General features: G+C 64.3%; 101 protein-coding genes and 2 CRISPR repeat arrays (2 of these 103 cut by a window edge). Of the genes, 51 read left to right on the top strand and 50 right to left on the bottom strand.

Annotation, left to right across the window (positions count from 1 at the left end):
- Positions 1–913 carry the 5' portion of a 5'-nucleotidase gene (locus tag Q376_RS22975; protein WP_052365378.1) on the bottom strand. Its footprint begins 68 nt before the window's first position, so the window shows 913 of its 981 coding nt (coding positions 1–913); it begins with the start codon at positions 911–913; its stop codon lies off the left edge, out of view.
- A gap of 274 nt (positions 914–1,187) precedes the next feature.
- On the opposite strand from Q376_RS22975, the gene Q376_RS0115495 reads away from it, so the two are divergent.
- Together Q376_RS0115495 and Q376_RS0115490 are read left to right on the top strand one after the other, a co-directional pair.
- Positions 1,188–1,676, top strand: coding sequence for an Hsp20 family protein (locus tag Q376_RS0115495; protein ID WP_027351078.1), 489 nt, complete (start codon positions 1,188–1,190; stop codon positions 1,674–1,676).
- Positions 1,677–2,116: 440 nt separating this feature from the next.
- On the top strand, positions 2,117–4,258 hold the full coding sequence (locus Q376_RS0115490; protein ID WP_027351077.1) for a TonB-dependent siderophore receptor: 2,142 nt from the start codon (positions 2,117–2,119) through the stop codon (positions 4,256–4,258).
- A 65-nt stretch (positions 4,259–4,323) separates the two neighbouring features.
- Positions 4,324–7,716: a CRISPR direct-repeat array (repeat unit 28 nt; unit sequence TTTCTGAGCTGCCTATGCGGCAGCGAAC).
- A 131-nt stretch (positions 7,717–7,847) separates the two neighbouring features.
- Here the strand turns inward: Q376_RS0115490 and cas6f are convergent.
- Genes cas6f through cas1f form a run of 6 tightly spaced genes read right to left on the bottom strand, consistent with a single transcriptional unit; the run spans position 7,848 to position 16,289 of the window.
- The gene (gene cas6f / locus Q376_RS0115485; RefSeq protein ID WP_027351076.1) at positions 7,848–8,411 is read right to left on the bottom strand and encodes a type I-F CRISPR-associated endoribonuclease Cas6/Csy4; all 564 of its coding nucleotides are present in this window, start codon (positions 8,409–8,411) and stop codon (positions 7,848–7,850) included.
- 4 nt (positions 8,412–8,415) lie between these two features.
- Positions 8,416–9,447 (bottom strand): type I-F CRISPR-associated protein Csy3, encoded by a 1,032-nt coding sequence (gene csy3, locus Q376_RS0115480; protein ID WP_027351075.1) that lies wholly within the window; start codon positions 9,445–9,447, stop codon positions 8,416–8,418.
- A 22-nt stretch (positions 9,448–9,469) separates the two neighbouring features.
- Positions 9,470–10,486: a type I-F CRISPR-associated protein Csy2 gene (csy2, locus tag Q376_RS22970; RefSeq protein ID WP_043448141.1), complete on the bottom strand. Its 1,017-nt coding sequence runs from the start codon at positions 10,484–10,486 to the stop codon at positions 9,470–9,472.
- Entirely contained in the window at positions 10,479–11,840 is a 1,362-nt protein-coding gene (gene csy1 / locus Q376_RS0115470; RefSeq protein WP_027351074.1) for a type I-F CRISPR-associated protein Csy1, read from the bottom strand. The genes csy2 and csy1 overlap by 8 nt, the downstream gene beginning before the upstream one ends.
- Positions 11,841–11,889: 49 nt before the next feature.
- On the bottom strand, positions 11,890–15,312 hold the full coding sequence (cas3f, locus tag Q376_RS0115465; protein ID WP_027351073.1) for a type I-F CRISPR-associated helicase Cas3f: 3,423 nt from the start codon (positions 15,310–15,312) through the stop codon (positions 11,890–11,892).
- Positions 15,309–16,289, bottom strand: coding sequence for a type I-F CRISPR-associated endonuclease Cas1f (gene cas1f / locus Q376_RS0115460; RefSeq protein WP_027351072.1), 981 nt, complete (start codon positions 16,287–16,289; stop codon positions 15,309–15,311). Before cas1f ends, cas3f begins: the two co-directional genes overlap by 4 nt.
- 309 nt (positions 16,290–16,598) lie before the next feature.
- On the opposite strand from cas1f, the gene Q376_RS0115455 reads away from it, so the two are divergent.
- Entirely contained in the window at positions 16,599–16,889 is a 291-nt protein-coding gene (locus Q376_RS0115455) for a Phd-YefM (protein ID WP_043448138.1), read from the top strand.
- Between the two features lie 3 nt (positions 16,890–16,892).
- Positions 16,893–17,180: a type II toxin-antitoxin system RelE family toxin gene (locus Q376_RS0115450; protein WP_027351070.1), complete on the top strand. Its 288-nt coding sequence runs from the start codon at positions 16,893–16,895 to the stop codon at positions 17,178–17,180.
- Positions 17,181–17,417: 237 nt separating this feature from the next.
- Positions 17,418–19,365: direct repeats of the CRISPR family, unit length 28 nt; unit sequence GCTCGCTGCCGCACAGGCAGCTCAGAAA.
- Positions 19,366–19,502: 137 nt separating this feature from the next.
- On the opposite strand, the gene Q376_RS24095 is transcribed toward Q376_RS0115450, so the two are convergent.
- Both Q376_RS24095 and Q376_RS0115440 read right to left on the bottom strand, forming a co-directional pair.
- Complete coding sequence (locus Q376_RS24095) at positions 19,503–20,447, bottom strand: sensor domain-containing diguanylate cyclase (RefSeq protein ID WP_081803595.1); 945 nt, start codon at positions 20,445–20,447, stop codon at positions 19,503–19,505.
- Between the two features lie 183 nt (positions 20,448–20,630).
- Positions 20,631–22,265, bottom strand: coding sequence for a UxaA family hydrolase (locus Q376_RS0115440; RefSeq protein WP_027351069.1), 1,635 nt, complete (start codon positions 22,263–22,265; stop codon positions 20,631–20,633).
- Between the two features lie 181 nt (positions 22,266–22,446).
- Here Q376_RS0115440 and Q376_RS22960 point away from each other — a divergent pair, with 181 nt between their 5' ends.
- From Q376_RS22960 to Q376_RS0115405, 7 genes are all read left to right on the top strand, one after another.
- A complete protein-coding gene (locus tag Q376_RS22960; protein WP_245598973.1) occupies positions 22,447–23,481 on the top strand; it encodes a zinc-binding alcohol dehydrogenase family protein in 1,035 nt (344 codons plus the stop codon).
- A 37-nt stretch (positions 23,482–23,518) separates the two neighbouring features.
- Positions 23,519–24,538, top strand: a complete 1,020-nt coding sequence (locus tag Q376_RS22955; RefSeq protein ID WP_052365369.1) for a C4-dicarboxylate TRAP transporter substrate-binding protein — start codon at positions 23,519–23,521, stop codon at positions 24,536–24,538.
- The gene (locus tag Q376_RS22950; RefSeq protein ID WP_081803590.1) at positions 24,535–25,113 is read left to right on the top strand and encodes a TRAP transporter small permease; all 579 of its coding nucleotides are present in this window, start codon (positions 24,535–24,537) and stop codon (positions 25,111–25,113) included. Before Q376_RS22955 ends, Q376_RS22950 begins: the two co-directional genes overlap by 4 nt.
- A 4-nt stretch (positions 25,114–25,117) precedes the next feature.
- Positions 25,118–26,401, top strand: coding sequence for a TRAP transporter large permease (locus Q376_RS0115420; RefSeq protein WP_027351068.1), 1,284 nt, complete (start codon positions 25,118–25,120; stop codon positions 26,399–26,401).
- Positions 26,402–26,499: 98 nt separating this feature from the next.
- On the top strand, positions 26,500–27,264 hold the full coding sequence (locus tag Q376_RS0115415) for an FCD domain-containing protein (RefSeq protein WP_027351067.1): 765 nt from the start codon (positions 26,500–26,502) through the stop codon (positions 27,262–27,264).
- Between the two features lie 88 nt (positions 27,265–27,352).
- The gene (locus tag Q376_RS0115410) at positions 27,353–28,093 is read left to right on the top strand and encodes an SDR family oxidoreductase (RefSeq protein WP_027351066.1); all 741 of its coding nucleotides are present in this window, start codon (positions 27,353–27,355) and stop codon (positions 28,091–28,093) included.
- Positions 28,094–28,153: 60 nt separating this feature from the next.
- A complete protein-coding gene (locus tag Q376_RS0115405; protein ID WP_027351065.1) occupies positions 28,154–28,996 on the top strand; it encodes an ureidoglycolate lyase in 843 nt (280 codons plus the stop codon).
- 7 nt (positions 28,997–29,003) lie between these two features.
- Here Q376_RS0115405 and Q376_RS0115400 read toward each other — a convergent pair whose 3' ends face one another.
- Together Q376_RS0115400 and Q376_RS0115395 are read right to left on the bottom strand one after the other, a co-directional pair.
- Positions 29,004–30,581, bottom strand: a complete 1,578-nt coding sequence (locus Q376_RS0115400) for an aldehyde dehydrogenase (NADP(+)) (RefSeq protein WP_027351064.1) — start codon at positions 30,579–30,581, stop codon at positions 29,004–29,006.
- Between the two features lie 61 nt (positions 30,582–30,642).
- Complete coding sequence (locus tag Q376_RS0115395; protein WP_027351063.1) at positions 30,643–31,803, bottom strand: fumarylacetoacetate hydrolase family protein; 1,161 nt, start codon at positions 31,801–31,803, stop codon at positions 30,643–30,645.
- 116 nt (positions 31,804–31,919) lie between these two features.
- On the opposite strand from Q376_RS0115395, the gene Q376_RS0115390 reads away from it, so the two are divergent.
- Positions 31,920–32,672 carry an IclR family transcriptional regulator gene (locus Q376_RS0115390; protein ID WP_027351062.1) on the top strand — a complete coding sequence of 251 codons (753 nt, stop codon included), beginning with the start codon at positions 31,920–31,922 and terminating at the stop codon, positions 32,670–32,672.
- Between the two features lie 115 nt (positions 32,673–32,787).
- On the opposite strand, the gene Q376_RS0115385 is transcribed toward Q376_RS0115390, so the two are convergent.
- The gene (locus Q376_RS0115385) at positions 32,788–33,813 is read right to left on the bottom strand and encodes an Ldh family oxidoreductase (RefSeq protein ID WP_027351061.1); all 1,026 of its coding nucleotides are present in this window, start codon (positions 33,811–33,813) and stop codon (positions 32,788–32,790) included.
- 256 nt (positions 33,814–34,069) lie between these two features.
- Here Q376_RS0115385 and Q376_RS0115380 point away from each other — a divergent pair, with 256 nt between their 5' ends.
- Positions 34,070–35,509, top strand: a complete 1,440-nt coding sequence (locus tag Q376_RS0115380) for an FAD-binding oxidoreductase (protein ID WP_027351060.1) — start codon at positions 34,070–34,072, stop codon at positions 35,507–35,509.
- 33 nt (positions 35,510–35,542) lie between these two features.
- Here Q376_RS0115380 and Q376_RS0115375 read toward each other — a convergent pair whose 3' ends face one another.
- The 5 genes from Q376_RS0115375 to Q376_RS0115355 all read right to left on the bottom strand — a co-directional run bounded on the left by Q376_RS0115375 (position 35,543) and on the right by Q376_RS0115355 (position 41,723).
- A complete protein-coding gene (locus Q376_RS0115375; protein WP_043448133.1) occupies positions 35,543–36,550 on the bottom strand; it encodes a TRAP transporter substrate-binding protein in 1,008 nt (335 codons plus the stop codon).
- Between the two features lie 37 nt (positions 36,551–36,587).
- Positions 36,588–37,865 (bottom strand): TRAP transporter large permease, encoded by a 1,278-nt coding sequence (locus Q376_RS0115370; protein WP_027351058.1) that lies wholly within the window; start codon positions 37,863–37,865, stop codon positions 36,588–36,590.
- Positions 37,862–38,395, bottom strand: coding sequence for a TRAP transporter small permease (locus tag Q376_RS0115365; RefSeq protein WP_027351057.1), 534 nt, complete (start codon positions 38,393–38,395; stop codon positions 37,862–37,864). Before Q376_RS0115365 ends, Q376_RS0115370 begins: the two co-directional genes overlap by 4 nt.
- A gap of 468 nt (positions 38,396–38,863) precedes the next feature.
- Complete coding sequence (locus Q376_RS0115360) at positions 38,864–39,613, bottom strand: TSCPD domain-containing protein (protein WP_245598972.1); 750 nt, start codon at positions 39,611–39,613, stop codon at positions 38,864–38,866.
- Complete coding sequence (locus tag Q376_RS0115355; RefSeq protein ID WP_052365365.1) at positions 39,600–41,723, bottom strand: adenosylcobalamin-dependent ribonucleoside-diphosphate reductase; 2,124 nt, start codon at positions 41,721–41,723, stop codon at positions 39,600–39,602. The genes Q376_RS0115360 and Q376_RS0115355 overlap by 14 nt, the downstream gene beginning before the upstream one ends.
- Positions 41,724–41,973: 250 nt before the next feature.
- Here Q376_RS0115355 and Q376_RS0115350 point away from each other — a divergent pair, with 250 nt between their 5' ends.
- The 4 genes from Q376_RS0115350 (at position 41,974) to Q376_RS0115335 (ending at position 45,732) form a co-directional block, all read left to right on the top strand.
- Positions 41,974–42,612, top strand: a complete 639-nt coding sequence (locus tag Q376_RS0115350) for a 2-dehydro-3-deoxy-6-phosphogalactonate aldolase (protein WP_027351054.1) — start codon at positions 41,974–41,976, stop codon at positions 42,610–42,612.
- Between the two features lie 69 nt (positions 42,613–42,681).
- Positions 42,682–43,830 carry a galactonate dehydratase gene (dgoD, locus tag Q376_RS0115345; protein ID WP_027351053.1) on the top strand — a complete coding sequence of 383 codons (1,149 nt, stop codon included), beginning with the start codon at positions 42,682–42,684 and terminating at the stop codon, positions 43,828–43,830.
- Positions 43,831–43,840: 10 nt separating this feature from the next.
- Positions 43,841–44,764 (top strand): 2-dehydro-3-deoxygalactonokinase, encoded by a 924-nt coding sequence (locus Q376_RS0115340; RefSeq protein ID WP_052365364.1) that lies wholly within the window; start codon positions 43,841–43,843, stop codon positions 44,762–44,764.
- Positions 44,765–44,775: 11 nt separating this feature from the next.
- Positions 44,776–45,732, top strand: a complete 957-nt coding sequence (locus Q376_RS0115335; protein ID WP_027351051.1) for a Gfo/Idh/MocA family protein — start codon at positions 44,776–44,778, stop codon at positions 45,730–45,732.
- Positions 45,733–45,767: 35 nt separating this feature from the next.
- Here the strand turns inward: Q376_RS0115335 and Q376_RS22945 are convergent, their stop codons facing one another.
- Positions 45,768–46,493 carry a phosphohydrolase gene (locus tag Q376_RS22945; RefSeq protein WP_052365360.1) on the bottom strand — a complete coding sequence of 242 codons (726 nt, stop codon included), beginning with the start codon at positions 46,491–46,493 and terminating at the stop codon, positions 45,768–45,770.
- A gap of 111 nt (positions 46,494–46,604) precedes the next feature.
- On the opposite strand from Q376_RS22945, the gene ushA reads away from it, so the two are divergent.
- On the top strand, positions 46,605–48,212 hold the full coding sequence (gene ushA / locus Q376_RS0115325) for a bifunctional UDP-sugar hydrolase/5'-nucleotidase UshA (RefSeq protein ID WP_027351050.1): 1,608 nt from the start codon (positions 46,605–46,607) through the stop codon (positions 48,210–48,212).
- Between the two features lie 58 nt (positions 48,213–48,270).
- Here the strand turns inward: ushA and Q376_RS0115320 are convergent, their stop codons facing one another.
- Both Q376_RS0115320 and Q376_RS24090 read right to left on the bottom strand, forming a co-directional pair.
- Positions 48,271–49,122, bottom strand: a complete 852-nt coding sequence (locus Q376_RS0115320; protein WP_027351049.1) for an SDR family oxidoreductase — start codon at positions 49,120–49,122, stop codon at positions 48,271–48,273.
- Positions 49,123–49,267: 145 nt separating this feature from the next.
- A complete protein-coding gene (locus Q376_RS24090) occupies positions 49,268–49,807 on the bottom strand; it encodes a protease inhibitor I42 family protein (RefSeq protein WP_162177911.1) in 540 nt (179 codons plus the stop codon).
- 178 nt (positions 49,808–49,985) lie between these two features.
- Here Q376_RS24090 and Q376_RS0115310 point away from each other — a divergent pair, with 178 nt between their 5' ends.
- From Q376_RS0115310 to Q376_RS0115280, 7 genes are all read left to right on the top strand, one after another.
- Positions 49,986–50,909 (top strand): LysR family transcriptional regulator, encoded by a 924-nt coding sequence (locus Q376_RS0115310; RefSeq protein WP_027351048.1) that lies wholly within the window; start codon positions 49,986–49,988, stop codon positions 50,907–50,909.
- A gap of 98 nt (positions 50,910–51,007) precedes the next feature.
- On the top strand, positions 51,008–52,795 hold the full coding sequence (gene dld, locus Q376_RS22935) for a D-lactate dehydrogenase (RefSeq protein WP_052365358.1): 1,788 nt from the start codon (positions 51,008–51,010) through the stop codon (positions 52,793–52,795).
- A gap of 212 nt (positions 52,796–53,007) precedes the next feature.
- A complete protein-coding gene (gene parS, locus Q376_RS0115300) occupies positions 53,008–53,457 on the top strand; it encodes a type II RES/Xre toxin-antitoxin system antitoxin (protein ID WP_027351047.1) in 450 nt (149 codons plus the stop codon).
- The gene (locus Q376_RS0115295) at positions 53,454–53,918 is read left to right on the top strand and encodes an RES family NAD+ phosphorylase (RefSeq protein WP_027351046.1); all 465 of its coding nucleotides are present in this window, start codon (positions 53,454–53,456) and stop codon (positions 53,916–53,918) included. Before parS ends, Q376_RS0115295 begins: the two co-directional genes overlap by 4 nt.
- A 148-nt stretch (positions 53,919–54,066) precedes the next feature.
- Positions 54,067–55,359, top strand: coding sequence for a flavin-containing monooxygenase (locus Q376_RS22930; RefSeq protein ID WP_081803588.1), 1,293 nt, complete (start codon positions 54,067–54,069; stop codon positions 55,357–55,359).
- A 5-nt stretch (positions 55,360–55,364) separates the two neighbouring features.
- Complete coding sequence (locus tag Q376_RS0115285) at positions 55,365–56,069, top strand: SDR family NAD(P)-dependent oxidoreductase (protein WP_027351045.1); 705 nt, start codon at positions 55,365–55,367, stop codon at positions 56,067–56,069.
- Positions 56,070–56,140: 71 nt separating this feature from the next.
- Positions 56,141–57,496 carry an MFS transporter gene (locus Q376_RS0115280; protein ID WP_052365357.1) on the top strand — a complete coding sequence of 452 codons (1,356 nt, stop codon included), beginning with the start codon at positions 56,141–56,143 and terminating at the stop codon, positions 57,494–57,496.
- Positions 57,497–57,506: 10 nt separating this feature from the next.
- Here the strand turns inward: Q376_RS0115280 and Q376_RS0115275 are convergent, their stop codons facing one another.
- Genes Q376_RS0115275 through Q376_RS0115260 form a run of 4 tightly spaced genes read right to left on the bottom strand, consistent with a single transcriptional unit; the run spans position 57,507 to position 61,138 of the window.
- On the bottom strand, positions 57,507–58,637 hold the full coding sequence (locus Q376_RS0115275) for an NAD(P)/FAD-dependent oxidoreductase (RefSeq protein ID WP_027351043.1): 1,131 nt from the start codon (positions 58,635–58,637) through the stop codon (positions 57,507–57,509).
- A gap of 48 nt (positions 58,638–58,685) precedes the next feature.
- Positions 58,686–59,441, bottom strand: coding sequence for an amino acid ABC transporter ATP-binding protein (locus Q376_RS0115270; RefSeq protein ID WP_027351042.1), 756 nt, complete (start codon positions 59,439–59,441; stop codon positions 58,686–58,688).
- A gap of 4 nt (positions 59,442–59,445) precedes the next feature.
- Positions 59,446–60,240 (bottom strand): amino acid ABC transporter permease, encoded by a 795-nt coding sequence (locus Q376_RS0115265; RefSeq protein ID WP_027351041.1) that lies wholly within the window; start codon positions 60,238–60,240, stop codon positions 59,446–59,448.
- A 55-nt stretch (positions 60,241–60,295) separates the two neighbouring features.
- Positions 60,296–61,138, bottom strand: coding sequence for an ABC transporter substrate-binding protein (locus Q376_RS0115260; protein ID WP_027351040.1), 843 nt, complete (start codon positions 61,136–61,138; stop codon positions 60,296–60,298).
- A 272-nt stretch (positions 61,139–61,410) separates the two neighbouring features.
- Here Q376_RS0115260 and Q376_RS0115255 point away from each other — a divergent pair, with 272 nt between their 5' ends.
- Together Q376_RS0115255 and Q376_RS0115250 are read left to right on the top strand one after the other, a co-directional pair.
- Positions 61,411–62,487, top strand: coding sequence for a LacI family DNA-binding transcriptional regulator (locus tag Q376_RS0115255; protein ID WP_027351039.1), 1,077 nt, complete (start codon positions 61,411–61,413; stop codon positions 62,485–62,487).
- Between the two features lie 232 nt (positions 62,488–62,719).
- A complete protein-coding gene (locus Q376_RS0115250) occupies positions 62,720–63,052 on the top strand; it encodes a hypothetical protein (RefSeq protein ID WP_027351038.1) in 333 nt (110 codons plus the stop codon).
- A 64-nt stretch (positions 63,053–63,116) separates the two neighbouring features.
- On the opposite strand, the gene Q376_RS0115245 is transcribed toward Q376_RS0115250, so the two are convergent.
- The 4 genes from Q376_RS0115245 to Q376_RS0115230 form a co-directional block, all read right to left on the bottom strand.
- The gene (locus tag Q376_RS0115245; protein ID WP_027351037.1) at positions 63,117–64,235 is read right to left on the bottom strand and encodes a glycerophosphodiester phosphodiesterase; all 1,119 of its coding nucleotides are present in this window, start codon (positions 64,233–64,235) and stop codon (positions 63,117–63,119) included.
- A gap of 78 nt (positions 64,236–64,313) precedes the next feature.
- Entirely contained in the window at positions 64,314–65,642 is a 1,329-nt protein-coding gene (locus tag Q376_RS0115240; protein WP_027351036.1) for an NAD(P)/FAD-dependent oxidoreductase, read from the bottom strand.
- Between the two features lie 47 nt (positions 65,643–65,689).
- Positions 65,690–66,415: an SDR family NAD(P)-dependent oxidoreductase gene (locus tag Q376_RS0115235; RefSeq protein ID WP_245598971.1), complete on the bottom strand. Its 726-nt coding sequence runs from the start codon at positions 66,413–66,415 to the stop codon at positions 65,690–65,692.
- Positions 66,416–66,445: 30 nt separating this feature from the next.
- Complete coding sequence (locus Q376_RS0115230; protein WP_027351034.1) at positions 66,446–67,264, bottom strand: IclR family transcriptional regulator; 819 nt, start codon at positions 67,262–67,264, stop codon at positions 66,446–66,448.
- Positions 67,265–67,488: 224 nt separating this feature from the next.
- Here Q376_RS0115230 and Q376_RS0115225 point away from each other — a divergent pair, with 224 nt between their 5' ends.
- The 6 genes from Q376_RS0115225 to solA are packed head-to-tail and all read left to right on the top strand — an operon-like array spanning position 67,489 to position 73,151.
- A complete protein-coding gene (locus Q376_RS0115225) occupies positions 67,489–68,313 on the top strand; it encodes a transporter substrate-binding domain-containing protein (RefSeq protein WP_027351033.1) in 825 nt (274 codons plus the stop codon).
- 11 nt (positions 68,314–68,324) lie between these two features.
- Positions 68,325–69,041 (top strand): amino acid ABC transporter permease, encoded by a 717-nt coding sequence (locus tag Q376_RS0115220; protein ID WP_027351032.1) that lies wholly within the window; start codon positions 68,325–68,327, stop codon positions 69,039–69,041.
- A gap of 1 nt (position 69,042) precedes the next feature.
- Positions 69,043–69,855 carry an amino acid ABC transporter permease gene (locus Q376_RS0115215; protein ID WP_027351031.1) on the top strand — a complete coding sequence of 271 codons (813 nt, stop codon included), beginning with the start codon at positions 69,043–69,045 and terminating at the stop codon, positions 69,853–69,855.
- The gene (locus Q376_RS0115210) at positions 69,852–70,601 is read left to right on the top strand and encodes an amino acid ABC transporter ATP-binding protein (RefSeq protein ID WP_027351030.1); all 750 of its coding nucleotides are present in this window, start codon (positions 69,852–69,854) and stop codon (positions 70,599–70,601) included. The genes Q376_RS0115215 and Q376_RS0115210 overlap by 4 nt, the downstream gene beginning before the upstream one ends.
- 19 nt (positions 70,602–70,620) lie before the next feature.
- Entirely contained in the window at positions 70,621–71,934 is a 1,314-nt protein-coding gene (locus Q376_RS0115205) for an NAD(P)/FAD-dependent oxidoreductase (RefSeq protein WP_027351029.1), read from the top strand.
- A gap of 41 nt (positions 71,935–71,975) precedes the next feature.
- A complete protein-coding gene (solA, locus tag Q376_RS0115200; protein WP_027351028.1) occupies positions 71,976–73,151 on the top strand; it encodes an N-methyl-L-tryptophan oxidase in 1,176 nt (391 codons plus the stop codon).
- A 23-nt stretch (positions 73,152–73,174) separates the two neighbouring features.
- On the opposite strand, the gene Q376_RS0115195 is transcribed toward solA, so the two are convergent.
- A complete protein-coding gene (locus Q376_RS0115195; protein WP_027351027.1) occupies positions 73,175–74,068 on the bottom strand; it encodes an AraC family transcriptional regulator in 894 nt (297 codons plus the stop codon).
- Positions 74,069–74,294: 226 nt separating this feature from the next.
- Between Q376_RS0115195 and Q376_RS0115190 the strand changes: the two genes are divergently transcribed.
- Entirely contained in the window at positions 74,295–75,353 is a 1,059-nt protein-coding gene (locus Q376_RS0115190; protein ID WP_027351026.1) for an NAD(P)-dependent alcohol dehydrogenase, read from the top strand.
- A gap of 27 nt (positions 75,354–75,380) precedes the next feature.
- On the opposite strand, the gene Q376_RS25550 is transcribed toward Q376_RS0115190, so the two are convergent.
- Positions 75,381–75,890, bottom strand: a complete 510-nt coding sequence (locus tag Q376_RS25550) for a methylated-DNA--[protein]-cysteine S-methyltransferase (protein ID WP_027351025.1) — start codon at positions 75,888–75,890, stop codon at positions 75,381–75,383.
- Positions 75,891–75,927: 37 nt separating this feature from the next.
- On the bottom strand, positions 75,928–77,454 hold the full coding sequence (locus tag Q376_RS0115180) for an AlkA N-terminal domain-containing protein (protein WP_027351024.1): 1,527 nt from the start codon (positions 77,452–77,454) through the stop codon (positions 75,928–75,930).
- A 151-nt stretch (positions 77,455–77,605) separates the two neighbouring features.
- Here Q376_RS0115180 and Q376_RS0115175 point away from each other — a divergent pair, with 151 nt between their 5' ends.
- Positions 77,606–79,162 (top strand): OpgD/OpgG family glucan biosynthesis protein, encoded by a 1,557-nt coding sequence (locus tag Q376_RS0115175; protein ID WP_027351023.1) that lies wholly within the window; start codon positions 77,606–77,608, stop codon positions 79,160–79,162.
- Between the two features lie 6 nt (positions 79,163–79,168).
- Here Q376_RS0115175 and def read toward each other — a convergent pair whose 3' ends face one another.
- Positions 79,169–79,708 carry a peptide deformylase gene (gene def, locus Q376_RS0115170; RefSeq protein WP_027351022.1) on the bottom strand — a complete coding sequence of 180 codons (540 nt, stop codon included), beginning with the start codon at positions 79,706–79,708 and terminating at the stop codon, positions 79,169–79,171.
- A 162-nt stretch (positions 79,709–79,870) separates the two neighbouring features.
- Here def and Q376_RS0115165 point away from each other — a divergent pair, with 162 nt between their 5' ends.
- On the top strand, positions 79,871–80,149 hold the full coding sequence (locus Q376_RS0115165; protein ID WP_027351021.1) for a type II toxin-antitoxin system RelE/ParE family toxin: 279 nt from the start codon (positions 79,871–79,873) through the stop codon (positions 80,147–80,149).
- A gap of 23 nt (positions 80,150–80,172) precedes the next feature.
- Complete coding sequence (locus Q376_RS0115160) at positions 80,173–80,460, top strand: HigA family addiction module antitoxin (RefSeq protein ID WP_223302761.1); 288 nt, start codon at positions 80,173–80,175, stop codon at positions 80,458–80,460.
- 16 nt (positions 80,461–80,476) lie between these two features.
- On the opposite strand, the gene Q376_RS0115155 is transcribed toward Q376_RS0115160, so the two are convergent.
- The 9 genes from Q376_RS0115155 to Q376_RS0115115 form a co-directional block, all read right to left on the bottom strand.
- Positions 80,477–81,415, bottom strand: a complete 939-nt coding sequence (locus Q376_RS0115155; RefSeq protein ID WP_027351019.1) for a cyclase family protein — start codon at positions 81,413–81,415, stop codon at positions 80,477–80,479.
- Between the two features lie 112 nt (positions 81,416–81,527).
- Complete coding sequence (locus tag Q376_RS0115150) at positions 81,528–83,138, bottom strand: dipeptide ABC transporter ATP-binding protein (protein WP_027351018.1); 1,611 nt, start codon at positions 83,136–83,138, stop codon at positions 81,528–81,530.
- On the bottom strand, positions 83,135–83,956 hold the full coding sequence (locus Q376_RS0115145) for a sulfurtransferase (protein WP_043448124.1): 822 nt from the start codon (positions 83,954–83,956) through the stop codon (positions 83,135–83,137). Before Q376_RS0115145 ends, Q376_RS0115150 begins: the two co-directional genes overlap by 4 nt.
- A complete protein-coding gene (locus tag Q376_RS0115140) occupies positions 83,953–84,957 on the bottom strand; it encodes an ornithine cyclodeaminase family protein (protein WP_043448122.1) in 1,005 nt (334 codons plus the stop codon). The genes Q376_RS0115145 and Q376_RS0115140 overlap by 4 nt, the downstream gene beginning before the upstream one ends.
- Positions 84,954–85,964: a 1-aminocyclopropane-1-carboxylate deaminase/D-cysteine desulfhydrase gene (locus tag Q376_RS0115135; RefSeq protein ID WP_027351016.1), complete on the bottom strand. Its 1,011-nt coding sequence runs from the start codon at positions 85,962–85,964 to the stop codon at positions 84,954–84,956. Before Q376_RS0115135 ends, Q376_RS0115140 begins: the two co-directional genes overlap by 4 nt.
- A gap of 24 nt (positions 85,965–85,988) precedes the next feature.
- On the bottom strand, positions 85,989–87,329 hold the full coding sequence (locus tag Q376_RS22925) for a M20/M25/M40 family metallo-hydrolase (RefSeq protein WP_155834374.1): 1,341 nt from the start codon (positions 87,327–87,329) through the stop codon (positions 85,989–85,991).
- On the bottom strand, positions 87,326–88,243 hold the full coding sequence (locus Q376_RS24940; protein ID WP_027351015.1) for an ABC transporter permease: 918 nt from the start codon (positions 88,241–88,243) through the stop codon (positions 87,326–87,328). The genes Q376_RS22925 and Q376_RS24940 overlap by 4 nt, the downstream gene beginning before the upstream one ends.
- 4 nt (positions 88,244–88,247) lie before the next feature.
- On the bottom strand, positions 88,248–89,057 hold the full coding sequence (locus Q376_RS0115120) for an ABC transporter permease (RefSeq protein ID WP_211266689.1): 810 nt from the start codon (positions 89,055–89,057) through the stop codon (positions 88,248–88,250).
- A 35-nt stretch (positions 89,058–89,092) separates the two neighbouring features.
- The gene (locus tag Q376_RS0115115) at positions 89,093–90,601 is read right to left on the bottom strand and encodes an ABC transporter substrate-binding protein (protein WP_043448116.1); all 1,509 of its coding nucleotides are present in this window, start codon (positions 90,599–90,601) and stop codon (positions 89,093–89,095) included.
- Positions 90,602–90,760: 159 nt separating this feature from the next.
- On the opposite strand from Q376_RS0115115, the gene Q376_RS0115110 reads away from it, so the two are divergent.
- Positions 90,761–91,435, top strand: a complete 675-nt coding sequence (locus Q376_RS0115110) for an FCD domain-containing protein (protein WP_027351012.1) — start codon at positions 90,761–90,763, stop codon at positions 91,433–91,435.
- A gap of 46 nt (positions 91,436–91,481) precedes the next feature.
- Here the strand turns inward: Q376_RS0115110 and Q376_RS0115105 are convergent, their stop codons facing one another.
- Complete coding sequence (locus Q376_RS0115105; RefSeq protein ID WP_027351011.1) at positions 91,482–92,129, bottom strand: SDR family oxidoreductase; 648 nt, start codon at positions 92,127–92,129, stop codon at positions 91,482–91,484.
- A 211-nt stretch (positions 92,130–92,340) separates the two neighbouring features.
- Here Q376_RS0115105 and Q376_RS22920 point away from each other — a divergent pair, with 211 nt between their 5' ends.
- On the top strand, positions 92,341–92,694 hold the full coding sequence (locus Q376_RS22920; RefSeq protein WP_081803586.1) for a DUF3817 domain-containing protein: 354 nt from the start codon (positions 92,341–92,343) through the stop codon (positions 92,692–92,694).
- A gap of 49 nt (positions 92,695–92,743) precedes the next feature.
- Here the strand turns inward: Q376_RS22920 and Q376_RS0115095 are convergent, their stop codons facing one another.
- Complete coding sequence (locus Q376_RS0115095; protein WP_027351010.1) at positions 92,744–93,235, bottom strand: DUF421 domain-containing protein; 492 nt, start codon at positions 93,233–93,235, stop codon at positions 92,744–92,746.
- Between the two features lie 109 nt (positions 93,236–93,344).
- Complete coding sequence (locus Q376_RS0115090; RefSeq protein ID WP_027351009.1) at positions 93,345–94,268, bottom strand: LysR family transcriptional regulator; 924 nt, start codon at positions 94,266–94,268, stop codon at positions 93,345–93,347.
- A 169-nt stretch (positions 94,269–94,437) separates the two neighbouring features.
- Between Q376_RS0115090 and Q376_RS0115085 the strand changes: the two genes are divergently transcribed.
- The 7 genes from Q376_RS0115085 to Q376_RS0115055 all read left to right on the top strand — a co-directional run bounded on the left by Q376_RS0115085 (position 94,438) and on the right by Q376_RS0115055 (position 103,576).
- A complete protein-coding gene (locus Q376_RS0115085; RefSeq protein WP_043448113.1) occupies positions 94,438–96,030 on the top strand; it encodes an ABC transporter substrate-binding protein in 1,593 nt (530 codons plus the stop codon).
- 21 nt (positions 96,031–96,051) lie between these two features.
- Positions 96,052–97,542 (top strand): amidase, encoded by a 1,491-nt coding sequence (locus Q376_RS0115080; RefSeq protein WP_027351007.1) that lies wholly within the window; start codon positions 96,052–96,054, stop codon positions 97,540–97,542.
- A 50-nt stretch (positions 97,543–97,592) separates the two neighbouring features.
- On the top strand, positions 97,593–98,873 hold the full coding sequence (locus Q376_RS0115075) for an FAD-dependent oxidoreductase (protein ID WP_052365354.1): 1,281 nt from the start codon (positions 97,593–97,595) through the stop codon (positions 98,871–98,873).
- A gap of 289 nt (positions 98,874–99,162) precedes the next feature.
- Entirely contained in the window at positions 99,163–100,116 is a 954-nt protein-coding gene (locus Q376_RS0115070; protein WP_027351005.1) for a substrate-binding domain-containing protein, read from the top strand.
- 52 nt (positions 100,117–100,168) lie between these two features.
- Positions 100,169–101,668 (top strand): sugar ABC transporter ATP-binding protein, encoded by a 1,500-nt coding sequence (locus Q376_RS0115065; protein ID WP_027351004.1) that lies wholly within the window; start codon positions 100,169–100,171, stop codon positions 101,666–101,668.
- Positions 101,658–102,617, top strand: coding sequence for an ABC transporter permease (locus Q376_RS0115060; RefSeq protein WP_027351003.1), 960 nt, complete (start codon positions 101,658–101,660; stop codon positions 102,615–102,617). The genes Q376_RS0115065 and Q376_RS0115060 overlap by 11 nt, the downstream gene beginning before the upstream one ends.
- A 140-nt stretch (positions 102,618–102,757) precedes the next feature.
- On the top strand, positions 102,758–103,576 hold the full coding sequence (locus Q376_RS0115055) for an HAD-IIA family hydrolase (RefSeq protein WP_027351002.1): 819 nt from the start codon (positions 102,758–102,760) through the stop codon (positions 103,574–103,576).
- A gap of 62 nt (positions 103,577–103,638) precedes the next feature.
- Here the strand turns inward: Q376_RS0115055 and Q376_RS0115050 are convergent, their stop codons facing one another.
- Together Q376_RS0115050 and Q376_RS0115045 are read right to left on the bottom strand one after the other, a co-directional pair.
- Entirely contained in the window at positions 103,639–104,361 is a 723-nt protein-coding gene (locus Q376_RS0115050; protein WP_211266688.1) for a pyridoxamine 5'-phosphate oxidase family protein, read from the bottom strand.
- Positions 104,362–104,417: 56 nt separating this feature from the next.
- On the bottom strand, positions 104,418–106,559 hold the full coding sequence (locus tag Q376_RS0115045) for a TonB-dependent siderophore receptor (protein ID WP_052365352.1): 2,142 nt from the start codon (positions 106,557–106,559) through the stop codon (positions 104,418–104,420).
- A 251-nt stretch (positions 106,560–106,810) separates the two neighbouring features.
- On the opposite strand from Q376_RS0115045, the gene Q376_RS24935 reads away from it, so the two are divergent.
- A complete protein-coding gene (locus Q376_RS24935; RefSeq protein WP_155834373.1) occupies positions 106,811–107,089 on the top strand; it encodes a hypothetical protein in 279 nt (92 codons plus the stop codon).
- Between the two features lie 39 nt (positions 107,090–107,128).
- Complete coding sequence (gene mqo, locus Q376_RS0115040) at positions 107,129–108,796, top strand: malate dehydrogenase (quinone) (protein ID WP_027350999.1); 1,668 nt, start codon at positions 107,129–107,131, stop codon at positions 108,794–108,796.
- A gap of 145 nt (positions 108,797–108,941) precedes the next feature.
- Here mqo and Q376_RS0115035 read toward each other — a convergent pair whose 3' ends face one another.
- Both Q376_RS0115035 and Q376_RS0115030 read right to left on the bottom strand, forming a co-directional pair.
- A complete protein-coding gene (locus tag Q376_RS0115035) occupies positions 108,942–110,123 on the bottom strand; it encodes an NAD(P)/FAD-dependent oxidoreductase (RefSeq protein ID WP_027350998.1) in 1,182 nt (393 codons plus the stop codon).
- A gap of 253 nt (positions 110,124–110,376) precedes the next feature.
- Positions 110,377–111,087 (bottom strand): autoinducer binding domain-containing protein, encoded by a 711-nt coding sequence (locus Q376_RS0115030; RefSeq protein WP_052365350.1) that lies wholly within the window; start codon positions 111,085–111,087, stop codon positions 110,377–110,379.
- A gap of 1,197 nt (positions 111,088–112,284) precedes the next feature.
- On the opposite strand from Q376_RS0115030, the gene Q376_RS24930 reads away from it, so the two are divergent.
- Complete coding sequence (locus tag Q376_RS24930) at positions 112,285–112,725, top strand: hypothetical protein (protein ID WP_155834372.1); 441 nt, start codon at positions 112,285–112,287, stop codon at positions 112,723–112,725.
- 391 nt (positions 112,726–113,116) lie between these two features.
- On the opposite strand, the gene Q376_RS0115025 is transcribed toward Q376_RS24930, so the two are convergent.
- Together Q376_RS0115025 and Q376_RS0115020 are read right to left on the bottom strand one after the other, a co-directional pair.
- Positions 113,117–113,359, bottom strand: coding sequence for a hypothetical protein (locus Q376_RS0115025; protein WP_155834371.1), 243 nt, complete (start codon positions 113,357–113,359; stop codon positions 113,117–113,119).
- Between the two features lie 193 nt (positions 113,360–113,552).
- Entirely contained in the window at positions 113,553–114,149 is a 597-nt protein-coding gene (locus Q376_RS0115020; protein WP_027350995.1) for a GntR family transcriptional regulator, read from the bottom strand.
- A 196-nt stretch (positions 114,150–114,345) separates the two neighbouring features.
- Here Q376_RS0115020 and Q376_RS22915 point away from each other — a divergent pair, with 196 nt between their 5' ends.
- Positions 114,346–115,203, top strand: coding sequence for a hypothetical protein (locus Q376_RS22915; protein WP_211266687.1), 858 nt, complete (start codon positions 114,346–114,348; stop codon positions 115,201–115,203).
- On the top strand, positions 115,200–115,343 hold the start of the coding sequence (locus Q376_RS0115010; protein ID WP_027350994.1) for a C45 family autoproteolytic acyltransferase/hydrolase. It continues 993 nt past the right edge of the window; 144 of the gene's 1,137 nt are visible here — the first part of the coding sequence; its start codon is at positions 115,200–115,202; its stop codon lies beyond the right edge, outside the window. The genes Q376_RS22915 and Q376_RS0115010 overlap by 4 nt, the downstream gene beginning before the upstream one ends.

Genomic DNA, 115,343 nt, shown 5'->3' with positions numbered 1-115,343 from the left:
GCCTGCCGAACGGCACGTGCACCGACGGGAGCAGGGAACTGGTCGCGGCAAGGTGCGAGGTCTGGTCGTCGAAGAAGATGTGCGGTTTGACGACCTTCAGCACCGCGCTCTTGTCCACACCGCCGAGGAAGAAAGCCTCGTTGACCGTGATTCCCCACTCTCTCATGGTGTGAATCACCCGCTCGTGGGCCGGCGCATCGCGTGCGGTCACGATCGAAACCCGCAGCTTCGGCACGTAGGCGCTGTCACTACGCTCCTGGTGGCGTCGCTCCAATGCCTGGATGGTGGAGAGCCGCTGGAGCAGGTCGGCGAGCAGGCCGCGTTCGGCGGGCACCAATGCATGCGCTCTCTCGTGCCGATGGTAGGCATCGATGCCTTGGGTCTGGTAGATGCTTTCGGATTCATCGGTGGTCAGCACGCCATCGAAATCGAACGCCACCCGCAGCTCATCGCCTTGCTCGAGCTCGTAGTGTCCCTCCATGACCTGTCCGGCGGGATATCCGGCCGCGATCGCCCCGCGAACGTCGTCGGGGTTGGCGGAGAGGAACAGACTGATGTTGAGCGCAGGGATGAAGGGATAGGGCGAGCGCCCCTGGAGGAAGACCGCGCGGGAGATCGCCAGTTGATGATGTTCGATCGACTTCATCACCCGAAGCCCGGTATCGGGATCGTTACGCGACAGCAGCAGGACCTCGATGGGCGGGTCGAGCGGATCGAGCTCACGCAGCGCCAGCAGTCTCTTGATGAAGGCGAAGGCCACTCCAGGCGCCAGCGGCTCGTTTTCATGCCGACGCTGATAAGCGCGGTAGGCCGCCTCCCCCTGCTGGACGAACACCGCATCCGAATCCGCCAAGTCGAAAAGCGCACTCGAGGCGAGGCCGATCACCAGGCGATTGGACAGGTCATAGGGCATACGACGGTTTCCCGATCAACGGTTGAGACATCGGCAATCCAGCCAGTGGCACAAGCCTACCCCACGCTTGAATGATCCGCCCGCCGCACCCATTTCTTCCTTGGGATCGGTGCCCGCGGCCAAGTGAAAAAATCACTTCGCTGCCCCTTGAAAACCGATGGCCTCGACCCTATTTAACATAACGTCAACGGAAGAAGTTATTCCCGAGACCACGAACGCCGCCAAGCGGGTTCGTGCGATTCCATGACTTCGCTGAAATCAGGAGGTTTGCACCATGAATACGCTTTCACTCTCTCCGCTGTTCCGTCGCTCGATCGGCTTCGATCGTCTCAACGACCTGTTCGAGACCGCGATGAAAAGCGACGCACCGAGCTATCCGCCCTACAACGTCGAAAAGCACGGTGACAACGACTATCGCATCGTGGTCGCCGCCTCCGGCTTCGACGAAAGCGAGCTCGAGGTCAACGTCGAGAACCGCCTGCTGACCATCAGCGGCGCCAAAGAGCAGAAGGAAGAAGCGAGCCAGGTCAACTACCTGCACCAGGGTATCGCCCAGCGCTCGTTCAGACTCTCCTTCCGCCTCGACGAGCAGATCGAAGTGCAGGGTGCGCGGTTCGAGAACGGCCTGCTCAAGGTCGATCTGCTTCGCATCGTGCCCGAAGCCCAGCGTCCGCGTCAGATCGCGATCAACGGGCGCACTTCGCAGAGCCTCGAGCACCAGGGCGAAGCCCAGCGTGAAACCAGCGCCGCCTCCGTCGCCTGAGCCCATTCGGCTCGCATGAACGCAGACGTGCGGTGATCAAGTAGTGGTGGAAGAAAGCGAAGCCCTCGCCGGCAACGGCGGGGGCTTCGTCGTTCAATGACCAGCGGCCGGGAATGCAAAGCCGAGCTGCTCATGGCCAATGCGGCGCGCGGGCGTCACCATCTTCCGCACTGCGGCCTCGGCCTGCGACAAAGGCTGCTGCCCGCGCCGTGGCTAGCGCTCGCCCACGGGCGATGTCCGAACGTCCAATCTCATGAATATCCAAAGGATTCCCTAATAATTGCCCGTTTCAAGGGCCGATCCCGACCTGCTCATTAGAATAAATGATAATATATCTCATAATCATTGATATTCACTAACTCCCATGCTAGAAACCTCGGGCGGGACTCACACGGAATACAACGATACAGGCTCACGATATAACGGGGATTATTTCGGCAATGAACCACCCACCCAAGGGGTCATCTCAGCCAAATAACAAAAATCGTCTAAAAGACCGCTCAAAAAGACCTCATCACTGGATCGCCCTTTGCTCATCGAGTGCTGCCATCTTCTTGTCCAGCCACGCACTGGCGCAAGTCGCAGGCTCGAGCGAAACACTGGACACCCTCACGGTCGAGGCGGCCCGGCAAAGCGCCGTGGGGCCTGATCGCACCATCGTCGCGGACAGTACCGCGACGGGCAGTAAAACCGATACGCCGCTGCTCGATCTTTCCGCCGCAGTCTCGGTGATCACCGAGCCGGAAATGAGAAAACGCAGCGTACAGAACCTGCAGGAGATACTGGCCTATACCTCCAGCGTCTCGGTCGATGAATATGGCTCCGATGATCGCTATGACTTCTACCGCATCCGAGGCTTCAGTCAAACATCGCTCGGCACCTATCGCGATGGCCTTTCGGTACGTACGGCAAACTTCACCAGCAGCCGTGTCGAGCCCTATGGTTTGCAGCGGGTCGAGGTCCTGAAGGGCTCCACGTCGACCCTGTTCGGCCTGAACTCCCCGGGCGGCATCGTCAATACGATCACCAAGCGCCCTCAGGAGCAGAAGTTCGGCGAGGTCTATACCACACTGGGCGACGGCCACACCGAGACCGGCACCGATTTCGGCGGCCCGATCGACGCCAACAGGGAATGGACCTACCGTATCACCACCAAATGGCAGGACGGGGACAATGGCGTCGATCATGCCCGCGATGACCGCTTTTACTTCGCGCCCGCACTCACCTGGCGGCCGAGCGATGCGACCTCGCTAACGCTGCTGGCGGGCTACAACAAGCGTAAGGGCAACACCTCCCGCAGTATCCCCTACGGCTCGGGTATCGACCCAGAAACCTTCCTGGGCGAACCCGATTTCGACAAGATGGATACCATCGAGCGCAACATCGGCTACCAGTTCGAGCACAGCTTCGGCAACGGACTGACCTTCCGCCAGAATACGCGCTATACCAACCTGGACCTGCTCTACGAAACGGTCTATCCCGGCGCGGCAGATCCATCCGAAGAGCGCACGGCCTTCGCCGTCCACGGCGAACGTAACCTGTTCACCATCGACAACCAGCTGCAGTACGACACCCAGGTCGCCGGAGTCGGCAGCCGTACCCTGGCGGGCTTCGACTATTTCAATGACGATGTGAATGAACGCCAGTTCAACGGCACCGCCGCCGGCATCGACATCTATGATCCGAACTACTGCGGCCGGGCCTGCGTCAGCCTTGATAGCGGCAGCACTTGGAGCCAGAAGCAGATCGCCCGGGGTTTCTATCTACAGGAAGAGCTGACCTTCGCCGACCGCTGGATCCTCACCCTGGGTGGCCGATACGATGACGTCTACACCGGCGCGGATGCCTACAGCGCCAACGACTATGCCTTCACCAAGCGCGCGGGACTGACCTACCGGGTGCGCAACGACCTCTCTGTCTACGCCAATTACTCCGAATCGTTCCAGCCGCCGACCAGCCGCAACTTGATCGAAGGCAGCCCCGAACCCCAGGAAGGCACCCAGTACGAAGTCGGCATGAAATACCGCCCCGAGAACACGGACGCGATGTTCACGCTGGCGCTGTTCGACCTGACCCAGACCAACGTGACCACGACCGTGGACACCAACCTCTACCGCCAGACCGGAGAAGTGAACGTCCGCGGCATAGAGCTCGAAAGCAAGATAGCGATGAGCGATCGACTCAATCTGATCGCCTCCTACTCATACTGGGACTCGGAGATCAAAAAGGACGGACTGACGGGTAACGAAGGCAACCGACCAGGACTGGTGCCCAAGCATCTGGCTTCACTATGGGCGGACTACACCATACCCGGAGACGCCTCACGCGGAGACCTGACCCTAGGACTGGGCACACGCTTCGTCAGCTCCTCCTATGTCGATGACGCCAACACCGGCAAAACCGGCTCCCACACGCTCGTAGACGCCCTGATCAACTACCGGATCAACCAGAACCTGGAGCTATCGCTCAACGCCACCAACCTGTTCGACCGCGAATACATCTCCTACGTCAACGACTACAGCAACGCCGCCTTCTACGGCGACTCACGCGCCGTACGAACGACACTGAGATACCTCTGGTAGCCAGGCCACCCACCGCCCATCCATATCGACTATGGGTGGGCGAAAACGGACAAGTGCCGAGGTAGTTTCTAGGCTGCCTGGGCGGCAGCGAGCCTGTGCTGCGCCAGGTCCTGGCGGTGCTTGTTTTTCTGAGCAGCCTGTGCAGCAGCGAGCTCGTAAGGCGCTCTAGGGCGCTCTATCGTCATTTTCTGAGCTGCCTGTGCGGCAGCGAACATCGCAGCCAACATGTTGGTATCGCCAGCGATATTTCTGAGCTGCCTATGCGGCAGCGAACGCCCTCGTCGCGATGATGATGGGCGCCGAGTTTTTCTGAGCGGCCTGTGCGGCAGCGAACGGCGCGGCTCGTATCGGCTCCGAAGACAGACTTTTCTGAGCTGCCTGTGCGGCAGCGAACAGATATGGCGCCCTATAGAGCGGGAGTTGCGTTTTCTGAGCTGCCTATGCGGCAGCGAACGCCGCATGGGTCGAGGCCGTCGATCGCTTGGTTTTCTGAGCTGCCTATGCGGCAGCGAACGCCGCGCCATAGTAGTCATGGGCGGTTGCACTTTTCTGAGCTGCCTATGCGGCAGCGAACCATATCTGGACAGCGCCGCTGGGCTCTCCTCTTTTCTGAGCTGCCTATGCGGCAGCGAACGCTTCGGCGGCAGCTAGCCTGGATCGGAGCTCTTTCTGAGCTGCCTATGCGGCAGCGAACCTCCGGTGCTGAGTCTCGTGCGAAAGCCCGGCTTTCTGAGCTGCCTATGCGGCAGCGAACGTAGCGTGCAGGGCCGGCTGTATGCAGTAGGTTTTCTGAGCTGCCTATGCGGCAGCGAACGGACTCGAGTTCCGCTACCTCCGCCAGGATGATTTCTGAGCTGCCTATGCGGCAGCGAACGACCATCTCGACCTGTAACCACAGGGCCCGCATTTCTGAGCTGCCTATGCGGCAGCGAACGATGCTGCACCCAAGGCGGATGGAGCGTCGATTTTCTGAGCTGCCTATGCGGCAGCGAACAGCAGGCTCGCCGCGACGTGCGCGCTTCGGCTTTTCTGAGCTGCCTATGCGGCAGCGAACCGTCCGGCTGCTTTAATATCCCGCTAACGTGATTTCTGAGCTGCCTATGCGGCAGCGAACGCACACCTTCAGATACGCATCACGCCAGTCTTCTTTCTGAGCTGCCTATGCGGCAGCGAACGCTCGGGGATTCGATCGAGGGTAGGGGACTTTTTTCTGAGCTGCCTATGCGGCAGCGAACTCGAGGTCGGCGGATTGCTGCTGCAGCTGCTGTTTCTGAGCTGCCTATGCGGCAGCGAACGCCATGGCGATCATCTGTTCAAATTGATCGATTTTCTGAGCTGCCTATGCGGCAGCGAACCAGATGAGCGAAAGTGACCTTCGCCCCTTCAATTTCTGAGCTGCCTATGCGGCAGCGAACGCCGATAGGTCGCTCATCACGTACTGCCGATATTTCTGAGCTGCCTATGCGGCAGCGAACGCACGCTCGCCGAGCTCGATTTCGCGGCGCAATTTCTGAGCTGCCTATGCGGCAGCGAACATCAGCGTGAGATGCAGCGCGCCTCGCGAATGTTTCTGAGCTGCCTATGCGGCAGCGAACTAGCCCGCCTTGCGCAGCACGTAGGCCAGCCATTTCTGAGCTGCCTATGCGGCAGCGAACGCTTTTCGATTGTCGGACGAGTCGCTCCTCCTTTTCTGAGCTGCCTATGCGGCAGCGAACTCAGAGAGTATTTTGGTCGGCTCAATTGTGCATTTCTGAGCTGCCTATGCGGCAGCGAACAGAAGCAGATGGAGGCATGGTTCGGACAGCGGTTTCTGAGCTGCCTATGCGGCAGCGAACCAATCGACGGCTCCGGAGTAGTGACTGCAAACTTTCTGAGCTGCCTATGCGGCAGCGAACGTCATGCTCGGCATCTTATTTGGCATGGTGATTTTCTGAGCTGCCTATGCGGCAGCGAACTCCCCAGCCGTGACACAGAGCCATACCAGACATTTCTGAGCTGCCTATGCGGCAGCGAACTCAAACAGCACATTGTTGAATCGGCGCATGAATTTCTGAGCTGCCTATGCGGCAGCGAACACGTGTTCCAAGAGCGGCTTTGATCTTGCGTTTTTCTGAGCTGCCTATGCGGCAGCGAACCCCGTCGCCCCGCCAAATGGCCCTAGCGCGAGTTTCTGAGCTGCCTATGCGGCAGCGAACGCGGCCAGCCGTGCGCGCTCGGCAAACAGCTCTTTCTGAGCTGCCTATGCGGCAGCGAACGGGTCTCGCGGCGGCGTGATGTCCCGCTCTTCTTTCTGAGCTGCCTATGCGGCAGCGAACTACTGGCCCAGCCGCAACCGGTTCCGATGGAATTTCTGAGCTGCCTATGCGGCAGCGAACAAATCTCGGGTTGCGGAGATCCGCGTGCCCGAATTTCTGAGCTGCCTATGCGGCAGCGAACATATGCCCTGCGCGACAAGTTCGCCGACGCACTTTTCTGAGCTGCCTATGCGGCAGCGAACCTCGGGCAGCACGTCGGTCGTGGCTTGACGAATTTCTGAGCTGCCTATGCGGCAGCGAACACTCCTATAGCCTTGAGCCAGCGGCCCTCGCTATTTCTGAGCTGCCTATGCGGCAGCGAACCTGATATTCATGCGATACCTCGCGCATATACGTTTCTGAGCTGCCTATGCGGCAGCGAACCTTGCACCTGACACCTCCTGCTCGTACTTCTTTTTCTGAGCTGCCTATGCGGCAGCGAACGGCACCCAGACCTACAACAACTATCTGCGACATTTCTGAGCTGCCTATGCGGCAGCGAACGATACACGGGAAATGTTCATGATCCTGCAGATTTTCTGAGCTGCCTATGCGGCAGCGAACGGCCTGCGCCGGGCAATGAATCCGACGTCATTTTTCTGAGCTGCCTATGCGGCAGCGAACGGACTCATCGAAACGCACCGAGGGCATGAGATTTTCTGAGCTGCCTATGCGGCAGCGAACCCGATAGCCGCTTTGCTCTGGTTGAGCTCGCTTTTCTGAGCTGCCTATGCGGCAGCGAACGAAAGCACCGAGATGTTCGCAGTCACCGTTGATTTCTGAGCTGCCTATGCGGCAGCGAACATCGGCATGCGAAGTGGCTAGAGGATGATGATTTTCTGAGCTGCCTATGCGGCAGCGAACGAAGTTTTCAGTCTCCGTAGAGGTCACGTGTTTTTCTGAGCTGCCTATGCGGCAGCGAACGGGCGTGACTCAGCCTCAATGAAATAGTCGATTTTCTGAGCTGCCTATGCGGCAGCGAACGTCCAGCGCGTCGTCGCATATCCTCTTCGGATTTTCTGAGCTGCCTATGCGGCAGCGAACTTGACGATCTCGACCGGATCGACTGCGCGGTTTTTCTGAGCTGCCTATGCGGCAGCGAACGGAACGAACGCCGAGATTTCGGCGCCGGTGGTTTTCTGAGCTGCCTATGCGGCAGCGAACTAGACGATAAATCCTATAACCGTCTGATTTTAAGAAGAAAAAACACCACGACGGCCCCTTGCCCATTTTTCAGCAATGGCGCCGTAACTCTTTGATTTTTCTAAAATCTATGTGAGCGCCGAAAAAGAGGGTCAAAACCAGGGTACGGTGGCATTGTTGCTCAAGCCATATTGGTTGAATGTTCCTTCAGCCGCTGTATGACGCAACTCGCCATGTTCGATGAATAGGCAGAACCGCTGGGCGGTACTTCGGCTGTTGAGTTGAATGAACGGGAGCTGCACTGTCCTCTCGACACTATCGGGGATTTGCGCGCGGGCTTGCTCGAGGGTTTCGCCATGCCGCTTGGCACGGCGTCGACGTAGCCTTTCTACATTGGTCTTGAATTGACGCCGGGACACGATTCTATATTGCACCGCCTCGGGTACCGGGAGCATCTCACCGATGATGGCGTGGTCGCGCATACCGTTCAGCCAGTTCCGCGCCATCATCCTTTGCAGCGACTCGGTGTTGCCGTGAAGGCGGAGTACATCACCGATCGTTCTCGGCTTGAGTCCGTGCTTGGGAAAACTCACGCCAATATCGGCGGAATGCAGATCGAACAGCGTGCGATGCAATTTGCCGTACAGTGCGCCCATCAATAGGGCGGCACTGAATTCGGGATCTGGCCTAAGGCGAATATCGAGATAGCGGTTCATCGCATCACCCCGCCTCACCGAACACGCCACCACGAATCAGCGTGGCGATCACGAAGTGTTGCTGGTCGAGTTCGGGAACCTTGTCCTTCAGCACCCAGGCATCCAGCAGGGAATAGAAGTCCTGCTTTTGCTTGGGTTGGCGGTAGGCCTTGCCCTGGGTGGTAACCGAGCCATAGGGCTCCACCGCGATCGGGCCGTTTAGGGAGGCTTCCGGATACCAAGTGTCGATGCTGCGCAGGGCGTTGCCGATCTTTTGTGAGTGGATGCCGGCGACGTCATCTACCTGATAGAGGGTCTTGCTCTTGTCGCCTCGGCCACGATTGAGGATCAGTTCCTGGGAGGGAAAGACTTCCTGCCCGGCACCAGCCCGGACGAAGCCAGTGACCTGCAGCAGCACATGGCGTTTTCCCGCTAGCCCCTCGGCGATCAGCGTGGCCAGTTGTGCTAAGTCAGCGGCCAACTGGCCATCGGCTGACGTATCGAAGCCGCGCAGCGACAGGGAGAAGGCGTCGAAGCGCCATTCGTTCTGCGCTTGTCCGTCGACTAGATGGACGATGCGCACTTCTATCTGCTCGGCGCCGATGCGGTTGCGCCACAGGAAGCGTCCGTTGGCCAGGTTATGAGCATAGCGCCGGGCCAGTTCGGCAAAGCCATTGGCATCCACGTAGCTCTTTACCGTGTCGAGCAGTTTCTGCCGGTAGTCGCTGTCGTTGCAGGCTGAAGGCTGGCCAGTCCCGGCCAGTACGCGCAGGGTAAAGTGGACCTTGAGCGTGTCGGCGTCAGCCGGCAGGGCGGCGACGTCGACGGTCTGAGGATTGGGGTTCTCGATGGCGGCGTCCAGCTTGGTCGGATCCTGGTCCTTGGTCTTGAGGCGGTTGGAGATGGTGCCACGCACGGACTTCTCGCGGATGGCCACTGGGCTCCAGCGCGTGGCGTCGTCGCGCTGGCCCCAGTCCCCAGAGGAGAGCAGGGCATCAGACGGGTCTAGCTTGCGTTCGAAGGCTAGAACGGAAGCGGTCTTGAGGTCTTTGGACATGATGAAATTCCTTTTAAGCGAGTCAGTCGAAGTCGAATTCAAGTACCGGCGTTGGCTTGTAGTCGTTGCGGCAGCGATACAAGCCGTCATCGGGCTGGCTGTCGGCATACCAGAGCAGTTGTTGCGGGTTGTGCAGGCGGTGTGGGCTGAGCCACTGGCCGATGCCATAGAGGCTCTCGACGAAACGGAACGGGGTCTGGCTGTCGCGGGAATTGATCACGCTGCCGGCGTCCTGCAGTTCGCTCAGGGCGCCGTAGCCTAGAGGGATGGGCACGATCCAGCCGAGGTCTTGGCGGTCGTGTTGCCATTCGCCTTTGCCTTCGTCCTTTGCGGTCTCCCAGTGCCAGTTGATCCGCGCCAGGGACAGCCAGGCATCCAGCCGTGAGGTCTCGGGTTGCCTTGCGAGCAATTCCTGGTGGCGCTGTTCGAGTAGGTCCGGCCGTTCCACCAGGGCAAACCCCGGCAGCAGGCGCAGCTTGAGCTGGTCGAACAGCCTTTGCCGGCCCTCTGTATCGCCGGTCAGGCGCACCACATAGGGGAGCTGCCGTCTGCGCGGCGCCGAGGACTCGACCAGGCTGCCGCCGGCAAGACGCATCTGCCCGAGCTGCTCGCGCACCTGTATGACGATGCCTGGGGCACTCTGTTCTTCCTCTAGCGCTTGACTGCGCACGGCGAAGACCAGGCTAAGCTCCAGATGGATACGCCCTTCTTCGACGATCGCAGGAGTTGAGGTCTTTCCGTCTTTATCTATCAGCTGCTTTTGATCTCTTTGAATGAGCGGGTTACGGGTCAGGCGGAAGGTGTTGACGAAGCCGCTATCTGTGATCTGCTCCTGGTGCTGGTGGGCGATCACGCCAACGGCATTGAACTGCAGGTCCAGTCCGCTCGTCCGGGTCTTGCGTTCCAGCGCCCACATCAGGCCGAGGAAGGCGGTGATCGAAGGGAATCCGTGGGTCAGCGGGCTGGAAATGGCGTTGGCGTTCTGTACTCGCAAGCGTGGCAGTACTAGTAGGTGTTCGAAGTGCGGGCACTCAGCCATGCGCCACCTCCTGGTCCGTGGGCCGTGCGCGGCGCTGCATGGGGGCGGGCCACTCGGCGTCGATCAGCGCCTGGCGGGCCCAGTGCGCGTGCTCGGCATCGCCCACCGGCAGCTCGTGTTGAAGCAGGATGGTGTTGAGCCAGTTGCCGAAGCGGTGGGCCACTTCGTCCGGCCAGTCCTTCCACTCGAAGGCGGCGATGAAGGTTTCATCATCCTGCCTGGGGCCCTCTTCTTCGCGGACTGGCAATTCGCTGCGCTCAGGGTCGAGCCAGATTCTCTCGCACAGTGGCAGGCGGCAGTCCGCATCGCGGCTCCAGCCCGGTTGGAACAGTTGCCGGCTGGCCAGGCCGAAGGCGGCCAGCGACAGGCCCAGGGCACGTTCGATACGTTCGCGTTTGACGCGGGTATCCAGGGTCGGCTTGGGATTACTGGTCAGCAGGGCCAGCAAGGCTTCCAGCAGTTCGTTGACGCCTTCGTAGCGACGAAAGCGTTCCAGCGCCGAGTCGATGACCAGGAACTGCCGGGGGCGGTCCTGGTTCCATCGCGGTGGCAGCGAGGGCAGCAGGTAGTTGAGCCCGCCGCGCTCGCTGTTCAACTGGCTGATGTTTTGCGGCTTGGTACCGCCTAGCTTGCGCACCACCAGGTTGCGGTAGTCGCGGTAGACACCTTCATGGGGCTTCTTGCCGCCCTTGGCCTGGCGGGCTTCCTTGCTGGCCTCGCCGAAGCGGGCGTCGTTGATCTCCTGATGCACGGCATGGGCCAGGCTGCTAGAGAACAGCGGTTGCAGCAGGTGGTAGCCGCTGTCGTCGGCGGGTTCGCCGGAAACGCTCCAGTAGACCTGCTTGGCCAGGCCGTGGGAGGCCAGGGTATCGGCGGGGCGGGTCAGCCCCTTGAAGGCGGCGGCCCATTGGCTGGCGATGCCCGGGTCTTCGTGCAGAGCGGCGAGCAGGTCGCCGTCATCGGCCTCCAGCCAGTCGAGCAGGCGCCGGCCCTCGACATCCAGCTTGAGGAATTTGTAGACATCCAGGGCGGCGGCGTTGCCGACGATATCCGTTTCGTAATTCTGGCCTAGTTGATGACTGCCGATTTCGCTACGTGATGGCAATGCCTGCGGGTCGATATACAGACTGCTGCCACGGGCATCGGGATGGGTGGCCTTGAGCACATGGGTGACCGCCTGGATCTGTGCCACCCGCCGCGCGGCATCGGCCAGCCAAGCGTGATAGTCGTATTTGTCCGCTGCCAGGGCGACGACTTCTACGTTCAAGCCCTTGAGCTTGGCATCGCGCCGTTCATTGATGAAGTTAGCGATGGTTTGGCGGAAGCGTTGTGTTCGTTCTTCAGCATCTGGCATGAGCGGCTCCTGTTCGTGTCATCGAGAAACCCTTTTTCTATCCCTGGTTTCATTTCTTCTTCGCAAACCCCAGCAACGGGTGATAGCGCCAGCCCTGCGTACTGTCCGGCACGCTGACCGTGGTAAAGCGCTGGGCGCATAGCTCCAGCGGCAGGCGCTGCGCTTCAACCTGTTCGGTCAGCAGTTCCAGCAGGTCGTCCTGGCCCCAGGGGCCGATCCTAGGGCCGAACGTCAAGCGCAGGTGTTCCACCAGGCTTTCGGCGGCGGTGTAGATCGCTGGCTTGCCGCGCTGGGCCTGCTCATGGATACGGTGGATCAGCAGCCGCTCCTGGTCTTCGTCGGGGAGCAGCACCAATTCGGTCTCGTGGCCCGGATCGTCGCGGAACGGCTGCTGCTGTGGCAGAACCCAGGTCAGGGAGGCGCGGGGGAATTGCCAGGCGCAGGCAGCATCGAGATCGAAACCGTCAGGCTTGGCGAAGCGCGATGTGGTTGATGTCGTGGCTCGGGGCTTGGGCAGCATCCGCTCGGCCAGGCGGGCATGTTCCAGGTCGACCAGGCTGCGCTTGGGTTGCCAGTCCCGTGCTGGACGCGGCTGGATGCGCGGGGTGGCGCCGATAGTGCGGTATTCGTCCGGGTGCAGCAGTTTGCCCAGGCGGTGGCTGGTGAGGCGGAAGGGTGCATCGGCCAGGCCGCGCTCATCCTCGAAACCAGGCCGCACAAAGGCCGCCAGTGGCTGGCCGTCGCGTCCCCTGGCCGGGGAAAAGTGGCGTAGGTTGGTATCGAAGATCAGGATGTTCGGCGTCCGGCAGGGCTGGTTGCGGTGCCGTTGCACGCGTCCGGCGAGCTGGATCAGTGAGCGCATCGACGAAGGCTCGACTACCGCCCAGTCGTAGTCATGGTCGCGGCCCACCTCGGTGACCGGCGAGCCGAGCACCACGAACAGATGGTTGTGCTCGGGCGTCGCGTCGATGGCATAGCGTATTTCCGCTTGGTCGTAGATGGCCTCGGCCTTGCGCCGGTCTAGGCTGGTGTCGAGGCGCTGCTCGATGGCCGAACGCAACAGCAGCGGAAAGCGTGCGTGGTAGACGCACAGGTGGATGCGGTGGTCTTCCGGCGCGCCCAGGTGCAGCAGTTCCTGAGCGACCTCGAACAGCGGCTCGATATTGGCCATACGCACCAGGCCGAAGCTGACCCGCTTGCCGCTGTGCGGGCATGATTCGGCATGGCGGTCGTGCGCCTCGACGATGGCCGTGCGCACTTCGGCGGCGAAGGCGCAACGCACCGCCTGCTCCTGCTGCGCCTCGATGCGTAGCGGTAGCAGCTCGCCGCGGCGCATCGCACCATCGCGTTCGTTGGCGCGGGTCAGCGCCTGTACCCGGCTCTGTACGAAGCGTGCATGCTCGTCGGCGAAGCCCTTGGCCTCGGCGCAGCTCGCCCGCTGCACGCCGAACTCATCCAGCCACAGGCAGGGGATGTCCAGTGGGCCGTCCAGTGGGCCGTCCAGCCCACCGTGGAAACCGCGATTGCGCTGGTAGTGCAGGCGGCCGGCGCGGTAGGCCTGGAACATGCCGTCCACCAGGGACGGTGGCAGGGTCGCCGAGGACAGCAGAACTCGGCTGCCGAGCAGCCCGGCCCAATACACCAGGCGGGTCAGCGCCGGCAGGTCGGCAAGGTCGAAGTCGTCCAGCTCATCGAGAACCAGATCGCTGCTCATCAGCCGAAGCATAGGGGCGATCTGCCGCCCGGCGCGCTGAGCCTCGGTAGCCGGCATCAGGTGGTCGATGGTGCAGGCCAGCATAGGAGCAGAGAGCAGGGATCGGATGCGTTCTTCGTGCATCGCTCTGGCCAGCAGCGGATGATCGACGGGCTGACCTTCGTAGAGCACATGGCTGTCTTCTTCGAGCAATTGCTGGATCGACGCCGAGCCGCTGTTTTCGGCCTGGGCCTGGTGATACTCAAAGAGTGCTCGGCTGGCGCTGCCGCCGACGCGGATCGCTAGTTCGTCCTCGCCCAGGTGCAGGTCTTCACGGTAGCTGCGCCCGGTTTGCAGGGTCAGGGTACGTAGGCCCAGGGCGAAGGTGGCGCGCAGGCCGTGCTGCGGATCGGCCAGGTTGTACAGGACACGGGCATTGGCCAGGGTCTTGCCGCGGCCGGTGGAGGCCATGTTGACGATGAAGGCGCCTTGCCCGGCGGCCTGCTCTCGCAAGGCACCGGCGGCATCGGCGGCCTTATCCTGCCAGCGGAAACGCTCGCTGTTGCTGCGTTTCTTCAGACCCCGATGACGCGCCAGGCGCGGCAGATGGTGCTCAAAACCGGACAGGCCGTGGCTTATGCTGCCGGCCAGGCGGGCGACGCCGAGCAAGTGTTCGTCCAGCGGCTGCTTCAGGCTGCCGTCCTTGTCGGTATTGGCATACAGCGCCTCCGGGCCGTCGCCACGCACGCGCTCGGCGGAACTCGCCGGCAGGCTGGAGTAGTGATGGTCGGCAAGCATCAGGCTCAGGCGTGCCAGGTGCATGACGTAGGGGTTGTTCAGCCAGTCGCCCTTGCCGGCCTTGGCGTACAGCGCTTGCAGGCGGGTGGCCAGCTTGGCCGCCTGGGTTCGCCATTTGGGCAGCAGCACTGGCAGGTCGTGGGTGAACTGCCAATAGGCCGCGATATCGGTTTCGACGGCGCTCTGGCGCAGTTCGTTCCAGTCGTGGCCGATTTTGTCGAGCAGATCGGGCAATTGGGCTGGATTGAAGGTCGGCGACCTCCTGCCCAGCCAACCTTGCTGGCCAGTGCTGACCTCGTATACCGGCATCACCGGCAGGCGGTGGTGGGTCAGCACCAGCCAAGCAATGGCAGCTGCTAGTGGCGGCAGATTCTTGAAAGGCGGTGGGGCCTCGGCATCCAGCCCATCGCGCAGGTAGCGGCCCTGGGCCAGCCAACTGGCATCGTCCTGCGCGCTGGGTTCGGCCAGGCGGTGCAGCCAGGTGGGGTCGTCGTCCGTGCCGACGAAGGCGAGGAACAGGCGCAGAGATACCCATTCGTGGCGATAGAGATTTTTCTCCAGCACCCGCTGGCGCAGCCGTTGCTGGAACGCCTCGCTGGCCTTGCCCAGGTCGTGCAGCAGCGCCGCCATCTGAGCCAGCAGCTTGATGTCCTCGCCGCTGTGCCAGTCGTTTTCGTCATTGCTTCGTAGGATATTTCGCTGCGTGGTATTGGTCGGTACCGCGCCGCAGCTATTGAAGCGTGAAGCGTCACCGACGATCCACAAGAGCTCACTGTGATCCCGCCCGCGAATCCAATGGCACGCCACTGCGGTATTTCTGCGTGCTCGTCTGCGCAGCAGCTTGCGCAGGGTGTCCAGCCCAGCCTGAGTGATCGGGGTCTGCCAGGTCCGGTCACCCCGTCGTTCGGCGAATTGATCGAGGATGCGCCTGGTTTCCTTCAGCGCATTCTTGGCACACTGCGAGACGATCAGTACGTTCACCTCACGGCCTCGGCGGCCAGCTGCTGCGCCACTTTCTTCAGCGTATCGATCATTGCATCCAGTGCCTCTACCCGTGTCAGCCGCTCGATACAGGCCTGGCGAAATTCCTGCTCTTCGTCGCCACGCTCGGCGCAGATGAACGCCTGTGGCAGAATCACCGCATCCTTGATCAGGTCAGCAACATCGAACACCAGACCACCACGCCGGGTCTTACCGTGCAGTACGGCGAGCCCATGAGGTAGTCCAAGCACCCAGGTGGCAGTGGCCGCCAGCCCATAGGCCAGATAGTTGCCATGGTCGAGAAAACGATTGGCGGGGTCGGTGCCGTTACCGCGCTTGGCGCGGCTGAATTTGCCATAGTCCGTTGCTTGTGCCGCTAGCCTGAACAGCTGCTTGGTCAGCCTCGCTTCTTCGGTGAGAAGAGCAGTGGTATCCGGTGCCTGAGCGATAGCCTCTCTGCTGCGGTCCAGTACCGAGGTCAACTCTGTAGCACTCACATCAAAGCCGCTGTCGCGCTTGAAACGAGGTTCGAGCCACAGTCGCTGGACCTGCTGCAGCCGTTCGCGTTGAAAACAGCGAGCAGCCTCCAAGCGCAGCGCATCGTCGAACCAGAATCGCACCCAATGCTGGAGGTACTCGGTCGGCCGGTACTCGCTCTGCGGATTGAACCAAGCGATCTCGACATCCACTTCATTGGCGCTGAACAGCGGCGTACCTCCGCCACCGCAAAATCCCACCAGCACGCCCGCCTTTGCCAGCTCGCGCATCGCCGCCTGGGTGATCGATGTGCCAGTGCCAAGCAGCAGGGAGGTGGTATTGGCAATCGGAATATTCCAGTACTTCGACCGGTTACCCTCGTCGGTGACGTACTCGACTCGCCCACCGTTGACCAGTATTCGGCAATGCTGGAGGTAATAGAGATTGGCGCGCTTGGAGTGCAGGATCGTTTTCAAATCACTGGCAGCGATATCGTCCATGCGCGCCTCGGAACAGATGGGGTATGTGTCAGTTTGTATACTTTTATCAGACTTCCTTATCCATCGAAACGTCCCTATGGGCACGCTCAGGTCAATTCGCTCTACCTATAGCATCGCGAGGCATAGTTGCTGCCGTGGATATGCTCTCTCCAGGCCTCACCACTGTAGCGGCCTGGTCGTCAAGGAGATTCGATCAAGAGGAGGTATGAGTGATGCGCCGAGGTGTCGGTCACATTGCGGAACATGGAAAATTGCACGAAAAGTCATATAATAAAGCGCAAAATCATATGATTCATTGTGAGGATAAACATGACCGGACTACTGGATCGAGCAGAGCATGCCGTCTCCGCCACAGCGATGGCCAGGGGCTTCAGTGCACGGCTCAAGGAAATATCTTCTCGCCGTACCGAGCGGCTGGTGGTGTTCAAAGACAATCAGCCCGCTGCTGTCATCGTCAACGTCCAAGCCTATCAAGAGATGCTGGACGAGCTGGAGAACCTTAGGGTGGAGTCAGTTGCAAGAGAACGTCTGGCGAATTTCCATGAGGATCAAGCGATGACTCATGAGGAAATGCGTGCTCGATTCGCCAAGGACGATTGAGGCATGGCTTGGGAGGTGCTCTATCATCCGGATGTGGCTGAAGACCTCGATCGCTTGGGGCCTTCATCAGCCAACCGGATTCTCGATGTCATCGAAGAGCGCATCAGGGATGGAGAGCCGGACAAGCTGGGTAAACCCCTCCGCGGGCTGCTCGCCGGCTGCCGCCGCATCAGAACCGGCAGCACCAGGATCATCTATCGGATTAATGGAGAAGCCGTCCAGGTATTGATCATCGCGGTTGGAGCGAGGCGTGAAGAGGAGGTTTATGCATTAGCCGAGAGGCGCGTATAGGCAACCGCAGGCGCTTTGGCCCATGGCTCAATACGCCTGGGGTCGTGGTGGGGTCCCGATCGAACGCGACGATGATCAGCTTGCCCCCTGTTTCACAGGTCCAGCGACCCTCTTTTTGTTAGGCTTCAGGAAAATATTATAAAACAATGTGTTACGGATCTTCGGTCAAAAAGGGTGATATCGGGGATTTGTTCGCATAATGTATATGAATCAATCGATTATATGAATTATGCGCTAGCTCGCTGCCGCACAGGCAGCTCAGAAAATCTCGAAGCGAACGCTGGAGAAGGAAATCTCGCTCGCTGCCGCACAGGCAGCTCAGAAAAGATGGTGAACAAAGCCAAGAACCAGCTGATCGCTCGCTGCCGCACAGGCAGCTCAGAAAAAGCGAATGATCGAGGCGAGCAAGGCCAATGAGCTCGCTGCCGCACAGGCAGCTCAGAAATCTAATCGAAGAAGAGCACATCGTCGAGACCGGCTCGCTGCCGCACAGGCAGCTCAGAAAGACACCAACGTCGAGGACGTGATCGAGGAAGCGCTCGCTGCCGCACAGGCAGCTCAGAAAAGCCGGCCCTTAACCACCTGGCGCAGCGAGCGGCTCGCTGCCGCACAGGCAGCTCAGAAATCGTCCAGCCCCGGTGCCGGAAACCGCACGACGCTCGCTGCCGCACAGGCAGCTCAGAAATACCGAGTGCAGCAGGACCCCCTGCCGCCTTCGCTCGCTGCCGCACAGGCAGCTCAGAAATTACCTTTCAGTCGGCAGCGCAGCCGCTTTCCGCTCGCTGCCGCACAGGCAGCTCAGAAAAGAACTCGAACGACACATTGCCGTAGCCGTTGGCTCGCTGCCGCACAGGCAGCTCAGAAAAAAACGCCCGAATGCCTGGATCATCTTGCGCAGCTCGCTGCCGCACAGGCAGCTCAGAAATACATGTACCAGCTCATCGGCGAAAGGCTAACGCTCGCTGCCGCACAGGCAGCTCAGAAATGCCGGAACACGAGGTCAATGAGCGCTTCCGGGCTCGCTGCCGCACAGGCAGCTCAGAAATCGGGCGCGCCACATGAGCATCCGCTTCGGGTGCTCGCTGCCGCACAGGCAGCTCAGAAAATGGCCCTGCCCTACTACCCGGCCGAGAAGTTGCTCGCTGCCGCACAGGCAGCTCAGAAATCGATCAATTGGATTTTAACGCAGCATGGTCTGCTCGCTGCCGCACAGGCAGCTCAGAAAGGGTCGACTGGGAACAATCCGGGAACGGATACGCTCGCTGCCGCACAGGCAGCTCAGAAAAACCCGAACGTTTAGCGAGACTGTGACACAACGCTCGCTGCCGCACAGGCAGCTCAGAAAAGTCTAAGCGCCGCTCAGGCGAGTGCCGCTCAGCTCGCTGCCGCACAGGCAGCTCAGAAATTCAACGAGCAGGGCCGAAACCCGCACTTGAGGCTCGCTGCCGCACAGGCAGCTCAGAAAAGGCGATGGATTGATTACTTGACGCGGAAAATGCTCGCTGCCGCACAGGCAGCTCAGAAATTGCCCCCAGGGCCGGCTGCCTCGAATATCTTGCTCGCTGCCGCACAGGCAGCTCAGAAATGCGCCACGTCACGGCCTACCATGTCCTATGTGCTCGCTGCCGCACAGGCAGCTCAGAAATGCCAGTGCAGAACCGCAGAACATCATCCGGCGCTCGCTGCCGCACAGGCAGCTCAGAAAGACACGCGTGTTGCCATCATCCGTGGCACAGAGCTCGCTGCCGCACAGGCAGCTCAGAAAATTCTGAGTGCAGGCCAGGATTGAGCTTGGCTGCTCGCTGCCGCACAGGCAGCTCAGAAAACCTCGAGAACTATGCGCAGCAGCTGCGAGACGCTCGCTGCCGCACAGGCAGCTCAGAAAAAACGATATCGGTCATCAATCACCCCTGGCCGGCTCGCTGCCGCACAGGCAGCTCAGAAATTCAACGAGCAGGGCCGAAACCCGCACTTGAGGCTCGCTGCCGCACAGGCAGCTCAGAAAAAGAGGAGGGCAGCCTGATGCGCCGCGCTACCGCTCGCTGCCGCACAGGCAGCTCAGAAAATGCGATTCGAGCCAATCTCCGGGCTCTCGCTGCTCGCTGCCGCACAGGCAGCTCAGAAAGGTTTGAAACCGAGAAAACAGGGAAGAGTGGAGCTCGCTGCCGCACAGGCAGCTCAGAAAGGAGAGGCCGTTTGGCACCGTGTCATGCAGACGTTCGCTGCCGTGCGGCAGCTAAGGAGTCATCCGGCGCTGGGCCGGATCAGTCGGGTCGAGGTGCTTGCGTTCGATCTCGCGGCGTCAGGCCTCGATGCGATTGATTACGCCGAGGCGGGGACTTTGAACCAGCCCCAGCCTCCTTTTCGCAGGGTCTTGAGGCGATAGAGCGCTTCGTCGGCGCGTTTGAGCAGGTCGTGCAGGTCACGTCCGTCCTGGGGGTAGAGGCTTGCGCCGATGCTGGCGCCAAGCGTGATGGGGCGCGCTGCGAGTGCGAAGGGCCGTGCGAGTGCTGTCTCGATGCGCCAGCAGAGCTGCTCTACCTGTTCGAGGGTCCGTAGATGCGGCAGAAGTACCACGAATTCATCTCCTCCCAGCCGACATACGAGGCCGCTGATACCTACGCTGTCGCACAGCCGGCGGGCGACCTCGGTCAGTACTTCGTCGCCTCCATCGTGCCCGAACCGGTCGTTGATCCCTTTGAAGCCATCGAGATCGATGAGCAGCAGCGCGGCCATTCCTTCAGGGCCTCCGGAGATGGGCATCGACTTGGACCACCGCTCCTGCAGCACACGCCGGTTCGGCAGCCCGGTCAGGGGGTCCTCGAAAGCGATACGGCGCAGTACGTCTTCGGCGAGCTTCCTGTCCGAGATGTCCTCGAAGGTGGCGATCCCTACGCCGATTTCATGCAGCAGGATGCCACGGTGCTGAACGGTACGTGTGGAGCCGTCGGCGCAGAGCACCTGCACTTCGAAGGGCTCGACCTCGGCGATTCCCGTCGATTCGACTTCCCAAAGCTCCTTCCACAGAACACGCGCCTGCCGACGATCTTCTTCGAGCACATAGGCCCGATCGATCCAGTCATCCACGGTCGAGAATTCACCATCGGCGTAGCCGAAGGTGTTGGTGAAGAAGCGGTTGACGAAACGTATCTGTCCCCCGGGCAGGGTGGCCCAGGAAAGCGGGGTTGGCAGGGCGTCGAGGATGATATGCAGATCCCGGAACGGGAGATTGGCTCCATTGGCTGCTCGTTCCAGCAATTCTCTCACCACTTCCTCCCGATCGGCGTCCGCCTGCCCGGCCACTGCCGGCAGGCTATTTCTTACAGAATCGTTCCATAAGTGCAAAGTGCCAACCTTGCCGAGCTGAAGTTCGAGCGTCGCTGCCGAGGCATCGAGCCACTCGCCATGAGCATGCAAGTCACCCTGCGTGATTCACGCCGCCTGGCGGGCTCACAGCGATACACCACGCTTCCATGGGATGAAATCCTGCTGGCCGAGCGACACAGCGCGAGCGAGGTGGCGACCAGAGGCGGTTTCGATACATAGCATCAGCAAAGCATCGGCAGTCTCGTCGATCCCCGCTTCGCCGCCTATGATTCGCCCAGCATCGAAATCGATCACATCTCCCATCCGTTTCACCAACTCGCTATTGCTGGCGATCTTCAATACCGGCGCGATGGGATTGCCCATCGGGGTGCCCAATCCGGTGGTGAACAGCACCAGGTTGGCGCCGCTACCTACCAACGCGGTAGTGCACTCGGCGTCATTGCCGGGCGTGCACAGCAGCGTCAATCCTTTCTTGCGCACCGGCTCAGTGTAGTCGAGCACATCGACCACTGGACTGCCGCCTCCCTTCTTCGCCGCGCCGGCCGATTTCATCGCGTCGGTAATCAACCCATCACGGATATTGCCCGGCGATGGATTCATCGAGAAATCGGCGCCGACCTTGGCCGCGTGCGCTTGGTAGGCGGCCATCAGGGCGCTGAAGCGCTCGGCCACCGCAGCGCTTGCGCAGCGTGCGATCAGCTCGTGCTCGACGCCGCAGAGCTCGGGAAACTCAGCCAGAACCGCACTACCGCCGAGGGCTACCACCCGATCGGAGACCGCCCCGACCAAGGGGTTGGCCGAAAGACCCGAAAAGCCGTCTGAGCCGCCGCACTCGACACCGATGGTCAGCTCGGAAAGCGGCGCTGGCGCACGCTCGACTCGATTGGCCTCGGCGAGACCCGCGAAGATCGACGCCAGCGCTTGCGTGATCAGCGTGCGCTCATCGCCGATACGCTGCTGTTCGAAGAACTGCACGGGCCTGCTCCCTTTGGGGTCACGCTGCGCCATTGCCGCCTTGAGCAGCTCGATCTGGGCATTCTGGCAACCAAGGCTCAGCACAGTGGCACCCGCGACATTCGGGTGGCAGATGTAGCCCGCCAGCAGCCCGCAAAGCGCCTCGGCGTCCTCTCGGGTACCGCCGCAGCCGAGCGTGTGGGTCAGAAAACGTACGCCGTCGACATTGGGAAACAGCGGCGCCGTCGGAGCGCTCGGAACCGGTGCGGCCTGTTCGCCATACAACATCTCTCGCGCCATACGCTTGTAGTCGCGATAGGGATCGTCGTCGAGCACTTCGGCGACGCACTGGCGCAATACCTCTATGTTGCGATTTTCGCAGAAGACCAAGGGCACCACGATCCAGAAGTTGGCGGTACCGACCCGACCATCGGCGCGATGGTAGCCATCGAAAGTGAGCCCCTCGAAGCGCGATACGTCCGGCCCCTGCCAGCTACTCGCCCCTGATTCAGCGCCGGCACCGAGCGTGGCATGCTCGACATTGTCGACCCGGATCGCCTCGCCAGCCGCGATCTCTCGTGTCGCCCGACCAACCGTGACGCCATACATCACCACCTGCTCGCCAACTGCCAACGGCACCAAGGCGAACTTGTGCTTGCGAGCGATCGGCTCTACCAATCTCATCCCGCCTTCGTCGACTTCATAGCCTTCAGGCAGATCGCGCAGCGCGACCCGCACATTGTCGTCGGGATGAATGCGCAGGGTCACCTGCTGTGGACGATCCGTGATGATAGTGCGTGTCATGGCGTCAGGTCTCTCGTCGCTCGATACTTTGGTCCAACCAATATGGAAATAAAATACGAGATATCGGTCTTTAACAACCCTTCGTAGACCAATGTCCAGTTTCAACCATTAATTGGACAGTCCAAATTTCGATGCTCGAACATCATCGACGCTTGAGATGGCAACTCTTGGAGGATCGACCGTGACAGGGCAAACACGCATCCTCAGCTGCATCGCCCCCGGCGAACTCCGGCTCTCCACCACCTCGCTGGGCGCCTGCGGCCCCAACGAAGTGCTGGTCAAGGTGCTACGGGTAGGCATATGCGGCACCGACATCCACGCCTTCGCCGGCCAGCAGCCCTACTTCACTTATCCCCGCGTGCTGGGCCACGAGCTCTCGGTTGAAGTGGTCGCCGCGGGTAGTCCACGGGATCGGGACATGCTTGGTCGCAAGGGCTACGTGATTCCCTATCTGCATGACCCGGATTCGCCGGCGAGCCGGCGTGGCAAGACCAACTGCTGTGAACGATTGAAGGTGATCGGTGTGCATCGCGATGGGGGCATGAGCGATTTCCTGGTACTGCCCGCTCGTCACGTGGTGCCCAGCGATCTTCTCGACGCCGAGCAGTTGGCGCTGGTCGAGTGCCTCGCCATCGGCGCCCATGGAGTGCGGCGCAGCGGTCTGCGCGCAGGAGAAACAGCGGTGGTGGTCGGTGCCGGTCCGATCGGAATGGGCGTGATCCAGATCGCGCGTGCCCGAGGGGCCCGGGTCATCGTGATCGACCCCAATTCCCAGCGCTTGGCGTTCTGCCGCGAAAAGCTCGGGGTGACCGAGGCCGTCGATCCACGCGAGTACCCGGTGGAAGAGGCCGTGGCCGCACTCACCGATGGTGGACTCGCCGACGTGGTGTTCGACGCCACCGGCAATCCCGATGCCATCGCTCGGGGGTTCGCGCTGGTCGGCCACGGCGGCCGCTACGTGCTGGTCAGCCTGGTCAAGGCCGACATCACCTTCCACGACCCAGAGTTCCATCGACGCGAGATCACCCTGCTCGCCAGCCGGAATGCCACTCGCGAGGACTTCGATACCGTGACCCGGTTGATGGAGGCAGGAGCGCTCGCCGAACGGGAAATGATCACCCACCGTGCCGAGCTCGAACAGATGCCGGCGGTCATGGCGCACTGGTGCGCTCCCGCAACGGGGGTGATCAAGGGCCTGGTCCACGTCAATGACTGACGCCGGGATTTTCCCGATCTTCCAAAGGGATACGACCATGAGACCACTTCGCCCTGCCATGGCGTTAGTCATCGCGGCCCTCACCATCGGCGCCTTCGCGCCCAGCGTCGCCGCCGAGACGGTAATACGCGTTTCCTACGGCAACCAGCCGGGAGAGCCGATCGATCTCGCCGTTCGCCAATGGGCAACCTGGGTCGAAGAGGAAAGCGGTGGAGACTTGGTACTGCGCCCCTTCCCCGCCAGCCAGCTCGGCAACGAAACCGAGATCACCGAACAGGCTCGCTTCGGCTCCGCCGTGATCGGGATCAGCGCCTACAGCAACTTCTTCGACGTCGCGCCGGATCTCAGCGTCATCGACGCGCCCTACATCGCCGACAGCTTCGAAGCCAAGGCCCGGATCTTCGATTCCGACTGGTTTCAGGCCCAGTCCGCGGCGTTGGTCGAGCAGGGCTATCGCATCGTGGTGCCGTGGGTCGCCTACGGCGAGCGCCAGTTGCTCTCGAACCGTGAGGTACGCACGCCAGAGGATCTGCGCGGTGTGCGGATCCGGGTACAGAACTCGCCGATGTACGTAGCCGCGCTGCGCTCCATGAACGCGGTGCCGACCCCCATGTCGCTCGGCGACGTCTACCCGGCGTTGGCCCAGGGCATGATCGATGGGGTCGAGAACCCGATCCCAGTCCTGCATGGCGGGCGCTTCGAAGAAGTGGTGAAACGGCTGAGCCTGACCCGCCACATGCAGACCACCGCCCCCTTCGTCACTGGCGAGGAGTTCTGGCAGCGTCTCACCCCGGAGCAGCGCCGGATCCTCAGCGAGACCGGCGCACGAATGGCCGAGTACGCCAACCGACTGATCGAGGAGCGCAGCGAAGCGGACCTGGAGCGGATGCGCGATGCGGGCGTCGAAATCATCGAAGTCGATCTCGCGCCATTTCGCAGTCGCGCACGCGAGATGATCCCGAGCGCATTCCCGCAGTGGTCCGATCCTGGGCTCTTCGATCTCATGCTCGAGATCACCTCCAATGACCAACCCCGCCCCGAGGAGGATCCCTCATGACTACCGATGGCATCGTTCTTTCCCCGCGCACCGGTTGGCTGGACGCACTCCTGCGCGTCGACGAGCTGCTCGCCAGCGTGGCGCTATTCGCCCTCTTCCTGGTCGCGATCTGCAACGTCTTCATGCGCTATTTCATGTCGATGCCGCTGGCCTGGGCCGAGGAAGTGCTGCAACTGCTGATGCTGTGGACGACGATGCTCGGCGCCAGCGCGCTGGTACGGCGCAACGAGCATGTGATGATTTCGATCGTAAGCGACCGGCTACCCCCAAGGCTGGCTAAATGGAACACCCGAATCTTCAACGTCGGTGTGACGCTGATATGCGCGGCGGTCATGCTGGTGTGGGGACTCAAGCTGCTGCCCTTCGCCGCGATGCGCAGCACACCGATGTTGAACATCCCCTTCTATTGGGTGCACCTGGCGATCCCCGTCGCCGGCGCACTGATGCTGATCCACTCGTTGCGCAACCTGATCTCGCCCCCGGTGGTCGATCCCCTCGCCGCGGTCGCGCCTGGACTGATTGCCGATCTCCCGCCCCGCGTTCATGCGGGACCCGACATTGATCCGAGGAGCTGAGACGATGGCCGTTGCGAGCGCACTGATCGGAATGCTGGTGCTGTTCTTCATGGGTACGCCGGTGGCCTTCGCGCTGCTGATGTCGACGCTGCTCTACTTCGTGGTCGAAGGCAGCGAACCCATGGTCTTGCTGGTACAGCGCATGACCGGCGGTCTCAGCGCCGTCTCGCTGCTCGCCGTCCCCTTCTTCATCATGGCTGGGGTGTTCATGAATCGATCGGGGATCGCCACCCGGCTGCTGAATCTCGCCGGACTGCTGACCCGGCGCATGCATGGCGGGCTGGCCCAGGCCAACGTCATGCTTAGCGTGCTGATGGGGGGGCTTTCGGGTTCGAACATCGCAGACTCGGCGATGAGCGCCAAGCTGCTGGTGCCGCGGATGACCGAGCAGCGCTACCCGGTCGGCTTCTCCTCGGCGGTGACCGCCGCCTCGTCACTGATCACCTCGACGATTCCCCCGGCGATCGCGATGATCGTCTACGGCTACGTCAACAACGTCTCGATCGGGCGGCTGTTCATGGCCGGCGTGATTCCCGGCGTGATCATGGCGATGCTGCTGATGGTGGCGGTCAACCTGATCGCCCGCCGGCGTGGCTTCCAACTGCCACAGCGTGAGCCAGTGCCGAAGGGCCAGTGGCTGAGCATCACCCGCGCCGGCCTACTGGCACTGGTGCTGCCGGTGCTGGTGATCGGCGGCATCCGCTTCGGCCTGTTCACGCCGACCGAAGCCGGTGCCATGGCAGTGCTCTATTCGCTGTTCGTCGGCGTGTTCGTGTATCGGGAACTAAGGCCAACGACGATCGCCCAGGCCACCCGCGAGTCGATGCTGGCATCGGTCAACGTGCTGTTCATCATCTGCGTGGCCTCAGCGTTCGCCCGCTTTCTGACCTGGGAAGGCATTCCACAGCAGATGACCGAGCTGCTCTCGGAGCACGTCAGCGGGCCGATCGCCTTCCTGCTGCTGGCCAACCTGCTGCTACTCGCCATCGGCATGTTTCTCGAAGGCAATGCGATCCTGATCGTGCTTTCGCCGCTGCTGGCCCCCGTCGCCGCCGAGTTCGGCATCGACCCGGTGCACTTCGGCATCATCTTCATCATCAATGCCTCGATCGGCACCATTACGCCGCCGATGGGCACGGTGATGTTCACTACTTGCAGCATCACCGGTGCCGGCATCGGCACCTTCATTCGCGAGGTGCTGCCGTTCTGGGGTGTGATGCTGGTGGTACTGCTGCTGGTGACGTTCTTTCCAGCCTTGGCGCTGACGCTGCCCAACCTGATGTTCTGACCATCCGGGTTGGTCCATGGTGAGCAAATGGCGAGGCGAATTGGTCCATCCAATATCAATTGCTATCATCGAGCCCTCCCCATCTCGCGAGAGCCGCCATGACCAGCGCCAAGCCCAAACGTCTCTACCAGCAGATCGCCGCCATCCTCCGCTCGAGGATCGAGGCAGGAGACTACCCCGTCGGCAGCCGCATGCCGGCGGAACGGCTCATCGCCGAGGAGCTCGATATCAGCCGCACGGTGGTACGCGAGGCGCTGATTCTGCTCGAGATCGAGAACCGGGTGGAGGTGCGCAAGGGCTCGGGGATCTATGTGATCGAGCCCAAGGAGGCTGCCGTCGAGCCGTCGCCGGAACCCTACCACGACGAGCTGTCGGCCGGGCCGTTCGAAATGATCCAGGCACGCCAGCTGGTCGAGAGCAACATCGCCGAATTCGCCGCACGGCAGATCACCAAGGCCGGGATTCTCGAGCTGCAGGAGATCTCGGCGAGAAGCCGCGCCGAGGATCGCTATCGGGATTCCGACTGGGATCGGCGCTTTCACCTCGGCGTCGCGAGTGCCACGCAGAATTCGGTGCTGGTCTATCTGGTCGAGAAGATGTGGTACCAGCGGGAGAGAAACCCAATGTGGCGCAAGTTGTTCGACCGGATCGACAACCGCGAATCGCTCGCGAGCTGGTGCGACGACCACGATGCGATCCTGCGCGCCCTGATTCGGCGCGATCCGGTCGAGGCGCGATCGGCGATGTGGCGTCATCTCGAAAACACCCGGCAGATGCTGTTCGATGCCAGCACCGTCGAGGACGGCAACGAAGTGGATCGCTACATATTCAGCGACAATCCGCTGCAGGATCTCGACCGCTGACGCGTAAGGCCCCAACGAAGGGCGAAGCGCGATGGTCACGGGTCGAAAGATCAGGCCGACGGATGCAGATCCCTTGGAGGAGTGGCAGATGCGACTAGTGGACAAGAAGGCGGTAGTCACCGCCGCGGGACAGGGCATCGGCAAGGCGATAGCGCAGCGCCTGGTTAGAGAGGGCGCCACGGTGATCGCCACCGACCTCGAGATCACCAAGCTGGCCGACATCGAGGGTGCGCAGCCCGCACTGCTCGATGTGCTCGACAACGAAGCGATCGCCGCGCTCGCCGTCGAACTCGGCACCATCGACGTACTGGTCAACTGCGCGGGCTATGTCCACCAGGGCAGCCTGCTCGAGTGCGACGAGCGCGCCTGGTCACACTCACTGGCGCTCAACGTCGGCGCCATGTTCCACAGCTGCAAGGCGTTCCTGCCCGGCATGCTCGAACGCGGCGGCGGCTCCATCATCAATATCGCTTCGCTGGCGTCGAGCCTCAAGGGGGTGCCCAACCGCTTTGCCTACGGCACCACCAAGGCAGCGGTGATCGGCCTGACCAAATCGATAGCCGCCGACTACGTGACCCAGGGAGTGCGCTGCAATGCGATCTGCCCGGGCACCATCGACTCCCCTTCGCTGCGCGAGAGAATCAAGACGCTGGCCTCGGCACAGGGACGCAGCGAAGCGGACGTACATGCCGAATTCATCGCCCGCCAGCCGATGGGACGGCTTGGTAGCAGTGAAGAAATCGCCGCGCTGGCCGCCTTTCTCGCCAGCGACGAGGCGGCCTTCATCACCGGTACCACCCAGGTGATCGACGGCGGTTGGTCGAACTAGCGAAGCCCTTGCGAAGCGGTCCGGGCGACTTCTCCTTTCAACGTCGGAGCTGAACAACAGATGAAACTCTTGCGCTACGGCCCCCATGGGGCGGAAAAACCCGGCATCCTCGACGCCGACGGCAGCCTTCGCGATCTTTCCGGCGACATCGACGATATCGCCGGCGAGATGCTCACGCCCGCAGGGCTCGAGCGAATCCGCGCACTCGATCTTGCACGGTTGCCGAAGGTGGAGGGCGAGGTGCGCATCGCTCCCTGCGTCGGAGGGATCGGCAAGTTCATCTGCATCGGGCTCAACTATGCCGACCATGCCGCCGAGACCGGCGCCGACATTCCCAAGGAGCCAGTGGTTTTCGCCAAGTGGACCAGCGCGGTCTGCGGCCCCAACGACGATACCCTGATTCCCCGCGGCTCGGCTAAAACCGACTGGGAAGTGGAACTCGGCGTAGTGATCGGCAAGCCCGGACGCTACATCGAGCCGCGCGACGCGCTCGATCACGTCGCCGGTTACTGCGTGGTCAACGACATATCCGAACGCGAGTATCAGCTCGAGCGCGGCGGCACCTGGGACAAGGGCAAGGGCTGCGACACCTTCGGCCCCATCGGCCCTTGGCTGGTCACCCGCGATGAGGTCGCCGACCCACAGCGACTGTCGATGTGGCTCGACGTCGACGGCCATCGCTATCAGGACGGCTCCACCCGCACGATGATCTTCTCCGTCGCCGAGATCATCAGCTACCTCAGCCGCTTCATGAGCCTCCAGCCGGGAGATTTGATCTCCACCGGTACACCGCCCGGCGTCGGCATGGGGCAGAGGCCGCCGGTGTACCTGAGGCCGGGCCAGGAGGTACGGTTGGGCATCGAAGGGTTGGGTGAACAGCGCCAGCGGACGGTTTCCGCTTGATCGGCGCTCAGATCGCGACGCTCGAGGGCTTGCCGTCCACTAGCCGCTGGATGCCCAGCGGATTGGCGTCTTTCAGTGCATCGGGCAGCAGCGCATCGGGATAGTCCTGGTAACACACCGGGCGCAGGAACCGCTCGATGGCCAGGCTGCCCACGGAGGTCCCCCGCGCATCGGAGGTCGCCGGATAAGGGCCGCCGTGAACCATTGCATCGCTGACTTCCACCCCGGTGGGGTAACCATTGAGCAACAGCCGGCCGGCCTTCTGCTCCAGCACGGGCACCAGTTCAGCGAACTCGGCAAGGTCGGCATGCTCGGCGATCAGGGTCGCGGTGAGCTGCCCATGCAGGCTCTGCGCCGCCTGTACCAGCTGCGTCTTATCGGCCACTTCGACGACCACTGAAGTGGGCCCGAAGACCTCTTGCTGCAGCAGTTCGTCCCCCTGCAGCAGAAGGCCAACGTCGGCCTGGAACAGCTGCGGCCATGCCTGGCTGCCCTGCTGGCGCTGACCGGCCAGGTGCTCGATCCCCTGATGCGCATGCAGCGCCGCCACGCCTCGTTCGTAGCTCTTCAGCGTATTGGCGTTGAGCATGGTCTGCGGCCGCTCCTCAGCGATCACCTCGGCCAGCAGGGTTGAGAACTCATCGAACTCCGCCGATCGGATGCCGATGACCAGGCCCGGGTTGGTGCAGAATTGCCCACAGCCCAGGACCATCGATGCCGCCAACTCGTGGGCGACATCGGCACGGCGCAGCCGCAGCGCCTGCGGCAGAAGCAGCACCGGATTGATGCTCGACATTTCGGCGAACACCGGAATCGGCTGCGGGCGCATCGCCGCCATGTCGCATAGCGCGCGCCCACCTTTCAATGAACCGGTGAAGCCGACCGCTTGGATCGCCGGGTGCTTGACCAGCCCCTCACCGACGCGATCCCCATAGATCATGTTGAAGACGCCTTGGGGCATGGCATGCCTGTGCGCTGCCCGGAGGATGGCGTCGGCCACGCATTCGGCAGTGGCCATGTGGCCGCTATGGGCCTTGAACACCACCGGGCAGCCTGCGGCCAAGGCCGCGGCGGTGTCGCCGCCAGCGGTTGAAAAGGCCAGCGGGAAATTGCTCGCACCGAACACCGCCACCGGGCCAATACCGAGCCTGCATTGGCGCAGGTCAACCCGCGGCGTTGGTTTGCGCGCAGGCATTGCCCGGTCGATACGCGCACCATGGAAATCACCCCGGCGCAGCACTTGGGCGAACGAACGCAGCTGCCCGCTGGTACGAGCGCGCTCGCCCTGGATGCGGGCGGCCGGCAAGGCGGTCTCACGCGTCACCAAGGAGATGAAACCGTCGTCCAGCGCATCCAGCTCATCGGCGATGGCGTCGAGGAACTCGGCTCGTTGGGTAGCAGGCAGCCGGCGATAGGCAGGATAGGCCGATGCCGCAGCGCGAGCGGCAGCATCGATCTCAGCTGGCGTGGCCTGGCAAAATTCATAAGGCAGCCGCTCTGCGCTGGTGGCGTCGTAGCTATGGATACGCTCGTCGCCCTCGCCGCTTCTCTCACCGCCGATGTAGTTCTTGCCTGTGATCTGCATGTCGCCTCCCTACGCGCGATTGAAGATTCAAGCCCGGTGTCCGCTGGCGCCCCTTCACCACTCAGGCGCCGCGCCGTTCGGCCAGATGCGCGAAAAGCGAGCGGATGCCATAGGTCCAGGGCGCTATTTCCGTCGACAGGCTCACCTCGTTGACCAGCGCTCCCAGCCGGGGGGAAGAGATGATCACGCGATCACCGAGGTGATGGGTGAAACCGCCACCGGCCGTGTCCCGGTCCTCGGTCGGGGAGAACATGGTGCCGAGGAAAAGCATCATTCCATCCGGGTACTGGTGATGCGCTCCGATGGTTTGCCGAACGATGGCGAGCGGATCCCGGCTGATCTCGCTCATATGGCTGATGGCTTCGAGTTCGAAACCGTCTTGTCCCTCGATCCGCAGCGACACATCAGCGGTGCGCACCGCATCGATGTCGAAGCGTTCATCGAACAGGCGGATGAACGGTCCGATCGCGCAAGAGCCGTTGTTGTCCTTGGCCTTGGTCAACAGCAGCGCACTGCGCCCCTCGATGTCGCGCAGGTTCACATCGTTGCCTAGCGCCGCTCCCACTGCTTCCCCCCGGCTGTCGACGGCAAGCACGATCTCCGGTTCGGGATTGTTCCAGCTCGAATCAGGGTGCAGTCCAACCGGCGAGCCGAATCCTATGCTGGCCATCGGCGGCGCCTTGGAGAAAACCTCGGCATCCGGGCCGATGCCCACCTCGAGGTATGGGGACCAATGACCGCGACGCTGAAACTCCGCTTTCAGCGCCTGCGCTTCGGCGGAACCAGGCCGAACCGTCGACAGGTCGCGGCCGATCAGCTCGACCATCGCACCGCGAATGGCCTCCGCCCTGGAGGGGTCGCCCTCGGCCTGCTCCTCGATCACTCTCTCGAGCAGGCTGACGGCGAAGGTCACGCCGGAAGCCTTCACCGGCTGCAAGTCGCAAGGAGCGAGCAGGTAAGGCGCCCGCCCGCCGCCGGCGAGGCTGTTGTCGAGCAGCGCATCCAGCGTGCCGATGACCTCACCCGGCGCGTGTCGAACGATCCGATGACGATCCGAACGCTCGAGCAGGTCGGCGACCGTGGCGACCTGCAGCGTGAGATCGACGACCTCGCGATTGCGAATCGTCACTACAGCGGGACCGTTGATCGGGGCGTCACGCCAAACGCGGCCGACCAGCAGTGCCGAGTCCAGGTCGATAGGAAGGTACGCATCACGAGCCATTGTTCGATCCATCGCTGATGTCGAACTGCCACTGTAGAAAAACTCCACTGCTTGTACAATATTTTGTTTTACTGTCCAATATGTTGGAAATTCCCGCTCGATAAGGCGACGCCACGATGGCCACCGACTACGAAGTACCCGCGATCAGAAGAGCCCATCAGATCCTGGAGACACTGGCGACGAAGGGAACCCCGGTCAGCGCGGCGGACCTTGGTCTAGCGACCGGGCTGCCGAAGAGCACGCTGTATCTGCTGCTCGAGTCCCTCGTCCAGCGACGCTGGATCGAGAAGAGAAGCGATGGCTATCTCATCGGTATCGGGCTCTACACCCTGGGGGCTTCGTATCTGCGCCACGACGCGCTCCAGGAGGCGTTCAGGCATGCCGCGGTCGAGTTCGTGGAACGAGAGAAGGAGGTGCTGCAACTCGCCGTACTGGACGGCGACGAGGTCGTCTACATCGCCCGCGAAGACGCCCCCCGCCCGGTGAGACTGGTATCCGAGCTCGGTTCGCGGCTTCCCGCCCATGCCTGCGCACTCGGCAAGGCGCTGCTCGCCCAGCTCCCTGAGGCGAAGCTGCAACAACTCCTCCCCGCACGGCTACCCGCCATCACCGAACACACCGTCACCGACCTCGCTCAGCTGCTCGAGCAGCTGCGCGAGGTACGAAGATCCGGGGTGGCCACGGAGCAGGAAGAGGTGACCGCCGGGCTCTGCTGTTTCGCCGCCTACGTCGGCCAGACCCCCAGCGGAAAAAGCATCGCCGTCAGCACCTCGATTCCCGTCGCTCGACTGGACGCGCAGCGCCGCAGCGACATCCGTGGCGAAATCGCCAATGTCGCTGCCCAAATGAAAAAAGCGATAGTCGGGTGAGGCGATGTCAGCTCGCTCGTTGCAGCGATCTTGCCTGTCGATCGTAGATCTCGAAAGGTATGACAGCTAAGCGGTCACGCCCGATGGCCATGCTGCCAGTCGCATCCCGCCCCTCTCAGTCCTGGCCGCTGCGCAACGCTTCGAGCTCCTCGACCAGCGCGGCGGGAATCTCCACCGCGCCCTCTGTGGTCGCTCGCCGGCGTGCGGCGCGGCGGCGCTCGGAGGGCAGCCGCGCGCCCTGGGCAACGATCTCAGCGAACAGTGCCTCGGCGCGCGCCTGGGCGGCTTCTAGCGAGACGCCGAGGAACGCCTGGGGGTCGAGGGCGAGGATCAGCTCGCCATGGCAGGGGGCGGCGCCGCGCCCGTGGTCGAAACGCTGCGACTCCAGGCTGGTCATGTCGTCGATCAGGGGACCGGCGAGCAGTTCGATCATGGTCGCCAGCGCCGATCCCTTGTGCCCACCGAAGCTCAGCATCGCACCGTCCAGCGCGGCCTGCGGATCGAGCGTCGGCCGGCCTGCGCTATCGACTGCCCAGCCGGGTTCGAGCGGCTTGCCGGCGCGGCGATGCAGCTCGATGTCGCCACGGGCGATCGCGCTGGTGGCGAAATCGAACACGTAGGGCTCGGCGTGCGGGCGCGGCCAGGAGAATGCCAGCGGATTGGTGCCGAACAGCCCGCGCGAGCCGCCGTGAGGCGCGACCCAGGCGTGGCTCGGCGTCATCGCGATGCCGACCAGCCCTTCGGCGGCGATGCGCTCGACCTCGGGCCAGAGCGCGGTGAAGTGAAAGCAGCGATTGATCGCCATCGCCGCGATCCCCTGCCTGCGCGTCTTCTCGATCAGCGCAGGCAGGCCGCGCTCGAAGGCGAGCGGGGAGAAGCCGAACCGCGCGTCGACCTTGACGATCGTGCGGGCATGGTCGATCACCTCGGGCGCGACATCGCCGCGGGCAAGCCCTTCGCGTACCGCACTGGCCATGCCGAGCAACCGGTACACGCCATGGGAGTGGCAGGCATCGCGCTGGGCGGCATCGATCACCCGGCCGATCGCCTCAGCGTGGGCGGCATCGAAGCCGCTGGCGGCCAGCACGCCGTGGGTCAGGCGCTCGAGCGCCTCCAGCGTCAGCCGTCTGGTCTCAGCCATGGTGAACTCCAGGAAGGGGAAAGAGCCAGCATATGGCCGCCCACGCGACAAGGCCAGCCAGCGGCCGACGCCGCGCCCGCGCCTACGTCTTTCGGCGCCTACCCACGCCTGTCGACGCATTCTATGCTCTCGTTGTCAGATGACATGACGTCGTCTTCGCCACCACCCACCGAGTGATTCTTTCCCTCTCGCCCGACCCGGCAATCGATCTTTGGATCACGGTATCGCCACGCTCCACGGAGGCTCGACCGACGCAATGGAAGCAGAAGCGCTCGTCACATCGCTGAGGAACCAGCTCGTCGACCTGCTCGGCCAGGATACCGTGGTCACCGAACCGCACGACCATGAGCCTTACTGCCGCGATTGGCACGGCGACATGACCAGCGCTGCGGTGGCCGTGCTGCGCCCACGCGATACCGGGGAAGTCGCCGCGGCGGTGCGCGCCTGCCGGACGCTCGATCTCGATATCGTGGCGCAGGGCGGCAATACCGGCCTGGTGCTGGGTGCCCTGCCCGATCGTCCCGAGCGCCAGGTGGTGCTGTCGCTCGAGCGGATGCGCCATATCCGCAGCATCGACGAAGCCGACTTCTCGGCGATCGTCGAGGCCGGCTGCGTGCTGGAAGAGCTCAAGCTCGGGCTCGAAGAGAGGGGGCTGTTCTTCCCGCTGACCTTGGGCGCCCAGGGCAGCTGCCGGATCGGTGGCAACGTCAGCACCAACGCCGGTGGCGTCAACGTGCTGCGCTACGGCATGACGCGCGAGCTGGTGCTGGGCCTCGAGGTAGTGCTCGCCGACGGCAGCGTCTGGGATGGGCTGTCGACGCTACGCAAGGACAATCGCGGTATCGACCTGAAGCAGCTGTTCATCGGCGCCGAGGGCACGCTGGGCATCATCACCGCGGTGGCGATCAAGCTCTCGCCGCTGCCCGAGCGGATCGAAACAGCGCTGCTCGGCGTCGGCGACCTGCATACGGCGATAGCGCTCTATCGCCACGCCCGGCGGGCATGCTGCGACCTGGTCAGCGCGTTCGAATTCATGCCGCCCTCGGCGTTCACCCTGGCGCGCGAAGCACAGCCTGACCTGCCACTGCCCATCGCCATCGATTACCCCGCCTACGTACTGATCGAGATTTCGAGCTCCGGCCTGATCGACGCCAAGCAGCTGATGGAGGGGCTGCTCGAGCAGGCAATGGAGGAATCGCTGGTGCTCGACGGAGTGATCGCGACGTCGCAAGCACAGGCGCGCCAGCTCTGGGCGATCCGCGAGGGCATGAACGAAGGCCAGGCGCTCAGGGGCCCGCACCTGCGCACCGATGTTTCGGTACCGCTGTCACGGCTGGCGGCGTTCGTCGCCGAGATCGGCGCGGAGCTCGATGACGCGCTGCCGCAGTGCCTGGCGGTGGCCTACGGCCATGTCGGCGACGGCAACGTGCATCTCAACGTGCTGCCTCCGGCGGGTGCAACGCTTGCGGAGCGCCACACCTTGATCGAGCAGGCGAAGAAGATGATCAATTTTCGCCTCGATCACTATCACGGCAGCTTCAGCGCCGAGCACGGCATCGGTCGGCTCAAGCGCGACGAGTTCGAACACTGGATCTCACCGGTCCATCGGCGCCTGCTCGAGGCCTTGAAGCGCGCGATCGACCCCGAGTACCGCCTCAACCCAGGCTGCCAGCTGCCCCCCATCACCGCGCGCTGAGCCGCACCCGGTCGCCACCGCGGCCGGTGCAAATCAATCGCTGCGCAGCTCGGCGAGAATGGCCTGCACCCGATCGACGACTTCCGGGCCGATCTGGTCGCGGTGACGATCGTAGATCACCTGGGACTTCTCGCGCATCCGCTGCTGCTCCTCCGGCGAGATCTCGTTGACCGCGACCCCGGCCGCCTCGATCTCCTCCTTGGAGCGCAGGCTCGCCTCACGGATCACTCGGCGCTGGACGTCGCGCCCGACCACGGCGCAATCGCGCAGCGCCTGCTGCTCGTCCTCGCTGTAGGTATCCCAGATCCGCTTGGAGAACATCACCAAAAACGGGGTGAAGGCGTGACGGGTCTCGGAAACGTAGTCCTGCACCTCGTAGAATTTCGAGGTATCGATGGTCACGAAGGGATTCTCCTGCGCATCGATCGCACCGGTCTCGAGCGCCGAGAAGATCTCGCCGAACGCCATCGGCGTAGGATTGGCGCCGAGATTCTGGAAGGTATCGAGGAAGATGTTGTTCTGCATCACGCGGATGCGAGTGCCGGAGAAGTCCTCCCAGCGGGTGATCGGCCGCTGGGAGGAGCTGACGTTGCGAAAGCCGTTCTCCCAATAGGCAAGGTTGATCAGCCCGACCTGCTCGAGCTCCTGATTGATGAAATCGCCGAACTCGCCATCGACCACGGCGTCCGCTTCCGCTTCGTCGGCGAATAGAAACGGCAGGTCGAAGACGCCGAGCGAAGGCACCATGCCCACCAGCGGCGAAGGCGAGGCGACCACGGCCTCCTGGATCCCCGAACGCAGCGCCTGGGTCGCCTGGAGATCATCGCCCAGCGCACTGCTCCAGAACGCGTTGATCCTCATCGCTCCATCCGATTTTTCGGCCAGGCACTCAGTCATCGCCCGCACGCCGTCAGCCACCGGGTGGTCGGCGGCGATACCGTTCGAAAGCCGGATGGTGCGATTGCTGAAATCGGCCAAGGCCGGCAGCGATAGGCTCGTCGCCAGCATCGATACCACTCCCGTAAGCATCCATCTGTTCATCTTTTCACTCCCGGTCAGCGAGCATCCTGAGCCGGCCTCAACGCAGCCAAGCGAGAGGCACCAGCACCAATTGCGGGAAGGCGACGAGCAGCAGTAGCACCGCCACTTGGGCCGCCAGGAAGGGCGCGACACCCCACACCATCTTGCCCAGCGGCACGCGCGATATGCCGCTGACCACGTTGAGTACCACCCCGACGGGTGGCGTGATCAACGAGATGGCGGTGTTCATCACGAACAGCACCCCGAAGTAGACCGGATCGATGCCCGCCATGGTGATGATCGGCATCAGTACCGGGGTCAGGATCAGGATCGTCGGGGTGAGATCCAGCGCGGTACCGACCACGAAGACCACCACCATGATCACCAGCATCAAAAGCTGCGGCCGGTCGATCAGCGGCTCGATCAGCCCACTCAGCTCGCCGGGGATGTTCGCGGCGGTGATCAGCCAGGCGGAGACCAGTGCGGCGGCGACCAGGAACATCACCACGGCCGTGGTCTTGGCCGCGCGCACGACCACGGCGTAGAGGTCAGTGAATGAAAGCTCGCGATAGACGACCATGCCGACGAACAGCGCATAGACCGCCGCGATCACCGCCGCCTCAGTGGGCGTAACGACCCCGAAGCGGATCCCACCGATCACGATCACCGGCATGCCCAGCGCCCAGGCCGCGCGAGCGGATGCGCGCAGCCGTACCTTCATCGGCTGGCGCGGCAGGGTAGCGACCGTGGTCCGCCGCACCAGCCACATCCAGGTCACCGCCAGGGCGACGGCCATCATCAGCCCAGGGGCGATACCACCCATGAACAGCTGGGTGATCGATACGTTGGCGGCGACCCCGAAGATGATCAGTGCGATCGACGGCGGGATCACCGGCGCGATGATCCCGCCCGCCGCCATCAGCCCTGCTGCGCGTGGCATGTCGTAGCCCGCCTGGCGCATCATCGGGATCAGGATCGCCGCCAGCGCCGCGGAGTCGGCCACCGCCGAGCCCGACAGGCTGGCCATGATGATCGCGGCGACGATCGCCACCAGGCCCAGCCCGCCACGAATGTGCCCGACGCAAGAGAGCGCGAACTCGATGATCCGCTTGGAGAGCCCGCCAGCGTTCATCAGCTCGCCGGCGAGGAGGAAGAAGGGGATCGCCAGCAGGGTGAAGGTATCAGCGCCGGAGATCATGTTCTGGGCGACGATCTGGGCGTTGAAGATGCCCATGTAGTACATCAGCATCGCGCCACAGAACATCAGCGCGAAGGCGACCGGTACGCCGATCGCCATGGCGCCGAGCAGCGAGGCGAGGAAAACGACGATGGTCACTGCGCGCGCTCCCCGGCCAGCTCGTCATCGTACTCATTGGCGAAAGCGGCGATCTCCGCGTCGGTCACCCGGCCGAGCAGGATGTTCAAGAGCCGCAGCGCGGAGATGATGAAGATCATTCCACCGGTGAAGTAGCCGATGCCGTAGACCCAGATCATCGACAGCCCCGAGACCGGCGCGCGCATCGAGGCGTTGATGTCAGATTGCTGCCAGGTGCCCCAAAAGAAGATCGCCGCGCAGAACATCACCAGCAGCTGGGTCATCGCCATGCAGACCAGGCGCCCCGTGCGGCCGAATCGCTGCACCAGAGTTTCGATACCGAGATGAGCGTTCTCGTGAAAAGCGACGACGGCACCGATGAAGGTCACCCAAACGAAGCAGAAACGCGACAGCTCATCCGACATCATCAAGCCGGAATTGAAGAAGTAACGCATAACGACGTTGGAAAAAACCATCACCACCATGGCAGTCATCAGGATGACCAGTAAATACTCGAGCAGCTTATAGAAGATATCGACGGCGATTTTCATAATGATCGACTCTCGTCATGTCGGCGGCCTCGAATGGAGAAGAGCGCACTGGTCCACACCATGGATAATGCAGATTCCAACACCACCGTACCGGCGGCCCGACCGTGCCTGGGGGCTCGTTTCAACACCCAGGCATCCCGAAAAAGGCGGGTTCGACGCATTTTCATGCATTCCAACCTCATCGAGGATGGCCCGCATGTTCGAAATGAATCTGAAGTCCTGATCAGCCAGGAATGACTTTCACCGCCAATATTTCGAGCACGGTGATTTCCAATTCAATGGGCATCGCGGGACTTTCCCGATCAACGGTTTGCGTTAATCGGGATCGACCATCGTTAATATTTATAGGCTTGTCAGGATGTCTGATGACTACAAAATCCGTCAATCCAACCCAGGACGAATAAGGCCATCTCTTTAGTTTATTCTTCTTAGGTCATATCGCATGACGTGCCTGTCCAGCCATCGCGCTCAACCGCACTTGGAATAGCCGCAGTTGAGGCAGGTGTCGCAGCCGTCGAGGCTGACCACCGCCATCGTCGAGCACTGCGGGCAGAGGGTCGCCCCGCGGGGAAATCCACTCACGGCGTCGGTCTCCGCGCCGCTCTCGGCTTCGAACTCGACGCGCTTGTCGTCGAGCCAGGCGCGGACCTCGGCCGAGGGCTGGTCGACCTCGAGCAGGCCGAGCGTCTGCAGGTGACGCTCGATCACCAGGCCGATCTCGGCCACGAGCGAAGGCACGTAGAGCCCGCCGGGCTTGAGATAGCCGCCGCGCGGGTCGAACACCGCGCGCAGCTCCTCGGCAAGAAAGGTGATGTCGCCGCCCTTGCGGAACACTGCCGAGATGATCCGGGTCAGCGCCACGATCCACTGGAAGTGGTCCATGCTCTTCGAGTTGATGAACACCTCGAACGGGCGACGCTCCTCGTGCTCGGTGCCAGGGTTGAGCACCAGATCGTTGATGGTGACGTAGAGCGCGTGCTCGTAGAGCGGTGACTTGATCTTGTAGGTCTCGCCGGAGAGCCGCTCGGGGCGCGCCAGGCGCTCGTGCATCTCGGTGCGCGGCGAGGCCGCTGCGGCGGCCGTTTGCGCGGCGGGCTCGTCGTTGCGCTGGTCTTCGAGCACGGAGACCTTGACGATGCGCCGGTCGATCCTCTGCACGCCATCGGCGGCGCTTTGCGTCTCGCCCGGTGGCGACATGTCTTTCTCAGTAGCGTCCATAGTAGCCCTCCTTGATGGCGTCATAGAGGTTGGCGGCGGTGTGGGTCTCGCCGTCGTATTCGACCAGCGCATCGCCGGGCAGCTCGACCGTCTCACCGTCATCGAGTTCGAAGCGGTAGCGGGTGCGGGCGAGGTCCTGGCTGCGTACCAGCACACCCTGGAACGCAGCCGGGTTGAAACGAAAAGTGGTGCAGCCCTTGAGCCCACGTCGCCAGGCTTCTAGATAGACGTCCTTGAACGCCTCGAACGGGCAGTCGGTCGGCACGTTGACGGTCTTCGAGATCGAGGAGTCGATCCAGCGCTGCGCCGCCGCCTGGATCGCCACGTGATCGAGCGGCGTGATCTGGCTGCTGTCGACGAAGTAGTCCGGCAGGCCGCGCTCGACGCTCGCCTCGCTATCGACCAGTGTGCGATAAGCGAGCAGTTCATAGCTCACCACTTCGATCCGCTCCTTGGTCTTGCGCCCCGGGCGGATCAGGTTGCGTGAATAGCTGTGGGCGAAGCTCGGCTCGATACCGTTGCTGGCATTGTTGCCGAGCGAGAGCGAGATCGTCCCGGTCGGCGCGATCGAGCTGTGATGGGTGAAGCGCGCGCCCTTTTCGGCCAGCGCCGCGACCAGTTCGGGGGCCTCCAGCGCGATCCGCTGCATATAGCGCGAGTAGCGCGCATGCAGCACGCGCCCCGGCACCAGGTCGCCGACCGAGTAACCGTCGTCGATCATCTCCGGGCGCAGCCTGAGCATCTCGGCTGAGACCTCGAACTGCTCCTCGAGCAGCGGTGCCGGCCCTTTCTCCTCGGCAAGCGCCAGCGCCTCCTCCCAGCCGGCCAGGGCGAGCTCGCGCGCCGCCCGCTCGGTGAACTCCACCGCCGCCTCGGAGTCGTAGCGGATCCCGAGCAGCGCCAGGCACGAACCCAGGCCGAGAAACCCCATGCCGTGACGGCGCTTGCGCAGGATCTCCTCGCGCTGCTCGGCCAGAGGCAGACCATTGAGCTCGACCACGTTGTCGAGCATCCGGGTGAATACCCGCACCACCTCGCGATAGCGCTGCCAGTCGAATCGCGCCCCCGCGCTGAACGGCGCCTCGACGAAGCGGGTCAGGTCGACCGAGCCGAGCAGGCAGGCCCCGAACGGCGGCAGCGGCTGTTCGCCGCAAGGATTGGTCGCGCGAATCTTCTCGCACCACCAGTTGTTGTTGAACTGGTTGACCCGATCGATCAGCACGAATCCGGGTTCGGCGTAGTCGTAGGTCGAGCGCATCAGTTCGTCCCACAGCGCGCGGGCGGGCACCTGGGCGTAGACCCGGCAGGCGACCAGGCCATCGTCGCGCTCTAGATAGTCGCCGCCTTCCGGCCAGGGCCGCCAGATCACCCATTCGGGGTCGTCGAGATCGAAGCTGTCGCACTCGTGGCGGTGCAGTGGAAACGAGAGCGGCCAGTCGCCATCGGCCTCGACCGCCTGGAGGAATTCATCCGAAATCAAAAGGCTCAGGTTGAACTGGCGCAGCCGGCTGTCCTCACGCTTGGCCTGGATGAACTCACGCACGTCGGGATGGCTGATGTCGAAGGTGCCCATCTGCGCACCGCGCCTGCCGCCGGCGGAGCTGATCGTCAGGCACATCCGATCGAACACGTCCATGAACGGCAGCGGCCCCGAGGTCTGGGCGCCTGCACCGGAAACGAAGGCGCCACGCGGGCGCAGGGTGGAGAACTCGTAGCCGATGCCACAGCCGGCCTTGAGCGTCAGCCCCGCCTCGCGCAGCCGATCGAGGATCGCTTCCATCGAATCGTTGATCGTGCCGGAGACCGTGCAGTTGATCGTCGAGGTAGCGGGCTTGTAGCGCTCGGCTCCGGCGTTGGCGAGGATCCTCCCGGCCGGCACCGCGCCCTGGGCGAGCGCCCACTCGAAACGCTCGCCCCAGTGGCTGCGCAGCGCGTCGGTCTCCTCCACCGCGGCCAGGGCGGCGGCGACTCGCGCATAGGTGCCATCGACGTCGCGATCGACGGGGGTACCGTCGCGGCGTTTGAGTCGGTACTTGCTGTCCCAGATGTCGAGCGATGCGGGCTGCAGGGCCAGCGGCTGCTCGCTTTGGGTCGAGCGTGTTGCGTCCATCTTTCTCTCCCGGGGAGGATGATCTTCACTGTAGTCGCGATGACAGGATCCGAGGACATACACATCATATTGGATCAATGTGCCATCGCGGGCACAATATATTGTAATTTAACCTAGGTTAACAAGTGTCCATAATGTGCTTTCATCGATTTCTGCACGTTAGACCTTGGTGGAATCCCGGGGCCTACGGAATATCGCCGTGTTAAATTAGTATGACTTTTTAATCTCTCCCATCGTCGCGAGATTCGTCATGGACCTAAGCGCCTTCGACACCGCCCTCGCCCAGTGCCCGCTGGTCGCGATCCTGCGCGGTATCACCCCGGCCGAGATCGACCCGGCCCTCGATGCACTGGTCGAGGCGGGCTTCAAGCTGATCGAAGTACCGCTCAATTCTCCCGATCCATTCACCTCGATCGAGCGCTTGGCCGCGCGGGCCCCGGCCGACGTCGCCGTCGGCGCCGGTACCGTGCTCGACGCAGCCTCCGTCCACCGCCTGGCGGACATCGGCGCACCGCTGCTGGTCACCCCCAACGTCGATCTCGAGGTGCTTGAGGCCTCGCGCGAACGTGGCCTTGGCTCGCTGATCGGCTGCCTCACCCCGAGCGAGGCATTCACCGCGCTCAAGGCCGGCGCGCGCGCGGTGAAGCTGTTTCCCGCCGCACGCTTCGGCACCGGCTACCTCAAGGACATCAAATCGGTGCTGCCCAAGCAGGCAAGGGTGATGGCGGTGGGCGGGGTCACGCTCGACAACATGGCCGAGTGGCATGCGGCCGGCATCCAAGGCTTCGGCTTCGGCAGCAACCTCTACACCCCGGGCACCGATGCCGTGACCCTGGGCCAGCGCGCGCGCGCGCTGGTCGCGCAGTGGCAGCGGCTCGAGCGCGCCTGAGCATTCATCGTCCGCCTCACTATGATCAATTCGACCGGCGCCGAGCGCCGTTAGTTTGGAGCCGCATTCGTGAAGATAACCAAGCTCAAGACCTGGCAGGTACCGCCGCGCTGGCTGTTTCTCAAGATCGAAACCGATGAAGGTGTCTACGGCTGGGGCGAGCCGGTGGTCGAGGGCCGCGCGGCGACCGTCGAGGCCGCCGTCCACGAGCTCGCCGACTATCTCGTCGGTCAGGACCCGAGCCGCATCGAGCACCTGTGGAACACCATGTACCGCGCCGGCTTCTATCGAGGCGGACCGATACTGATGAGCGCGATCGCCGGGATCGACCAGGCGCTGTGGGACATCAAGGGCCGCGCGCTCGGCGTGCCGGTGTACCAGCTGCTCGGCGGCGCGGTGCGCGACAAGATGCGGATGTACGCCTGGACCGGCGGCGACCGTCCCGAGGACGTAGGGCGCGGCGCAGCCAAGCTGGTCGAGGCAGGGTTCACGGCATTCAAGATGAACGGCACCCCGGAGATGCAGATCGTCGACAGCCACGCCAAGATCGACCTGACAATAGCGCGGGTCGCCGAAGCCCGGGAGGCGGTCGGCCCCGACGTCGGCATCGGCATCGACTTCCACGGCCGGGTGCACCGGCCGATGGCCAAGGCGCTGCTGCGCGAGCTCGAGCCGTTCCATCCGATGTTCGTCGAGGAGCCCGTGCTGCCCGAGCACCTGCCGTGCCTGAAGCAGATCGCCACCGGCCTCGGCTACCCGATCGCCACCGGCGAGCGGCTGCATACGCGCTATCAGTTCCGCGACCTGCTGGCCGACGGCATGGTCGACATCGTCCAGCCCGACCTCTCCCACTGCGGAGGGATCTCCGAGGGGCTGAAGATCGCGACCCTCGCCTCCTGCTACGATGTGGCGCTCGCGCCCCACTGCCCGCTCGGCCCGCTGACGCTGGCCGCCTCATTGCACCTGGACGCGGTGGCGCACAACGCCTTCATCCAGGAGCAGAGCATGGGTATCCACTACAATCAGGGCAACGACGTGCTCGACTATCTGGTCGACAAATCGGCGCTGGCGATCGAAGACGGCTTCTGCAAGATCCCCACTGGTCCGGGGCTCGGGGTCGAGATCGACGAAGCCTTCGTCGAGGAGCGCGCCAAGGTCGGCCATCGCTGGCGCAACCCGGTGTGGACCCATGAAGACGGCAGCATCGCCGAATGGTGAGGAGCAGCCGATGAGCAATCAGCTGATCGTAGTGGACTGGGGCACGAGCAACTTCCGCGCCTTCCTGGTCGACGCTGAAACCGGCGCGCTGCTCGATGAGCGCACCGCCGCGGCCGGCATCCGTGCGCTCTCCACCGAGGAGTTCCCGCACTACTGCGCGCGTGCGCTGCAAGGCTGGCGCGAAGGCCAGGGGCGGACGCCGGTGTATCTCGCCGGCATGGTCGGCTCCAAACGCGGCTGGGCCGAGAGCCCGCAGCCGAGCCTGCCGCTCGATCTCGCCGCGCTGGCAAGCCAAGTGATCCCCGCACCGGGCCTCGACGACGGCTGGCTGCTTCCCGGGGTGAAGATCGTCGATCCAGACGGAAGCGGCCTGGTCGACGTGATGCGTGGCGAGGAGATCCAAATCTTCGGCGCGCTGGCGCTGGCCGCCACCCCGGACGGCGGCGACTGCTGCGCGCCGGGCAGCCACAGCAAGTGGGCGAGGGTCGAGGACGGCAAGCTGACGCGCTTTCTCACCGCGATGACCGGCGAGCTCTACCACGCGGTGCGCTTCCACACCCTGCCTGGCGAGCCCGCCCGCGAGGAGAGCGAATTCGATGAGCCGGCGTTCCGGCTCGGGCTCGAGCGCGCCGGGGGCGATGGCGGCGTGCTGCATGCGCTGTTCGAGGCACGCTCGCGCCATCTCTACGCGGGCCTCGGCGCCGAGCAGGTCGCGAGCTTCATCTCCGGTGCGCTGATCGGCGAGGAGGTGCGAGCGATGCACGCCGCGCTCCCCGAGGTCGAAAGACTCAACCTGATCGGCGCTCCAGCGCTGCTCGCCCCCTACGCCATCGCGCTCGAACACCACGGCATCCAGGCAGCGAGCTGGAGCGCCCGTGACGCGACGCTGGCCGGCGTGCACGCACTCGCGGCGCGCCACCAACGCATTTCCTAGGAGCCCTGCGCATGCCCCCGATCAAGCTCGCCCTCGTCGGCCTTGGCAAGATCGCCCGCGACCAGCACCTGCCAGCGCTGGCAACCAATCCCGACTATCAGCTCATCGCGCTGGTCAGCCGCAGCATCCACGAGCAGCAGGCGCTGACCGCGGCATTCCCCGAGGCCAAGCTCTTCACCGATCTCGACCAGCTGCTCTCAAGCGGACTCGAGATCGACGCGGTATCGCTCTGCGCCCCGCCCCAGGTGCGCCACGCCCAGGCCGCCCGAGCGCTCGCCGCCGGCTGTGATGTGATGCTCGAAAAACCGCCGGGCAGTGGGATCAACGACGTCCAGGCGCTGATCCACCAGGCCGAGCGCCATGGCCACGTGCTGTTCGCCACCTGGCACTCACGCTACGCCCCCCAGGTCGAACCCGCGCGCGCCTGGCTCGAGAGCAAGCGCGTCACCGCGCTCAAGGTCAGCTGGCGCGAAGACGTACGCCACTGGCACTTCAACCAGGAGTGGATCTGGCAGCCCGGCGGGCTCGGTGTCTTCGACCCCGGCATCAACGCGCTCTCGATCGTCACCCGGCTGCTCCCCGACGGCCTCTACCTGACCAAGGCCCGGCTAGACTTTCCCAGCAACCGCCAGACCCCGATCGCCGCCCGGCTCGAAGGAGCGCTGGCCGGCCGCGCCAGCGGCCCGGTCGAGATCGAACTCGACTGGCTCAAGACCGGCGAACAGAGCTGGAACATCGAGATCGGCACCGACCAAGGCCGCATCGAACTGACCCACGGCGGCGGCAGGATGCTGATCGACGGCGAGCAGATCGCCGTGGCTGGAGAGCAGGAGTATCCCGGCCTCTACGCCCGCTTCAGTGAGCTGGTCGAGCGGCGCAAGAGCGACGTCGACCTCACCCCGCTCGCACTTACCGCCGACGCCTTCCTGCTCGGCGAGCGCCGCGAGGTCGACGCATTCGAGTGGTGAAAGCGAGCGAACGAGGGACGAACCAGGCACCGGGTTCATGGAAATCGCCCGCGCAGCCATTCGCGGCCTTCCGAGTCGACACCCAGCGGATCACCCGAGAGCTCGGCGCATAGCTTGGCAAGGTAGTCGAGCATGAACTCGGCATTGTGCCGCGCCAGCCGCCGTCCGGCGCCGGTGCGCATGGTGTCGGGCAGGCGCAGCAGCTTGGCCTGGAAATGGTCGACCGCGTAACGCGTATCGTCGAGCGCCCTGTTTCGGGCCAGCGGGTCGGCGGGGTCGAACAGTGCACGGTCGAGCTGGCCACTGACGTGGAACACCCGGGCGATGCCGATCGCGCCGAGCGCTTCGAGGCGGTCGGCGTCCTGGACGATACGCGCTTCCAAGGTACGCGGCTCGATCCCGGCGCTGAAGCTGTGCGCCTCGATCGCGTGCGCCACCGCAGGATGGAGCTCAAAGGGGAAATCGGCGCAGCGACGGGTGAGCAGCCCTATCGCCTCGCGGGCGGCGAGGCGCGATGAACGATGCCGCTGGGGATGATCCTTCGGCAGGCTGACCAGGTCGTGGAAGTAGCAAGCTGCCGCCACCACTCTTGCGTCGGCACCGGGCTCCTCCTCCATCAGCCGCTGGGCGGTGCGCCACACTCGTCGGAAATGACCGAGATCATGGGCACCATCGAGGGTGGGAACCTCGCCCAGCAGGGCTTCGAAACGAGTGGGCCAGTCTGCGCTCGAGCGACTTGCTCCTCGGGGCTGATCGGTCATCTGTGCTCCAGAAAAGACATGCTAGGGTGGCAACGCGCCAGTAGCGCGATGGCGCTATAGCGACGACCACTATCAACGATAACGACGATCAACGCTGGGAACGCTCCACACATGCGCTGGTACAGGATCATTGCACTCCTCGTTTCGCTTTGGGCACTCACCGCCTGCGCCCATTCCCCGACGACCGCGAGCGAGCCGGTACGGTTCACCGTGCTGCACACCAACGACCACCACGGCCGCTTCTGGCGCAATGACGACGGGGAGTACGGCCTCTCCGCGCAGAAGACCCTGGTCGATTCGATCCGCGCCGAGGTCCAGGCGCAAGGCGGTCGAGTGTTGCTGCTCTCCGGCGGCGATATCAATACCGGCGTGCCGGCCTCGGACCTGCAGGACGCCGAGCCGGACTTCCGCGGCATGAGGATGATCGGCTACGACGCCATGGCGCTCGGCAACCATGAGTTCGACAATCCACCCGAGGTGCTCGCCCGCCAGGCCGAGTGGGCTGGCTTTCCGCTGCTCTCGGCCAACATCTACCAAGCCGGTAGCGGGCAACACGCCTACCAACCCTATGCGCTGTTCGATCTCGGCGGCATCGAGGTGGCAGTGATCGGATTGACCACCGAGGACACCCCCAGGCTGGTCAATGGCAGCAATACCGCAGGGCTCGAGTTCCGCGATCCCAAGCGGGAAGCGCGCCGGATGATCGAGCAGCTCGAGCGCGAGGCGAAGCCGGATGTGATCATCGCCGCGACCCACATGGGTCATTACGATAACGGCGAGCACGGCGCCAATGCACCTGGCGATGTCGAGCTGGCACGCTCGCTGCCCGCGGGGGCGCTAGCGATGATCGTCGGCGGCCACTCGCAGGACCCGGTATGCATGGAGGAGGAGAATCGCAAGGATCCCGACTACCTGCCCAGCACGCCCTGCGCGCCGGATCGCCAGAATGGCACCTGGATCGTCCAGGCCCATGAATGGGGCAAATACGTCGGCCGTGCGGATTTCGTCTACCGCGACGGCACGCTCGAGCTCGAACGCTACCGGCTGATTCCGGTCAATCTCGGCCATGAGGTCGAGGGTAACTGGGTGCTGTTCGAACCCCACATTCCCGAATCGGCCGACATGCTCGCCTTGCTGGCCCCTTACCAGGAGCGAGCGGGCGACGAGCTCAAGCGCCGGGTCGGTGAAGTCGATGCCAGGCTCGAGGGCAATCGCGCGCAGGTGCGCTCGCGCCAGACCGACCTCGCCCAGCTGATTCTCGCCGCTTTCATCGAACGTGCCGATGCCGATCTCGCAGTGCTCAACGGCGGCGGTATCCGCGACTCGGTCGAGGCCGGCGAGATCAGCTACGAAGCTCTGCTCCGGGTCCATCCATTCGCCAATCAGCTGGCCTACGTGGATCTCGACGGTGCCGAGCTCACCGAGTATCTCGCCACGGTCAGCGCGATCCCGCCCGGCAGCGGCGGCTACGCCCAGCTGCGCGGCGTTGGCCGGCTCGAGGATGGACGCTTCACCATAGACGGCGAGCCGCTCGACAGCGCTCGCCGCTATCGGCTGGCGACGCTCGACTTCGCCGCGCAGGGCGGCGACGGCTATCCCATGCTCAGCCAGCATCCCAGCTACGTCGATACCGGCTTCACCGACGCCCAGGTGGTACGCGACTACGTCGAGCGCCACAGTCCGCTGCGCGCCGCGGACTTCGTGCCCGCTGGGCTTTGAAAACGACCACGCCCGCGACGACGTCGCGGGCGTGGAGAAGACCGATCGAATCGAGCGCTCAACAGTTGAGCACGGTGCCGCCGTTGAGATGGATGGTCTGGCCGCTCATGTACGAGCTCTCGACGCTGGCGAGGTAGACGTAGGCCGGGGCGATCTCCGAAGGCTGGCCGGCGCGCTTCATCGGCGTCTGGGCACCGAAGGTGGTGACGCTCTCCTCGCCCATCGTCGACGGGATCAGAGGCGTCCAGATCGGCCCCGGCGCGACCGCGTTGATCCGGATGCCCTGCTCGGCCAACGGCTCGGCGAGCGAACGCACCAGCCCCTGGATCGCTCCCTTGGTCGCCGAGTAGTCGATCAGCCCGGGGTTGCCCTTGAACGCGTTGATCGAGGAGGTGCAGATGATCGTGTCCCCCTCGCCGAGATGATCGAGCGCCGCCTTGATGGTGTAGAAGTGGCTGAAGATATTGGTGCGGAAAGTGCTCTCCAGCTGCTCGTCGCTGATCTCGCGAATGTCGTCGAGCTGCATCTGTTCGGCGGCGTTGTTGACCAGCACGTTGAGCGCGCCGAACTCGCTCACCGTGCGCTCGACCAGCTCGCGGCAGAACGAGGGCTCGCGCACGTCGCCTGGCAGCAGCAGGCACTGGGCACCCTCACGCTCGACCATGTCGCGGGTGGCCTCGGCGTCCTCGGTCTCGGATAGATAGTTGATCGCCACCGCCGCACCCTCGCGGGCGAAGTGCACCGCCACCGCGCGACCGATACCGCTGTCGCCACCGGTGATCAGCGCGACCTTGCCGGCAAGCTTGCCGGTGCCCTGGTAGCTGTCACGAATCACCTCCGGCAGCGGAGTCATCTCCGACTCGATGCCCGGCGGGGTCTGCGGCTGGCTTTGAAACGTTCGTTCGCTCATCGTGCAATCTCCCTATTGCGGATGAATGGATAGCCTGACTGGCTCCACTAACCCTAGGAGAGTCCAGCCCAAGCGCAAGCCGACTGCGACATCGCACCGCAAATCACCCAGGCCGCCAGCCTCCATGCCGGCGTGGGGGAGCGCCCTAGTTGGCGCGTATCTCGATCGGGCAGATGAAAAGCCCGGCCGGCTCGGCCTGCTCCTCCCAGGGACGATGGTAGATCAGCCGCAGGCTGCCCTGGCCGGGCCGCATCGCCTCGAAGCGCCAGTCGTAGACCAGCGGCGCGCCGACCGCGTCGGCGTCAGAGGCTTCATCGGCACGCGGTGCGCTGAGCAGGCGCAGCCCTTCGGGGCGATCATCGAGCTGCCACAGGTAGCCGGTGCTTGGATTGCCGGGCAGAAGTAGCGACAGCCGCTCTCCCGTGGTCAGCACCAGCGGCTCGCAGCGCCCCTGGTCATCGGCGGTAAGCACCTGGTCGGCATCACGCGTATAGGCGCTCGGGTCGCCCGCCCCCGCACCGCGCGACTGATCCATCAGTTCAGGGTCGGCGAAGGCCGGGCGCGGAGCGTCACCGACCGCAACCGGCGCCTCGTCGCCACCACCGCCGAGCAGCGCACAGCCACCCAGGCCAAGCAAACCGAATACCGTCATTGCCTGGAGCATCGCCTTGCATCGTTGATTCATCCGCCACATCCCTTGTCGATAACCTGACGCGCCCTGCGCACACCATGTATTGCGTGCGTGGGAGGGTAAGCGAAGCGATCGATGACGTCGACCGCTCGTTCGGCCTTGCCGAAAAGCCCCTCCGCTCCCATGCTGTGGCCTTGCGTTGTCACCGCCCTCATATCCCATGGTCATCCAGATGACGCTCCAACAGCTCAGCTACTTTCTCGCCGCGATCGAGCACGGCACCTTGTCCAAGGCCGCCGAGGCGCTGCGCCTGTCGCAGCCGAGCCTCTCCGAACAGATCATCCGGCTCGAGGAGTCGCTCGGGGCGACGCTGTTCGTGCGCACCAACCGCCGGCTGCAGCTCACCGAGGCCGGGCGCAGGCTGGCGCCGTTCGCCCAGGCAACGCTCAGCGCGGCGCGCCAGGGGCACGATGCGGTGCAGTCGTATCGCTCGCTCAGCGGCGGGGTGGCGAGCTTCGGCACCTTCGGCAGCGCCCACCACTACTTCCTCACCGAACTGGTCACCGTGTTCCGCCAGCGCTATCCGGAAATGCGGCTGAGACTGCTCGGCTACAACTCCTCCGAAGTGGCCCGCGCGGTCAGCGACGGCGAGCTGGAGGCGGGATTGGTGATGCTGCCGGTCGACGAGCGCAACTTGAAGGTGAACGAGCCGGTGTGGTCGGCGAGGGTCGGCTATCTGAGCGCAAACCCGGCGCGGCTCGAGGGCGCCAAGAGCATCGAAGACCTCGCCCGCGCGCCGCTGATTTTGACCGAAGCGCGCTGGCGCCATGGCGACCCGGTACGCCGGCTGCTCAACGCCCGTGCCCATGCGGCGGGCGTCGCGCTCGAGGCGCTGATCGAGGTCGAACACCAAGCCACCGGCTTCGAACTCGCCGCCCGGGGCCTCGGTGACATGATCGCTACCCGGCCGATCCTCCACCACCTCGGCTACCAGGATCGACTCGGCTGGGTGCCGATCGAACCACCGCTGTTCGAGGTGTTCGCCTTCATCCAGCGCCACGACACCCCCATCTCACCGGCCACCCGGGTGCTGATCGCGCTGATGCGCGAACAGTTGGAGAACATCCAGCGCCGCTATGCCGAGCTCGAGCGTTAGCCTGGCGTACATGCCGCGGTTGGAGATTTCACCACAGCAGGCCAGTATGTAGACAGCGCCAAGGCACCGTTCACCTTCGCAGTGGAGCCCGTCCGATCATGTCCGAACAGCGTGCGACCCTTTCGACTTCACCCTTCACCACCTCCCCCTCCGACGCCCGCCAGCGGCTGATCGAGCGCCTCGAAGCGATCGTCGGCCCGCGGGAGACGCTCACCGACGAGCGCAGTACGCGACGCTATCGCAAGGGCTTCCGCTTCGGCGAGGGCCGCGCGCTGGCGGTGGTACGCCCCGGCTCGCTGGTCGAGCAGTGGCGGGTGGTGAAGGCCTGCGTCGAGGCGGACGTGATCGTGATCATGCAGGCCGCCAACACCGGACTGACCGGCGGCTCGACCCCGGATGGCAACGACTACGACCGCGACATCGTGATCATCAGCACCCTGCGCATGGACCGCTTGCACCTGATCCGCGATGGACGCCAGGTGATCTGCTTCCCCGGCGCGACCCTCTACGGCCTCGAACGCGCGCTGCGCCCGCTCGGCCGCGAGCCGCACTCGGTGATCGGCTCGTCCTGCATCGGCGCCTCGGTATTCGGCGGGGTATCGAACAACTCAGGCGGTGCGCTGGTCCAGCGCGGCCCCGCCTACACCGAGCTTGCGCTCTACGCCCAGCTCAATGCCGACGGCCAGCTCGAGCTGGTCAACCATCTCGGCATCCGGCTCGGCGACGAACCGGAGGAGATCCTCGCCCGACTCGAACGCGGAGACTTCAAGGACGAGGACATCTCAAGCGATGCGGGTGCCGCCTCCGACCCCGAGTACCGCGACCATGTCCGCGAGATCGATGCCGAGACCCCGGCGCGGTTCAATGCCGACCCAAGGCGCCTGCACGAGGCCTCGGGCTGCGCCGGCAAGCTCGCGCTGTTCGCAGTGCGGCTCGACACCTTCCCGGCGGCCAAGGGCGCCAAGGTGTTCTACATCGGCACCAACTCGACCGCGGAGCTCACCGAGCTGCGACGCGCGCTGCTCGCCCCGGGACGCGAACTGCCGATCGCCGGCGAGTACCTGCACCGCGACGCCTTCGATATCGCAGAGGCCTACGGCAAGGACACCTTCCTGATGATCCAGCGCTTCGGCACCGACCGAATGCCGGCGATCTTCGCCTTCAAAGGCGCCGTCGACGCCTTCTTCGAGCGCTTGAAGATCTTCCCCGACCAGATCACCGACCGCCTCGGCCAGTGGCTCTCGCGGCTCTTTCCCAGCCACCTGCCTGCACGCATGAAGGAGTACCGCGATCGCTTCGAGCATCACCTGATGCTCAAGGTCCCCGCGGAGGAAGTCGCATCGACCCGCGTACTGCTCGGCGAGCTCTTCCCCGGCACCAGCGGAGCGTTCTTCGAATGCACCGAAGAAGAGGGCAGCAAGGCCTTTCTCCACCGCTTCGCCGCCGCTGGCGCCGCGATCCGCTACCGCACCATGCACGCCCGCGAAGTCGAAGACATCGTCGCCCTCGACATCGCGCTCAAGCGCAACGAACGCGACTGGTTCGAGACCCTGCCGGCCGAGATCGAGTCCAAACTGGTCAAGAAGCTCTACTACGGCCACTTCCTCTGCCACGTATTCCATCAGGACTACGTCGTCGCCAAAGGCACCGACTGCCTCGCCCTCGAGCACCAGATGTGGGCGCTGCTCGACCAGCGCGGCGCCGAATACCCTGCCGAGCACAACGTCGGCCACCTCTACCGCGCCAAACCCGCGCTGCGCGAGTTCTACCAGAAGCTCGACCCCTGCAACTGCTTCAACCCCGGCATCGGCCAGACGCCCAAGGCGAAGCATTGGGGGCATGCACCGGCCAGAGCCGCCGCAAGCGACGAACCAGTCAACGGATAGCGTTCGAATCACCGGTGCCTGGCCGACCTGCCCACCATTCGTGGTGAGCCGAGCCTTCATCATCATCTCCGTCTCGCGAGAGGCCAGGAGGTGAGAGTCGAACACCGACTTTCCATCGTTGCTACCTCGCACACCGGCAAGGGACGTTGCTTGCCGGCCCTCCAACCAACTGATACGTTGTCAATATATCAACTGATATAACGGAGGTAGCGATGGTCACCTCGCTCAAGCAGGATCAGGCCGGTCGCGATACCGGCGCCAGCTTCTGGAAGAGGGTGGGCATGCCTCCCCGTGGCGCAGGACTGCACCAAGCCTTGCGGGATGGCATCCCCTACACGGTCTATACGCGGCTGGCCTCGATGGCGGGCTTGGAACACAAGGAGCTGGCCAAATATGTCGTCATTCCCCAGGCCACGCTGCAGCGCCGGGCCAAGCTAGGCCGGTTCAAGCAGGACGAGGGCGACAGGCTATACCGCTTTGCCGAAGTGCTGGAAGCGGCGACGGCGCTGTTCGAGGGGGACAAGGAGGGAGCGCGGCAGTGGCTTCTTCATCCCGTCCGCGGCCTTGGGGGCAGGCGACCCGTCGAGATGCTCGCCACCTCGGCCGAAGTCGAGGCCGTGCTGGAGCTGATCGGACGCCTGGAGCATGGCGTAGTGGCATGAACGAGATCCATGCTTACCGCTTGATCAAGAAGAAGTGGCAGGCGAGCGCCTTCGACGGAGAAGGAGCGCGTCTCTTTGGCGGACGCTGGAACAGCCGAGGAAAGTCTTGTGTGTACTTGGCCAGCTCCGAGTCGTTGGCGATGCTGGAGGTGATGGTGCATCTCAACGATTACAGCCTGCTGCGACATTACGCGATTCTGCAGGTGCGGCTCCCGGAAGACGCCATCATCCACCTACCCGTCGACCAATTGCCGGATGACTGGCGGGATGAACCGGCCCCACCCTCGACGGCGGAGCTCGGCGATGGCTGGCTGGAAGGCGGCAGCAGCCTAGCACTGGCCGTACCGAGCGTAGTGGTCCCCCGGGAGCTCAATTACCTGCTCAATCCCACCCATCCACGATTCAAACAGACCGTCGCCGATGCCATGGAGATCGACTTCCAGCCAGACGCTCGCCTTTGAGCCATGAGGCGCAGTTCTCCATAGCCTGACTCCAGCCATAGCCTCCCCCTATACGAACCATTCCATTCGCCCCCTTCATCCCCCGGGAGGCCGGCGGGATAGTGATTCCATCGCTATCCCGTCGACAAAATTCCAACAGGGGGAAAACGTGGGCACCACTGCGCGCTATTGCATCATCGGCGCCGGCGCGGCCGGCATGGCGGCGTTGAAGACGCTGCGAGACGAAGGCTTCGAGGTCGACTGCTTCGAGAAGAGCGCCCGGGTCGGCGGCCATTGGCATACCGACTACGAAGCGCTGCACCTGATCACCCCGCGCGACAGCTCGGGCTTCGAAGGCTTCCCGATGCCTGCGGACTACCCGCTCTACCCAAGCCGCGACCAGGTACGCGATTACATGCTCGCCTATGCGGAGCACTTCGATCTCGCTCGCCACATCCGCTTCAACACCGAAGTCAGCCGGATCGCTCCGCTCGGCGAGCGGGGCGAGGCCGGCTGGCGGGTCGAACTGGGCAATGGCGAAAGCCGAGAGTATCGCGGTTTGATGGTCGCCAACGGCCACCTCTGGGACCCGCAGCTGCCCGCGGTGGCAGAGGCATTCACCGGCCGTTCGCTGCATTCGAGCGCATATTGCAACGTCGATGACCTGGACGGTCGGGTCCTGGTGGTCGGCTTCGGCAACTCGGGATGCGACCTGGCGGTCGACGCGGCCCAGGCACGGCGCGACGTCAGCATCTCGATCCGCCGTGGCCAGCTGTTCCAGCCGAAGACGCTATTCGGCCGTCCGCGCGCGGAGCTCTCGTTCATCAATGCGCTGCCGCCCGAGCAGCAGAACATGGTGATGAACCTGCTGATCCTCGCCTCGCTCGGTCCCGCTGATCAGTACCCCGGGCTGCCTATGCCTGAGAGCTACGATCTCGATGCGCAGCCGCCGGTGGTCAACAACCTGCTGCTCTATTGGATCCAGCATGGGCGGATCAAGGCGATGCCGGGGATCGAACGCATCGAGGGCAAGAGCGTTCACTTCACCGACGGTCGCTGCGAGCGCTACGACACCATCGTCTGGGCCACCGGCTTCAACGTATGCCTGCCGTTCCTCGACCCCGCCCTGCTCGAATGGCGGGATGGCGTTCCCTTGCGCACCGCGGCGACGGTGCTGCCGACCACGCTGGAATCGCTCTATTTCGTCGGCCTGTGCGCGCCGCGCGGGCCGCAGTGGCCGGTCTACTGTGCCCAGGCTCACCTGATCGCACGGATGCTGCGCCTCCAGCAGTCGGGAACGACCGACCTCGCCGCTCGCTTCCGCTCCACCGCTGCCGCCGAGGCCCGGATCGACATCGTCAGGCGCGAGTGGCAGGCGGACTACGACGAAAGCCTGCGCAGGCTCGAGTTCCTCGCCCCCTGCCCGGCTCGAGCCGCCACCGAATCCCTGCCAGGAGCCTGAAACGGATGCCCTCTTTCTCTCTTCCCACCGTACTGGTCACCGGTGCCGCTTCAGGCATGGGCCAGGCCTGTGCGACGCACTTTCTCGACCAAGGCTGGCGGGTGATCGCACTCGATGCCGCCGGGAGCGCCCACGAGCATCCCAACCTGGTCGCGGTGACCGCCGACATACGCGACGAGGACGCCGTCCGTGAAGGCGTCGATGGCGCGCTCGGCGACGGCTCGCTCGACGCCCTGGTCCATGCTGCGGGAATCTTCCCGACCTCCAACCTCATGGACTTCGATCGCGAACGCTACCAGCGGATCTTCGACGTCAACGTGCTCGGCACCCTCAATCTCTGCCGGGTCGCTACCCGACGCATGAGCCCGGCGGGCGGCGCGATGCTGCTGTTCGCTTCGGTCGACGCCTTCGCTGTATCGCGCAACCAGCTGCTCTACAGCGCCTCGAAAGCGGCGGTGGTATCGATCGCCAAATCGCTCGCGATCGAGCTCGCCGACCAGGGCATCGTGGTCAATGCCATCGCCCCGGGCTGGGTCGACACCCCGGGAACCCGCGCCGGCGGACGTCTCGAGGCCGGCATCCAGGCGGTGCCGTTGAAGCGAGCGGCGCAGCCTGAGGAGATCGCCGAGTGGGCCTGGCGGCTCTGCCATGCGCCGGGCTACGTCAGCGGCGAGACGCTCTGCGTCAGCGGAGGCGTGATCGTGCGCTGACACAGCCGGCCGTCGCGATTCGACGGCGGTTCATCGCCACTTCCTACAACGACAATACGAGGTGCATCACGATGAGCGGCAAGATCCTGTCCAATCAGTCCCTGTCACGTCCGTCCCGCACTGCCAGCGCCCACCATCCGCGCACCAAGTCGCCACCGCTCAAGCGCGCGGTGGCAGGCGTCACCCTCGGTAACCTGGTCGAGTGGTTCGACTTCGCGCTCTATTCGTCTCTGGCGACGGTGATGGGCAAGGTGTTCTTTCCCGACAGCGACGCCACCACCCAACTGCTCGCAGCCTACGCCACCTTCGCCGCCGGCTTTCTGATCCGCCCACTCGGCAGCCTGGTGTTCGGCCCGATAGGCGACCGCTACGGCCGGCGTACCGCGCTGTCTCTGAGCATCGCGCTGATGGCGGTGGCCACCTTCGCGATCGCGCTGATCCCCAGCTACGCCGCCATCGGCATCGCCGCGCCGATCCTGCTGATCCTCATGCGCCTGCTCCAAGGGCTCTCCACCGGCGGCGAATACGGCGGCTCCTGCACCTTCATCGCCGAGCACTCCCCCGACGCCCGACGAGGCTTCTTCACCAGCTGGCTCGAGTTCGGCAACATCTCAGGCTTCCTGCTCGGCGCGCTGGTGGTCAATGCCTTCACCTTCGTCCTCGGCGAGGAGACCATGCAAGCCGGGGCCTGGCGGATTCCCTTCGTGATCGGCGGGCTGCTTGGGCTCATCGCGCTCTACCTACGCCGCCGCCTCGACGAGACCCCGGTATTCGAAGCGATGCGCGAAAGCGGCGAGCGCCTCGCCAAGCACGACAAGCTCGGCTTCGTCAGGATGCTCGCCAGCGAATGGCCGCAGTTGCTCAAGTGCGCAGGGCTCGTCGCGGTGTTCAACATGACCTACTACGTAGTGCTCGGCTACATTCCCGGCTACCTGGTCAACGTGCTCGGCCGTGACGCCGCTAGCAGCAACGCCATGGCGATGGTCGCGACCCTCTTCATGCTGGCGCTGATCCCGCTGTCGGGCTGGCTCTCCGACCGCGTGGGACGCAAGACATTGATCATGACGGGCTGCCTGCTGATCATCGCGCTCGCCTTCCCCGCCTTCCATCTGCTCGCGAGCTCGACCCTCGCCGTGGTCCTGGTGGCGCTGATCGCCCTGGTCGTCGCCCAGCTGTGCTTCGAAGGCGCAATGCCGGCGACCCTCACCTCGCTGTTCCGTGCCCCGGTGCGCTACAGCGGCCTGGCGATCAGCTACAACATCTCGGTATCGCTGTTCGGCGGCACCGCGCCGCTGATCAACACCTGGCTGATCGAGATCAGCGGCAACCCGATGATTCCCGCCTGGTACCTGATCACCGGCGCCGTGATCGGCCTGGTGGCGCTCTACTTCACCCAGGACTCCACCGGCAAGCCGCTGCCGAACTGAGCGGCTCGCCTCAGCCGGGGCGGGTGAACCGCTCAGGACGGAAAGAGCCAAGCATCGGGTGACGCTCGCCGGTGAGGATTTCACCGGCGAGCAGCTCTCCAGCGATCAACGCCAATGTCGCGCCGGAATGGGTGAAGGCGACGAAGCAACCGGGCACCTCGGCGAGTTCGCCAAACACCGGCTCGCCGTCACCTGGAATCGGCTTGCGCCCGAGCTTCCAGCTTGCCGGCGCGAGCCTTTCACCGCCGTCGAGCACGCTCGACGCCTCGTCCACCAGCTGCTCGACCACGCTACGATCGATCCGGCACTCGCCATCCTCGCCCTCCTCGATCAGGGCCTCGTACCAGTCGTGATCGAGCGCCAGCCGGCTACCAGGACAGGGGCGCATCGCAACCCGTGGGGTATTGAGTACCGCCTTGGGAGCCATCGGCATCGGCTCGGTCAGCACCAGCATCGACAGCGGCGAGGCATCGGGAATGGTTACCCCAAGCGGCTCGATGACCTTGGCGGTCTGCGGCCCACAGGCGACCAGCACAGCGCCGGCGGTGAATTCCCCCGCCTTGGACGTCGCTACGCCGCGCACCCGCTGGTCTTGGCCGATGAGCACCGACGCCCAGCCGGCATGTTCGACCAAGCGCCCGCCGAGACAGCGGAACTCTTCGCTCAGGTATTCGATCAGCTCGGGAAGGCTGACCCAGCCTTCCCCAGGGTTGAAGATCGACGGTGTACCGATCGCCTGGGGATCGACGCCGGGCGTCGTGGTCACCAGGTTCGAAGCATCCACCAGGTGGGAATCATAGCCATGGGAACGTTCATGGGCATGGCGCGCCAGCACCGCCTGCGGCTCTTCGGCACTCCAGTAGAGCCCGCCATCGAAGCACAGCCAGTCGCGCTGAGGATCCTTGGCGAACAGCGTACGATAACGATCTATGCCGGACATGCGAAGCGCATGATAGGCGGCGGATCGCTCGCCGGCCGAGTTGAGCCATGAAAGCGAACGGCCCGAGGCGCCAGAGGCGAGCTCGGATTCGGTCACCAGGGTGACCTCGGCTCCGCCACGCGCCAGGTGAACCGCGGTGGAGACCCCGATCACACCACCGCCGATCACAATGACGGACTTGCCAGGTTCGAGAACGGACATCGAAACATTCACTCCTTATGGATGAGGCACAGCGGCCCGGTAATCCATCTAAAGCACCTCTGAAAGAAAACGAGCCAGCCTAGGCGAACGGGGCGCATCGAAGATTTGCTCGGGCGGCCCGCACTCGACCACCTCGCCCTCGTCCATGAACACCACTTGGTCGGCCACCTTGCGAGCGAAGCCCATCTCGTGGGTAACCACCAGCATGGTCATCCCCCTCTCGCACAGCTGCGCCATCAAGTTCAGTACTCCCTTGACCAGCTCCGGGTCGAGCGCCGACGTCGCCTCGTCGAACAACATCACCTCCGGTTCCATCGCCAGCGCACGGGCGATCGCCACACGCTGCTGCTGACCACCCGATAGATCGCGCGGACGATGATCGAGCCGGTCGCCCAGCCCCACCTCTTCGAGCCGCTGCGCGGCCAGTGCGAAAGCCCGGTCCTTGGCGAGCCTCTTGACCTTCCATAGCGCCAGAGCGACGTTGGCCAGCGCGCTATGATCGGGGAACAGATTGAAGTGCTGGAACACCATGCCGATCCGGAGCCGCAATTCGTCCGGCTTGTCGCCGAGTACCGAGCGCCCGCTCAGCAGCACATCGCCGGATTTGGGCTCGTGCAGCCGATTGATGCCACGCAGCAGCGTGGACTTGCCGGAGCCGGAAGGCCCGATCACGCAGGTGGTCGTTCCCGACGCCACAGCGAAACTCACCCCATGCAGCACCTCGGTCTCGTCGAACGCCATGGTCAGTTCACGCAGCTCGAGGCTGGCACCGTGGAATGCATCGCGCTTCGCTTGGATCGACATTGGCCTATCTCCCGCTTCCGGTGGCTGGCTGTGTCGTGCTCGTCCGTTCGAGCCGCTCGACCTCATCGAGTCCGCTGACCGGAGCACGAGGCCGGCGACGGCCAGTGCGAAAACGCTCGTCGACATGGTTGACCAGGTGAGTCAGCGGTACGGTGATCAGCAGGTAGAAGAGCCCGGCCAGCACCAGTGGCGATAGATTCCCGCTGAGTACCGCGGCATCCTGGCCGACCCGGAAGAGCTCGCGTTCGGAGACCAGCAGGCCGAGGAAGTAGACCAGCGATGAATCCTTGACGATGGCGATGAATTGGTTGACCAGCGCTGGCAGCACCCGCCGCACTCCCTGGGGGATCACCACCAACCGCATCGCCCGTGAATAGCTCATCCCCAATGCACGGCAGGCCTCCAACTGTCCCTTCTCGACGCTCTGAATGCCTGCGCGGAAGATCTCACCGATATAGGCGCTGGCGATCAAGCTCAGCGCCAGGATGCCAAGCGGATAGGGACTGGGACCGAACAGCTGCTGGCTCAACCGCGCCAGCCCCTGGCCGACCAGCAGGATGGTGAGGATCGCTGGCAAGCCACGGAACAGATCGGTGTAGATCCGCGCGGGCAGGCGTAGCAGTCGAGACGGGGAAAGTCCCATCAATGCCACCAGCATGCCCAGCGTAGTGCCGATCAGCGTCGCCGCCGCCGAGATGATCAAGGTGTTGACCAGGCCGACCTGCAGCAGCTGCGGCAGCACCTGCGCCATCGCGCCGAAATCGAAAAAAGTCTTGGAGAGGGTCTCGAGCAGATCCATGGCGCGCACTCTCGTCTAGGCCGGGGCGCACGGCCCCGGCAAGAAGGATGGGGGATCAGTCGTCGCCGGAGCGCTCAGCGCTCGGCAGGTACTGCCGAGGCATCGGCGAGCCCGGGAACCACTTCTGGTAGAGCCGCTTCCAGGTGCCATCTTCCATTGCTGCAGCGATCGCCCGATCGAGCTCCTGCTTGAACTCGGGCTTGCCCTTGGCGATCGCGAAACCGGCCGGCGCATCGAAAGAGGGAATGTCGGCCGCACTGACCAGGCCGAAACGCTCGGCATAGTCCTTGGCCGCCTCGAAATCGAGGAAGTGGGCGTCGATGCTGGTACTGTTGAGGGCCGAGATCGCCGCATTGTTGTCGGGGAAGCGAACGATATCGGCATCCTCGAAGTGATCGACGGCGTAGGCTTCCTGCAACGTGCCCTGGACCACGCCAAGGCGTTTGCCTGCCAAGCTGTCAACTCCTGTGACCCCGGCGTCCTTGCGGGTCAGCACGGTCAGAAACCCCGCCAGATAGCCCGAAGAGAAGTCGACCGTCTGCTCACGCTGCGCCGTGATACCGATCGCCGCCACCCCGACATCGAAACGCCCCCCCGCCACCGCTGGGAGGATCGCGGCGAAGTCCTGTCCAGTGAACACCACCTCGTCGATACCGATACGCTTGGCGACGTCGGTGAAGAATTCGATGTCGAAACCAGTGAAGTTCCCGGAGGCGTCGGTAAAGGTGTAAGGCTTGGAATCGCCCACGCTCGCCACCCGGATCTCGCCCGGTTGGATCAGACCGTAGGGATTGTCGGCGGCGTCGCTGGCGGGATTACCGCAGGCGGCGAGCACCAATGCAGAGCCGACCACCAGCATCGCCAGCGCCGATCGAGAGATCGAATCGAGCGGTTTCATGCGTACTCCATGAGTTTTGTCGTTGGATAAGAGATCGCATCATTGAGCCTCGCGATAATGCGAGACTAGGTTGCCGGCACACCGTTGAGACCGGTCTCAAAGGCAGCCGAACGTCTACCCGTCAACCCCTCCGCGGCATCCGGTAGGCAGGTGGAGGGTTGTGGAGAGCAGCGCTCGATCGCTATGATTGAGACCGGTCTCCACCGATTGCCCTACCATCTAACACGGACTTTCGGACACCGTCAATCGAGCATGGATGAGGGGCAAATACGATGAGTGAGCCGATCCGCCGCTGTACGGTCGCCGACGTCGCCCGCGAGGCCAAGGTTTCCAAGGCCCAGGCCGCGCGTGCCTTGGGCGGCTACGGCGCCGTCAGCGAAGAGGTCGCGAGCCGGGTGCAGACAGCCGCCCGACGGCTTGGCTATCGACCCAATGAACTGGCACGCAGCATGAGCACTGGGCGCTCACGCAGCCTCGGCGTAGTGGTCGGTGACATCGAGAACCCCCACTTCGGCCTCGCTACCCGTGGCATTTCCGATGCCGCTAGACAGGCCGGCTACCATGTGATCCTCGCCAATACCGACGAGAATCCAGAAACCGAGCGCAACGCCGTACGCGTGCTGATGGACAAGCGCGTCGATGGGCTGATCGTCGCCCCCTGCAGGTCGAACGATAACGCCCATCTCCAGGAAGTGATCAATGCAGGTCGCGCACTGGTACTGTTCGACCGCATGGTCGCTGGGCTGGAAGTCGAGGTGATCAGTGCCCGCTTCGAGCGCGCTGCCGAACGCGCGACCCAACGGCTCATCGCACAGGGCCATCACCGTATCGCCTACCTCACCAGCCTGCGCCTCGAGCGTCCCTATGAACGGCTCACCGACCTGGGCAGCTCCCCCGTCGCCCAGCGTGTCGCCGGCATGCAGCGCGCCCTAGCGCAGGCAGGACAAGTCCTCGATCCCGGGCTGGTCCGGGCCAACGCAACCAATCGCGAGGCTATCGCCAGGATCTGCGACGAGCTGTTCTCGCGCCCCTCGCCGCCTACCGCGCTGATGGCCTCGGATAACTTGATCGCCCTCGACCTATTGCGCGAGCTCAAGCGACGCGGACTCGAGATTCCCCGCGATATCTCTCTAGTGATGTACGACGACTTCCCCTGGACCGAACTGGTCACTCCGGCACTCACCGTAATTGCCCAACCGGTCTATGCCATGGGCCATGAGGCAGCCAACCGGTTGATCAGGCAGCTCCACGGCGAAGCATCCGAGCCTATCCCGAACTTCGATGCCGAGCTGATCGAGCGAGGGTCGATCGGCCCTGTCACTTGCGCAACGCCGCGACAAGGCCGGTAGTCCTCTTCACCGTCGCCGGTCCAGGCACCCTTTTCGTCGACGCAAGCGGTTTCCCGCCAGTCACCGCCTGAACCGAAAGGTGGAGGGCGAATTACGCCACTAAAGTCTCATTCCCATACTCGATCAGAATTGATTCGAGTCAATGAGTGAGATCCGGCGACGCACTAGCGTAGGAATTTCCTCTCATCAGGAACGAATGATCGCAAAACAAAGATAAAGGAACGGAGGCGATATGAATCCCTTTCTGCACGGTAGCCTATACGGACTGATCGTTTGCGCCGTCATTGCCGTACTGATGGCGCTCTCTCTATTACTCAATCGGCTGAGCAGCATGACGAAAGACAGGCTGGGCAAGGAGGACGACATCCTTTGGGTGGCGGCGGCCATCGGCCTGGGTGTCGGCGCTTATGGGGCCACACTGGTCGCGGCACTGCTGGTGGAATCCGACCTGCCGGCGAGAATCACCGCGGCGTTGGGCTCCGCGGCGCTGGTCTTTGGTCTTTTCCTCTGGCTCGTCTCGATCCATGAAAAGAAGAGATCGTATGCGGTGACGAAAAAGATCTGAGGCATGAAAACGCCCGCGCTGATCGCGCGGGCGTCGTCGTTTACGGCGAAGCGATATGGGTGGATCAGTAGCCCAGCCGTTCGAGCATCGTGTCGATCGGCTCCGCGGGCGGGCGGCCGTAGAAGGCGAGCAGCGCGCCGGTGCGGTTGGTGAAGAAGCCGTCGACGCCACCTGCCTGCACCCGGGCGAAGTCCACTTCGTCATCGACGGTGTAGGGATGGATCAACAGCCCGCGCTGGTGGGCCGCGCGATTCATCCACGGCTGAACGAGGTCGGGATAGCTCTGCTCGCCACCTGCAGCCAGCGCAACCGAGGGGCCGACGCCGATCGCACCCTGCGCCTTGGCCCAATCGAGCCAAGCCAGGTAGTCCTCGGACGAGCGGACCCGCAGGGTCGCATAGTAGCGCGCCGGGTCCTCGCCCTCGCCCATCGCTGGGCCATCCGCGGCGGGGATGTAGCCGTCGCCGAGCCATAGCAGCAGGATCTTCGGCACCTGCGGCATCTCGCGCTGCAGCGCCTCGAGGCTCGCTTTTTCGAAGGTCTGCAGCACCACCCGCCCGGGCATCGCCGCTACGTTCACCGTACCCTCGCCCTCGGCACGCGGTGCCAGCCAGCCCCGGCTGGCGAGTTTCTCGCGCAGCTCACGCTCGATACCGGGGAACTGGCTCGGCTGCTTGGTCTCGATGTAGAGGCCGGGGCGGTTGACGCCGCCTTCGGCGATATCGATCACCTCATCGAGGGTCAGGATCTCGAGCCCGGCGAAGGTCTCACGCGCGCGCTCGGGGAATGCCCGGTTAAACCAAGTGCCGGCATCGAGCGACTTGAGCTCCTCGAGGGTGAACGCGCTCACCGGCGCATCCGCGCGATCAGGGAAGCGCTCGGCCACGTCGCTGGTGCGTCCCAGAGTGTCATCATGCACCGCCACCAGCACCCCATCGGCGGTGCGCTGAAGATCGAGCTCGAGATAATCCGCCCCCTGCTCGCGCGCCAGCAGATAGGCCGCCCGGGTCGACTCGGGTGCATCGAACGACGCCCCACGATGGGCGATCACCGCCGGACGCGGCACTCCCAGCCGCTCGGCCAGCGCGATCCCGCCCTCCTCCCTTGGCACCTCGCCCGGCGTCTGCGCCCCCGCGGTCGTGATCCCAAGACAGATCAAGGCCATCGTCATCATCGTTCTCATCAAAAGGCTCCGGAGGGTGGATAGCGGTAGCGCTCGTCAGCAGTGTAACGAAGGCTACCGACGAAACCACCGCGGCGACTAGAGCCAGTGCTGGGCGCGTATCCGCTCACCATCCTCGAAGCGCGACGCCCGAAACGGCCGAGGGTCGACGATCGGCTCGTCCTGGGTCACCAGGTCGGCGACCAGCCGGCCTGCGGCAGGGGCGATGCCGAAGCCGTGGCCGGAGAAGCCGGTGGCGACGAAGGCGCCCGGCAGCCGCTCGACCGGCGAGATCACCGGAATCGCATCCGGCATGGTATCGATCAGCCCTCCCCAGCTCTGCGCCACTTCGAGACCGGCGAAGCCGGGCACCGCGCGACGGAGCCGGTCGATCATCGTGGCCAGCGCCGGTGCGTGCGGGGCGGGGTCGAGTACCCGATGGCGTTCATAGATCGATACCGCATCCGCGCGACCGGGGCGCCAGTGAAAGGCCTCGTCGAAGCTGCGCGCGCCGACCCTGAGACTGAGGCTACGGTGCTCGACCCGATAGGCGGGCAGGAACAGGCGGGCGAAACGCAGGTTGTCCGGGGTCAGCTCGACCAGATTGGTCGCCGAGCTGGCGATCGTCCAGCCGCCGTCCAGGCGCTTGCGGAACGCGACACCGCCGAGGCTGACACAGGGTTCGATCGGCAGTTCGAGCGGCCGGGTGCGAAGCACCGAGGACAGTACCTTGAGCTGCGGCAGCCGTTCGCCGACGCCCTGGAGCAGCAGCCGCGACCAGGCGCCACCGGCGACCACTACCGCCTGGCAGTCGATCACGCCATGCTCGGTGACCACTTGGCCGACCCGACCCGCCTGGCGCTCGATGGTACGCACCGCGCAGTGCTGCTGCAGGTTGAGCCCTCGCTCGATCGCCGCCATCGCCATTGCCGGCGCCGCCTTCTGCGGTTCTGCGCGGCCATCGGCGGGCGTCTCCAGCGCGCCGGCCAAGGGTTCGGCGAGCCCCGGCACGCGCTCGGCCACCTCTGCAGGCGACAGCATCCGGCTGTCGAAGCCATGCTCGCGCGCATGTTCGATCCAGCGCAGATGGCGGTCGCGCTGCTGCTCGTCGCGCGAGGCGTAGAGGATGCCGTGGCGACGAAAGCCGGTCTCCCGGCCGAGCCGCGCATTCATGCCCTCCCACATCCGCATGCTCGCCTCGATCAACGCCAGCTCGCGAAGATCACGGCCGGTACGCCGGCACCAGCCCCAGTTGCGGCTCGACTGCTCGGCGGCGATGGTGCCTTTCTCGAGCAACACGGTTTCGATCCCTTTCTCCACCAGCGCAAGGGCGGTTGCGACCCCCACGATGCCTCCTCCGATCACTACCACCTCTGCGCGACGCGGAAAGCGATCGGAAGAGGGCACTACATCGACGAGCGGCCCCATCGGACATCCTCGTTATTGTCGTTGACGAATTGACGGCACCCGAAGCCTCAGTAGGCGTCTTCGACCGTCCAGTTGACCGGAATCTCGCTGATGCTGGCGCTGCTCGGCAGTTCAAGCACGGTGCGTACGATCCGTGCCAGGTCTTCGGGCTGGGTCATTCGCTCGGGCGCGAGCTGGGTCAGCGCAGTGCCCATGTCGGTGGCGACGAAGCCGGGACAGATCGCGGTCGAGCGAATCCCGTGGGGTTCGCCGCACTTGCGCAGTCCATGGGCGAGCGCCAGCACGGCGAACTTGCTCATCGAGTAAAGACTCGAGCGCTCCGCCTTGACCCGCTTGGCGGAGAGCGAGGCCAGGGTGACTATCCGCCCCTCGCCGCTCGCTACCAGGTGGGGCCAGAGCTTGCGGGTCAGCCGCATCGGCGCTTTGACGTTGACGTCGAAGGTGGCGTCGAAATCCTCATCACTGGCTTCGAGCACCGAGAGCGGGTTCATCACCCCGGCGTTATGGACCACCGCGTCCAGCCGTGCGAAGCGCGCCAGGGTCTGATCGATCCAGGTCTCATCGGTGCTGGGGTCGAGCGCATCGTAGCGACAGGCGATCACCGGCAGCGAAGCATCGAGCACGACCTCCTCGGAGCGGCGGCAGCCGAGACTCACCGCCCAGCCGTGGCTGAGCAGCTCCTGCGCGATCGCCGCGCCAATGCCGCGGCTGGCGCCGCTGATCATCGCCACGCGGGGCGCTCCGGCGGCGGTATCGATGGTCGTCATGGTCATATCGGCACTCCTGATCGGGTCGAACACGCCTCAGTGCTGGCCGAGTACGCGCTCTGGGGAAGTGAGCCTGCGATCCAGCGGGTTGAGATACGGCTCGATGAGCGCGATCTCCTCGCGCAGCAGCGCGACGTAGCGCTCTATCAGTTCTGGCGTCAGCCGTGCGGAAAGGAAGGTCAAGCTGAGCGAGGCGATCGGCCCGGTCTCGACCACGTGCAACGGCATCGAGATGCCGGCGACGCCGGGCAGCAGTTCGCCGCTGTCGAGCGCATAGCCCTGTACGCGCGTCTGCTCGATCAACTGCCACAGCCTTTCGTCGCTGAGTGCCGGATAGGCAGCGATCCGCGGACGGTTGCGCGCGACGATCTCCTCGCACTGCTCCTCGGGCAGGAAAGCGAGCATCGCCAGGCTGCCGGGCCCGACGCCGAGCGGTACCGAGCCACCGATCGACCCGGTGAGGGTCTGCAGCAGGCAGTCGCCATCGTAGCGATCGATGCACACCGAATCATCGCCATCGCGCGCCATCAGCATCGCGGTCTCACCCGTCGTGCGGCGCATCCGTTCGAGCGCCGGCTGGCACTGGCTGCGCAGCCCCGGGCCGTTGGCGGCCTTGGCGCCGAACACCATCAGTTTGGTTCCGAGCCGGTAGCGGCGGCCCTCCGGATCGCGATTGAGCAAACCGTGCTCGACCAGGGCATTGAGAATCCGGTGGCAGGTCGGCTTGTTGAGGTTCGAGCGCTCACACAGCGACTTCAGCGTCTCGCCCTCGCTATTGCCATCGGCGACCAGATCGAGCAGCGCAACGGCACGGTCGAGCAGCTGGGCGCCGCTCTTGGCACGAGGTATCGTCATTTTCGCCCCTTCGATATTCCATAATATGGAATATTAAATCGATATGTGCCGTGATGTGGAATTTTTCTTGACGCAAGAATTAGCATATCGGAGGCTAAAGTGCCAATCACAACCATCGATCACCCAGTCCGCCACCCTGGTCGAGGCACCGGATCATCACGCTCGTGACTCGATCACCCCATGCATGGCGACCCTCATAGCAACAACAAAAGGATCCAAGCATCATGTCATTGCGTAACGCACTGCTCGCAAGCCTCTCCGGTGTCCTGCTGCTCGGCACCCTCGGCGCCCACGCCGATACGCTCGAGGACATCAAGGCACGTGGCGTGCTCACCGTCGGGATCAAGAACGACTACCAGCCCTACGGCTACCTCAACGACCAAGGCCAGAACGTCGGCTTCGAAATCGAGCTCGCCCGCTACATCGCAGCCGAGCTGCTCGGCTCCCCGGACAAGATCGAGCTGGTGCCCGTGGTCGCGGCCAACCGTATCGAGTTCCTCAACACCGGCCGTATCGACCTGGTGATGGCTACCCTCGGTGTCACCCCTGAGCGCGAGAAAGTGATCGACTTCACAGTGCCGTACGTCTCCGCCGCCGGCGCGTCGATACTGGCGCGCAAGGAGGCCAAGTTCACTCAGTGGGAACAGCTGCGCGGCCAGAACGTCTGCGGTATCCAGGGCTCGTTCTTCAACAAGACGGTGACCGAGCAGTACGGCATCCGGCTGGTCAACTTCACCGCCCTGCCGGAAGCCTATCGGGGGCTCAAGGACAATCGCTGCGTAGCGATGGCGTTCGATGACATGAGCCTGCGCAAGAAGCTCGAGGAGCCGGGCTGGGAGGACTACAAAATCGCCGTCGAGCCCTACGAGTACCTGCCGATGGCCGGCGGCGTGCGCAAGGGTGACGAAGCCTTCCTCGAGGCGGTCAACGCAGCGATCGTCAAGGCCGAGGGCGAGAACAAGCTGATCGAGTGGGAACGGGACTACGACATGCCCGCCTCCGAATACATCGCCCAGCGCGCTGAAGCCGCACGCTCGGCCAGCGAATGATCGGGTAGCACATGTTCGGATTAGACTTCACTTGGCTGCTCGATCCGACCTACCAGGGATGGTTGGTCGAAGGGGTGTGGATCACCTTGCAACTCGCGGCGGTATCGTCGCTGGCAGCGCTGGTGATCGGCCTGTTCGGTGCGCTGGGGCTGACTTTGCGGCTCTGGTGGCTGGATGCGCTGATCGAGCTGTTCGTCGAGGTGTTCCGCAACACCCCGCCGCTTTTGCAGATGCTGTTTTTCTACTTCACCCTGACCCAGCTCGGCTTCACCATCGAAGATCCAGTCACCGGGCTGCAACAGCCGCTGTTCAACGCCTTCTTCTCGGCGTCGGTATCGCTCAGCCTGTTCGGTGGCGCGCTCTGCGTCGAGGCCTTTCGCTCAGGGCTCGACGCCGTACCGAAGGCGACCCTGGAGGCTGCGCGCTCGCTCGGCTACGGTCGCTGGGCGCTGTTTCGTCGCGTGCAGGCACCGATCGCCACACGGATCTGCCTGCCGGGGCTGACCAACGTGCTCACCAACCTGTTCAAGACCACCTCCCAGGCCTCGGTGATCACCGTGCCGGAGCTGATGTACGCCGCCGGCCAGGTCTACAACGATACCTTCCGTACCCTGGAGGCGATGCTGCTGGTGCTGGTGATCTACGTGGCCCTGGTCAGCCTGCTGAGCTGGGCGCTGCTTCGTCTCGAGCGGCTGTTCGCTTATCCCGGCTACGGACAGGGGGTGTGAGATGGTGATCAATCCAAGCTACGAACAGCGCAAACGCCTGCTGCTGGTCGGCATCCTACTGACGGTGATCGCCCTGGTACTGGTCGACGCCGCCCGCGGCGGCTCGGCCGAGTGGAGCCGGGTGATCGCTCGCCTGCCGCTGCTGTTGACCGGAAGCGCCCAGGGTTGGCCGATCACCGGTGGCTTCCTGCTCAACGTGGTCATGGGTATCGCGTCGATGGCGATCGCCACCGCGGTCGGCACGCTGCTGGGACTATCGCTGCTGGCCCGGCGCAGGCTGGTTCGCCAGCCCGCGTTCGTGGTGATGAACTTCCTGCGCAACGCACCCTGGCTGGTGGTGCTGTTCGCGATGCTCTACCTGCTGCCCTATCGGCTCACCCTGCTCGGCGTCACGTTCGAATTCTCGCCGCTGGCCAAAGCGATCATCGGCTTGAGCCTGCCTACCGCTGCGAACTTCGCCGAGGTGATCCGCGGCGCGGTGCAGTCGGTGCACGCCGGCCAGTGGGAATCGGCACGCTCGCTCGGCTACAGCACCGCACAGATCTACCGCCGGGTGATCCTGCCCCAGGCGTTTCGCCGCATGATCCCAGGCTGGATGAACCTCTATGCGCTGCTGATGATCGCGACCTCGCTGGCCACCGTCACCGGGGTGCAGGAGGTCGTCACCCTGCTGCGCACCACGCTTTCGATGGAGAGCGAAACCACGCTCGTCTACTTCTACCTGGCGGTGCTGGCGATGTTCTTCGCGTACTGCTACCCGATCGCTCTGCTCGCCCGTCGACTGGAGAACAAGACCAAGGGAGATTCGCTATGACCTCACGCAGCGAAGCGCTGATCGAGCTCGACGGCGTACGCAAGTCGTTCGGCGATACCGAAGTGCTCAAGGGCATCTCGCTCAACGTCGGCAAGGGCGAGGCGGTCTGCGTGATCGGTCCGTCCGGCTCCGGCAAGTCGACGATCCTGCGCACCATCAACGGCCTGCTGCCCGTCGACGAGGGCTTCATCCGGGTCGGCGAGCATCGTGTCCATGAGCTGCGCAGCGACCGGGAGATGCGCCCGCTGCGCCGCCAAGTGGCGATGGTGTTCCAACAGTACAACCTGTTCCCCCATCGCACCGTGCTCGAGAACGTCGCCATGGCACCGGTCCAAGTGCTTGGCCACGACCCCGAGGAGGTACGCGAGCGTGCGGTCCGGCTGCTCGCCAAGGTGCACCTGGATGGCAAGGAGTCGCGCTATCCCGGCGAACTCTCCGGCGGCCAGCAGCAGCGCGTGGCGATCGCCCGGGCCCTGGCGATGCAGCCTGAGGTCATCTTGTTCGATGAGGTCACCGCGGCGCTCGATCCGGAGACGGTGAAGGGCGTGCTGGAGACCATTCGCGAACTCGTCGTGGAGGGCATGACCTGCGTACTGGTGACGCACGAGATGCGCTTCGCTCGCGAAGTCTCCCACCGGGTCTGCTTCACCGACCATGGCCGGATCGTCGAGTCCGCGCCGCCCGCCGAGCTGTTCGACGCCCCGCAGGATCCACGCACCCGCGAATTTCTCGCCCAGGTGCTGTGACTTGCCGAAGAGAATCCAGATGGCCAGAGATGACGCAGTATTCAGCGATGATTTCGTTAAGCGCCCCTATTGGTGGGACGCCGCCCCGCCGGAAACCTGTCTCGAGGCGCTGCCCACCGAGGTCGACGTCGCCATCGTCGGCTCCGGCTATGCCGGCCTGAACGCGGCGATCGAGCTCGCCCGGCACGGGCGCCGCGTAGTGGTGCTCGACGCCGACGAGCTCGGCAGCGGCGCCAGCACCCGGACCGGCGGAATGGTCAGCAGCGGCCAGAAGCTGGTGGTCGGCGGCGCGATCAAAGGCATCGCTCCCGAGCTGTTCCAGCGCATGATCGAGGACTCGATCGCCTCGTTCGCCTTCATCCAGCAGTTGGTCGAGGAGCAAGAGCTCGACGCCGATCTCGAGATCAAGGGCCGCTACTTCGGCGCCCACGCGGCGAGCCATCTGCCGAGGCTTTATCAAATGGGCGATATCCTCGCCCGGGTCACCGGGGTCAAGGTGCATCGCTTCAATCGCGACGACCAGCACCAGGTGATCGGCTCGGACTACTACCACGGCGGTATCCTGGTCGACGACTACGGCGGCCTTCACCCGGCCAAGTACCATCGCGCGCTGCGCGAGCTGGCCCGGCGCCACGGCGCCGAGCTGCGCTCCCACGCCCGGGTGCTGGAGATCAAGCCGGCGAGCCGCGGCAAGGTGGTCCTCACCCAGCGCGGTGCGATCGAGGCCCGCGAAGTGCTGGTCTGCACCAACGGCTACACCGATGCCACGCCAACGCCGTCGCTGGCGCGCCGGGTAGTGCCGGTGCGCAGCTACCAGATCGCCACCGAGCCGCTGCCGCCGGAGCTGATCGAGCGGCTGGTACCGGGCGGGCGGATGATCACCGACAGCCGTCGCGACCTGATCTACAGCCGCCCCTCTCCAGACGGCAGCCGGCTGCTGTTCGGCTCGCGCCCCGGTCTCTACGAGATCGACGAACGCCAGGCCGCGCTCAAGCTTCGCGCACGCATGCTCGAAGTCTGGCCGGAGCTCGCCGACTACCGGCTCAGCCATGCCTGGAGCGGCAAGGTAGCGATGACGGTCGACAAGACCGCCCACGTCGGCACGATGGATGAGGCGCACTATGCGCTGGGCTGCAACGGCAACGGCGTGGCGCTGATGAGCTGGCTCGGCTACCGGCTGGCGCAGAAACTGCTCGAAAGCGCGCCACGACCGCTCTCGTTCGACCGCGAGAAGTTCCAGCGGCTGCCGTTCTACGACGGGCGGCCCTGGTTCCTGCCACTGGCGAGCGGTTGGTTCCGGCTACGCGATGGGATCGAACGGCGCTGGCGGTGAGCCGAAGCGCCGCGGCCATGAGCACAGGGAGCAACCAAGCGATGCAGACGATACGCACGGACGTAGTGGTGGTAGGACTCGGTGCCATGGGAGCTGCCGTCACCGACCAGCTCGCCTGCCGTGGAGTCGCAGTGGTCGGGGTGGACCGCTTCGCCCCCCCGCATGATCGCGGCTCCAGCCACGGCGAGACCAGGATCACGCGCCAGGCCGTCGGCGAAGGCGCCGCCTACGTCCCGTTCGTACTCGCATCGCATCGTCATTGGCGCGAGCTCGAGAGCGCATGCGGCGAGTCGCTGTTCGAAGCCTGCGGCGCGGTGGTGATCGCCGGTGCGGCCGGTCGCGGCTCGCATCACGGCAAGCAGGACTTTTTCGCCACCACGATCGCGACCGCCGAGCGCTTCGCCATCGAACACCGCTGCCTCGACCGTGATGAGCTGGTCGCCCGCTTCCCCCAGTTCGCCGGGATGCATCGCGACCAGCATGCCTACTTCGAGCCCGGTGGCGGCTATCTGCGCCCAGAGCGCTGCATCGCCGCGCAGCTGGCGCGGGCCGAGCGCGCCAGCGCGACGCTTTTGGTGGATACCAAGGTGGAACGGATCGACAGCCGCCCCGGTGGCGTCCGGGTGATCACCGACAAGGCGGTCATCGAAGCCGATCGGGCGGTGGTCGCCGCCGGCGCCTGGGCGACCGACCTGCTCGGCGCGCCGTTCGAGCGCCTGCTGACGGTACGCCGCCAGACCCTGCACTGGTTCGGCCTGGGGGCTGACGCACGCTTTCCTGCCGATTCGCCGGTCCACATCTGGATGCATGGCGCGGGAGACGCGGACTACTTCTATGGCTTCCCGCCGCTACTGGGAGAGCGAAGCGTCAAGGTAGCCACCGAACAGGACCAGGTCGCCACCCATGCCGACCAGCTGGATCGCCAGGTTGCGGCGAAGGAGTCGCAGGCGCTGTTCGAGGCCCACCTGCGCGGACGCCTCGCCGGGGTCTCCTCCCGCGTGGTCGACGCCGCCGCCTGCCTCTATACCGTCACCCCGGACCAAGGCTTCATCCTCGATGACCATCCCACCATGCCCGGCGTTTTCGTCGTCTCGGCCTGCTCGGGGCACGGGTTCAAGCATTCGGCGGGTATCGGTCAAGCGGTCGCACAGCGGCTCTGCGGTGCTGAGAGCGAATTCGACCTCGCCCCCTTCGCGCTGGAGCGCTTCGACAGCTGAGCAGTACCGAAGCGGGGCGGTGATCACCGCCCCTTGGTCGGACTGACCCCAAAGTACTGCTTGTACTCGCGGGAAAACTGCGAGCTGCTGCGATAGCCCACGGCGCTCGCCGCCTGGGCGACCTGGCAGGCGTGCTCGGCCAGCAGCGCGCGCGCCTTGAGCAGCCGCAGCCGCTTGAGGTACTGGAGCGGCGCGAGCTGGGTGGTCGCCTTGAAGTGGTGATGGAAGTGGGATGCGCTCATGTTCGCGGCGCGGGCCAGCCTGTCGACGTTGAGTGACTCGGCGTAGTGTTCGTGAAGAAAGCGCAGGGCCTCGGCAATCCGTGGATAGTGGCCGCCGTCGAGCACCAGGCGACGCAGCGCCTCGCCTTGGGCACCACGCAGGGCGGCGAAGATCACCTCTCTCAACCTTGCTGCGCCGAGCGCGCGGCACAGCACCGGATCGAACAGGCAGTCGACCAGCCGCGACAGAGCCTCACCGAACTCGGCATCGATCTCCACCGCGGCCATCGGTTCGGGCGCCGGGTCATCCCTGCGCCCCGGCAGCTGGGCGGCGAGCTCGACGAGCGATGCCCTATCGAGGCGAATCGCGAGCCCGAGCAGCGGCGCCTGCGCACTGGCATGGGTCTCGCACTCGAACGGCAACGGCATCGCCTGGACCAGATAATGTCCGGCACCGTAGTGAATCACCCGGTCACCGAGAAAGCCGATCTTGCCCCCCTGGACGATCACCACCAGTCCGGCGTTGTAGATCAAAGGCGTGCGGCGCTGGGCGCAGCGGCTGACCAGCAGCTCGACATCTTCGAGCATGGAAGCCTTGAAACCACCGCTATCGGCCAGCGAAGCGAGGCGAGGGGCCAGGCGACCAGCGTAGTCGGCCGCGACCGAGGGCGGTGCGGAATGCTCCAGGATGGTCATTGCATCAGCCTCCGTTTCCGTTACACCGTAACATCATGCAGGAAAAACACCGTCCCCTCCTCTATTGAAGAGGGAATTCCATAGGATCAGGCAAAAAGAACGCAGGATCCTGCATGGCACTGAAGCCCCTTGGCAACCACACTTGTACTCACTGGGTGGCGGCCCTTGGGCCTGCCGCCTCCTCACCTTTCGGGCCGATTGCCCGTTGTTCTGCCAGGAAACCAACATGTCCAATACTCGATCCTACGCTGCACTTTCCGCCACCAAGCCACTCGAGCCTTTCAGCTTCGATCGCCGTGCGCCGCGCCCCGACGACGTGGCGATCGAGATCCTCTACTGCGGGGTCTGCCATAGCGATCTGCATTTCGCCCGCAACGACTGGGGCTTCAGCACCTATCCGGTGGTGCCGGGCCACGAGATCGTCGGCCGGGTCACCGCGGTGGGCGACGAGGTCGAAGGCTTCAAGGTCGGTGAGATCGTCGGCGTCGGCTGCATCGTCGACTCCTGCCGCCACTGCGAGGCTTGCGAAAAAGGACTCGAGCAGTATTGCCTCGAAGGCTTCACCATGACCTACGGCAGCCCCGATCGCCACGATGGCACCACGACCCAGGGCGGCTATTCGGACAAGATCGTGGTCAGCGAGCGCTTCGTCGTTCATATGCCCGATGGGATCGATCTCAAATCCGCCGCGCCGATCCTCTGCGCCGGGATCACCACCTATTCACCGCTCAAGCACCATGGCGTCAAGGCCGGTCACAAGATCGGCGTGATCGGCATGGGCGGCCTCGGCCACATGGGGGTCAAGCTGGCCAAGGCGCTCGGCGCCGAGGTGACCCTGTTCACACGCTCCGAGTCGAAGGTCGCGGAAGCCAAGCACCAGGGCGCCGACCATGTGGTGGTCTCCACCGATGCGGCGCAGATGGAAGCAGTCGCTGGGACCTTCGACTTCATGCTCGATACCATTCCGGTGCAGCACGACTTGAACCCCTACCTCAAGGCGCTCAAGTTCGATGGCACTCACATCCTGGTCGGCCTGATCGAGCCGATCGAGCCGGCGCTCGACGCCTTCGAACTGGTGTTCAAGCGTCGCGTGGTCGCGGGCTCGCTGATCGGCGGACTCCCCGAGACCCAGGAGCTGCTCGACTTCTGCGCCGAGCATGGCATCGGCTGCGACGTCGAGGTCATCGACATTCAGAACATCAACGAAGCGTTCGAGCGGATGCAGAAAGGCGACGTCAAGTATCGCTTCGTGATCGATATGCAGTCGTTGAAGAACGCCGCCTGATCCCAGGCGGGGTGAATCGGCATCGCGTCATAGCGACGCGGTGCCGAACAGATCACGCTCGAGCGGTACGCCTTCGAGTTCGAGCAGGTAACGTTTGACCGGCAGCCCACCGCCGAAGCCGGTGAGGCTGCCGTTAGTGCCGATCACCCGGTGGCACGGCAGCACGATCGGCAGCGGGTTGCGTCCGTTCGCAGCACCCACCGCGCGCACCGCGCGAGGGGCGTCGATCCTCGCTGCGAGCCCGGCATAGCTGAGCGTCTCGCCATAGCCTATCGTTGCAAGCGCACTCCACACCAGGCGCTGGAACTCAGTGCCCCGCGGCGCGAGCTTGAGCTCGAAGCGCCGGCGTCCCTGGTTGAAGTATTCGTCGAGCTGGGTCCGCGCCTCCTCGAGCAGCGGATGCTCACCCTCTCGCCAATCGTCTCCCAGCCGATAAGGATGGCGGGGATGCTCGAACTCGATCAGCCGGAGCCCCTCGTCGTCCGCGGCCAGCAGCAGCCTGCCGACGGGACTGCGGATATGCGTATAGAACGTCATGCTGGTTTCTCCTTGCGAAATGCGACGCGCCGCACGATCAGCCACTGACCGCCGATGGGCGCTGCTTGGGAGCTCGCCGGCCCGGCTTCGGAGCGTGGAGCTGCGCCTCGCGCCAGAGCTGGATCACCGCGTAACCGCGCCACGGCCGTATCGCTTCGAAGCGCGCGATCAGCGCCTTGGCGGTCAAACGATCGCCTGCGCCCGCGATGCTTCTCTGCACGACGAGGTCTTCAGCGGGTAGCGCATCGGGATGGCCGAGACCGCGTAGCGCGATGTAGTGGGCGGTCCACGGGCCGATTCCCGGCAGCCGGACCCAGCGGGCGGCGAACTCCTCCAGCGACCGCTCGACGCGAAAATCCACCTGTCCTTCGAGCAGCGCCACCGCCATGGCGCGCAGCGTCGCTGCGCGCGCGCGGGCCAGTCCGAGCGCATCCAGATCGCCCTCGGCGAGCGCTTCGGGGGTAGGAAACAGGCGCTCGAGCCCTGGAGCGAAAGGCTCGGCCAGAGCGATACCGAAGCGCTGCACCAGCCGGCTGGTCAAGGTACGCGCGGCGCTGACGCTGATCCGCTGGCCGATCACCGCGCGCACCGCGATCTCGAAACCGTCCCAGCCGCTCGGCAGGCGCAGCCCAGGGCGGCGCTCGACCAGCGGCGCAAGTCTTGGGTCCCGTGACAGCACCTCGGCGATGGCATAGGGATCGGCATCGAGATCGAACATCCGCCGCAGCCGGGTGACGATCTCCAAGAGCTTCGTGGTCGCCGCGCCGTGCAGTTCCAGGCGCAGCGCATGGGCGCCGTCCGGCCAGGCACTGACCCGCAGCCAGCCAGGCTGCTGAAGGTCACCGACCACCCGGGCGTAGCTCGACGCATCGACCCGTTCGATACCGGGCAGCGCGCGACCGCGCAGGAAATCGAGCATCGCCTCGAAATCGTAAGGGGGACGGTAGCCGAGCCGCAGGGTCAGCGTCGTCCCAGCGCCGCCGGCCACCCGCGAGCGGCCGCGCAGCTCGCGTGGGGCGATACGGTAGGCATCGAGGAAGGCGGCGTTGAACCGTCGCTGGCTGCCGAACCCCGCCGCCAGCGCTATCTCGGTGATCGGCAGCCGGGTCTCGGTCAGCAGCTGCTTGGCGAACAGCAGCCGCCGCGTGCCGTGCACCTGGCTCGGTGTGGCACCGAGGCGCTCGACGAACAGCCGCCGCAGCTGCCGCTCGCTTAAGCTTAGCCGCTCGGCCAGGTGCGCCAGCGGTCGTTCGGCAAGCACCCCCTCATCGATCAGTTTCAGCGCCCTCGCCAAGCGGGAGTCACCGCGCCGCCAGGCGCCGCTGCCCGGTGCAAGCTCAGGCCGGCAGCGCAGGCAGGGGCGGTATCCCGCCGCCTCGGCTGCCGCGGCGCTGGCGTAGTAGCTCACATTCTCCGCCTTCGGCGCCGGGGCGGGACACATCGGCCGACAGTAGATCCCAGTGCTGACGACGGCAGTGAAGAAACGTCCGTCGAAGCGCGGATCGCGGCTAAGTCTCGCCCGCTCGCAAACCTCCGAGCTCGGCAGCATGTCGTCGATGGTCATGTTCATCGCTCGACGGTAGCACTCTCCCCAGGGGGTAACTAGCCGGATCCGGACATCATTGCCGAGAAAGCGAAACTTTCCCCGCCGCGCCGTGTCGCACCCACCAGTGGCACCACACCGCCCATCCATGCAGCCAAGGCGAACTTGCCCCATGCAGCGCAGAGACTTCATTCGTACCGCGGCGTCGATGTTCGCCGCCTGTGGGCTTCCAAGCGGCGCGCTACTAGCAGCGAACGCTAAGGCCAGTCCCGCCGACGGAGAAGCGCAACCGTTCGATTTCGATCGACTGAGAGCGCTGGCCGCCGAGCTCGCCGAATCTCCCTATCGACCCGACGAGCCGCCGCTGCCCGATGCGCTTACCCAACTGACCCCACAGCGCTACCAGCGGATCGAGTACCGGCGCGACCAAGCGCTGTGGTACGGCCGCGATGGTGAGCTGGAGGCGCAGTTCTTCCATGTGGGAATGGGCTTCAGGCAACGGGTACGGGTCCACGAGCTGGACCCGGCCAGCGGGCTGGCACGCGAGATCCATTTTCACCCTTGGCTGTTCGACTACGCAGGCGCCGAGCTCGACCCCTCGACGCTGACCGGCGACTACGGCTTCGCCGGGGTCAGGATCCGAAGGCGACCGCATCTCGACTACCAGGACCAGGTCTCCTTCCTCGGCGCCAGCTACTTCCGTGCGATCGACGACAACCTGCAGTTCGGCCTCTCCGCGCGTGGCCTTGCGATCGACGCGGGTGACGGCTACGGCGAGGAGTTTCCCAACTTCACCCGCTTCTGGCTCGAGACCCCACCGCCCGACTCGACCCGGCTGACCCTCTATGCGCTGCTCGAATCGACAAGCCTGACCGGCGCCTATCGTTTCGTGATCGATTGCCGGGCCGAGGGCGTGAAGATGGACATCACCCCGGAGCTCTACCTGCGCCATGACATCGACCGCCTTGGCGTCGCGCCGATGACTAGCATGTTCGCCGTCGGCAAGACCCAGCCGATGGCGGTCGACACCTTCCACGCCCAGCTGCACGACTCGGACCGGCTGTCGATCCAGCGCAGCGACGGCGAGTGGATCTGCCGGCCGCTGCGCAACCCTCGTCGCCTCGCCCGCCAGCGCTTCGAGGACGACGAGACGCCGCGCGGGTTCGGCCTGATCCAGGCCGACCACGATTTCGCCAACTACCAGGACACCGAGGATCGCTACGATCTACGTCCGAGCCTCTGGGTCGAACCGCTCGGCGATTGGGGCAAGGGCGCCATCGAGCTGCTCGAGCTGCCGACCCGGGGCGAGACCTCCGACAACATCGGCGCCTATTGGATACCCGCCGCACCGGCCCGCGCCGGCGACCGGCTGCGGCTGCCCTACCGCCTGCACTGGAGCGCCCTGCCGCCGGTGAAGACCGAGCTCGCCCAGGTCCATGCTTCGTTCGCCGGCGCGGCCCAGGCCTCCGAGGTACGCCGCTTCGCGGTCGATTTCAGCGGCGCGCTCGACGAGCTCGGCCGAGGCGAACGGATCACCCCCCGGCTCGAGGCCTCCCATGGCCACCTCGAGAGTATCCGATTGATCGAGTCGCCGTCGCGCGACGCCTGCCGGGTGCAGTTCGACTGGCGCGCCGACGACGACCCCGACCCAGTGACCCTGTGGCTGAGCCTGCGCGCCGGCGACAGAGCGGCGAGCGAAACCTGGTGCTATCGCTTCGAGATGGCCTGACGGCGCTCAATCGTTGGTCTTGGCGGCGAGCTCGGGAAACATCACGTCGGTGAAGCCGAAGTAGCGAAAATCCGTGATCCTCGAGGGGTACAGCCGGCCAAGCAGGTGGTCGTGCTCGTGCTGGACCACCCTGGCATGGAAGCCCTCGGCGATCCGGTCGATCGGCGCACCCTCCGGGTCGACGCCCTGGTAGCGAATCCGCGCGTGGCGCTCGACCAGCCCGCGCATCCCGGGGATCGACAGGCAGCCCTCCCAGCCCGCCTCGAGCACCCCATCCTGCGGGGTGATCATCGGATTGAGCAGCGCCGTCGGCGCTACCGCCTCGGCCTCGGGATAGCGCTCGCTCGAATCGAAGCCGAACACCATCAGCTGCAGGTCGACGCCGATCTGCGGCGCAGCCAGCCCCACTCCCCCCGCCGCCTGCATGGTTTCGAACATGTCGGCGACCAGCTCGCGCAGTTCATCGCTTGCCAACATCTCGACCGGTACCGGCGGCGCCACGCGCAGCAGCCGCTCGTCTCCCATCCTGAGAATCTCGCGAATCATCCTCTTCACTCCTGTTTCGGTGTCACTGCTCGCCGCGGTTCATCGCAGTGTCGTCGACCCGCCGGCCAGGCTCAATCCGCGCAGCCAGCCGCCGAAAGCTCTCCTATGCCCACACAGGGACGAAATAGGATTGCAAACCGTGACACAACACATCACACTCATATGATCGTCAGCTTTCGCCACAAGGGGATGGCCCAGTTCTACGCCACCGGCTCGACCCGCGGTATCCGGGCGGACCAGGCACGGCGCCTGGCGCGCATACTGGCGTTTCTCGACCGCGCCGCCACACCGAGCGACCTGGACCTGCCCGGCTGGCGATTGCATCCGCTCAAGGGCGAGCTGCAAGACTACTGGTCGATCTCGGTGAATGGCCAATGGCGGGTGATCTTTCGCTTCGTCGACAATGACGTGGAGCTGGTCGATCTACTCGATTACCACTGATACAGGCGGATAAAAAGATGGTCATGTTCGATCCTCCCCACCCCGGTGAAACCCTGCGCGAGGACGTGCTGCCGGCACTCGGCATCAGCATCGCCGAACTCGCGCGCCGGCTCGGCTTCGCCCGCGAGACCCTGTCACGGATCATCCATGGCCGGGCGCCGATCAGCCCCGATCTCGCGGTGCGGCTCGAGCGCGCGGGGATCGGCCGCGCCCGCACCTGGCTCGGGGTGCAGATCGACTACGACCTCCGTCAGGCCGAGCGCCGTCCCCAGCCACCAATCGAGCCCTTCGCCCGCCTCAGCCTCGGCTGAGGCGGGAGGAGCACGATCACGGCGTCGGGCGCATCACTCCCTGGGCGTCGCGTTTGAGCGGCGCGGGCTGGACCGGCAGCGGTGCGCCGGGCACCTGCTCGACGCTTTCGCCTTCGGGCCAGTCGGGCGGTGCGATGGCGACGTAGCGCGCGAAACCGCCGGTGCCGCCGAGCGGCTTGGCGAAGCCGATCGAGATCAGCGCGCCGGCCTCGGGCACCTTGTCGAGGTTGGCGACCCCCTCGGCCTGGGCGAAATTGTTGTGCATCAGCCACTCCTCGCCCTCGAGCGTCGGCGTCGTGTCGGTATCCAGCGGCTCATGGCCGTGGAACAGGATGCCGCGCTCGAGGTGGAGGAACTTCAATGCCTCGAGACCGACACCGGGGAAGGGCTTCTGGTTGAAGCGCTCGCGCTCGTCCCAGCGCTTGTACCAGTCGGAGCGCACCATCACCACCGCGCCCTCGGGAATCCGCCCGTGGCGCGACTCCCACGCCTCGACGTCGCTGACCTGGAGGTGATAGCCGGGATCAGCGGCAACCTTCTGGCTCACGTCGATCACGACCAGCGGTCGCAAGGTATAGGTCGCCGGCAGGTCGCTGATCGTCGCACCGAGCGGGTTCCAGTGCGCGGGCGGATCGAGCTGGGTGCCGTACTGGTCGGTCGGCAGTTGGTAAGCGGTGGCGACGAAGCCATGCTTCTCGTAGCTGTACTCCTCGCCCTCGGCGACGTAGCCCGGAATATCCGAGCCGGCCACTGCGGGCTCGAACACCGCGTTGTCGAAGCCGGGCCAGACCGGCTGCTCGGGCTCGAAGGCGTGGGTCAGGTCGATGTACTTGGCACTCTTCAGCGAACGTTCATAGAGCGTCCACAGCGAAGTATCGTCGTCGGCCCAGCTCGGGGCGCTCGACAACACCAACAGCGCCAGCGCCCAGCCTGGCGTAGAGCATGCATTGCGCATCGTTGTTCTCCTTGTCGGCAAGCATACCGTCGAGCTCACACGGCAGTACGAGCCCCGGCACAAGCGGATCATAAGCCGATTTGCCACGACGAGTGCTACCGCGAACCGCGCGTCAGACGGGGTGGCGCGGCTCCGCCGCGAGCAAGGCGGCGGTGTAGGCGTGCCGCGGAGCATTCAGCACGCTCTCGGCGTCACCGCTCTCGACGATCCGGCCGCCTTGCATCACCGCCACCCGATCAGCGAAATGACGAGCCAGGCCGAGATCATGGGTAATGAACAGCATACTCAGGCCCAGCTGCTCGCTCAGCCGGGCGAGCAGGGTGACCACCTGGGCACGCACCGTCGCATCCAGCGCCGACACCGCTTCATCGGCGACCAGCAGCTCAGGCTCCAGCGCCAGGGCGCGCGCGATCGCAAGCCGCTGACGCTGGCCTCCGGAAAAAGCGTGGGGCCTGCGGCTGCCCGCCTGCGCATCGAGGCCTACCAGTTCGAGCAGCTCCCCGACGCGATCGCGGGCTCGTGCCCCCCTGGCGATGCCGTGCACCAGCATCACCTCTTCGATCGCGTCACCCACCCGCATGCGCGGATTGAGACTGGCGAAGGGGTCCTGGAACACCACCTGCATGCGTTGGCGCAGCCGCTGGCGCTGCACGCCCCTGGCGTTGAGCACGTCGATGCCATCGAAGGTCACGCTGCCACCGCTCGCGGGAGTGAGATTGAGCACGCAGCGCCCAAGCGTGCTCTTGCCCGAGCCCGATTCGCCGACCAGCGCCAGCGTCTCGCCACGGTGGATATCGAGATCGACCGCGTGCAGCACCTGGACCTCATCGCTCCGCCCGAAGTAGCGGCGACGCCCGGGGTAGCTCTTGCTCAAGCCCCGCACCTGCAACAGCGGCTCGCCCAGCGCGCTGGTATCCGTCCGCGACCGGGTCGGGAAGGCGCTGCCGCCGGGAAGGGCGGCGATCAGCCCGCGAGTGTAGTCATGGGCGGGAGACGCGAGCACCGCCGAGACCTCGCCCGACTCCACGATCCCGCCCTTGCGCATCACCACCATCCGATCCGCGACCTCGGCCACCACGCCCAGGTCATGGGTCACCATCAGCACCCCCATACCCTGGCTATCGCGCAGTTCGCCGATCAGCTCGAGCAGCTGGCGCTGCAAGGTGACGTCCAGGGCGGTAGTGGGCTCGTCGGCGATCAGCAGCCGCGGTTCGCAGGCGATCGCGATCGCGATCATCACCCGCTGGCGCATGCCGCCGGAGAGCTCATGGATGTACTGCCGCGCACGCCGCTCCGGCTGGTTGATGCCGACACGCTCGAGCAGGCGTATCGCTTGGCGATGCGCCTGCCGCCACTGCTCGCCACAATGGCGTACGCGCACCTCGGCGATCTGCTCGCCAATGCGCAGCACCGGGTTGAGCGCGCTCATCGGCTCCTGGAAGACGAAACCGATGCGTGCTCCGCGCAGTCTGGCGAGAGTGGCCGGCCGGTCGAGCGCGAAATCCTCATCGTCGAAGGTCATCCGCCCCGCTCGGACCCTGACCGTACTCGGCAGTAGCCCCACCAGCGACAAGGCCGAGAGCGTCTTGCCCGATCCCGACTCACCGACCAAAGCGAGCGTTCGCCCCGGCTCGACCTGAAAGCCGACACCGCCGACCAGCGCAACGTGCTCGCCATCGACGCCGATCTCCAGGCCTTCGACCCGCAGCAGCGATGTACTCACCTGGAATCGACTCCGGACGCGCGCTCGGCCCACTCGTGCCACGAGCCGACGAACACCTTGAGCTTGGAAAAGCCCGCCATGCGCAGCGCGTAGAATACAGTGGCGGCACGCGCGCCACGGTGGCAATAGAGGATCAGCGTCTGCCTGGGGTCGAGCCCAGCCTCGGCGGCCCGGGCGAGAATCTCTCTCGGACTGCGGTAGCTGCCGCCTTGCAGTACGTCCTCCCAGAACAGGTGCACGCTGCCTGGAATCCGGCCACCGCGAGCGCAGCAAGGATGCACGAACTCCCCCTGGTACTCGCTGAAACGCCGCACATCGACCACCGCCGTCTCTATGCCGTCGGCGGCGGCGACCTCGTCGTAGCTTGCGATCGACTCCGCCCGCCAGCTGGCAGGTGCCACGGCGCGGTGATCGAGCGAGATCGCCGAGCTCGCGCCAGCCCCCGGGGCCAGCTCGCCGGCGATGGCATGCCAGGCATCGATGCCGCCATCGAGGATCCACCCATTGGGTAGGCCAAGCAGCTCGTGGAACCACAGCGCCCTCGGCGACACCATCCCGGTCGCGGTTTCGAAATAGATGGTTTGCGTGGCGGAGAAAGCGCCGATCTCCGCCAGCGCCTGCGCTGCTGCGGCCACCAGGTGCTGGATTCCCGCGTCATCGCTGCGATCGATGAATACGCTGTAGGCGTCGAGATGCACCGCACCAGGCAGCGTCGAGGCCCGCCATGCATCGGCCGAGCGCACGTCGACCAGCAGCGTGCCAGGGTGAGCCAGGCGGCTGGCAAGCTGGGCGGCAGCGATGATAGGAGCGCTATTCATGGCGATTCTCCAGGCAGGGTAAGAAGCGGCTGCCAGCCGCCCACCTCGAGGCGTTCCGCCGCCTCGAGCAGCCGGGCGGCCAGCGCGATGTCGAACAGGTTGAGCCCAAAGCTCGAGAAATAGACCGAGCTTCCCGGCACGGGTCGCCAGCGCCCGGCGACCAGGTCCGCAAGCGTTGCGGCCAGACGCGCTGGTTCGAAACGCCCTGCGCGGTGCATCTGGAACAGGCTCTTGGCGCTGGTGAGACGAAATTCGCCCCAGAGATCGACCAGCACGGCGTCGAAACGCTCGATCGCCGCGAAGCCGACCTCGTTGCGCCCGATCTGGAGCACCAGCCGGCCCGCGGCCACCGCCTCCTCGCCCAGCAGCGGGCGTTCGGCGTTGGTGCAGCACAGCAGCGCATCCACACCCTTGCATGCCTCTTCCAGGCCAGCGGCGACCACCAGCTCGAATGGCCAGGCGAGCTGGGTGGCCCACGCCAGCGCTGACGGCGTACGGTTCCATATCGTCACCCGCTCGATGCCGGGAAAGCACTCGGCAAGCATCGACAGGTGGGTACGCGCCTGGAGCCCGGCCCCCAGCACCGCCACCCGGGTGAGCGGGCCGGGCGCTGCGTGCTCGAGCGCGAGCGCGCTGACCGCCGCGGTGCGAACGGCCGTCAGCAGGCCGCTCTCGACCAGCCCACGCGGCCTGCCATCGCGATGGTTGACCAAGGTGGTCGAGTAGGACGAGGGCCGACCCACCTTTTGGGGCGGAAGATGCAGGCTCCACTTGAGCCCGACCGCATCGAACCTTCCGCCCACCCAAGCCGGTAGGCCATAGGCATAGCCGGGCCTGTCGTCGGCCGCCAGGGGCAGCACGCACTCGGGCGACATGCGAGCCTGGCCGGCCTCGAAAAGCGCCAGGACGTCGACGATATCCGCCATCGCGGCGTCGAAATCCCCTCCCCCGAGGGAGATGACCTGGGCACGGTCGAGGCAGCGCACGCCCAGAGTGGTCATTGCCGCCGGCCTTCCAGCAACCGTTCCGAGAAGGGGTAGAGCGCGGGGCTGCCACCGCAGTGGACGAACAGCACTCGCTGCCCCTGGGCGATGCGCCCCTTGGCGCACAGGTCGATCAGCGCGCTCATCGCCTTGCCGGTATAGACCGGGTCGAGCAGTATCCCCTCATCCTTGGCCAGCCGATGTATCGCCTCGACCCCGTCGTCGCTGGGCAGACCGTAACCGGGGCCGACATAGCCGTCCTCGACCTGGATGTCTTCAGCGGCGAAGCGCAGGGGCTGCTCGAGCAGTTCGGCGCAGTCGCTCGCCATCGCAGCGATCCGGCTCTGGAACCAGGCGGCATCGCGACTCACGCTGACCCCGATTACCTTGGTCTGCGGCCAGTAGAGCTGGGCACCGACGATCAGTCCGGCGAGCGTCCCGCCGGAACCCGCCGGCGCGAGCACGATGTCGGGCGGCGCCCACTGCATCCGCGCGTACTGCTCGGCCAGTTCGGCCACCGCACGCACGTAGCCCAGCGCACCGAGCGGCGTGGCGCCACCCAACGGGATGATGAACGGTACCTTTCCTCGCTCCCTCGCCCGCTCAGCGTGGGCTTGCATGCACGGCTCGACCTGCTCGAAGTAGGCCTGGGGATCGAGGTACTCGATCGTGGCACCGAACAGCTCGTCGAGCAGCAGGTTGCCCTCGCGCTGCTGCGGTGCGTTGCCGCGCAGCACCAGAACCGCCTCGAGGCCGAAGCGCCGCGCCGCCGCGGCGACCATCCTGGCGTGGTTGGACTGGTGCCCACCGGTGGTGATCAGCACTTCGGCGCCGGCCGCACGCGCCTCTGCGAGCAGGTACTCGAGCTTGCGCACCTTGTTGCCGCCGCCGCCAAACCCGGTGTAGTCGTCGCGCTTCATGCGCACATCGACGCCGAGCGCAGCGGAGAGGCGCGGCAGCTCATCGATCGGGGTGGGTAGGAAGCCCAGCTCGACGCGGGCGAAGTCTTCGTGGCTGAGAGCCATGGCGTAACCCCTCCTTGGGGTGTATCAGGACTGGCGATGAGATGGGGAAGCGCCAGGGAAGCGCGCCAGCCAATCGGTCAACGAAGCGACCAGCCGGTCGATGCCTTCGAGTTCGACGTATTCGTCGATGCCATGGGCGTTGCCCCCACGGCCGAGCCCGCCGATCACGAAGGCGCGGCTCACTTTGGCGAAGGCATGGGCCGGCGCGGCACCCGGCGACCACGGCCAGCACAGTGGCTCGACCCCGGCTGCACGGTAGCTGGCGATGAGCTCCGGGAAACCCGGGGCATCGGGGCTGAACGCGATACCGGGGAAGCACTCATCGAGCTGGATGGCCGCAGCCGGGCGGGCCCGGATCGCGGCCTCGACCCGATCGAGGAGCTGCGCAATTTCAGCACCGGGAGCGACCCGCAGGTCGAAGCGCGCCTCGGCCACCGCGGGAATGGTCGCCTTACCGGGGAGTGGATGGCTGGTAAGCTCGCTGAGGTTGAGCTGGTGGGCGCACAGCAGGCGATGCAGCAAGGCCGTGCGATCGCCCTGGAGGGAGAAACGCTCGGTATGGCGGAATTCGAGCTCGCGCTCGGGCTCGAAGCCCGCCGCCAGCTGATCGAACACCGGCACCAGCGATGCGGGCAGCGCCACTTCACCCAGCGCTCCATCGCGCAGCGGCGCCAGCGCCTCGATCAGCTCCCAGCATGGATTGCCGATCCACGGTGAATTGCTCGAGTGAATCGCCTGGCGCGGACCGCCCCAGGCGCCGCCTTCCACCCGGACCCGCCCATGCGCGATGCCCTTGAAGCCGTAATAGACCCGCGGCGGGCCGCCTGCGTATTCGCATAGCGATGGGAAGAGCGTGGCCTCGGCCGGGCGCACCGGCGTGTCGCCGCGGAGATAGTTCCGCAAGTTGCGGCTGCCGCTCTCCTCCTCTCCCTCGATGAGCAGCTCGAGATTGACGCCGAGCCCGCCCTGCTCGAGCAGATGGCGCACCGCGACAAGCATCGCCGCCAATGGTCCCTTGTTGTTCTCCGCCCCCCGGCCGATGTAGCGCGGACGCGGGGCATCGAGGTCCAGGCCACCGCGAAACGGCGATAGCAGCCATCCCGACTCGTCCGCCGGCATCACGTCGTACATGTTGTAGAGCTGGAGGGTGACCGGTGCGCCGAGATCGATACGCGCATGGACCACCGGCGGAAACGCTTGGCGCCCTTCATCCACGATGGTGGCGCCCAGAACGGTGGAGAGATGCTCCTCCAGGCAGCGCGCCATGCGGGTCAACCCCTCGCGATCACCCGCCACCGAGTGGATCGGCGTCCATTCATCGAGCAGCTCGAGCACCTGCGCCCTCAGCCGTGCCGCCGTGTTCAAAGGCGTATCCTCGGATTGAGCAGCGCGTAGAGCAGATCGACCAACAGGTTGACCAGCACGAACACCGCCGCGGCGAACAGCACGATCACCTGCACCAGCGGCAGATCCCGATTCTGTATGGCCTGCACCGCCAGGCGGCCGATCCCAGGCCAGGAGAAGATCACCTCGGTGATCAAGGCGCCGCCCAGCAGCGCCGCGAACTCCATCGCCTGTACCGTGACCACGGGAATCAACGCGTTGCGCAGGGCATGGCGGCGTATCACTCGCCATTCGGACAACCCCTTGGCCCGGGCGGTGCGCACGTAATCCTGCCCCAGCGCGTCGATCAGGCTGTCGCGCACCAGCCGGGTCACCGCGCTCATGTAGTAGGCGCCCAACGCCACCGCGGGCAGGATCAAATGCCGGAGTTCGCCATATCCGCCGGTGGGCAGCAGACGCCAGTGCAGCGAGAAGAGCAGAATCAGCACAAGGCCGAGCCAGAACACCGGCAGCGCCTGTCCCATCAGCGCAATGCAGCGAGCGAAGAAGTCGATCGCGCTGCCAGGGCGCAGCGCCGCGACGACGCCGAGGAAGAAACCCAGCAGCGTGCTCCAGCTCAGCGCCGCCAGCGCCAGCAGCAAGGTGGCGGGAAGGCGCTCGACGATCAGCTCCAGCACCGGGCGCTGGAAGCGCAGCGAGACACCGAAGTCGCCTTGCATGAGGCGCGACAGGTAATCGATGTACTGCACCCAAAGCGGACGGTCGAAGCCCATTGCATGGCGAAAGGCTGCGATCTCCTCGAAGCTCGCCTCCGGGGGCAGCATCAGTGCGGCCGGATCACCGCCGAGGTGCAGCGCATAGAACACCACTACGGTGACGCCCAGCATCACGAGCAGCGACTGCAGCAATCGATGAACTACGTAGCGCGCGCTCAAGTCATCACCTCGGCCTGATCCGATAGCGACGCGCCAAGGCATCACCGAAGAAGTTGCACCCGACCACCAGCGCTGCGATCAGCACGCCCGGCCAGATCACCAGCCAATCGGCGACCAGCAGGTAGGAGCGTCCTTCGCCGATCAGGTTGCCCAGGGTCGGCGCCGGCGGCTGGATGCCCATGCCGAGAAAACCCACCGACGCCTCGAGCACCACCAGGCGCGGCAGATCGAGGGTGAGCAGCACGAGCTGGGCGCCGAACAGGTTGGGCAGCAGGTGTCGCAACAGCGTCCGGTAAAGCGGCAGGCCCAGCGCCTTGGTCGCCTCCATGTACTCGAGCTCACGCAGCTCGAGGGTGCGCGCCCGCGCGACCCGCGCATAGATCGCCCAACCGGTGAGCCCAAGCACCGCGACCAGATTGCCGATGCCCGGGCCGATCACCGACACCAGCAGCAGGATGAGAAGAATGAAGGGAATCGCCAACTGGATGTCGACCAGACGCATGATCAGCGCATCGACCCAGCCGCCGAAGTAGCCGGCGAGCATGCCCACCGTCGTACCTATCACCAGCGAGATCACTCCCGCGCAGAGGACGATCGCCACCGACAACCGGCCACCCTCAAGCAGACGGGCGAGCAGATCGCGGCCGAGCTGGTCGGTGCCGAGCGGATGCCATGCATCGCCGCTCGACGACAGCGGGGGCGAGAAGCTCGAGAGCAGGTCCGCCTCCAGCGGATCCAGCGGCCAAAGCCACGGGCCGACCAGCGTGACCAGCGCGATCAACCCCAGCAAGCCACCGCTCAGCCATAGGTCCATCTCCCGCCGGCGCAGCATGAGCGTCAGCGCCCCCCTCATCGATCGAAGCCCAAGTCGAACAGCGGGATGCGCGCATCGGCCCGGCCTTCGAAGCGCACACCGTTGGCGACGCCGTAGAGGCTGTCTTCCTGGTAGAGGGTGAGCAGCAGGCGCTGGTCGACCACTCGCTGCTGCACCGCCGCGAGCAGCTCGACGCGCTGCTGCTCGTCGAGCATCTGGCGACTGCGGTCGAGCAGCTGGTCGAGTTCGGCGTCGCGCACGGTCGAGTAAGGCTCGCCGGAGCGCAGGATGGGATAGAGCGCCGCGTCGGCATCCAGTGTCTGGGTGGATCCCCAGCCCAGCATGTAGATCGGAGCCTGGCTTCCCGCCGGCACCTGCTGGGTGTAGACCGACCACTCGGGGATCTCGAGGGAAACCTTCACCCCGATCTGGCCGAAGGCCTGGGCCAGGTACTGCCCCACTTCAGCGCTCGCGTTGTAGCGGCGTGGCGCTTGCATACGAATCTCGAAGCCATCGCCATAGCCCGCCTCCGCCAGCAGCTCCCGAGCGCGCTCAGGGTCGTAGCCCGGAGCCGGAAGCTCTAGATAGCCATGATCGAGCGGGCTGGCCTGGCTGCCATGCACGGTGGCGAACCCTCGCAGCAGGCGGCTGACCACCGCTTGACGATCGATCGCGAGCGACAGCGCCTCCCTGACCCGCGGATCGTCGAGCGGGGGCTCGTCGCTCTTGAGTCCGAGATAGAGGGTGAGCCCACCGTTCTCGACCCGATCCAGGCGCAGTTCGGGATTCGACTCGATCAGCTGGGCCAGGTCCGCTGGGATGCTTTCAGCCAGCTGGACCTCTCCCGAGAGCAAAGCGGCCACCCGGGCGGTGGCTTCCGGAATCGGCCTCCAGACCACGCGTTCCACCTGTGGGGCGCCCCGCCAGTAATCGGGGTTGGCGACCATGGTCAGATGGTCGTCACGCACGAACTCAGCCACCCGATAGGGGCCCGTCCCCACCGGCGCGGAGGCGAACTCCTGCTCGCCGACCTCTCGCAGGTAGCCAGGCGGGACGATGTAGGCCGGATAGCGGCTGAGCCGCGACGGCAGCAGCGGATCGGCCCCAGTGGTATGGAAGCGGACGGTATCGGCGTCGACGATCTCGACCTCGGAGATGGTGCGCACATAGCTGATCGTCGGCGCATTGGCGGCGGGGTCGAGGATCCGATCAAAGGTGAACTTGACCGCCTCGGCATCGAACGGCTCGCCGTTGTGGAATTTGACCCCGGGACGCAGCTCGAACTCCCACGTCTGCTCGTCCACCACCCGCCATTCGGTGGCCAAACCCGGCACCAGGCGCATCTGGTCGTCGCGCATCACCAAGGTATCGAATACGTTGTCGACCAGCGTCGCCGCTTCGCGCAGGAAACCTGGATCGAGCGCCGCTGGCGCGGTGGCCTGGGCAATGGTGAGCTCGCTGGCCCGAGCATGGTCCGGCACCGACACCAGCGCGATCGGCAGGCAAAACGCCAGCCACCTGATCCATCCAAAGGGGGAATGCATGCTATCGAGCCTCCAGGAAATAGAGGGTGCGAACGGGGTGGTGGGGAACGACGCGCTGGCTTCGATACAGAATATATTCTGTATTTCGATGCCATCACAAGTTACTTTAGCGCCGGAAACCATCGATTCCGGCGGCAGCTGCTTTAAGCAAGGATCAACATGGAACGACCGAATACAGGCAGGTTCGCCCAGGCGCCCAAAGGCGGCCTGAGCGGCTACGTCGAGCGCACGCTCAAGCAAGCGCTGATCGAAGGCAAACTGCTTCCCGGTGAACGGCTGGTGGCCAAGGACCTCGCCGCCCAGCTGGATGTCAGTCCGACGCCGGTACGCGAAGCACTGCTCAAGCTGGTCGCGTACGGCGCCCTGGAGATCAGCCCGGCCCAGTCATTCCAGGTGCCGGTGATCACACGGGCACAGTACGCGGAGATCGCGCTGATACGCGAAGCGATCGAAAGCCTGGCGACTTCGCACGCCGCCAGGGCGATCGATACCCAACGCATCGATCAGCTGGCGTCGCTGGACGAGCGCTACAAGGCGGCGCGGCGGCGCGGTAGGAGCGCAGAGGCACTAAAGCTCAATCGGGAATTTCGCTTCTGCCTCTACGAAGCGGCGCAAATGCCGATACTGATGGCCCAGATCGAGCAGCTATGGCTCAGGGTCGGACCCTGTCTGCACCACATCTTCCCGATCGACGAAGACAATCCGTTCGAAGCCCACAACTACGACAAGCTGGTCAGTGCGCTACGCGCGCACGACAGCAAGGCAGCGGCGACGCTGATCGGCAAGGCGGTGCGCGAGGGTACCGAGATCATCCTGGAGCGACTCGGCCAGTAGATCGCACGCTTTGCACCGGGCAGGCTGGCGCCCGTCTGGGCGCCGTTCACAGGCTACGAATCAATGCATCGATCGACCGCGTACCGCTGACCAGGTCGAACGCTTTGCAACGGGCATTGTCGGCGTCGAGCACCGCGACTGCGACCTGGGCGACGTCGGCGCGGGGAATGCTGCGCTCGCCGTCGGCGCCGGGCTCGGTGCCGACCCGGCCTTTGGCGGGCTCGTCGGTGAGGCGCCCGGGGCGAATGATGGTGTAGTCGAGGCCGCTCGCCAGCAGGAGGCGGTCGGCGTAGTGCTTGGCGACGTAGTAGGGCTTGATCTCCGGGTTCCAATCCTCCCGGTGGTCGGCGCCGAAGGCGCTGATCATCACGAAGCGCTGGATGCCGCAGGCGCTCGCGGCTTCCATGCACTTGACCGCGCCGTCGAGATCGATCAGCAGGGTCTTGTCGAAGCCGGTGGCGCCGCCGGAGCCTGCGCTGAAGATCACCGCGTCACAGCCACGCATTCCCTTGCAGAGCGCGGCCACGTCGTCCTCAAGGTCCACTCGCCGGGCCTCGATGCCGCGGCGATGGTAGCGTTCGAGCTGTTCGGTGCGCCTGACCTGCGCGATGGGGGTGTGGTTGGACTGGGTGTGCAGTTGGGCGACGATCTGCTGGCCGATCTGGCCGGCGGCACCAATGACCAGGGTCTTCATGGCGAAATCCTCCTCTGCGCCAGAGTGACGCTTCAGCATAGAGCGCCCTGGCGAAAATCGATCGGCCCTCGCGCGGATCTACAGCCTCAGTATGGGTGAGCCAGCGCTTGGGCACGGGGTCTGGCCCAGGCCGGCTGGAGTGAATCCCGATCCGGCGGTGTGTGCCTGGGCTACAATCGGCCTCTTCGCCCACATCGCCCAAGGACCAGACATGCAAGACACCCCCTCGGACCCGACCCGCCGCCAGCCGCAGGCCGGCCTCGCACCGGCTCGCCTGCGCCGCCTGCGTCTCGCCGCGCTGATCGAAGGCACCACCCTGGTGGCCCTGCTGCTGGTCGCCGTTCCGCTCAAGCACCTCGCCGGGCTGCCCGGCGCCGTCTCGCTGATTGGCCCGGTACACGGCGTCGCCTTCCTCGGCTATCTCGCCCTGGTGCTCCATGCCTATGCCGGGGGCGGCTGGCGGGCCGGCGAGATCGCGCGCCTGGTCATCGCCGCCTTCATCCCTTTCGGCGCTTGGTTCTCGATCCGCCAGCTCAAGCGCAAGCAGGCCGAAACGAACGCCTAGCGCTCGACGCCACCGATGAGACCTCGGGTCCGCGCCAGCAGGATCGCGCTCAGGAGCGCTTGCGTTCGATGAAGCTTATCCGGCCGTTGGACTCCATGAAGGCCAGCTTGATCTGCTCCAGCTCCTCGAAGCCGCTGAGCCGCGCCTCAGCGCGCAGCTCCTCGGGGGTGATGTACTCATGCCTCAGCCCGCGGCGCTGGATCACGCCATCCCTGACCAGGCAGGTGCGCGAAGGGGTGAGCCAGTGGCGCAGCGGGGGAAAGAAGTAGCCGATACGATCGATCGCCACCGCCCAGAACACCAGGGTCGCGACCACGATTGCCCCTGCGCTGAAGGAGTCCGTATTGCCGGTGATCACATTGCCCGCCGAGTCGGTGATCAGCATCAGCACCAGCAGATCGCCCACCCCGATCGATGAGATGTCGCGCCGCCCGGCGATGCGCAGCAGGAGGAAAATGAACCAGTACATCAGCGTCCCACGCAGGATCATCTGCCAAGGCGAGACGTCCATGGCGAACATCTGGGTGAGATTGGCGAGCATGACGGCTCCTCTTGGCGAACGCGGCCGCAGCGGATGATGTTTTCGCAGTGTAGTCCGCCTTCCCGCACCGATCGGGCCGCCGTCCAGGCCGGCCCTGGCTGCCACCCTTTCAGCCCGCTCGAGGCGCCGCGGCGCTGAAGCTTGCGCGCGCCAGCTCGACGAACGCGGCGACCCCGGCCGGCAGCGTCCTGCCGGCAAGGGTGAGAATCTCGATGAAGCGGGCGCCGAGCTCCGTCTCATCGATCGGAATCACTCGATAGCGTTCGGCGTCGGTACGATGGCGCACGGTGAGCTCGGCGCATAGCGCAATGCCGCCACCGTCGAGGGCGAAGTGGATCAAGGCATTGAGATAGTTGCTGGTGAAGACCGGCTCGAACAGTACGCCTTGCCGCGCGCAGGCCAGGTCGAATAGCTGGCGAACCGAGGTGTGGCCATGGGGCAGCGCCAGCGGATAATCGACGATATCGGAGAGCGCGAGTCTCTCGCGGCTGGCCAATGGGTGGTCGCGGGCGACCAGCGCATGAATCGGCGCCGCGGCACGCGCCTCGACCCGTACCTCGCGTCGCGGCCGGTGATTGTTGGTGAAGCCGATATCGACCTCGCCTTCGCTGACCAGCCGAGTGACCTCCTCGACCGCACAGCTGTGCAAATCGACGTTGACCCCTGGGTGGTCGGCGAGAAACAGCCGGACCAAGTGAGGGAGAAAATCGATCGACATGCCCTCGACGCTGGCGAGCCGGATCCTGCCGATCTGACGCGCCTCGAGCGCGGCGATCTCCTCCATCAACCGCTGGGCCTCGAGACGCTCGCGGCGCACGTGCGTCGCGAGCAGCTCGCCGGCGCCGCTGGGCACCATGCCCTTGGCCCTGCGCTCGAACAGCCGGGCACCGAGATCTTGCTCGAGCCGCGAGATCTGGCGACTGATCGCCGAGGGCGCGACGTTCAGCTGCGCCGACGCCCGGTTGATCGAGCCGTGCTTGACCACCTCGAGGAAATAGCGCAGCGCGGTCTCTTGGAGCGATCGCGTGTCCATCTTGCATCCTCGTCGCAGGCATTGCCGTGCAGGCAACGGGGGAGTGTCCAAATTGATCTAACGACAATACCCGCGATCTCGCTAGGATCAAATCCTCCACCGCGCTCGCTTCATTACCTGCGGCGGAACACCGAGCTTCGACTCCAATCACAAGATAGGAAGCCCGAACATGTCATCACTGTTTTTCCCCCGTGCCTGGCGGCGCTGGCTGCCCGTCGCGGCAATCACGCTGCTGATCTCCCTGCCCGCCGAAGCCACTACCCTGCGCACGGTGATGCATTCCGCGCTGCGCACCCTCGATCCGGTGGCAAGCAGCGCGACCATCGTGCGCAACCATGGCTACATGGTGTTCGACACCCTGCTGGGGGTCGACGACCAGCTCGAGCCGCGACCGCAGATGGCCGACTGGCAGGTCTCCGACGATGGCCTCACCTACACCTTCACCCTGCGCCCGGATCTCAAATGGCATGACGGCACGCCGGTGACGGCGGCCGACTGCATCGCTTCGATCAAGCGCTGGGCGAGCTACGACGCAGGAGGCCGGGTGATGATGACCAAGGTCGCCGCGCTCACCCCGCTCGATGATCAAAGCTTCGAGCTGCGTCTCGACACCCCTTTCGGCGAAGTGCTCAACCTGCTCGCCAAGCCTTCGGCGGTGCCCGCCTTCATGATGCCGGAGCGGCTGGCCTCGACCCCGTTCGGAGAGATGATCCCCGAGCAGATCGGCTCCGGGCCGTTCCGCTTCGTCGCCGATGAATTCCAGCCCGGGGTCAAGGTGGTATACGAGAAGTTCGACGACTACGTGCCGCGCAGCGAGCCCGCCAACGGCACCGCCGGCGGCAAGCAGGTCAACGTCGACCGGGTCGAGTGGATCAACATGCCCGACGCCCAGACCGCGATCAACGCCCTGCTCTCCGGCGACGTCGACTACATCGAGCGCGCACCGATCGACCTGCTGATGCTGCTGGAGAACCAGGACGGCATCCACACCGAGGTGCTCGACCGGCTCGGGATGCAGATCGAGGCGCGCATGAACTTCCTCCATCCGCCCTTCGACGACGTACGGATCCGCCGCGCCGCGCTGCTCGCCATCGGCCAGCAGGACGTACTCGATGCGCTGATCGGCGACCCGCGCTACTACCAGGCGTGCGCGGCGGTCTTCGGCTGCGGCACACCCTATGCCTCCGAGAGCGGTGGCGAAACGCTGCTCAGCGGTGGCGATATCGAGGGCGCGCGCCAGCTGCTCGAAGAGGCCGGCTACGACGGCACACCGGTGGTGATCCTGCAGCCCACCGACGTCGCCACCCTCGCTCCCCAGCCGGTGGTGGTCGCCGACGCCCTGCGCCGGGCGGGCTTCAACGTCCAGCTCGAACCGATGGACTGGCAGACCGTGGTCAGCCGCCGCGCGAGCCAAGCAGCGCCGGCGCAGGGCGGTTGGAACCTGTTCATCACCAATTCGAACATCGACAGCATCTGGAATCCGTTGATCAACTCGCTGCTCACCGCTGGCGGCAGCGAGAGCAGCTGGTTCGGCTGGCCCACCGACCCGGAGCTCGAGCAGCTGCGTGCCGACTTCGCCAGCGCCGAGGATGAAGCGGATCGCGTCGATATCAGCGAGCGGGTCCAGCGTCACGCGCTCGACCAGGTGATCTACGTCCCGCTCGGCCAGTTCCGTAACGTCGCGGCGTGGCGCGGTGCGCTCGACAACGTGCTCAGCGGACCAGTGACCGCATTCTGGCAGCTGGACAAGCAAGAAGACTGATCCGACGAGGGAGATACCCCGATGGAACCCTGTGATCTCAGTGCCAGCCAGGCACGCCGGCTGATCGGCACCAAGCGGCTCTCGCCGGTCGAGCTGGCGCAAAGCTGCATCGCGCGAGTCGAAGCGGTCAATCCGGCGGTCAACGCGCTGGTCAGCCTCGATTTCGAGCGCCTGAAGGAAGCGGCTCGGGAGGCCGAGCGGCAGGTCCAGGCCGGAGAGCCGCTCGGCGCGCTGCACGGCCTGCCGCTGGCGGTCAAGGACATGGTCGATGTGGCGGGCCTGCCCACCACCTACGGCAGCCCCGCCTATGCCGACAACGTCGCCCGCGCCGACGACCCGATGGTCGCCCAGCTGCGCAGTGCCGGCGCCATCGTGATGAGCAAGAGCAACAATCCCGAGTGGAGCGCCGGCGGCAACACCCGCAACGCAGTGTACGGAGCGACCGGCAACCCCTTCGACCCGAGCCGCTCGGCGGCGGGCTCCTCCGGGGGCTCGGCCGCCGCGCTGGCCTGCGGGATGATCCCGCTCGCCACCGGTTCGGACACCGGCGGCAGCCTGCGCAACCCGGCAGCGTTCTGCGGCGTGGTCGGCTTTCGCCCCTCCCCTGGCGTGGTGCCGGGCCACGGCCGCGGCATGGCGCTGCTGCCGCTCTCCACCAGCGGGCCGATGGCCCGCTGCGTCGAGGACGTCGGCCTGATGCTCTCGCAGATGATCCGCCCCGATCGCCGCGACCCCTGGGTCTCGGTGGTCGAAGGGCGTGGCCATTACCAGGCCGAGGCGTTCACCCGCCTGCCGAACGTCGATCTCTGCTCGGCCCGGATCGCGGTGACCCACGACTTCGGCTTCGCCCTGACCGAGCGCCGGATGCGTGCGACCTTCGACGCCAAGCTCGCCCGCTTCTCCTCGGTGTTCGCCCGGGTCGAATGGACCCACCCCGACTGCGCCGGCGCCGATGACACCTTCGCGGTGCTGCGCGCGCTGCTGTTCTCCGGCCCGCACCGCCGGCTGCTCGAAGCGCGCCCGGAGCTGGTCGGCCCCAACATCCGCGCCAACATCGAGGAGGCCGCGCGCTACGACGCCTTCGACGTGGTCCGTGCGCTCGAGCAGCAGACCACGCTGTACCGTGGCTGGCAGCGCTTCTTCGATGATCACGACTTCATCCTCGCCCCCGCGGTGACCATCGCGCCACGCGACTGGCACGAGCTCTATCCCACCGAGATCGACGGCCAACCGACCGAGAGCTATTACCACTGGCTGGGGATGGCCTACGCCTCGACCCTGGCCGGCCATCCCTCGATCAGCCTGCCGCTCGGGCTCGATGAGCAGGGATTGCCGTTCGGGCTCCAGATCATCGGCCGCCGCGGCGAAGACCTCGCCACCCTCGGCTTCGCGCAGGCGCTCGAGCGGCTGTGCGCCGGGGACCCCGAACTCGCCGCACCGCGCCCCGACATCGCCGCGCTCACCCGCGCACCGCGACTGAGCGAGAGCGCGGATTTCTACGGTTTTGGCTGAGAAGTTCCGTTTGCGCAGCGCTCACGGTCGATGCGAAGGTGGAGCCAACGATGATCGCCGCCGAGCGGGCGCAAGGAGATAGCGAAGTGGCCAAGCCTGAAGTGATCGTACTCGGTGCCGGGATGATCGGTGTCTGCACCGCGCTGCAGCTGCGCCTGCGCGGTGCCGAGGTGATCCTGGTCGACCGTCGGGCACCGGGGCTCGAGACCTCGTACGGCAACGCCGGGATCATTCAGCGCGAAGCGGTCGAGCCCTATGCCTTCCCGCGCAGTTTGGCTGCGATCCTCAAGGTCGTGCGCAAGGGCGGCGTCGACGTCAACTACCACTTGAACGCACTGCCGAGGCTCGCGCCCCAGCTGGCGCGCTACTGGTGGAGCTCAGCGCCGCGGCGCTATCCGCGCGCGGTCGAGGCCTATGCGCGCCTGATCGCGCACTCGGTCGACGAACACGCGCCGCTGATCGAGCGCTCGGGCGCCTCCGCGCTGATCCAGCAGCGCGGCTGGCGCCAGGCGTTTCGCAACCCGGCGCTACTCGAGCGCGAGCTCGAGGACGCCCAGCGGCTGGAGCGGGATTTCGGCGTCACCTACCAGGCGCTGGATGCCGATGCGCTGGCGAGCGCCGAACCCGCGCTGCGCGAGCGCCTCGCCGGCGCGGTGCATTGGACCCAGCCGTGGACGGTGCGCGACCCAGGCGCCTTGGTGGAGCACTATGCCGAACTCTACCGGCGTCTCGGCGGCGGCCTGGCCGAGGGCGATGCCGCCACGCTGCGTAGCGAGAACGGCGGCTGGCGGGTCGATACCGTCGATGGGCCGATAGCGGCCGCCCAAGCGGTGGTCGCGCTCGGTCCCTGGTCGGCGCAGCTGACCAGCCAGCTCGGCTATCGTCTGCCGCTGTTCGTCAAGCGTGGCTATCACCGCCACTATTCGAGCGACGGCCCGACGCTCGAGATGCCGCTGCTCGACACCGACAACGGGGTGATGCTCGCGCCGATGGCGCGCGGACTGAGGCTGACCACCGGCGCCGAATTCGCCCAGCTCGGCGCGCCCTCCTCGCCGGTGCAGTTGGTCAAGGCCGAACGTATCGCTCGTCGGCTGCTGCCGCTCACCACCGCGCTCGAACAGACGCCCTGGCTCGGCAACCGCCCCTGCACCCCCGACATGCTGCCGGTGATCGGCCCCGCTCCGCGCCATCGCGGGCTGTGGTTCCACTTCGGCCATGCGCATCAAGGCTTCACCCTGGGACCGGCGAGCGGAAGACTGCTCGCCGAGCTGATCCTCGGCGAGCAGCCTTATCTCGATCCCACCCCCTACAAGGTCGAGCGGCTGCTCTAGCGCCGCTCGTTTTCAATCCTGCGCCTGTCTAATCCTGTACCTTTCCAACCCTGCGCTTTCGATCAAATGATCACCAAATGATCTAATACCTTAAGCGTATCCCTGTGCCCGGAAGCCAGCGATATTGCAGGTGAGCCCCTTCCGCTGACCAAAGTCTACGTTGTGATCGACGCGGCCATGGCGTTTATGTCTGATCGAACGCCCATTCATATGATCGATGCACAAGCATATGAAAAAGGCAGGTGGTGCCGCACCAAGCGCCCCATCTCTCGTCGCCGCGGAGGTTGCCATGAAGAGTCGAATCATCCCGCTGTTGCTCGCCGGCGCACTGTTCGCCACGCCCGCGTTCGCCCAGGAGGGCCCTGGCCAGCAGAAAGCCGACGGCTACCGCTTCGTGCTGGTGCCCAAGGTGGTCCATCCCTGGTTCGACAAGGTCAACCAGGGCGCCCAGCAGGCGGCCGCGGCGATCGAGGCGCAGAGCGGCTCCAAGGTGGAGATCCAGTACTCGGCGCCCCAGAGCGCCAGCGTCGCCGAACAGAACGAGATCATCGAGCGGGCGATCTCGACGCGCCCCGACGGCCTCATCGTCGACCTGCTCGACCCGAGCGGCAACCGCTCGGTGCTCGAGGAGGCAGCGGAACAGGGCATCCCGGTCACCCTGTTCGACTCGATCAATCCGGAGGGGATGAGCCTCACCACCGTCGGCAGCGACTTCTGCGAGCAGGCCAACATGGCCGCCAATCGGCTGATCGAGCTGCTCGGCGGCGAGGGCAAGGTAGCGATCATGATGGGTGTGCCGACCGCGCCGAACCACGCCGAGCGCGCGCGCTGCGCACAGGCCACGTTCGACGCCCACGACGGCATCGAGGTAGTCGCCACCGGGGTCGACAACGACGACATCAACACCGCGCAGCAGCAGGCCTCGGCGATCATGCAGGCGAATCCCGACCTCGACGGCTGGGTCGCCGCCGATGCCGCCGGGCCGGTAGGCATCGGCCAGGCGATCAAGGAGGCCGGCAAGGTTGGCGAGGTCCAGCTGGTCGGCCTCGACGACCTCAACCAGATGCTGGTGCTGATCCAGGAGGGCGTCGCCGACTCCTCATCGGCCTCGCGCCCGACGATGCAGGGCTACTGGTCGGTGATCAACATGTGGCAGCAGGCCACCGGCGCGCTGACACCGAACCACATCGACACCGGCAACGTGATGATCACCCCAGACAACGTCGAATCCTTCATGCAGTGAGCGCCACCGCGCGGACCAGGCCGCTGGTCCGCGCCCGGGGAGGAGTCGAGCGATGGCCTATCTGAGTGTCGAAGGAGTGGGCAAGGAGTTTCCCGGGGTCAAGGCGCTCGATGGGGTGAGCCTCGAGCTCTCGCTCGGCGAGGTGCACACCCTGGCGGGGGAGAACGGCGCGGGCAAGTCGACGCTGGTGAAGATCCTCACCGGCACCGAGCGGCCGACCCAGGGCCGGGTGCTGATCGACGGCCGCGATCCGCAGCAGGACCGCGCGCTGTTCAAGACCATCGCCTACGTGCCGCAGGAGATCAATCTGTTCACCAACCTGAGCGTGGCGGAGAACCTGTTCATGCCGTTCTCCCGCTCCCATGCCGGCCGCTGGCTGTTCGACCGGCGCGGACTCGAAGCGCGCACGCGGCCCTGGCTCGAGCGCTTCAAGATCGCCGCGCAGCCGAGCGACAAGGTACGCGACATCTCGATCTCGGATCAGCAGCTGCTGCAGATCGCCCGCGCCTGCACCCAGGAGACGATGAAGGTGCTGATCCTCGACGAGCCGACCTCCTCGCTGACCGACACCGAGGTGGCGAGGGTGTTCGAGGTGGTGCGCGACGTGATCGCGGCGAACTGCGCGGTGGTATTCATCTCGCACAAGTTCGACGAGATGTTCGAGATCAGCGATGTGATCAGCGTGCTGCGCAATGGACGCAAGATCGCCACCCGAGCGGTCGGCGAGCTCGATCATCGCGAACTGGTGACGCTGATGTCGGGCCAGGAGGTCGACATCACCGCGCGGATGCAGCCCGAGGGTCCGCTCGGCGACGTCCTGCTGAAAGTGGAAGGGCTCTGCGGCCAGGGTTTCGAAGAGGTCTCGTTCGAGCTGCGCCGCGGTGAGATTCTCGGCTTCGCCGGCCTGGTCGGCGCCAGGCGCTCGGAAGTGATGCAGACACTGTTCGGCTTCCTCCCCGCCCGCGCCGGACGCGCCACGCTCGCCGGGGAGCCGTGGCGGCTGGGCGACCCGCACTACTCGGTGGCCCATGGGCTTTTCTATCTCTCCGAGGAGCGCAAGTACCACGGCATCTTTCCCGGCCAAAGCGTGCGCCGCAACATCGGCATGGCGCTGCTGCGCGATACCAGCCGCTGGGGCGTGATCGACGCCGGGCGCGAGCGCCGCGAGGTGGCCAGGATCATCGCCGACTACGAGATCAAGACCCCGACGATGGCGAGGAACATCGCCTTGCTCTCCGGCGGCAACCAGCAGAAGGCGATCATCGGCCGGGCGATGGCCTGCGCGCCTCGGGTGCTGATCTTCGACGAGCCCACCAAAGGCATCGACCTGCGCACCAAGATGGAGATCTACCGGCTGATGAAGGCACTCGCCGAGCGCGGGGTGGGCGTGGTGCTGGTGTCGTCGGAAATGGAGGAGCTCAAGCGCTGCGCCAGCCGCATCGTGACCATGTACGAAGGCCGGGTCAGCGGCGAGTTCGACATCACCGACGCCAGCAGCAGCGCGCTGGTCGCCGCCATCCACGGACAACGGAGGGACGATCATGCTGCGTAGGATGATGGGGTTCATGGTGCTCAATCCGCTGAGCGGCGTGATCGCCGTGCTGGCGATCATCGTCCTGGTCGCAAGCCTGCTCTCGCCCAACTTCCTCACCAGCTACAACATGATGATCATCGCGCGCTCGCTGGCGTTCATCGGCCTGATCACCATCGCCCAGTCGATGCTGATGATCCTCGGAGAGCTCGACCTGTCGCTCGGCGCCATCGGCGGCTTCTGCGGGGTGATCGGCGGCATCCTGATGGTCCAGGTCGGCCTGCCGCCCTGGCTCGCCTTCGCCCTCTGCCTGCTGATCGGTGCGCTGTTCGGGCTGGTCAATGGACTGCTGGTCACCCTGCTGCGACTGCCCTCGCTGGTGCTGACGATCGGCATGGCCGGGGTCTATGGCGGCCTCAACCTGGTACTGACCCGGGGCGTGGCGATCACCGGCATCCCCTCTTCGATCGGTTTTCTCGGCACCGGACGCTGGCTGGGCCTGCCAATACCGTTCTGGATCATGCTGGTGTTCCTCGCCATCGCCTCGTTCATCACCTTGAAGACCCCGTTCGGCCGCTACATGTACGCGGTCGGCAGCAACGCCCCCGCCGCGCGGATGCTCGGCATCCATGTCGACCGGGTGCGGGTCGGTGTGTTCGCCTTCGCAGGCTTTCTCGCCGCGCTGGCCGGGATGCTGATGGTCGCCCGGCTCGGCTCCGCCCAGCCGTCGATCGGCGACTCCTGGGTGCTCGGCCCGATCGCAGCGGCGGTGATCGGCGGCGTGCCCACTACTGGCGGCATCGGCACCCCGCTGGGGGCGATCTTCGGCGCGGCGATCATCGGCGTGATCGAGAACATCATCGTGCTGTTCGGCATCTCGCCGTATTGGCAATCGATGGTCAGCGGGGCGATCGTGGTGCTGGCGATCTCGCTCGACGCGATCTCGCGGCGCTATTTCAAGCGTGAATGAGAGTCCCGACCGAGCGAGCCGGTGCAACGCACGGCGCATCGCGCTCGCTCCGAGCTCAAGACCCGCCCTGCGACTTTGCTACACTCAAGGCCGACGGCCGGGCGCCCAGGCTCGGCGTGGCCCCATCGGGAGATTCGAGAGTGAGCGAACGCAACATCAAGTCGTGGCTAACCGACATGGACGGCGTGCTGGTCCATGAGAACAAGGCGATTCCCGGCGCTGCCGAGCTGATCCAGCAATGGCAGGAGCGTGGCACCCCCTTCCTGGTGCTGACCAACAACTCGATCTACACCCCGCGCGATTTGAGCGCCCGGCTGCGCTACAGCGGCCTCGACGTCCCCGAGGACCGGATCTGGACCTCGGCACTGGCCACCGCCGCCTTTCTCAAGGACCAAACCCCCGGCGGCTCCGCGTTCGTGATCGGCGAGGCGGGGCTCACCACCGCGATCCACGAAGCCGGCTTCATCATGACCGATGCCAACCCGGACTACGTGGTGCTTGGCGAGACCCGCTCCTACTCGTTCGAGGCGATCACCAAGGCGATCCGCCTGATCAACAAAGGCGCCCGCTTCATCGCCACCAACCCCGATGCCACCGGCCCCAGCGCCGAAGGGCCACTGCCTGCCACCGGCGCGGTCGCCGCACTGATCACTCACGCCACCCACCGCACCCCGTACATCGTCGGCAAACCCAACCCAATGATGTTCCGCTCCGCGCTGAACAAGCTCGGTATCCACTCCGACGGCACCGGGATGATCGGCGACCGCATGGACACCGACGTGGTCGCCGGCATCGAGGCCGGATTGCATACCGTGCTGGTGCTCAGTGGGATCGCCGACCGGGCCGAGATCGAGCGCTACCCCTTCCGGCCCAAGGAGGTGCTCGACTCAGTGGCCGACCTGCTCGACAAGGACGGCAAAGCCACCAAAGCGGAGAAGGCGCAAGCGAAGAACGGCTGAGCGGATGAACTCAGGTGTTGGGCTGGGTCCAGGCGAGGCGGGAGGCACGAAAGACGCCGCGATCACCACATCGTCTTGCGCGCTCGCTCGGCCCAGCTGCGGTCGTACTCTTCCCCGCCGATCTCGCCCTGGCTGAGTTCGGCGAGGATCTCGCCTGGAGTCGGCAGGGTGCTCGGGTCGGCGTGGCTTTCCGACTGCCATAGCCCGGCGCGAATCAAGGCGCGGGCGCACTGGAAATAGACCTCCTCGACCTCGATCACCATCACCGAGCGCGGCGCCTTCTCCTCCACCGCGAAGGAAGCGAGCAGCGCCGGATCGGTATCGAGCTGCGCGCGGCCGTTGACCCGGATCGCGTTGCCGATCCCCGGGATCAGGAACATAAGCCCAACCCTCGGATCGCGCACCACGTTGCGCAGGCTGTCGATCCGATTGTTGCCGCGCCGGTCCGGCAGCAGCAGCCTGTCGGGCGAAGCGACCCGCACGAACCCCGGCTTGTCGCCACGAGGCGAGCAGTCGAGCCCCTCGGGGCCCGCGGTCGCCAGGGCGACAAAGGGCGAGCGCTCGATGAAGCGCTGGTACTGCGGCGTGATACGGCTCGACACCTTGGCGGTGGAGGCCGCCGCCACCTCGCCGAGCACGCCATAGATCGCCTCCAACTCGGCGATATCGCGGATGATCGACATGCTCTCCTCCCGATGACTCCGTCGCTGGGAAATCAGCGCGCTGGCCAGCGCTAGGATGGTGGGTATCGAGGGTTCGGCCAGTTCGCGAAGGTCGATGTTCACTCTAGCAGAACGATGGAGGAAGGCGCGGCCGGCATGGGCCGCGCCAGACCCATTGATCAGAAGCGGATTTCGCCCTTGAGCCGCAGGGTGCGGTCCTCTCCCCAGGACACCCGGTTCGGGTTGCCACCGGAGGAGACGAAGTATTCACGATTGGTAAGGTTGGTGACGTTCAGCTGCAGCGAGGTCTCGTTGCCCAGCAGCCGCGGCGTTTTCCACGACACGAAGGCATCGACCGAGGTATAGGCGGGCAGCGTGAACGAGTTGTCCAGGTTGCCGTAGCGCTTGCCGACGTAGCGGGCTCCCGCGCCGATGCGCATGCGACCGTCCAGCACCTCGGCGGGCAGGTCGTAGGCGAGATAGGCGCCGGCTGCGTTTTTCGGCACGTTGAACAGCTGGTTGCCCTCGGTCTGCGGGGTATCCTTCTCGACCTTGGCATCGGTGTAGGCGTAGTTGGCGATCAGGCTCCAGTCCTCACTGAGCTCACCGCTCAGGCTCCACTCGATACCGCGCGAACTCACCTCGCCCGCGAGCCGCTGGAGGGTGTTGCCGGCATCGTCCTCGCCGGCGACCTGCTGGACGTTCTCCTTGCGGATATCGAACAGCGCCAGCTGGGTGGTCCAGCCGCCGCTGTCGTACTTCGCGCCGATCTCGTACTGGCGTCCGGTCTCCGGCTCGTAGCTGCCCTCGACCGTACTGCCCGGGGTGAACTCGTTGGGCCGGTAGGATTGACTGTAGTTGGCGTACAGCGACAGATCGCTGCGCGCTTGGTAGACCAGCCCGATGAATGGCAGCAGCTTGGCATCGCTTTCGTCGGTGCTGACCACGAACGGCTGGTGGCCGCCGATCTTGACGTCGTAGTGCTGATAGCGAAGCCCGGGGGCAAGGATCCATCGATCATTCAGGTGGATGTTGTCCTTGAAGTAGAACGCATTGCCACTTATCCGCTGGTAGTTATCGCTATTGTTCGGATTGACCGGGCCTTCGGGATCGAGCCGTCCATATTCGGGATGGTCGGGGAAGAACCCGCCCACCACCGGGCCATCGATGAAATCCCCCGAGACGTCCCGGCGCAGGTCGTAATCGACCCCGACCAGCAGTTCGTGCTCCATGTCGAGCCACTGCCGCGAGGCGATCCAGTCCAACGCGACGTAGACGTTTTCCCGGTCAGCGCCGGTATTGCGCCGGAAACGGCGGCTCAGCTCACCGGTCTCGGTATTGTAGCCGCGCGGATCGGCCTGGTAGTCGTTGTAGTGGTCCTGGTTCCAGCCGAGCGTCAGCTTCACTCGCGTATCCTGGTCGAACCGGTACTCGGTAGTCGAGGAGACCACCTGGCGTATGCCTTTCGATGCCGTCCAGGGTTCGTCCAGGCGCTTGTCGCGACTGCCGACGTAGTGGCCATCCTGGATCACCGCGCCGCGATCGAGGGTGTTGTCGTAGTCGAGATACTGATAAGCGAGCAGGAAGGAGAGATCCTCCCCTTCGTAGGAGAGCGACGGGGCGAACAGCTGCTGCTTGTTCTCACCGAAATTGCGCCAGTAGTCCTCGTTCTTGCCCTGCCCAATTACCCGTACCGCCCAGCCGGTATCCTTCAGCGGACCGGTGACGTCGAAATAGGCGTCTCCCCCGCCGTGGCTGCTCAAGTTCCCGCCGAGGATACGCTGCCACTGGTACAGCGGCTTCTTGGTGATCACATTGATCACCCCACCGGGCTCCTGCATACCGTAGAACAGCGACGCCGGCCCCTTGAGGAACTCGACCCGCTCGGTGGTGACCGCTTGGAAGCTGCGCCCGACCGGCATTCGTACTCCGTCGAGCAAGGTACCGCCGTCATCGGTGTTGCCGAACCCACGCTTGAGCAGGCCATCCTGGGTGCCACCGAAGTTGTTGCCCACCGCAATCCCGGGGACGAACTTGATCATGTCCTCCATGGTCTGCGGCGCCTGATCCTCGATCACCTGGGCGGAGACGGTATCGACGGTCCGAGACTGCTGCAGGTAGGGGACCTCCATCTTGTCGCCGGTCGAGCTGTAGCCCGCGCGGTAGCTCGTGGCTCCAGTGCCACCGTAGCTCCCGCTGACGCGGAGGGTCGGCAGCTGGGCGACATCGGAGGTCTCCTGGGCTACGGCCGCGGATACTCCCAGCAGTCCGCCGAACAGACCTGCCGAGCAGATGGCCAGACGTTTTGAAATCGGTTCCATCGGTTGAAAAAAATCCCCTGAATTGAATTTCCAGCTTTCGATCACTGTCGTTGGATCCGGTCATCGGCGCGCAGTGGATCGCTCTCCATCGAGCGTCCAGGCGAGCGGGAAACCAGCGGGGCATCTCCAGAGCGGCGCAGCCAATCGATCGCTGAATTGGATTTGTTTAGATCATTCAACGTCCCGCAAACCCGAGCACCGCGCGCTTAAGCCGAGACGAAGTAGCAGCCTTCTATCGCTAATGATATTCATTGTCAACTGAATTCGATCTTAACGCCAGCACCGTTCAGTCGAATGACCATGCGCCGCTTTCGAAGACGGCGATGGACAAATCCAGCTTGCGGATCGATCTTCTTCACTGCCCCAAACTTAATTCAAACTTATCAGATGCATTCAACCTTCGGATGATTCATGCCAACAACGACATTACAATGTGGCGTTTCAGCGCAGTGCTGAAAATGCGTTTCAATCTCAAATACAGCCCAACGCTCACACTCCGTTCCCGCCCAAAATCGGAAACCATCCGTTGATCGTGGACTGAATCAGTCACACCTGGTGTCGAGCCCCGTATGAAAAAATGCCGCAGTCTCGTACTTTGCAGTATGGGTATCCTTCTCTCCACGCCCAGCTGGAGCGCCGATGAGCCTCCGGTGGATGTCGTCCTCATCGGCGGCGGCATCATGAGCGCCACCCTGGGCACCTACTTGAAGGAGCTGGAACCCGATTGGAACATCCATCTCTATGAGCGCCTCGACCAGGTCGCCGACGAGAGTTCCAACGCGTGGAACAATGCAGGGACGGGGCATTCTGCCTTCGCCGAGCTCAACTACACCCCCGAGCAGGCCGATGGCAGCGTCGACATTTCAAGAGCCGTCGCGGTCACCGAGCAGTTCGAGATCTCCCGCCAGTTCTGGGCGCATCAATTGACCCAGGGTGTGCTGAACAACCCGAGATCCTTCATCAACACTACGCCGCACATGAGCTTCGTCTGGGGCGACGACAACGTCGAGTTCCTGCGCAAACGCCATGAAGCGATGGTCCAGAACCCGCTCTACGCGGGAATGGAATACTCCGAGGACTACGATCAGATCGCCGAATGGGCACCGCTTCTGATCGAGGGCCGCGCCCCCGGCGATCGCATCGCGGCCACCCGCATGCCGATCGGTACCGATGTCAATTTCGGCGAAATCACCCGGCAAACCCTCACTGCGCTTACCCAGCGCAAAGGTTTCTCGCTCTCCACCGGCAGCGAAGTGCGCGACCTGACCCGCAACGACGACGGCACCTGGAAAGTCACGATCGCCGACCTCAACGACGGCGGCCGTGAGACCAGCGTCGATGCACGCTTCGTCTTCATCGGCGCGGGCGGTGCCGCATTGAAGCTGCTGCAGCGCTCGGGTATTCCCGAAAGCAAGGACTACGCTGGCTTCCCGGTCGGTGGTCAGTTCCTCTATACCACCAACCCCGAAGTCGTCGCCCGGCATGATGCCAAGGCCTATGGCAAAGCCTCGGTAGGTTCGCCGCCGATGTCGGTGCCCCACCTCGACCGTCGCGTGCTCGATGGCGAGCCTGCGCTGATGTTCGGGCCTTTCGCGACCTTCTCCAGCAAGTTCCTCAAGCAGGGCTCGTGGACCGACCTGTTCAGCTCGATGACCTTCAGCAATACCTGGCCGATGGTCCAGGCTGGCTGGCACAACCTCAGCCTGTCGCGTTATCTGATCGGTCAGCTGATGATGTCGCAGGACGATCGCATCGCCTCCCTCCGCGACTACTATCCTGAGGTCAATCCGGACGACTGGAAGCTTTGGACCGCAGGGCAGCGCGTACAGATCATCAGGAACGACGAAGAGAAAGGCGGAGTGCTCGAGTTCGGCACCGATACCGTGATCGCCTCCGACGGCTCGCTGGCAGCGCTGATGGGCGCATCCCCAGGTGCCTCCACCTCCCCTTCGATCATGCTTCGCCTGATCGAACGCGCCTTCCCCGAGGAAGTCGCCAGCGCCGAGTGGCAGCAGAAGCTGCACGAAATCATCCCGTCCTACGGCCAGAAGCTCTCCGAGAACCCCGAGCTGCTGCGCCAGGTACGGCTCCAGACCCACGAGTTGCTGGAGCTGAGCGAGCCGATGCCGAGCGAAGAGGTCGAATCGACGCCCGCTCCGGAAGACGACCTACCGCCGGTCGAGCAGTCCGACGATCAGGAAGCACAGCAGCCTGAGCCCGAAGCCCAGGAAGTCTGAGCCAGGGCGGCAAGTAGAGCAGACGAAAGGGGAGCCGCGAGGCTCCCTTTTTGGTTTTCCACGATGGTGCCAGGACATCATCGGCCAATACCTCGCTGGGACGCATCAGCCCGTGTTCGTTGGCAGACAAGTGCTGGCGGTTCGATCAGCCGTGCAGCGTAGGAGGCTCCACCGATCCGGCACGCCCCGCGGCGAAGCGCTCGAACGAGAAGGCATCGAGCGCATGCCGGGGGGGACGCCCGAGCGCGAGGTCGGCGAGCAGCATCCCGGTCACCGGACCGAGGCAGAAGCCGTGCCCCGAGAAGCCCATCCCGACTACCAGCCCGTCGATCCCCGGCGCGGTAGCGATCACCGGCAGCGCATCCGGCGTCAGGTCGATCAATCCAGCCCATAGCGCCTCGACCGGAGCCGCGGAAGCGCCGGGAAGCAGCTGCTCCAGTTTGGCGACGACCTCCGCCACGCTCTCCATCCGCGGCGGCACCACAGGCCGAGGACCATCCATGCCGGTGTCGATCGACATCCCTCCGTGCCAGGGGTGAACGCCGCTGGTGATCCGCAGACGACCATCGAGCTGCTGACGGCCGGCCCAGTCGCCGCCAGCGACGCCGATCACCGGCTCGATCAACGGTGCGACCGGGACGCTGCGGATCACCGTCACCATCTGGACATCCAGCGGCACTTCAAGGCCAAGCGGATTCAGCAGCTCGTTGCCGAGCACTCCCGCGGTCAGCACGACGCAGGCCGCACCGATACGGCCATGCTCGGTGACGACGCCGGTGACACGACCACCCTCCGTGCAGATCGAGCTCACCCGCTGACCGAGCAGGAAGGACACCCCCCTCCTGCCCGCCGCGGCAACGTATGCGTTCACCGTGGCGTGAGGGTCGGCGTGTCCATCGCTAGGGCACCAGGAGGCGCCGAGAATCTCGGTCGAAACTCTGGGTGCCACGGCGCGGATCGCTTGATTGTCAGGCAGGAAGGTAAGCGCCAGTCCCAAGCGGGCCTGCTCGGCGACCATGCGCCGAACCTGGTCGTACTCATCCTCGTTGCGGGCCAGGCGCAAGTTGCCCTTGCGCGTGTAGTGCAGCGGCGCCTCGAGCTCCTCGTGAAGCGTCTCCCATATCGCCACCGCCGCTCGCGCCAGCGGCAGCTCCGCCGGATCGCGGCCCGATTGGCGGACACCCGCCAACGTCCAGCCCGAGGCCATCGCCGCGGGAGCGAAGCGATCGATCACGGCTACGGAGTGCCCCTCCTTGGCCAACGAGTAAGCGGTGGCGCTACCGCTGATCCCGGCGCCAATCACGATGACATCGAAGTGCTGGTTCATTGTTGGTCTTGTACTCAGCCATGAAGAGAAAGGGAGCGCTGCGTATTGCCTGTCCAACCGACGAAACGCGCCAGCGAAAAGGCAGAAGGGTCGCGCTCCGGACGCTGCCGGCAGACTGACCTTGCCTCAGTATGCGTAAACGCCGGTCGCCCCGACCTCGAAGGCCTCGGGGCTGGCCAACGAGGGTGCCGCACAGCACCGCGACTTGACAGGCGAGCAGCGCCAGAGGGCAGACGATTGGGCGTTTGGGTGCTCAGCTCAGCCAACCGAGCATTGCTGCGCGCAGTACCGCCGCCGTCTTGTTGCTAACGCCGAGCTTCTCAGTGGCGTTACCGACATGGAAGTTCACCGTCCGCTCGGTGAGCTGCAATATCGCACCGATTTCCGCTGCTGTCTTACCATCGGCAGTCCAGCGCAGCACCTCGATCTCGCGCGCTGAAAGCGCCTTCTTCGGCACCGCTTGGGCCATCAGCCGCTGCGAGATGCCTAGATGGGCATGCTCGCTCAGCCAAACCAGATGGGGCTCGATTTCATCCAGCTCTTTTACAGAGATCGACTCGACGTCACGACAGACTGAAAATACCCCGATGACGCCCAGCTCACCACGGCTAGCTCGCGACCAGCCATGGACCAAGCCATGCCCTCGCGCCTCCTCCCACAGCCTGCGGTTGTGCGCGGACAGCGCCTCCCATACCACTGGCATCGGGCTCTTCATGCCATGCAGTACCGTGGGATCGGTGCTCACATAGCCCTGTTCCCGATAGCGGGTCCGCCACGGTGCCGGATAGGTATCGAGTATCCGCACTTTGGGCTGTGTGATTGGGAAAGCAAAACACAAACCGTAGGAACAGTGCTCGAAGCCCAGCGCCTTCACCCGCGCCACGGTCTGAGCGAAAACCTGCTCCGCGGAGTGCGCCTGGGACAGCGAGTGAATCAGTTCCTCACGCCAGCTTCCTGTTGTCATTGTGATCATCCTCGACCTGCACCCGGCTGCCGCACTCCTATACGTGACGAAAACGATCGCTCCCCTGCGTCGCTTGCCAATCTAACCCTCTTCGCCTCCTCGAAACTACTCAGGAGCGGCATACACCTAAGGTGTGCCGTCGGACGGCACTCTCGAAGCCCTAGCGATTTTTCGCAGACGCATCCTATCCACGGCAATGACCGTGATCTGCACGCCTCACGCGTACGTCCCCCACTGCCGGCCGCTCTCACTTGCACACTGTCAGACTTGCACACTGTCAGAGTTGACAGTAGCGCATCCTCAACGGACGTGATCGGATATCCGAAGCATTGATCGATGAATCCACTGAGAACATGGGCAATACCGTCAAGCGCATCATGGTTTACCGGTAAAAAGCGGCGCTGAAATGGCTATCGTAACGAACCGACAGTATACTGCTGGGCGATAATATGATGTGGATGTAGAAAATCTCGACATCCCGCGCATAAAAGGATATCTGGTACATTTCCCACGTGACCAAGAAAATAATACGTTATTAGAATCTAACTGCAGAGAGTGAAGGAAAATGAAAGGAAAGAAATGGTATTATCAGTCTTATTTGATTCCAATCCTTTTTTCTCTTTTTTACACAGGGCTAAGTCTAATTCAAAAATTTTCTGCCATCGACTATGGAGACGAAAAAATACTATTCATGTCATTATTTTATTCAATCGCCATGTTTATTTTTTTCTCATTATGGGTCACAAAAAAGGGCCTTACATAAGTAATTTTTTATTGGATGAAATCAAACCCAAAAGTAGCGTTAACGAAGTACGCTCGAACCGGCAATCGTTTTCCGAAGCATCGGGACATCGGCATCCGCCAATCCAGCGAATGATGTAAGACGCCATCTATCAGCCCTCTCCGGAATGCGGTTTAAAGCGCTGGCGTAATCGACGGCGTGGCAAACGGACCCGGTCAGCAGCCAGGCTTGTTCATGTATCGTATCGAGGCCAAGTACATGGCGAGCGATTTACCACGCATGATACCGGTGCACGCCCCTGATAACAGGCAGCGAGTTTGATTGAAGTGGAACGAAACCACCATGATGCTGGAGCAGAAGTGGCGATAGCAATGAGTCATGGTGACACTATGTGGATTGGGCCGGATACTTCCCTTGGTAGCCGAGACCGCCTTCAGATATTTTAGAGTACAAAAATGAGAAAAGAAAACGAATTTGCCTCTTTAGGGGATATGATCAATATATTAGGCAACATCAACATGAAAGTGTCTTATTTTGATTTGAACGATCAGACTATCACCGCTCAGCTAGGCGCTGGGTGTTTTTACTATTTTCCTTCAAGCAATAAAAATATAAATTGTATGATCCCTATGATTGACAATACGGTTGATTTTTTGGGAGGGAGACGGACTTACTTCTGTCCTTTTTGCATGTTGATTAGCTCGCCTGAGAATTCCATCAAATTATCGTCTGTGGGTAGATATGTAGAAAGCACACATCATGTATTGGAAAACTACCTCGGTGCAGGATCTCTATCGGATTTTGACATCTATATCGACAATATGCATGGCAATTCTGGTCTTTATTTAAAGATAGGCCAAGAATCAATGCTTGAAGATAATAACGAAAATTTATAGACTTATACATATAGACTGGAATCATACATTAGCGATGCTAATAACCCTGGATCGTAAATTATGAAACCCACCCATATGACCCCAAAAAACCACAGCATTCATTACATCGTACTGCTTTCAATATCACATTTTATTTTCCCATTATCATCGATTTTCAATGGAAACTCTTCTATTATTGCATATTTAGCACCAAAATTATTCGTTGATATCATCATCGTTGCTGCGTTTATTTTGATGAAAAAAAGGGAGAAAATAAACATATCGGAACGGTTCATATATGCATTATTTTCATTGAAGGTAATTTTATATGTTTTCAGCTTTTCTTTTCTCAGATGATAGAGCGCTGGGTCATGTTTTCCCAATGATCCGATCGAGTGTATCAAATATGAACTCAGCGCTGGCTGTCTCCGTCGTTTCTTTCCCTTTCTAAAAATTGAGTTATCTTGCGAATATTGAGTGAAACGAACAAAAGGACAAAGAAAACAACGACTCCCCTCGAGGTTGCAAGCACCATGCTGATGGTGTCAGTCAGCAGCGAATAGATCAAGAAAGAAAGCGATGAAAGAAACAAGATGCCAAAAACCATTGCGCACAAACGCATAGGCTTATTTGAGTTCATTAGCGCATTGTTCATATTCGATTCCTCCCGGCTGTTCAAGTCGAACTTGTCGATGAGAAATGGAATTTGAGAATAAAATTCCATTTACATTCAAGCAGTGTGAAAAGTCAAGAATGATAATGCTGCTTGAAAAGTAAGACGTGGAACCTATTCAGCCGCCGATGCCACTCTCTTGATCGCCGCCACTGAACATATTCACAGCCCGCTGTCACTTGAGAATATGCTGCCGGATCAGCTGCGCCAGCCCCTCCCCGTCGCGGCGTTCGACCGCGTCGATCATGGCGAAATGCTCCCGGCTGGAATGCTCCGCCAACTCGCGCGTCGCCCACTGGCCGATCCTAGCGCCGGCGACCCGGCCACGCTGGGCGAAGGCCAATGCCACCAGCTCCCGGTTGGTGCACTTCGACAGCAGTTCGCGATGAAAGGCGAGGTTGGCCTCGTACTGCTGGAGCAATGAGCCCTTGAAGATCATCTCCTCGAATACCGTCGCCAGCGACCTGAGCCGGTGAATGTCCTCCACGGTGGCCTGCACGACGATGTCGGCGGCGGCGGCGCTTTCGAGCACGGCGCGGATCTCGTCGATGTGCCGGCGTTGGACTTTGTCCAGCACGCATACGTGGTAGCCGCGATTGGGCACGTGCTCGACCAACCGTTCGGAGACCAGTTGATCCAACGCCTTGCGCACTCCTGCGCGTGAAGACTGGTAGCGCTGCTCCAGGTCCACCTGCTTGAGCCAAGTCCCCGAAGTGAGCTCGCCGGTATTGATGTCATGCGCGATGCGGTCCGCGAGTTCTGCGCTATTCACCCGATTCGTCCCATGCGTTGCCTTTGGAAATCGCCGGCGCCTAGCGTCGGCCGGGCCTAGTGTAGGGCAGCCCAGAGGGAAAGCAAAAATCGGATCGATTTTCTAAAAACATATTGGCGCCAATTTTGGCGTATGGTTAACTCTCGCCTATCGGCCGATCCAACAACCCACAATTTCAACAAGAGCCGCGATGCTGATGCCAGTCGTTGACGCGCCCTCAGAGCGCTACAGACAGCAGTACCACCGGGGCAGCACTACGGTGTTCGCTTGCCGCGAGGACCCCAGGTTCAGCTACTGCCTTTACGTCCCCCCTGAGTTGGACCAGGCACCGGAGAGTTATAGGCTGCTGGTCGCCGTTCATGGCACTGGCCGCACCATGAGTGCCTATCGCGATGCCTTCGTGGAGTTCGCGCTCTATCACCGGTGCGTGGTGCTGGCGCCTTTGTTCCCCGTGGGCCCCTGCGGCGACGGAGAGCCGGACGGCTTCAAGTACATCATCGAGGGCAACATTCGTTACGACCTGGTGATGCTCGCGATGATCGACGAGGTCGCAACTGCCCTAGGCATCGATGCCACGAAGTTCCTCATGTTCGGCTACTCCGGCGGCGGCCACTTCACCCACCGCTTCATGTATCTGCATCCTCAGAGACTGCTGGCGGCATCGATCGGCGCCCCTGGTTCGGTCACCCTGCTCGACGACACCCGTGACTGGTGGGTGGGGATACGTGATTTCGAACGAATATTCGGCCATCCCATCGATCTGTCGGCGATGCGCGACGTCGCCATCCAGCTGGTGGTGGGTGCGGCGGATCTCGAAACCTGGGAGATCAATCACCCACCGGGATCACGTCGCTGGAAAGAGGGCATCAACGATACCGGGCCGACACGGGTCGATCGCAATACCGCCCTGCTCTCCAATCTCAAGGCCCACGGCATGCGGGTCGAGCAGTCGATCGTACCCAATGTGCCCCACGACGGCATGAAGGTGCTGCCCACCGTGAAAGCCTTCTTCAAACGCGTACTGGAAGATCAAGCCAAGGACGATGCCAAATGAATGCTCCGAAGCCGTTTCCCTTGATCGAGATCAGCGGCCCGCCGCGGGTGCGTGGCCGGCAGTACGGAGAGCAAGCCGCGTCGCGAATTGGCCAAAGCGTGGCGGTGTACGGTGACCAGCTCTCCTCGCTGGGTCTGGAT

The sequence above is a fragment of the Halotalea alkalilenta DSM 17697 genome, from assembly GCF_000621205.1.
Lineage (GTDB): Bacteria > Pseudomonadota > Gammaproteobacteria > Pseudomonadales > Halomonadaceae > Halotalea > Halotalea alkalilenta.
This window is presented reverse-complemented; position numbering and strand designations above follow the sequence as displayed.

Bases quoted from the DNA above. Each gene is read 5' to 3' on its own strand.
- Q376_RS0115495 (WP_027351078.1), top strand. From the start codon at position 1,188: ATGAATACGCTTTCACTCTCTCCGCTGTTCCGTCGCTCGATCGGCTTC.
- Q376_RS0115490 (WP_027351077.1), top strand. From the start codon at position 2,117: ATGAACCACCCACCCAAGGGGTCATCTCAGCCAAATAACAAAAATCGT.
- cas6f (WP_027351076.1), bottom strand. From the start codon at position 8,411: ATGAACCGCTATCTCGATATTCGCCTTAGGCCAGATCCCGAATTCAGT.
- csy3 (WP_027351075.1), bottom strand. From the start codon at position 9,447: ATGTCCAAAGACCTCAAGACCGCTTCCGTTCTAGCCTTCGAACGCAAG.
- csy2 (WP_043448141.1), bottom strand. From the start codon at position 10,486: ATGGCTGAGTGCCCGCACTTCGAACACCTACTAGTACTGCCACGCTTG.
- csy1 (WP_027351074.1), bottom strand. From the start codon at position 11,840: ATGCCAGATGCTGAAGAACGAACACAACGCTTCCGCCAAACCATCGCT.
- cas1f (WP_027351072.1), bottom strand. From the start codon at position 16,289: ATGGACGATATCGCTGCCAGTGATTTGAAAACGATCCTGCACTCCAAG.
- Q376_RS0115455 (WP_043448138.1), top strand. From the start codon at position 16,599: ATGACCGGACTACTGGATCGAGCAGAGCATGCCGTCTCCGCCACAGCG.
- Q376_RS0115450 (WP_027351070.1), top strand. From the start codon at position 16,893: ATGGCTTGGGAGGTGCTCTATCATCCGGATGTGGCTGAAGACCTCGAT.
- Q376_RS0115440 (WP_027351069.1), bottom strand. From the start codon at position 22,265: ATGACACGCACTATCATCACGGATCGTCCACAGCAGGTGACCCTGCGC.
- Q376_RS22955 (WP_052365369.1), top strand. From the start codon at position 23,519: ATGAGACCACTTCGCCCTGCCATGGCGTTAGTCATCGCGGCCCTCACC.
- Q376_RS22950 (WP_081803590.1), top strand. From the start codon at position 24,535: ATGACTACCGATGGCATCGTTCTTTCCCCGCGCACCGGTTGGCTGGAC.
- Q376_RS0115420 (WP_027351068.1), top strand. From the start codon at position 25,118: ATGGCCGTTGCGAGCGCACTGATCGGAATGCTGGTGCTGTTCTTCATG.
- Q376_RS0115415 (WP_027351067.1), top strand. From the start codon at position 26,500: ATGACCAGCGCCAAGCCCAAACGTCTCTACCAGCAGATCGCCGCCATC.
- Q376_RS0115410 (WP_027351066.1), top strand. From the start codon at position 27,353: ATGCGACTAGTGGACAAGAAGGCGGTAGTCACCGCCGCGGGACAGGGC.
- Q376_RS0115405 (WP_027351065.1), top strand. From the start codon at position 28,154: ATGAAACTCTTGCGCTACGGCCCCCATGGGGCGGAAAAACCCGGCATC.
- Q376_RS0115400 (WP_027351064.1), bottom strand. From the start codon at position 30,581: ATGCAGATCACAGGCAAGAACTACATCGGCGGTGAGAGAAGCGGCGAG.
- Q376_RS0115395 (WP_027351063.1), bottom strand. From the start codon at position 31,803: ATGGCTCGTGATGCGTACCTTCCTATCGACCTGGACTCGGCACTGCTG.
- Q376_RS0115390 (WP_027351062.1), top strand. From the start codon at position 31,920: ATGGCCACCGACTACGAAGTACCCGCGATCAGAAGAGCCCATCAGATC.
- Q376_RS0115385 (WP_027351061.1), bottom strand. From the start codon at position 33,813: ATGGCTGAGACCAGACGGCTGACGCTGGAGGCGCTCGAGCGCCTGACC.
- Q376_RS0115380 (WP_027351060.1), top strand. From the start codon at position 34,070: ATGGAAGCAGAAGCGCTCGTCACATCGCTGAGGAACCAGCTCGTCGAC.
- Q376_RS0115375 (WP_043448133.1), bottom strand. From the start codon at position 36,550: ATGAACAGATGGATGCTTACGGGAGTGGTATCGATGCTGGCGACGAGC.
- Q376_RS0115365 (WP_027351057.1), bottom strand. From the start codon at position 38,395: ATGAAAATCGCCGTCGATATCTTCTATAAGCTGCTCGAGTATTTACTG.
- Q376_RS0115360 (WP_245598972.1), bottom strand. From the start codon at position 39,613: ATGGACGCTACTGAGAAAGACATGTCGCCACCGGGCGAGACGCAAAGC.
- Q376_RS0115355 (WP_052365365.1), bottom strand. From the start codon at position 41,723: ATGGACGCAACACGCTCGACCCAAAGCGAGCAGCCGCTGGCCCTGCAG.
- Q376_RS0115350 (WP_027351054.1), top strand. From the start codon at position 41,974: ATGGACCTAAGCGCCTTCGACACCGCCCTCGCCCAGTGCCCGCTGGTC.
- Q376_RS0115340 (WP_052365364.1), top strand. From the start codon at position 43,841: ATGAGCAATCAGCTGATCGTAGTGGACTGGGGCACGAGCAACTTCCGC.
- Q376_RS0115335 (WP_027351051.1), top strand. From the start codon at position 44,776: ATGCCCCCGATCAAGCTCGCCCTCGTCGGCCTTGGCAAGATCGCCCGC.
- Q376_RS22945 (WP_052365360.1), bottom strand. From the start codon at position 46,493: ATGACCGATCAGCCCCGAGGAGCAAGTCGCTCGAGCGCAGACTGGCCC.
- ushA (WP_027351050.1), top strand. From the start codon at position 46,605: ATGCGCTGGTACAGGATCATTGCACTCCTCGTTTCGCTTTGGGCACTC.
- Q376_RS0115320 (WP_027351049.1), bottom strand. From the start codon at position 49,122: ATGAGCGAACGAACGTTTCAAAGCCAGCCGCAGACCCCGCCGGGCATC.
- Q376_RS24090 (WP_162177911.1), bottom strand. From the start codon at position 49,807: ATGAATCAACGATGCAAGGCGATGCTCCAGGCAATGACGGTATTCGGT.
- Q376_RS0115310 (WP_027351048.1), top strand. From the start codon at position 49,986: ATGACGCTCCAACAGCTCAGCTACTTTCTCGCCGCGATCGAGCACGGC.
- dld (WP_052365358.1), top strand. From the start codon at position 51,008: ATGTCCGAACAGCGTGCGACCCTTTCGACTTCACCCTTCACCACCTCC.
- parS (WP_027351047.1), top strand. From the start codon at position 53,008: ATGGTCACCTCGCTCAAGCAGGATCAGGCCGGTCGCGATACCGGCGCC.
- Q376_RS0115295 (WP_027351046.1), top strand. From the start codon at position 53,454: ATGAACGAGATCCATGCTTACCGCTTGATCAAGAAGAAGTGGCAGGCG.
- Q376_RS0115285 (WP_027351045.1), top strand. From the start codon at position 55,365: ATGCCCTCTTTCTCTCTTCCCACCGTACTGGTCACCGGTGCCGCTTCA.
- Q376_RS0115280 (WP_052365357.1), top strand. From the start codon at position 56,141: ATGAGCGGCAAGATCCTGTCCAATCAGTCCCTGTCACGTCCGTCCCGC.
- Q376_RS0115275 (WP_027351043.1), bottom strand. From the start codon at position 58,637: ATGTCCGTTCTCGAACCTGGCAAGTCCGTCATTGTGATCGGCGGTGGT.
- Q376_RS0115270 (WP_027351042.1), bottom strand. From the start codon at position 59,441: ATGTCGATCCAAGCGAAGCGCGATGCATTCCACGGTGCCAGCCTCGAG.
- Q376_RS0115265 (WP_027351041.1), bottom strand. From the start codon at position 60,240: ATGGATCTGCTCGAGACCCTCTCCAAGACTTTTTTCGATTTCGGCGCG.
- Q376_RS0115260 (WP_027351040.1), bottom strand. From the start codon at position 61,138: ATGAAACCGCTCGATTCGATCTCTCGATCGGCGCTGGCGATGCTGGTG.
- Q376_RS0115255 (WP_027351039.1), top strand. From the start codon at position 61,411: ATGAGTGAGCCGATCCGCCGCTGTACGGTCGCCGACGTCGCCCGCGAG.
- Q376_RS0115250 (WP_027351038.1), top strand. From the start codon at position 62,720: ATGAATCCCTTTCTGCACGGTAGCCTATACGGACTGATCGTTTGCGCC.
- Q376_RS0115245 (WP_027351037.1), bottom strand. From the start codon at position 64,235: ATGAGAACGATGATGACGATGGCCTTGATCTGTCTTGGGATCACGACC.
- Q376_RS0115240 (WP_027351036.1), bottom strand. From the start codon at position 65,642: ATGGGGCCGCTCGTCGATGTAGTGCCCTCTTCCGATCGCTTTCCGCGT.
- Q376_RS0115235 (WP_245598971.1), bottom strand. From the start codon at position 66,415: ATGACCATGACGACCATCGATACCGCCGCCGGAGCGCCCCGCGTGGCG.
- Q376_RS0115230 (WP_027351034.1), bottom strand. From the start codon at position 67,264: ATGACGATACCTCGTGCCAAGAGCGGCGCCCAGCTGCTCGACCGTGCC.
- Q376_RS0115225 (WP_027351033.1), top strand. From the start codon at position 67,489: ATGTCATTGCGTAACGCACTGCTCGCAAGCCTCTCCGGTGTCCTGCTG.
- Q376_RS0115220 (WP_027351032.1), top strand. From the start codon at position 68,325: ATGTTCGGATTAGACTTCACTTGGCTGCTCGATCCGACCTACCAGGGA.
- Q376_RS0115215 (WP_027351031.1), top strand. From the start codon at position 69,043: ATGGTGATCAATCCAAGCTACGAACAGCGCAAACGCCTGCTGCTGGTC.
- Q376_RS0115210 (WP_027351030.1), top strand. From the start codon at position 69,852: ATGACCTCACGCAGCGAAGCGCTGATCGAGCTCGACGGCGTACGCAAG.
- Q376_RS0115205 (WP_027351029.1), top strand. From the start codon at position 70,621: ATGGCCAGAGATGACGCAGTATTCAGCGATGATTTCGTTAAGCGCCCC.
- solA (WP_027351028.1), top strand. From the start codon at position 71,976: ATGCAGACGATACGCACGGACGTAGTGGTGGTAGGACTCGGTGCCATG.
- Q376_RS0115195 (WP_027351027.1), bottom strand. From the start codon at position 74,068: ATGACCATCCTGGAGCATTCCGCACCGCCCTCGGTCGCGGCCGACTAC.
- Q376_RS0115190 (WP_027351026.1), top strand. From the start codon at position 74,295: ATGTCCAATACTCGATCCTACGCTGCACTTTCCGCCACCAAGCCACTC.
- Q376_RS25550 (WP_027351025.1), bottom strand. From the start codon at position 75,890: ATGACGTTCTATACGCATATCCGCAGTCCCGTCGGCAGGCTGCTGCTG.
- Q376_RS0115180 (WP_027351024.1), bottom strand. From the start codon at position 77,454: ATGACCATCGACGACATGCTGCCGAGCTCGGAGGTTTGCGAGCGGGCG.
- Q376_RS0115175 (WP_027351023.1), top strand. From the start codon at position 77,606: ATGCAGCGCAGAGACTTCATTCGTACCGCGGCGTCGATGTTCGCCGCC.
- def (WP_027351022.1), bottom strand. From the start codon at position 79,708: ATGATTCGCGAGATTCTCAGGATGGGAGACGAGCGGCTGCTGCGCGTG.
- Q376_RS0115165 (WP_027351021.1), top strand. From the start codon at position 79,871: ATGATCGTCAGCTTTCGCCACAAGGGGATGGCCCAGTTCTACGCCACC.
- Q376_RS0115160 (WP_223302761.1), top strand. From the start codon at position 80,173: ATGTTCGATCCTCCCCACCCCGGTGAAACCCTGCGCGAGGACGTGCTG.
- Q376_RS0115155 (WP_027351019.1), bottom strand. From the start codon at position 81,415: ATGCGCAATGCATGCTCTACGCCAGGCTGGGCGCTGGCGCTGTTGGTG.
- Q376_RS0115145 (WP_043448124.1), bottom strand. From the start codon at position 83,956: ATGAATAGCGCTCCTATCATCGCTGCCGCCCAGCTTGCCAGCCGCCTG.
- Q376_RS0115140 (WP_043448122.1), bottom strand. From the start codon at position 84,957: ATGACCACTCTGGGCGTGCGCTGCCTCGACCGTGCCCAGGTCATCTCC.
- Q376_RS0115135 (WP_027351016.1), bottom strand. From the start codon at position 85,964: ATGGCTCTCAGCCACGAAGACTTCGCCCGCGTCGAGCTGGGCTTCCTA.
- Q376_RS0115120 (WP_211266689.1), bottom strand. From the start codon at position 89,057: ATGGACCTATGGCTGAGCGGTGGCTTGCTGGGGTTGATCGCGCTGGTC.
- Q376_RS0115115 (WP_043448116.1), bottom strand. From the start codon at position 90,601: ATGCATTCCCCCTTTGGATGGATCAGGTGGCTGGCGTTTTGCCTGCCG.
- Q376_RS0115110 (WP_027351012.1), top strand. From the start codon at position 90,761: ATGGAACGACCGAATACAGGCAGGTTCGCCCAGGCGCCCAAAGGCGGC.
- Q376_RS0115105 (WP_027351011.1), bottom strand. From the start codon at position 92,129: ATGAAGACCCTGGTCATTGGTGCCGCCGGCCAGATCGGCCAGCAGATC.
- Q376_RS22920 (WP_081803586.1), top strand. From the start codon at position 92,341: ATGCAAGACACCCCCTCGGACCCGACCCGCCGCCAGCCGCAGGCCGGC.
- Q376_RS0115095 (WP_027351010.1), bottom strand. From the start codon at position 93,235: ATGCTCGCCAATCTCACCCAGATGTTCGCCATGGACGTCTCGCCTTGG.
- Q376_RS0115090 (WP_027351009.1), bottom strand. From the start codon at position 94,268: ATGGACACGCGATCGCTCCAAGAGACCGCGCTGCGCTATTTCCTCGAG.
- Q376_RS0115085 (WP_043448113.1), top strand. From the start codon at position 94,438: ATGTCATCACTGTTTTTCCCCCGTGCCTGGCGGCGCTGGCTGCCCGTC.
- Q376_RS0115080 (WP_027351007.1), top strand. From the start codon at position 96,052: ATGGAACCCTGTGATCTCAGTGCCAGCCAGGCACGCCGGCTGATCGGC.
- Q376_RS0115075 (WP_052365354.1), top strand. From the start codon at position 97,593: ATGATCGCCGCCGAGCGGGCGCAAGGAGATAGCGAAGTGGCCAAGCCT.
- Q376_RS0115070 (WP_027351005.1), top strand. From the start codon at position 99,163: ATGAAGAGTCGAATCATCCCGCTGTTGCTCGCCGGCGCACTGTTCGCC.
- Q376_RS0115065 (WP_027351004.1), top strand. From the start codon at position 100,169: ATGGCCTATCTGAGTGTCGAAGGAGTGGGCAAGGAGTTTCCCGGGGTC.
- Q376_RS0115060 (WP_027351003.1), top strand. From the start codon at position 101,658: ATGCTGCGTAGGATGATGGGGTTCATGGTGCTCAATCCGCTGAGCGGC.
- Q376_RS0115045 (WP_052365352.1), bottom strand. From the start codon at position 106,559: ATGGAACCGATTTCAAAACGTCTGGCCATCTGCTCGGCAGGTCTGTTC.
- mqo (WP_027350999.1), top strand. From the start codon at position 107,129: ATGAAAAAATGCCGCAGTCTCGTACTTTGCAGTATGGGTATCCTTCTC.
- Q376_RS0115035 (WP_027350998.1), bottom strand. From the start codon at position 110,123: ATGAACCAGCACTTCGATGTCATCGTGATTGGCGCCGGGATCAGCGGT.
- Q376_RS0115030 (WP_052365350.1), bottom strand. From the start codon at position 111,087: ATGACAACAGGAAGCTGGCGTGAGGAACTGATTCACTCGCTGTCCCAG.
- Q376_RS24930 (WP_155834372.1), top strand. From the start codon at position 112,285: ATGAGAAAAGAAAACGAATTTGCCTCTTTAGGGGATATGATCAATATA.
- Q376_RS0115025 (WP_155834371.1), bottom strand. From the start codon at position 113,359: ATGAACAATGCGCTAATGAACTCAAATAAGCCTATGCGTTTGTGCGCA.
- Q376_RS22915 (WP_211266687.1), top strand. From the start codon at position 114,346: ATGCCAGTCGTTGACGCGCCCTCAGAGCGCTACAGACAGCAGTACCAC.